Genomic DNA, 115,343 nt, shown 5'->3' on the forward strand with positions numbered 1-115,343 from the left:
GCCCGGGGTGTGTTCCGCGACCAGTCCGGCGGCGACGAGCTCGGCGGCCCGGGTGCCGCCCAGGTAGCACGCGGCCAGCTCCCGTACGTCCAGAACGAGATCGGCCGGAGCGCGGGCCGGTTCGTACGCGGCTCCGTCCGGCCCGGCCTTGAGCCGGTGGCGGCCGGCGTTGGCGGGGATCCGCGGGTCGGTCAGCTCCAGCACCAGCTCCGCCGGCGCGGCCCAGGCCCGGGCGGTCAGCGCCGCCCGTACGTCGACCAGCCGCAGCCACAGCGCCGGGAACTGGGCGGTCACCCTGACCTGGTCGCGGTCGGCCGCGAAGTGGAGCAGGGGGTCGTCGGCCGGGCGGCCCCACGCGCGGACCCGGCCGGTGAGGTCGAGCCCGGCCACGCAGCGCCACAGGGCGGCGGCGACCGCCGGGGTGGCGGCCTCCAGCTCGTCCACGCGGACCAGGCCGGGGGTGCGCAGCGGTCCCGTGCCGTCCTCGCCCTTGGTGCGGTAGAGCACGTACCCGGCGGGCGGGCCGTCCGGATCGCCCAGGACGATGGCCCGGGGCGGCCCCAGCTCCTCGTCCTCCTCGTCCCGTTCGGTCAGCCACTCGCCGGTCCAGCGCTCGGGGCTGCGGCTGGGCCGGCCGGCCCGCCGCCTCCGCGCGGCCTCGTGGAGCGGGCCGAGCACGGCGAGGGCCTCGGCGGGGTCGAGGAGCCGCAGCGGGCGCGGGTCGGGGTCGATGCGCAGGGCGAGGGGGCGGGTGGAGTCGATCTCGATGGTGGCGCCGGTGGTGGCGCCGCCGAATCCGAAGCGGCCGTAGATGGCGGCTTCGGAGGCCCACAGGGCGGCGAGGGGACCGCGGGCGGCCGCGGTCCGCCGCAGTCGTTCGGTCATGAGGGCGGTGAGCACGCCGCGCCGGCGGTGGGTGGGGGCGACGGAGACGAAGGTGAGGCCGGGGCAGGGCAGGTCCGCTCCGGGTACCGACAGCCGGAAGTCGTGCGCGGCCATGAAGCCGACCAGGGCGCCGCCCTCGTAGGCGCCGATCCGGTCGCAGCGGGTCAGGAGCGCGTGGTGCCGCTCCCGGCCGTCCTTCTCGGGCCGGTCGTGGAAGACCAGGTAGGCGAGCTCCAGAGCGCGGTCGATGTCGGCCTCGGGTACCTCGCGGATGTCCACCATGATCGCGAGACTAATCGGTCATCGCGGACCGGTCACCCCATACGGGCCATACTGGCCGGTTCTGCACGGGTGGGATCGGGCGGCGAACGAAGCGGGCCGCACCCCGACGGGTGCGGGCCGCCCGCGGGCGCGGATCGGTGCCTCAGGCGACGGACCCGATCCGGCCGAACACCGTGCGCGCGACGTCGGGGTGGATCGGGGTGTGCGCACCGGTGAGCGCGACGCCGGTGCCGCCGCGGCGGTTGGCGACGATCTCGGCGGCGATGGACAGCGCGGTCTCCTCGGGGGAGCGGGCGCCGAGGTCCAGGCCGATCGGGGAGCGCAGGCGGGCCAGTTCGAGCTCGGTCACCCCGACCTCGCGCAGGCGCTTGTTTCGGTCCTCGTGGGTGCGTCGGGAGCCCATCGCGCCGACGTAGGCGACGGGAAGCCTGAGGGCCAGTTCGAGGAGCGGCACGTCGAACTTGGCGTCGTGGGTGAGGACGCACAGGACGGTCCGGCCGTCGGTGTCCGTGCCCTCCAGGTAGCGGTGCGGCCAGTCGACGACGATCTCGTCCGCCTCGGGGAAGCGGGTCTTCGTCGCGAAGACGGGCCGGGCGTCGCACACGGTGACCCGGTAGCCGAGGAACTTGCCGATCCGCACGAGGGCGGAGGCGAAGTCGATGGCACCGAAGACGATCATGCGGGGCGGCGGGACGCTGGACTCGACCAGCACCTGGAGCGGCTCTCCGCAGAGCCTGCCGTCGGCGCCGATCTCCAGCACGCCGGTCCGGCCCGCGTCGAGCATGGCGCGGGCCTCCTCGGCGATGGTGCGGTCCAGCTCGGGGTGACCGCCGAGGCCGCCCTCGTGGGCCCCTTCGGCGCGGACGAGCACGGCCCGCCCCATCAGCTCGGCCGGACCCTGCGCTATCCGTGCCAGGGCAGCGGCCTCGCCGCGCGAGGCGGCGGCCAGGGCCGCCTCGAAGACCGCACGGGCCGCGGAGCCCACGGGGACCGGGGTCACCAGGATGTCGATGATTCCGCCGCAGGTCAGACCCACGGCGAAGGCATCGTCGTCGCTGTAGCCGAAGCGCTCTCGGACGGTCTCGCCGTCGTCGAGCGCCTGCCGGCACAGCTCGTACACCGCGCCCTCCACGCATCCGCCGGATACCGAGCCGATGGCCGTGCCCTCGCCGTCGACGGCCAGGGCCGCCCCGGGCTGCCGGGGCGCGCTCCCGCCGACGGCCACCACGGTGGCCACGGCGAAGTCGCGTCCCTGCTCGACCCACCGGTTCAGCTCTTCGGCGATGTCCAGCATGGGGGCCTCCTCGAAGAGGTTCGGTTTCCAGTATGGGATGCGCGGGGGTTCGGTTCGGTGCGGCGGACCGGGCGGGCCGGGTCAGCCGACCCCGAGCCAGGACTCGATCGGGTGGAGCGCGAAGAAGACCAGGAAGATGCCGGTCAGCGCCCACATGAAGCCGCCGATCTCGCGCGCCTTGCCCTGCGCCACCTTGATGGCGACGTAGGAGATGACACCGGCGGCGACGCCGGCCGTGATCGAGTACGTGAAGGGCATGACCACGACGGTCAGGAAGACCGGGATCGCGGTGGAGGTGTCGGCCCAGTCCACGTGGCGGGCGTTCTGCATCATCATCGCGCCGATGACGACCAGGGCCGCGGAGGCGACCTCGCCGGGGACGATCTGCGTGATCGGGGTGAAGAAGAGGCAGGCGGCGAAGAACAGGCCGGTGACGACGGAGGCGAGACCGGTACGGGCACCCTCGCCGACGCCGGTGGCCGACTCGACGAACACGGTCTGGCCGGAGCCGCCCGCGATGCCGCCGATGGCGCCACCGGCGCCGTCGATGAACAGGGCCTTGGACAGGCCCGGCATCCGGCCCTGGTCGTCGGCGAGCTTGGCCTCGGTGCCGACGCCGATGATGGTGGCCATCGCGTCGAAGAAGCCGGCGAGCACCAGGGTGAAGACGATCATGCCGACCGTCATGTAGCCGACGTCGCCCCAGCCGCCGAAGTCGACCTTGCCGAAGAGCGAGAAGTCGGGCATCGAGACCGCGGAGCCGGACAGCTCCGGCGGGCCGTTCTTCCACGCCTTCGGGTCGATGTCCACGACGGCGTTCAGGATGGCCGCCAGCACGGTGCCGCCGACGATGCCGATCAGGATGGCGCCGGGCACCTTGCGGGCCTGGAGCATGAAGATCGCGAGCAGGGTGATCGCGAAGAGCAGGACGGGCCAGCCGGAGAGCTCACCGGTCGCGCCGAGCTGCACGGGGGGCATGAACTCTCCGCCGTTGCCGACGAAGCCCGCCTTCACGAAGCCGATCAGGGCGACGAAGAGGCCGATGCCCATGGTGATGGCGTGCTTGAGCGCGAGGGGTATCGCGTTCATGATCATCTCTCGGAGGCCGGTGACGACCAGGAGACAGATCACGACGCCGTAGACCACGCACATGCCCATGGCCTGCGGCCAGGTCATCTGCGGGGCCACCTGCGAGGCGAGCACGCCGGAGACGGACAGGCCGGCGGCGAGGGCCAGCGGCACCTTGCCGACGAAGCCCATGAGGAGCGTGGTGACGGCCGCGGCGAAGGCCGTGGCCGTGATGATCGCCGAGCCGTCCATCACGGCGCCGGAGACGTCCTTGCCCGAGAGGAGCAGGGGATTGAGCAGGAGGATGTACGCCATGGCCATGAAGGTCGTGATACCGCCACGGACCTCGTTGCCGACGTTGGACCCTCTGTGCGTGATGTGAAAGTACCGGTCGAGCCAAGACCGTCCGGCGGGGTTCAGAGAGCCGTCGCCGGCCTCTTCCGCACTGGTCTTGGGCTCCACTGATGACTGGGTCATGGTGCCTAACTCCCAAGGTTCAAAGGGGCACCCGCATGAAGATTGGAGACGCGGGATTTGGGAAACTCCGTTGGCTGCACGACCCGGGGTGACGGCCCGAGGCGACGCGAAGGTGCACTGCGTTTACTGCGGGTAGCGCGGTGGTGACCGCTGGTACTACGTGGGGGTTTCGCAGGGGTGCTGCGGGGTGGTGCGGACCGCGAGCGGTGCGGTCTCGGTGCACTCCGGGCGGCGGGGTGGAAGTGTGACGTTCCCGTCCCGCACCGCCCGGAGGATCCGGGGGGTCCGGGGGCCTCTCGGCCCCCGGACGCGCCGTCCTAGAGGGTGCCGGTGAGGGCTTCCGGGCGGATCGGCGTCTTGTTCAGTTCCAGACCGGTGGCCTGCCGGATCGCGGCGAGGACGGCGGGGGTGGACGAGAGGGTCGGAGCCTCGCCCATGCCGCGCAGGCCGTAGGGCGCGTTCGGGTCGGCGAGCTCCAGGACGTCGACCGGGATGGTCGGGGTGTCGAGGATGGTCGGGATCAGGTAGTCCGTGAAGGAGGGGTTGCGCACCTTCGCGGTCTTCGGGTCCACGATGATCTCTTCCATGATCGCGACGCCGAGGCCCTGGGTGGTGCCACCCTGGATCTGGCCGACCACGGAGAGCATGTTCAGGGCCTTGCCGACGTCCTGGGCGGTGGCGAGCTCGACGACCTTGACGAGGCCGAGCTCGGTGTCCACCTCGACCACCGCGCGGTGCGCGGCGAAGGTGTACTGGACGTGGCCGTTGCCCTGGCCGGTCTTCAGGTCGAAGGGGACGGTCGGCCGGTGCCGGAACTCCAGCTCCAGGTCGATCGCGTCCTCGCCCTCCAGGATGTCGGCCAGCTCCGCGAGGACCTCGCCGCCGTCGGTGACGACCTTGCCGCCCTCCAGGAGCAGCTCGGCGGTGGCCCACGCGGGGTGGTAGGAGCCGTTCTTGCGGCGGCCGATCTCCAGCACCGCCTCGCGGACGGCCTCGCAGGTGTTCTTCACGGCGCCGCCGGTCATGTACGTCTGCCGCGAGGCGGACGTGGAACCGGCGGAGCCGACCTGCGTGTCGGCCGGGTGGATGGTCACCTGGGTGACGCCCAGCTCCGTACGGGCGATCTGGGCGTGCACGGTGACGCCGCCCTGGCCGACCTCCGCCATGGCCGTGTGGACCATCGCGACGGGCTCGCCGTTGATGACCTCCAGGCGCACGCGGGCGGTGGAGTAGTCGTCGAAGCCCTCGGAGAAGCCGACGTTCTTGATGCCGACCGCGTAGCCGACGCCGCGTACGACGCCCTCGCCGTGCGTGGTGTTCGACAGGCCGCCGGGCAGCGCGCGGACGTCCGCGCCCTCGCCGGCGGTCTCCCACTGGCGCTCGGGCGGGAGCGGGCGCGCCTTGACCCGGCGCAGCAGCTCGGCGACGGGCGCCGGGGAGTCCACGACCTGGCCGGTGGGCATGATCGTGCCCATCTCCATGGCGTTCAGCTGGCGGAACTCGACCGGGTCCATGCCCAGCTTCGCCGCGAGCTTGTCCATCTGGGCCTCGTACGCGAAGCAGGCCTGGACGGCGCCGAAGCCGCGCATGGCGCCGCAGGGCGGGTTGTTCGAGTAGAGGGCGATGGCCTCGATGTCGACGTCGTCGATCACGTACGGGCCGACCGACAGCGAGGAGGCGTTGCCCACGACCGCCGGCGAGGCCGACGCGTACGCGCCGCCGTCCAGGACGATCTTGCACTTCATGTGCGTGAGCTTGCCGTCCTTGGTGGCGCCGTGCTCGTAGTAGAGCTTCGCCGGGTGGCGGTGCACGTGGCCGAAGAAGGACTCGAACCGGTTGTAGACGATCTTGACCGGCTTGTTCGTGGCCAGGGCCAGGAGGCAGGCGTGGATCTGCATCGAGATGTCCTCGCGGCCGCCGAACGCGCCGCCGACGCCCGAGAGCGTCATGCGGACCTTCTCCGGCGGGAGGCCCAGGACCGGGGCGATCTGCTGGAGGTCCGAGTGCAGCCACTGGGTCGCGACGTAGAGGTCGACGCCGCCGTCCTCGGACGGCACGGCCAGACCGGACTCCGGGCCGAGGAAGGCCTGGTCCTGCATGCCGAAGGTGTACTCGCCCGTGACGATGACGTCGGCGCGCTTGGCGGCCTCGGCCGCGTTGCCGCGGACGATGGGCTGGCGGTGCACGATGTTCGGGTGCGGGACGTGGCCGGCGTGGTGGTCGTCGCGGCCCGGGTGGATCAGCGGCGCGTCGGGGGCGATGGCCGAGGCCTCGTCCGTGACGAGCGGCAGCTCCTTGTAGTCGATCTTGATCTTGGCCGCGGCGCGGCGGGCGGTCTCCGGGTGGTCGGCGGCCACGAGGGCGACCGGCTCGCCGTGATGGCGCACCCGTCCGTTGGCCAGGACCGGGGTGTCCTGGATCTCCAGGCCGTAGTTCTTCATCTCGGCCGGCAGGTCGTCGTAGGTCAGGACCGAGTAGACGCCCGGCATCGCCAGGGCCTCGGAGATGTCGATCGAGACGATCTCGGCGTGGGCCACGGTGCTGCGGAGCGTCTGGCCCCACAGCATGTCCTCGTGCCACATGTCCGAGGAGTACGCGAACTCTCCGGTCACCTTGAGGGTGCCGTCGGGGCGCAGGGTGGACTCGCCGATGCCGCCCTTGGTGTGCTTCTGCGTGACGTTGGTCGGCGTACCCGCCGGAACCGTGCGCGTGCTCTGGGCCATGGTCAGACCGCCTCTCCCTGACGGGCGGCCGCGAGGCGGACCGCGTCGAGGATCTTCTCGTAGCCCGTGCAGCGGCAGAGGTTGCCGGACAGGGCCTCACGGATGTCCTGGTCGGACGGGGAGGAGTTCTCCTCCAGCAGCGCATCGGCCTGGACCAGCAGACCCGGGGTGCAGAATCCGCACTGCACGGCGCCGGCGTCGATGAACGCCTGCTGGATGGTGGAGAGCTCGACGCCCTCGCCGGTCTGCGAGTCGCCCGGCTTGGACTGCCAGCGCTTGGCCTCGTCCAGCGAGACCCCGCCCTTGGCTCCGCAGCCGCCGCCGGTGCCGCAGGCACCGCCGTGGCCGTGCTCCTCGCGCTGTTTGGCGAACTCCGCCAGGCCCTCGACGGTCACGACGTCGCGGCCCTCGACCTGGCCGGCGGCGACGAGGCACGAACAGACCGGCACGCCGTCGAGGCGCACGGTGCAGGAGCCGCACTCGCCCTGCTCACAGGCGTTCTTCGAGCCGGGCAGGCCGAGCCGCTCGCGCAGCACGTAGAGGAGGGACTCGCCCTCCCACACGTCGTCGGCTTCCTGCTGACGTCCGTTGACGGTGAAATTGACGCGCATGATTACGCAGCCCCTTCAAGCGAGCGGCCGGTGGTGCCGCGGTACTGCTCCCAGGTCCAGACGAGCTGGCGGCGAGCCATGATGCCGACCGCGTGACGGCGGTACTTCGCCGTGCCGCGGACGTCGTCGATCGGGTTGGCCGCGCCCGAGGCGAGGTCACCGAACTGCTTGGCGATCGACGGGGTGATGACCTTGCCGGACTCCCAGAACCCGCCCTCTTCGAGCGCGGAGTTCAGGAATTCCTCGGCGACCTTCGCGCGGATCGGCGTCGGCGCGGCCGAGCCGATGCCGGTGCGGACCGTGCGGGTCTGCGGGTGCAGCGCCAGGCCGAACGCGCAGACCGCGATGACCATGGCGTTGCGGGAGCCGACCTTGGAGTACTGCTGGGGGCCGTCCGCCTTCTTCACGTGGACGGTCTTGATGAGCTCGTCGGCGGCGAGCGCGTTGCGCTTGACGCCGGTGTAGAACTCGTCGATCGGGATCAGGCGGGAGCCGCGTACGGACTCCACCTCCACCTCGGCGCCTGCGGCGAGGAGCGCGGGGTGGGAGTCACCGGCGGGCGAGGCGCAACCGAGGTTGCCGCCGACGCCGCCGCGGTTGCGGATCTGCGGGGACGCGACCGTGTGCGAGGCGAGCGCGAGTCCCGGAAGCTCCGTGCGGAGGTTCTCCATGATCTGCGTGTACGGGACGGAGGCGCCCAGACGAACCACGTCCTCGCCGACCTCCCACTCCCGCAGGAGACCGATGCGGTTCAGGTCCAGGAGGTACTCCGGCCGACGGTGGTCGAAGTTGATCTCGACCATCACATCGGTGCCACCCGCAATCGGCACAGCTGTGGGGAACTCGGCCTTAGCGGCGAGCGCCTCCTCCCAGCTGGCGGGGCGAAGGAAGTCCATGTGCGGCTCTCTTCTTCTTAATCGGGTCGTTCACTTCAAGCCAGGAGGCCCAATGGCCCTCGACTGGTCGTTCACGTGCTGTTAACGCGGTGTGGAGTCAGTACACAAGCCACGCGTCCCCCGGGTGCAGTCACCGAAACCATGAAGGAGTTGGCTGGGGACCTCCCTCGTCTTGTAGATTCGTATGAAAGGCAGGATGCGACGACCTGCCCGATTTCCAACGGCAACATTCGAGACAGATCGGCGGCGACATCATGCGGCTGCGCGCACTGCTGGAAACCGAGGCGCTGGGGCTGCGGCTGCTGGGCGGCGAGGAAGAACTCGACCGTACGGTCCGCGGGGTCATGACGACCGACCTGCGCGACCCCAGCCGGTACCTGTCCGGGGGCGAGCTCGTCCTCACTGGCCTGGCCTGGCGTAGGAATTCGGCCGATTCCGAGCCGTTCGTACGAACGCTGGCCGGCGCGGGCGTGGCGGGGCTGGCGGCGGGCGAGGCGGAGCTGGGCGACATCCCGGATGATCTGGTATCGGCCTGTCTGCGCAACCGGCTGCCGCTCTTCGCCGTCAACGAGAACGTTGCATTCGCCACCATCACCGAGTACGTGGTGCGCCAGGTTTCCGGGGAACGCGCCGGGGACCTCGCGGCCGTCGTCGACCGCCACCGGCGCCTGATGACGTCGGGCCCGGCGGGGGGCGGACCCGACGTGGTGCTCGATCTGCTCACCACCGACCTCGACCTCCGGGCCTGGGTGCTGTCACCCACGGGCCGGCAGATCGCCGGGGCGGGCGAGCCGCTCGCGCCGGGCGTCTGCGCGGCGCTGGCGAGCGAGCACCTCGCTGCGGTCCGCACGGGCCGCAGGGGACCGCACAGGATCTCGATCCAGGGTATTGCCTACTCCCTGTTCCCGATCAGGGGACACGGCCGCGGACCGGGCGGCCCCGCCGTGCGCGACGTGCGCGAGAGCGTGCTGTCGGACTGGCTGCTGGCCGTCGAGGCGGACGCGGGCGACTGGCCGGCCGAGCGGCTGGACCTGCTCCAGGGCGTCACCCAGCTGATCGCCGTGGAGCGCGAGCGGCGCGACGCGGCCCGCACCGTGCGCCGCCGCCTGGCCCAGGAGGTCCTGGAGCTGGTGCAGACGGGCGCCCCGCCCGCCGAGATCGCGGCCCGGCTGCGCGTGGCGGCCCCGGTGCTGCTGCCGGGCCTGGGCTCGGCCCCGCACTGGCAGGTGGTCGTGGCCCGGGTGGACTGGGACGGCGGGGACATCCCCGGCGGGCCGGTGGCCCAGTCGCTGCTGGAGGAGATCCTCGTCGACCCGTCGCTGGCGGGCCCCGAGCCGTCCGACCGGATCGCGGTGGCCCATGCGGGTGACGAGGCCATCGCCCTGGTGCCGCTGCCGTCGCTGTCCGGGGAGGGCGGGGAGGACAAGGGCCCCGACTCGGCCCTGCACGCCGACGAGCTCCTCGCAGCCGTACGCGACCCCCTGGCGGCCGGGCTGGCCGACGACGGCCGGCTCACGCTGGGCGTCAGCGCGGCCGTGCACTCCGCGGAGGGGCTGCGCGGCGCCCTGGAGGAGGCCCGGCACGCCCGCCGCGTCGCCGCGGCCCGTCCGGGCCGGGTCTGCGCCGCCGGCCACCACGAGCTGGCCTCGCACGTCCTGCTGCTGCCCTTCGTCCCGGACGACGTGCGGCGCGCCTTCACCGCCCGGCTGCTGGACCCGCTGCGCGACTACGACCGGCGCCACCGCGCGGAGCTCATCCCGACCCTGGAGGCCTTCCTGGACTGCGACGGCTCCTGGACCCGCTGCGCGACCCGGCTGCACCTGCACGTCAACACGCTGCGCTACCGGGTCGGACGAATCGAGCAGTTGACGGCGCGCGACCTGTCCCGGCTGGAGGACAAGCTCGACTTCTTCCTCGCACTGCGCATGAGCTGAGCGGATCCGCCCGCGGACCGCCCGGGGCGGGCCCCGGGCGGCTGATGATCCGTCCGGACTTTGTGAAAAAGTTCACCCGACCCCTTGGCCGAACCCGCCGATCCGTGCTCTCATTTCGCCCCAGGGCTCGACGACGTGCTGCTTGGTTGCTTTGGGGAGGGCAATGTGGCGGATACCGCCATGTCCGGTGCCGGATCTACCGGGGGAGACGACCCCCTCCAGCGGGCGATATGGCGGCTGCGCTCGCGCGGCTGTTGGACCGACGCGGCGGCCCTGCTGACGCCGCACCTGAGCCATGCCGGAGCGGCCGTGCAGCGCACGGCGCTGCTGGTGGAGCGCTGCCTGTTCACCGGGCAGGGCTGGGCCGAGGCCGAGGACGCGCTGCGGATCGCCGAGGCCGTGGCCCGGGACGACGACGAGCGGGGTGCGGCCGCGTGCGAGCGCGGCCAGCTGGCGTACGCGGCGACCGTGCTCGGGGTGCGCGACCGGGCCGACGAAGCCCGCTCGGCGCTGGGCAGGGCGGCCGCCCTGCTCTCCCCCGGCTCGCGGAGCCGGCCGCTGCTGGACTTCCGGCGCGGGCTGGTGGCCGAGCACCTGGCGGACGCCCCCCAGTCGGCCCGGCCGGCGTACCACCGGGCGCACGCCGGGGCGGAGGCCCACGGGGACACGCTCCTGCTGTCGTTCACCTGGCGGCACCTGGCCGCACTGGCCTTGCGCGACGGGGAGGTGGCGGAGGCACGCAAGGGCTTCGCGGAGTCCCTGCGCATCCGGGAGGAGCTCGGCTTCCTGATCGGCACGGCGCCGGCGCTGGCCGCCCTCGCCGAGGCCGAACCGGAGCCGGAGGCGGCCCGGCTGCGGGCGGAGGCCCGGCGGCTGTTCCACCTGCTGGGCGGCGTCCCGACCTGGCTGGCGGAGCAGCTCCACCCGGCCCCGGCGGCCTGACGCCCCGGGATGCCGGAACTCCCTCGGGGGACTCCCCCGGCCTCCCTGACGGGCGCCGGGGGAGGCGCCGGGACCGCGGTCAGCCGGCCGCGGCCGCCAGGTGCGCCCGTACGAGCGACTCGGCGGCCGCGAGGTCGCCGGCGGCCAGCGCCGCCAGCAGCGCCGTGTGCTGGGCGGCGTCGGCGACGAGCTCGGCCCGGCGGGCGCGGGGCGCCCCCGGCAGCGGCCACTGGGCGCGGCGGTGGAGGTCCTGGGCCACCTGGACCAGTCGGCCGTTGCCCGCCAGGGCGAGCACCTCGCGGTGGAAGGCGCGGTCGGCCTCCGCGTAGCCGGGGGCGTCACCCTCCGCGGCCGCGGTGGCGGCGGCGGCGGCCGCGGGGCGCAGGGCCTCCCAGGCGGCCGGCGGCACGGTGCGGGCCAGCCGGAGCATGACGGGCACCTCCAGCAGGGCCCGCACCTCGGCCAGTTCGGCCATGTCGCGCGGGGTGCGCGTCAGGACGCGGAAGCCCCGGTTCGGCAGGCATTCCACGGCCCCTTCCAGGGCCAGCTGCTGCATGGCCTCGCGCACCGGCGTGGCGGAGACGCCGAAGCGCTCCCCCAGGGCCGGGCCCGAGTAGATCTCTCCGGGCGCCAGCTCGCCCTCGACCAGGGCGGCGCGGAGGGCGTCGAGGACCTGTCCGCGCACCGAGTGGCGCAACACCTTCCGGGGCGTGTGCTGCGCCGGGACCGACGGCCGCGCGGTCCGCGCGCCGTCCCCGGCCCGAGCCGCTTCGCGCACTCGGTCCTCCTCTCCGCAATGGTCTCGACCTGTGAGGAGAATAGCGACCGCCCGCGGAGCTCCGGTGGTGGCGTGACTCCGGTCACACCCGGGGGGACCGGTCACAAAAGCCCTCCACTCAGGTAAGGTAAGGCTTACCTTTTGAACGACGTCCGATGGGTGGTCCCGCATGACCGTCGCGGTCCTCAGCGCCTCCCCGCCCGTCACCTCCGCCCCGGCCGGCTCTCCGGTGGCGGAGGCGTACGCGCGGCTGGCCGAGGCCTACGAAGGCCTGGTGGTCACCGAGCGGTCCGCGCACGAACCCGTCCCTCGCGGTGTGGGATGGGTCGGCGCGGACGAGCTCGCGGCGGGCGGGCCGGCCCTGGAGGCCTACCTCGCCTGGGACGAGGCCCAGGTCCTGCGGGACTACGGACAGCGGGGCCGCCCCGACGTGGTGGCGGGATTCGGGCTGCACCGGTACGCGTGGCCCGCCGTGCTGCTGATCACCCTCCCCTGGTTCCTGCACCGGCGGGTGCCCGACCTCCCGGTGGACGCGGTGGCCTACCACCGGACCGGCGGCCGCATGTCCGTGCGCGTCGAGACCTTCGCCTGCCTGCCGGACGACCCCGCGGCGTCCCTCCCCGGAGCCCGGGTCGTGGCCGACGGGGAAGCGCTGCGGGGCGAGGTGCGGGCCGCGGTGGCCGGGCACCTCGGACCGGTGCTGGAAGGTTTCGGCCCGCGCATGCGGCGCGGCCGGCGCGCCCTGTGGGGCATGGTCACGGACGAGGTGGTCGAGGGCCTGTGGTACCTCGGCGGGCTGCTCGGCGAGGAGCGCCGGGCCATGACCGAGTTGGAGGCGCTGCTGCCGGGCTCGACCGCCCCGTACACCGGGGCCGCGGGATTCCGTACGCTGCCGGGCCCCGACGGGGCGCCGCTGGCGACCCGCGACCGGGCGAGCTGCTGCTTCTTCTACACCATCAGCGCGCAGGACACCTGCGTGACCTGCCCCCGCACCTGCGACGCCGACCGCGTCGCACGGCTGACCGCGACCTCCTGAGGGACGCCCCGCAGCACCGAACCCACCCGCGGGGATGACCCGCGCTCGAACGCGACTCCGCAGGTGCGGAGATCCGTTCGAGCGACAACACCCTATCCGGCGGGCCCCGCCCCCCGATGGCGTCCACTTGCCCCGAAACCCGCGTGCGCGGGCGACCCGCTGCGCCACTATGGCGCCCGGAAAGCCGCACAGCGCAGACGCGAGGCAAGGACATCCGCATGAGACTGACCGACATATCGCTGGACTGGCTGCTGCCCGGCAGCCTGCTGATCCTGGGCGTACTTGCGGCAGTTGCGGTACTGGCCAGGGGCAAGCGCGAGAGCGAGAAGGCAGCGGCCGACGACAGCTGGGAGCGCAGCGAGGAACGGCGCAGGCGCAAGGAGGCCTTCTACGGGTCGGCCTCGTACGTCCTGCTCTTCTGCTGCGCGGCGGTGGCCGCCGCGCTCTCCTTCCACGGGCTGGTCGGCTTCGGCCGGCAGAACCTCAACCTGTCCGGCGGCTGGGAGTACCTGGTCCCCTTCGGCCTCGACGGCGCCGCCATGTTCTGTTCGGTGCTCGCCGTCCGCGAGGCCAGCCACGGCGACGCGGCCCTGGGTTCGCGCATGCTGGTCTGGCTGTTCGCGGGCGCGGCCGCGTGGTTCAACTGGGTGCACGCGCCCAGGGGGATGGGCCATGACGGCGCTCCCCAGTTCTTCGCGGGGATGTCGCTCTCGGCGGCCGTGCTGTTCGACCGGGCCCTCAAGCAGACCCGCCGGGCCGCCCTGCGCGAACAGGGCCTGATCCCCAGGCCGCTGCCGCAGATCCGGATGGTCCGCTGGCTGCGGGCGCCGCGGGAGACCTTCGGCGCCTGGTCCCTGATGCTGCTGGAGGGGGTGCGCACCCTCGACGAGGCCGTGGACGAGGTGCGCGAGGACAAGAAGGAGAAGGAGAACGACCGGCACCGCCGCCGGGAGCAGCACCGCCTGGACCGGGCCCACATCAAGGCCCTGGGCAGGCAGAACAGGGCGTTCGGGCGGACCCGCGCCCGCGAGGGCGACATGCCGGGACTGACCCCCGGAACGGGCTCCGCGCCGGTCGGCGCGGAGCCGGCCATAGCGGAACCGGGACAACTGCCCGTGCGCCGAAGGCCCTCCCTGCAGGCCGTGAACGGAACCGACTCCCTTGACGGGACCGGACCGCGCACCGTCGACCTCACGGCCGAGGACGACACCCAGACCCTGCCCCGACTCGACTCACTGGAGCGCAAACTGAAGGACCTGGAGCAGCAGTTCGGCTGACAGGACCTCCCCCACACCCTGCGGGGCCCGCCGGTTCAGGCGGGCCCCGCTTCGCATGCGGCGTCGAGGGCCGCGCCGTACGGCGTGCCGTGCGCGGTGTCGTACGCGGTGTCGCGGGCGGCGCCGTACGGTCCGGGCCCGCCGGGGGGTCCGTGCAGTTCGAACCACATCACCTTTCCGGCGCCCCGGGCGAGCACCTCGACGCCCCAGGCGTCGGCCAGTGCCTGCACCAGCACCAGACCCCGGCCGTGCGTACCGTCGTCGGCGGTCGGTACGTACGGGCGGGGGCGCTTGGCGACGCGGTCGCGGACCTCGACGCGCAGCAGGGCGGGGGCGAGGCTGGCGGAGACCTCGGCCCCCTGGTCGGTGTGGACGAGGGCGTTGGTGACGAGCTCGGTGATCAGCAGTTCGGCCACGTCGGCGGTGTCGGTCCGGCACCGGTGGCGCATCAGCTCGCGCAGCGCCCTGCGGACCTCTCCGACCGCCTTCAGGTCCGCGCGGCGCACGCTCCGGGTGATCCGCAGCGTGTCCACCGCTCCCCCGCCCTCGGGGGCGGTGGACGGTTCGCGCGCTTCCGGCCTCCCCCTCCTCCACAGCTTTCCGGTCTTCGCCCCCACCCGCACGGCGATGTCCCTCCCGCGTCCATGGCTCTCGAACAGGTCTACGGGATGCATGCCCTCCGGGTCGGTCCGCACTCCTGCGGGCTCAGGGGCGCGGCACGTTGCGCAGGTTGGATCGAGCCATCTGGATCATGCGGCCCACGCCGCCGTCCAGCACGATCTTGCTGGCGGAAAGCGCGAAACCGGTCACCATGTCGGCGCTGATCCTGGGCGGGATCGACAGGGCGTTGGGGTCGGTCACCACGTCGACCAGAGCGGGCCCCTTGTGCCGGAACGCGTCCTTGAGCGCCGCCGTGAGCTGCTTCGGCTTCTCCACCCGCACCCCGTAGGCACCCGCCGCGCGGGCGATGGCCGCGAAGTCGGGATTCTTGTTCGTGGTCCCGTAGGAGGGCAGGCCGGAAACCATCATCTCCAACTCGACCATTCCGAGCGATGAGTTGTTGAACAGGACCACTTTGACGGGCAGGTCGTACTGCACCAGGGTGAGGAAATCTCCCATCAGCATCGAGAAACCGCCATCGCCCGACATGGAGACCACTTGACGGTTCCGGTCGGTGAACTGTGCGCCGATGGCCTGCGGGAGGGCGTTGGCCATGGAGCCGTGGCTGAAGGAGCCGATGACGCGCCGCTTGCCGTTCGGGGAAAGATAGCGCGCGGCCCACACATTGCACATGCCGGTGTCGACGGTGAACACCGCGTCCTCGTCGGCCAGTTCGTCGAGGACCGAGGCGACGTACTCGGGGTGGATCGGCGTGTGCTTCTCGACCTTGCGCGTGTAGGCCTTCACCACTCCCTCCAGCGCGTCCGCGTGCTTCTTCAGCATGCGGTCCAGGAACCGCCGGTCGGTCTTGGCCCGCACCCGGGTGTTCAGGGCGCGCAGGGTCTCCCGTACGTCGCCCCAGACGGCGAGGTCCAGCTGGGAGCGGCGGCCGAGGTGCTCGGGCCGGATGTCCACCTGGACGATCTTCACGTCGTCGGGGAGGAAGGCGTTGTACGGGAAGTCGGTGCCGAGCAGGATCAGCAGGTCGCACTCGTGGGTGGCCTCGTAGGCGGCGCCGTAGCCGAGGAGCCCGCTCATCCCCACGTCGTACGGGTTGTCGTACTGGATCCACTCCTTGCCGCGCAGGGCGTGGCCGATGGGCGCCTTGACCCGGTCGGCGAACTCCATGACCTCGGCGTGCGCACCGGCGGTGCCGCTGCCGCAGAAGAGGGTGACCCTGTCGGCCTCGTCGACGAGCCGGACCAGCTTCTCGATCTCGCCCTCGCCGGGGCGCACGGAGGGGCGCGCCGTGACGAGGGCGGTCTCCACCGACTTCTCCGGCGCGGGCTCGGAGGCGATGTCCCCGGGCAGCGCGACCACGCCCACTCCGCCGCGCCCGACGGCGTGCTGGATCGCGCTCTGCAGGACCCGGGGCATCTGCCGGGGGTTGGAGATCAGCTCGCTGTAGTGGCTGCACTCGGTGAACAGCCGGTCGGGGTGGGTCTCCTGGAAGTAGCCGAGGCCGATCTCCGAGGAGGGGATGTGCGAGGCCAGCGCGAGCACCGGGGCCATGGACCGGTGGGCGTCGTAGAGGCCGTTGATCAGGTGCAGGTTGCCCGGGCCGCAGGAGCCGGCGCAGGCCGCGAGCCGGCCGGTGACCTGGGCCTCCGCGCCGGCCGCGAAGGCGGCCGTCTCCTCGTGCCGGACCTGGATCCAGTCGATGCCGTCCGTGCGGCGGATCGCGTCCACCACCGGGTTCAGGCTGTCTCCGACGACTCCGTACATCCGGCGCACGCCCGCGCGCACCAGGATGTCGACGAACTGCTCCGCGACGTTCTGCTTGGCCATGGGGAGGCGCCCTCTCCGGTTTCCGGTCCGGTCCCGTCCGGTTCTCCGTTGCGTGTGCCTCCCATCCAGCCACGTATGTCCCGGTTACGCCTCCCAGACCGCGGCCGTGGTGCGGTCGTCGGCGTACCCCTTGAGGCGGAGCTGGGTGTCCGCGAGGAAGGCAGCGAGGCCCGGCGGCTCGGGCGCGGACCAGCGCGCGGTGAGCTCCGCGGACAGGGACGCCTCCTCCCGCATGGGCTCCGCGAGCCCGCCGGAACACAGCAGCAGGACGTCCCCCGGGCGGGCGACGGAGGCCCGGAACCGGAAGTCCGCCCCGGCGGGGCCGTCCGGGGCACCGGGCTCCAGGTCCTGCCAGCGGCCGGCCCGGAGCCGGAACAGTCCGCCCGCGCCCGCGCCGAAGCAGATCCGGGTGCTGCACCGCGGGTCCACCGGGAGCAGCAGGCCGCGCAGCCCTGCGGTGTACGCGCCCTCCGCCAGGCCCAGCTCGGCGGCGCGGGCCCGCAGCCGGCCGTGGCCTCGGTCGGTGAGCCGCTGGAGGCCGGAGCGCAGGGCCTCGCGGTGCCCGGCCAGGATGTCGGCCGCGAGGCGTTCGCGGCTGCGGCCGACGGCCGCGGCGACCGTGCGGCACAGGTCGGCGGCGGCCTCGGCGGCGCCGGGGGCGGCCCGGTCGCCCCCGGCGAGGACCACGAGCACGAGGGCCTCGTCGCCGCTGCCGAAGCGGGCGGTGAGCAGGTGGTCGCGACGGGGCTCGCCCCGGTAGCGGGCCGAGTCCCCGCGTACGGAGGCGGCGCGCAGGGTGTACGTGCCGTACCGGGCGCCCTCCAGGACGGTGTCGGGGGTCAGGGTGTCGACGGCGGCCGGATCGGTACGGGGCAGGGCGCCCGGTTCGGCGGCGTAGGTGGGGGCGCGGTCGCCGAGGTGGCGCACCACGGGCCGCGCGCCGGGCGGTGGGGCGACCGGCGCCCGGGGCGGCCCGCCGCCCGGCCCGTCCGACACGGGCGGCACCGCCACCCCGCCCAGCGCGTACCCGGTGACCCCGCCGATCCGGGGGTCGGCGGGCGGGTCGGCCGGGGGCGGTGGTGCGGGGGTGGTCGCCGGCGCGGTCGCCGGGGGCGGAGGCACGGCGGGCGTGGCGCCGGGCCCGGAGCCGCCCTGTCGCGGCCCCGGCAGCAGCCCCTCCCGCCGCCGGGCCGGGGCGGGGGGAACCGCGGGCACGGGCGGCGGCAGCGCGGGGCCTTCCGCGCGCGGAACCGGCGGCTCGGACGGCTCGGCGACGGCAGGCGGGGCCGGCGGGGCCGGCGGCGGCGCGGATTCCGCGGCGGCGCCGGGTGCCCGTGGCGGCGGTTGCGGTCCCGCCGGGGCCGCGGGCGGCGGCGGGGGTGGTGGTGGTGCGGCGGCCCGCGGCGGTTGCTGCGCGGGTGCGGGCGACGGGCGCGGCGGGGGCTCCGGGATGCCGGATGCCGGGGCGGCCGGTGGTGGGGGTGGGCTGTCGTGGCGGGTGGGGGTGGGGGTGCCTGCGGAGGGACCGTCGGAGGGGTCGTCAGGACCGCCGCCGAGCGGAAGCGGTGGTCCAGCGTGTCCCCCGGGTCGGGGGCCGCTGCCGCGTCCGGGTCCTCGTAGAGCTTCTGCCACCAGTCGTCCGCGCCCTGCTGACTCATTCCCCTATTGTCGGCCTCCGGCCCGGCCGGAAAACGCCGAACGCGCGAAAAGGGCCCACCGGACCGCCGTCCGGTGGACCCCTCCCGCCGTGCCCCGGCGGTCACGCGGGCTGCGGAGCGGTCCCGGACGGCGTCACCCGCCGGGACCGCCCGCACCCGCTAGCGGACGTCGTACGCCCGCGCGACCGTCTGGGCCACCGACGCCCCGTTCGCGTCGGTCAGTTCGACCTTCAGCGACACCGGCTTGCCGGAGGCTCCCTCGTGGTTCACGACCGCGGTCCACGCACCGCCGCGCTCGGTCACCTTCGCGTCCGTCCAGGTCTCCCCGTCGTACGAGTACGACAGCCGGGCGGACTTCAGCGCACCGGGCGCGTAGCCCGCGTGCCCGGTGACGGAGAGTCCTATCCGCTGTCCGTCGGCCGCCGGGACCGTCTTCGTCCCGTCCATCGGGGCCGCGTAGCGCGGGAAGAGCACCGGCAGGCCCTGCGAGTAGGCGGCCGGGTCGAGCGCGGAGGTGAACCCCCACGTCGTGCGGACCGAGGTGGACCGCTGCCAGGTGCGCGCGGGCGGACCGATCTTCTGGACGGACTGGGTCAGTTCGTACCGGCCCCGCTCGGCCGGGACCTCGAACGCGCCGAACGGGTACCAGCTCTCGCCGATGACCTCCCCGTCGCGCTTGAGCTGGAGGCCGCCGATGTCGCCGAAGGAACCGGGCTGCGCGAAGTGCGACCCGTCGCCCCACATGGCGGGGGCGAAACCGATCAGGTTGCCCTGGCGCTCGGCGGCCAGCGTCTCCTTGCCGGTGCGGTCGCGCGGGGCGACGGGGCCGGTCACCCCGTCGTACCAGCGCGCCGTGGTCCGCTGCCCCTTGGTGTAGGTGCGCTGCGCTCCCGTCATGAACTCGCCCCAGGGGAAGCTGCTGGAGAGCAGCTGGTCCCAGGAGGTGTCGCCGGCGGTGTAGTACTCGGTGCGCCGGCCCGGGGCCGCGACGGTCTCGATCGAACCGAAGGAGACGGCGCTGCCGATGGGCCGGTAGGCGCCGGCGATGTCGATGAAGTCGGCCGGCGTGCCCATGGAGTCGTACGTGGCGTCGACCCGGCCGAGGTCGCGGTCGCGCACCCGGTAGGTGTGTCCGCCCTGGACCCGGCCCGTCTCGGGGAAGGCGAGGGAGTAGACGTACGGGCTCTTCGCCGTGCCCTTCCAGGACAGCGCGACCCTGCCGGCCGCGAGCCGGTCGAGCAGGGCCCGGCCCTCGCCGGACTGGACGGCGAGGACGGGCACGGGGGCGCCGCCGAAGCCGGTGGAGGGGATCCAGCGGCCGGGGGCCGCGCGGTGGGCGAGCACGGCGACGGCGCCGGCGTCCTTGGCGTGCTGCGCGGCCTCGGACAGCGCCCCGTCCGCGGTCTCGACCAGGGCGATCGCGCCCTTGGCGCCGGCCGCGGCGAACTCCTCGGGGGTGCCGGAACCGGCGTTGACCAGGGGCGCGCTGCCGCGCCCGTCGAGGTTGTCGCTGCCGGTGGAGGCGGTGACGGGGTGCAGCGCCGGGCCGCCGGCCACCTTCAGCTCGGAGAGCACGGGGGCGCCGGCCCGCCAGTAGCTGCCGAACTCGAACTCGCCGTCCTCGGCGCGGCCTTCGACGGAGGCGTAGTAGCCGCGGATGCTCCGGCCGCCCGTGGCGGTGCCGGCGTGCAGCCAGGCGGCGTCCCAGCTGCGGGCGAAGCCGAGGGTGGTGTTGCGGGCTTCGAGGGGCTGGTCGGCCGCGATGTCCAGGCGCCCGGCCCTGCGGGCGTCCAGGACGACGGTGGTGTCCTTCTTCACCTCGACCTGCGGGCGGCCGAGGTAGGTCAGCGAGTCGATCAGCTCGGCGCCCTCGCCCGCGTCGGGGGTGCCGACGAAGGCGGAGAGGAAGTACGCGCCGGGGCGGACCCGGTAGACCTGGTCGGCGGCGCCCTCGTTGAAGCGGCGCTCGCCGCTGGCGTCGTCGGTGCCGATGACGTCGAGGGAGGACGGTCCGCCGGCCGGCTTGCCGGCGCGGTCGATCAGCTTGACGCGCAGGGTCACCGTCTGCGGCTCGACGTAGAGCGAGAACGGCGTGGAGACGCGGACCGTGCCGGAGGTGGCGACGACACGGCCGGTGACGTCCCCGTACTGGGAGCGCTCCAGCTTCGCGGCCGGGTCGAGGGCGAGCGGCACCTTGACGGTCGCCCCGGCCGGGACGGTCACCGAGCGCCGCTCCAGGCGGGCGATCGGGCTGCGGACGGCGGAGCCGTCGTTGCCGGTGACCTTCTCCACGGCGAGGTCCAGGGTGACGGGCCGGGTGCCGGTGTTGGTGTACGGGACCTCGACGGCGGTGCGGTCGCTGCGGTCCTGCGGCCAGTTGTAGGCGCCGCCCTGGACGGCGGGGGCGCTCAGGACGGCGGTGTCCACGGCGGCCTTGACGTCGAGGCGGCCGCCGCCGGTCTCCCGGACGTCGCCGGGGACCCTGGTGTTCGCGGAGCCGACGAGCGCGGCCTTGATCTGCCGGGCGGTCCAGTCGGGGTGTCGCTGCTTGACGATGGCGGCGGCGCCCGCGACGTGCGGGGTGGCCATCGAGGTGCCGGACATGGACTGGTAGGCGTACACCCCGCGGCCGCCCGCGGCGGCCGCCGAGATCCCGACGCCGGGGGCGGCGATCTCGGGCTTGAGGGTGTGGTCGAGGCCGGCGGGTCCGCGGCTGGAGAAGGACGCCGTGGTGTCGTCGCGGTCGACGGCGCCCACGGTCAGCACGCTCGGCGCGCAGCCGGGAGAGGAGACCGTGTTGTTGCCGGGGCCGGAGTTGCCCGCGGCGATCACGAAGAGGGTGCCGGTGTTCTGGGCGAGCCGCTCGGCGGCGGCGCTCATCGGGTCGTCGCAGCTCGTCTGCGAGGGGTCGCCGAGGCTCATGGAGACGACGTCGGCCTTGCTCGCGACGGCCCACTCCATACCGGCGATGATCCACGAATCGAGGCCGTAGCCCTGGTCGTTGAGGACCTTGCCGCTGAGCAGTTCGGCGCCCGGGGCGACGCCCCTCTTGGCGCCGCCGCTCGCGGCGCCGGAGCCGCCGACGGTGGAGATGGTGTGCGTGCCGTGGCCCTGGCGGTCGGCGTCGGAGTCGGAGTCGGTGAAGTTCTTCGACTCCCCCACGCGGCCCTTGAGGTCGGGGTGGTCCAGGTCGGTGCCGGTGTCCAGGACGGCGACCCTGGTGCCCTTGCCGTCGTATCCGGCGGCCCAGGCGGCGGTGGCGTTCACCTGCTTCGTGGAGCGCTCCAGGTTCGCCCGGACCTTGCCGTCCAACCACAGTTTGCGCAGGGTGCCTGAGGCGGCGCGGGCGCGGGCGTCGGTGCCGGTGACGTCGGCCCAGAAGGAGGCGGCCTGCTGCTTGTCGGCGCTGAGCGCGACGCCGCCGATGGAGTCGAGGACGCGGGAGCGGTCGGCGCCGCGGGGTGCGGGCGGGGCGCTGCGCGCCACGTCGACGGAGGCGTCGTACACGGCGATCAGCGGCAGCTTCGTGCTGTGCACGTCGTCGTAGCCCTGCCGGACGAGGCCCGTGACGTTGAAGAGTTCGTGGTCGACCCTGCCCGAGGCGAGCGCCTTGAGCGCGCCCTCGGGGTAGACGTAGAGGTCCTCGCCCGACTGGCGGGTCTGCACGACCGGCTGCGAGCCGTCCTCGCGCGGCATGGCGGTGGCGGCGCTGCGGCCGGCGGCGTCGGTGGAGACCACGATCCGGTCGCCGGTGACCAGGGTGACGGTCACGGGCGCCGTCGACCGCTTTGCGGCCGCTTCGCTCCCCGTGACGGGTCTCGTGTCCGGTGCTCCGCCGCTCGGCTGTGCCGTGGACGGGCCCACGGCGGTGACGGCGAGGGCGACCGCCGTGGCAGCCCCCCATGCCGTACGCGATATCGGGCGCATCGCTCTCCCCAGGTGAATTCCGGCCAACTACTGCATTGCACGGCAAAGCTGCCGCGTAAATGGCTTCTGGCCAGCGGATGTTGGTGCTGCGGTGGCATGACCTTGGCAGAGAGGCAGGGGGTGCGGCGATGATGTCCGCGGCGGGTTTGCGCCGTGGCCGCTTCCCGCCAGGCGCGGCGCGGAGGGCGTGGAGAGGTGGGGGTGGACGGGTTGCTGGGTGCCATAGGCCTGGACGAGGGCCAGGAGTCGGCCTACCGCGCGCTGGTGGCGCTGGGCGCGGCGGAGGTCCCCGACCTCGCGCACCGGCTGACCCTGCCGGTGCCGCAGACCGAGCGGACCCTGCGGCACCTGGAGCGGCACGGACTGGCGGCCCAGTCCTCGGCGCGGCCGGGCCGGTGGGTGGCGGCGCCGCCGGGGGTGGCCCTGGGCGCCCTGCTGACGCAGCAGCGGCACGAGCTGGAGCAGGCGGAGCTGGCGGCGGTGCTGCTGGCGGAGGAGTACCGGGCGGAGGCGGACGAGCCGGCCGTGCACGACCTGGTGGAGGTGGTGCAGGGTGCGAGCGCCGTCGCGCACCGATTCCACCAGCTCCAGCTGGGCGCGGCGGAGGAGGTGTGCGCGCTGGTCAGCGGCCGTCCGCAGGTGGTGACGGGCACCGAGAACGAGGCGGAGGAGCGGGCCTCGGTGCGCGGGGTCGACTACCGGGTGGTGATCGAGCGGGAGGTGCTGGCCCTGCCGCGCGGCATCCGGGAGGCGTCGACGGCGCTGGCCCGCGGCGAGCGGGTGCGGGTGACGGGCCAGGTCCCGACGAAGCTGGTGATAGCGGACCGGACGCTCGCCATGGTGCCGCTGACCTCGCGGGGCGCGGAGCCGGCGGCGCTGGTGGTGCACGCGTCGGGGCTGCTGGAGTCGCTGACGGGCCTGTTCGAGGCGGTGTGGCGGGAGTCGCTGCCGCTGCTGCTGGGCACGTCGGGGGCGGCCGAGGAGTCCGACGGCGGCCCCGACGCGACGGACCTGGAAATCCTCACCCTGCTGCTGGCGGGACTGACGGACGCGAGCGTCGCCAAGCACCTGGAGCTGGGCCTGCGCACGGTGCAGCGGCGGGTCAAGGGGCTGATGGAGCTGGCGGGGGTCACGACCCGGCTCCAGCTGGGTTGGCACGCGTACGAGCGGGGCTGGGTGGCCCGATAGCCGCGGGTCGGTCAGGCTGGGCAGATGGAACTGCCGCAGCTGCTGCTGGTGGGACTGGTGCTGCTGCTCGGGGTGGTGGGGGTCATGATCCCCGGTGTGCCCGGCACGTGGCTGGTGTGGGCGGGGCTGATGTGGTGGGCCCTGCACGAGCAGTCGACCCCGGCGTGGACGCTGCTGGTGGCGGCGACGGCCCTGCTGCTGGTGGTCCAGGTGGTCACGTGGCTGCTGCCGCCGCGCCGGCTGCGGGGTGCGGGGGTCACGACCCGGATGGCGGTGTGCGCGGGCGCCGGGGCGGTGCTGGGGTTCGTCCTGGTGCCGGTGGTGGGCGCGGTCCCGGGGTTCGTGGGCGGTGTCTACCTGTGCGAGCGGCTGCGCCTGGGGACCCACGGGGAGGCGCGGGCCTCGGTGCGGGCGGTGATGCGGGCAGTGGGCACCAGCGTGCTCGTCGAGCTGTTCGGGTGCCTGCTGGTGGTGGGGGCGTGGCTGGGCATGGTGGTGGCGGGGACGTAGGCCGCGGGTCGCCGGCGGCGCGGGCCGGGACCGCGGCGCGGCCCGGAGTCGGGTGTTCGCCCGGGGGCCGGACGACGGCCCCCTAGGTGCTGTTGCAAGCCCATCGCACCTGTTCACAGGGTGTACGACCGCTGTAGCCGCAATCGGATCGGTGTGCCACATTGGGCCGCATGGCGGGTCACGGGCACGACCACGACGGACGACACCACGCGCACCGCGACGGGCACGGGCACGGCGACGGACACGGCCGCGCACGGGGCGACGGCCGCGGCGACGGCCCAGTACACGAGCACGGGCACGGCCGGAGCAGGGCCCGGGACCGGCTGGCGCATCTGCTCGCCCCGCACAGCCATCACGCGGGCGACAAGGTCGACGCGGCCATGGAGACCTCGCGCGAGGGCATGCGCACGCTGTGGGCCTCCCTCGTCGTCCTCGGGCTGACCACCGCCGTGCAGGTGGTGATCGTCGTGCTGTCCGGGTCGGTGGCGCTGCTCGGCGACACGGTCCACAACGCCGCCGACGCGCTGACGGCCGTGCCGCTGGGCATCGCCTTCCTCCTCGGGCGGCGGGCGGCGAACCGCCGCTACACCTACGGGTACGGCCGCGCCGAGGACCTGGCCGGCATCGTCATCGTGGCGACCATCGCGGCCTCCGCGGCCCTGACCGCCTGGATGGCGGTGGACCGGCTGCTCCACCCCCGCGACATCACCCACCTGTGGGCGGTCTGCGGCGCGGCGCTCGCCGGCTTCGCGGGCAACGAATGGGTCGCCCGGCTGCGCATCCGCACCGGCCGCCGGATCGGCTCGGCGGCGCTGGTCGCCGACGGACTGCACGCCCGTACCGACGGCTTCACCTCGCTCGCCGTGCTGCTCGGCGCGGCGGGCGCGGCACTGGGCTGGCGGGCGGCCGACCCGGTGGTCGGCCTGCTGATCACCGTGGCGATCCTGCTGGTCCTGGCGAACGCGGCCCGCGAGGTCTTCCGGCGGCTGATGGACTCGGTCGACCCCGCGCTGGTGGACGCGGCGGAGGCGGCGCTGCGCGGGGTGCCGGGCGTCCTGGACGTGGGGCAGGTGCGGATGCGGTGGATCGGCCACGCGCTGCGGGCCGAGGCGGACATCGTGGTCGACCCCGACCTGACGGTGGTCCGGGCCCACGCCCTGGCGGTGGCCGCCGAGCACGCCCTGATCCACGCGGTGCCCCGGCTGACGGCCGCGACCGTCCACACCGACCACGCCCCGGCCCCGGGCACCGACCCCCACACGCTCCTGTCCCACCACGTCCACCCCCCGGCGCTCCGCACCGGTGCCTGACCCGCCGTACGGGACGGCGTGCGGGCCCTTACGGGCCTACGGGGCGTCAGCCCTCCCGGCCGCGGTCCGGCACGGCGCGGGTCGCGCGGGCGGGTGCGGGCAGCAGGACGCCGGGGTTGAGGATGCCGGCCGGGTCGAGGGCGGCCTTGGCGGCGGTGAGGGCCGCGGCGAACGGGTCCGGGCGCTGGGCGTCGTACCAGGGGCGGTGGTCCCGGCCGACGGCGTGGTGGTGGGTGATCGTGCCGCCGTGCGCCGACAGGGCCTCGGACACGGCCGTCTTGATGTCGTCCCACTGGGCGACGGTGCTGCCCCAGCGGCCGGCCGCGTAGACCCCGAAGTACGGGGCCGGGCCGTCCGGGTAGACGTGGGTGAAGCGGCAGGTCACCACCCCTTCGGCGCCGGTGGCGCGGCGGATCGCGTGCCGGGCCGCCTCGGTGACGGCCTGGTGCAGGGCGTCGAACCGGTCCCAGGTGCAGGCGGTTTCGAAGGTTTCGGCGATGAGCGCGTGCCGGGCCAGCGCGTCGCGCTGGTAGGGCATCCGCAGGAAGGACGAGCGCCACGCGTCCGCGTCGCCCCCGGCGCCCCGGTCCTGCGCCGTGCCGGCGTCGTCGGACGACCGGGCGAGGTCGGCGGACGGTTCGCCGCCGTGCGCGCGGCACAGTTCCACGGCCCGCTCCAGCGCCGCGCCCACCGGGTGGTCCGCCGACTCGAAGCCGAGGACCAGCACGCCCCCGCCGACGGCGACCCCCGCGTTGACCAGCGCCTCCGCCGCGTCGAGCAGTCGGCAGTCCGCCGGGGCCAGCCCGCTCTGCGCGACGGCCCGGGTGGCGGCGACGGCGGCGCCCCAGTCGGCGAAGCGCACGGAGGTCCGCGCCCGCCACCGGGGGCGCGGGCGCAGCCGCATCCAGGCCTCGGTGATGATGCCGAGCGTGCCCTCGCTGCCGAGGAACAGCCGGTCGGGGGAAGGTCCCGCGCCCGAGCCGGGCAGCCGCCGCGAGGCGCTGGTCCCGGCGGGCGTGACCACGCGCAGCGATTCGACGAAGTCGTCGATGTGCGTGTGCAGGGTGGCGTAGTGGCCCGCCGCGCGCGTGGCCAGCCAGCCGCCCAGGGTGGAGAACTGGAAGGACTGCGGGAAGTGGCGCAGGGTCAGCCCGTGCGGCCGGAGCTGGTCCTCCAGGTGCGGGCCGAAGACCCCGGCCTGGATCCGGGCCGCCCGGCTCACCGGGTCGACCTCCAGCACCCGGTCCAGCCGCGCGAGGTCGAGGGTGACCACCGCGCGCCCGTCGTCGAACCGCGGCTCGACCCCGCCGACCACCGAACTCCCCCCGCCGTAGGGGATGGCGGCGATGCCCTCGCGGCCGCACCAGTCGAGCAGGTCCACGAGGTCGTCCTCGGTGCGCGGGCGGGCGACGAGGTCCGGTACGCGGGGCAGGTGTCCGTGCAGGTTGCGCACCACGTCCCGGAACGCCTTGCCGTGCGCGTGCCCGGCCCGGTCGGCGGGATCGGCGGAGCACAGGCGGGCGAGGGAGGCGGGAGGGTTCGCCCGGGGCCGGGGCAGGCCGAGCGCGCCGACGGCGGGCGGCGCGTGGTCGGTCAGCTCTCCGGGCACCAGCGTCCGGGCCCGGGCCAGCAGGGTGTCCAACTCGGCTCCGCGCACCGCGTCCTCGACGGTTCCCCAACCCCACCACGACCGTGTCATCACCACTCCCTCAGAATTGACTGCTGGGTAACTTACCCATGAGTCACCCCTTGGACTAGGGTTCCGGCGTGAGCAGAGCCGGTACGAAGGGCGTCTCCCGCGCCGAACGGGAGCAGCAGATCCTCGCCGTGGCGATCGAGGAGTTCGGACGGCGCGGCCACGCCCGCGCGTCCGTCGCCGACATCGCCGCCCGCGCCGGGATCTCCAAACCGCTGGTCTACGGCTACTTCGACTCCAAGGACGGCCTGTACCTGGCCTGCCTGCACCACGTCGGCCGCCTGCTGGTGGACGCCGTGGCCGCGGCCCGGACCCACGAGGGCTCGCCCCGGCACGCGCTCGACACCCTGGCCGCGGTCTTCACCGCGATCGACGGGTGCCGGTACGCCTGGTCCCTGCTCTACGACCCCACCCTGCCGCCCGCCGGCCCGGTCCACGACACGGCGCACCACTACCGGGGGCGGCTCGCGGGCATGGGCGCGGCGGGCAGCGCCCGGCTCCTGGCCGCGGCGGGCCACCGCGATCCGCTGGACCACGCGTTCCTCGACCACCTCTGGCAGTACACCGTCACCGCCGTGATGCGCTGGTGGATCGACCACCCCGAGCAGTCGCCGGCCGACATGGCGGCCCGCTCGGCCCGGGTGCTCGGCGCCCTGGGACCCCGCTGACGGCCCGCCGCGCGCGGACGGCGTACGCGCGCGGCGGGCCGGGCCCGCGGGCCGGACGGCGCGGACGCCGTCCGGCCCACCGCGACGGCGGCGGCCCGGCTACGCCCGCCCGGTGCGCTTGGCCGCGTAGTTGGCGCGTCCCTCCGCCGACTTCAGGCGCCAGTCGCGGCGGATCTCCGAGCGCAGCCGGGCATCGGTCTTGGCGACGATCCGCCGGTTCTCCCGCAGCAGCTTGCGGTAGCTCTCCAGCCGCCGCTCGGGCAGCTCGCCCGAGTCCAGGGCCGCCAGGACCGCGCACCCCGGCTCCGCCTCGTGCGCGCAGTCGTGGAAGCGGCAGCGGCGGGCGTACTCCTCGATCTCGGCGAAGACCTGGCCGACTCCGGTCCCGGCGTCCCACAGCCCCACGCCCCGCAGCCCCGGGGTGTCGATCAGGACGCCGCCGCCGGGCAGGGCGAGCAGGTTGCGGGTGGTGGTCGTGTGGCGGCCCTTGCCGTCGGCCTCCCGGGTCTGGCGGACCTCCATCACGTCGGCCCCGAGCAGGGCGTTGGCCAGGGTGGACTTGCCGGCGCCCGAGATGCCGAGCAGCACGCCGGTGCCGTCCGCGACGACGGCGGACAGGACGTCGGTGCCCTCGCCCGTGTGGGAGGAGACGGTGAGGACCTGGACGCCCGGCGCGGCCGTCTCCACGTCCCGTACCAGGTGCGCGAGGGTGGCCGGGTCCGCGACCAGGTCCGCCTTGGTGAGGACGACCAGGGGTTGCGCACCCGATTCCCAGGCCAGCGCCAGGAAGCGCTCGACGCGCCCCAGGTCGAGTTCGACGGCGAGGGAGACGGCGATGACCGCGTGGTCCACGTTGGCGGCGAGGATCTGCCCCTCGGACCGCTGGGAGGAGGTGGACCGCACGAAGGCGGTCCGGCGCGGCAGGTACGCCTTCACGTAGCGCGGGTTGCCGGACGCCTCCACGGCGGCCCAGTCACCGGTGCAGATGACGCGGAGCGGGTCGTGCGGGGTGACGAAGGCGGTGTCGGCGCGGACCGGACCGGCCTCGGTGACCAGGTCGCACTGCCCGCGGTCGACCCGGACGACCCGGCCGGGCAGCAGGCCCTGCGCGGCGTACGGGCGGAACTCGGCCTGCCACGCCGCGTCCCAGCCGTAGGGGGCGAGGACGTGCGGCTGCGACGGGAGGGAGGACGCGGAGGACGACGGGGAGGAAGCGGAGAAAGACAAGGGGAACCCTTCACAGGGTGGCCCCGGCGGCACGCGCCGAGCGCGTGGAGGTCTGTGGGGTCAGCCGGGGACCACGGTGGTGGCATCGATGGTCTTCTGAGTGCGGGCAGCGCCCTGCGCGACGACAGTCATCAACGAACTCACCTCCGGGTCATGCACGGCCGGTCGTTCCGCACCGGTCGGCGGGAACGGGCTCACGCTAACAAGCCCCCGCCCGCCGCGGCCACTTCTTTTTTCCGGCCGGCAGCGCCATGCCCGGCCCGCCACGCCCGGCCCCGCCGCGCGCGGTGTCCGATGCGTCCAAGACGTCCGTGTCCGGCCCTGCCTAGCCTGCTGCCATGACTCCACGACTCGACATGATCGGCATGGTCGTCTCCGACATGGCCGCCTCGCTCGCCTTCTACCGCCGCCTCGGCCTCGACGTCCCGCCCGGCGCCGAGCAACAGCCGCACGTCGAAGCCGCCCTGCCCGGCGGTCTGCGGATCGCCTGGGACACGGAGGAGGTGGTCCGCTCCTTCGACCCGGCGTGGACCCGCCCCTCGGGCGACGGCCGGCGCGACCTGGCCTTCCTGTGCGACTCCCCCGCCGCGGTGGACGCGCTGTACGCCGAGCTCACCGCGGCGGGCCACCCCGGGCACCTGAAGCCCTGGGACGCCTTCTGGGGACAGCGCTACGCCGTGGTCCTCGACCCGGACGGCTGCGGGGTCTCGCTCTTCGCACCGTCGGAGCCCGCGCCCGAGGCCGCGGCCGACCGCGCGGTGTAGGCGCGCAGCGTGGTCCCGGCCAGGGCGCGCATCTCGCGGGCCAGGTGGGCCTGGTCGGCGTAGCCGGCCACGGCGGCCGCCTCGGCGTGGGCCGTGCCGGCCAGGACCAGCGCGAGGGCCCTGCGCAGCCGCAGGATGCGGCCGAGCGTGCGCGGGCCGTACCCGAAGGCGTCGAGCGAGCGGCGGTGCAGCCGGCGCTCGCCGAAACCGACCCCGGCGGCGACGGCGGCCACCGGCTGGCCCGCCCGGAGCCGGGCGGTGACCTCGGCGGCGAAGGGGTCGGGCGCCCCCGCCTCGGCGGCGCGGCGCGCGGCCAGGGCCTCCAGCCCGGCCCGCGGGTCCCCGTGGGCGGCGACGGCCCCGGTCAGCCGGCGCACCTCGCGGGCCGGCCACAGCTCGGCGAGCTCCACCCGCCGGTCCCGCAGGACGTGGGCGGGTACGCCCAGCAGCGCGGGCGCCGTGCCGGGCGCGAACCGGACCCCGGCGAAGGAGCCGCCCGCGACCTCGCCGGCGGGATGCGGGCCGGTGTCGGGCCCGGCGACCAGCAGCCGTCCGTCCGCCCACAACAGGTCCATGCACCCGTCGGGCAGCACCGGGCCGCCGGTGCCCGCGGCCCGCCACAGGACCGCTCCGGGCACGGCCGCCGAGCGCGCTTCCTCGTACACGGGGCCAGGGTAAGCCCGGGTCCGGCGCCTGTGCCGGGCCACCGGGCCACCGGGCCACCGGGCCGCCGGGCCGCCGGGCCGCCGGGCCGCCGGGGTCAGTGTTTGCGGAGCCGGGACGAGTAGTCCTCGGGCGGCAGGAACTTCGACCACCGCTCCGGGAACTCCGACGGCATCCCGTCGTCCTCGTCGTCCTCCGACTCGCCCTCCGCCATCGCCCGCCACGCGGCGGCCCGGGCGATCAGCTGCGCCGCCTCCGCCTCCCGCACCCGTTCGTTCGCCTCGCGCGCCGCGGCCGTGGCCACGGACGGCCAGACCCGGTCGATGGCGGCGTTGACGGCCGCGCCGACCAGCACCGCGAAGGCGGAGATGCCGATCCACAGGAGGACGGCCACGGGGGCCGCCAGCGAACCGTAGATCGTCGGCCCCTCCACCGTGTTGGTCAGGTAGATCCGCAGCAGGAACGAGCCCAGCACCCACATGGCCAGGGCCACCAGCGCACCGGGCACGTCCTCGATCCACGGCGAGCGCACCGGCACCGACACGTGGTAGAGCGTGGTCAGGAAGGCGATGGACAGCACGGTCACGGTCGGCCAGTACAGGACCGCGATCACCTCGGTGCCCCAGGGCACCAGCCGCACCACGGCGTCGGGCCCGACCACCATCAGCGGCAGCACGATCGCGCCGATCAGCAGGGCGATCACGTACAGCAGGAAGGCCAGCAGCCGCGTCTTGACGATCCCGCGGTGGCCGTCGAGCCCGTACATCACGGTGATCGTGTCGATGAAGACGTTCACCGCGCGCGACCCGGACCACAGCGCGAAGGCGAAGCCGAGCGAGATGAGGTCGGGCCGGCCCCGGCCGGTGACGTCGTCCAGCAGCGGGCGGGCGATGTCGTTCACGCCCCGGTCGGACAGGACGGTGCCGACCGCGCGCAGGATGTTCTCCTCGATGCTGAGGACGGTCTTGGTGTCCGTCCAGCCGTCCACGTAGCCGAGGAGCCCGAGCAGGCCGAGGAAGAGCGGGGGCAGCGAGAGGAGCGTGAAGAACGCCGCCTCGGCCGCGAGTCCGAGGATGCGGTACTCGATGCACGAGTTGACGGTGTCCTTCAGCAGCAGCCAGCCCATCTTCCGCTTGGAGACGTTGCGGTAGAGGGCGCGGGCCCGGTGGAGCCGTCCTGGGATCCGCTCGGGTGTTTCTTTTGCTGGCTGCACGTCCTTACGGTATCCGCATGGCAGCCACGACCCACACAGTCAGCAACCAGGCCCCGCCCCTGGTGGGCTACGACGTCTACGGCGGCGATCGCGCCCTCACCGAGGGAGTGGAGCGCCACCTCGCCTCCGCCGGTCCCGAACTCCTCGACGGCGTACGGGAGGAACTCACGGCCCTCGGGCGCGCCGCGGGCTCCGCGCAGGCCCTGGAATGGGGCGCGCAGGCGAACGCGAACCCGCCCGTGCTGCGGACCCACGACCGGTACGGCAACCGGATCGACGAGGTGGACTTCCATCCGGCCTGGCACCGGCTGCTGGGGCACGCGGTGACCTCGGGGCTGACGGACGCCTGGGGCCGCCCGGCCGGGCACCTGCGCCGGGCCGCCGGGTTCTTCGTGTGGTCGCAGGCCGAGGCGGGGCACGGCTGCCCGGTCTCGATGACGCACGCGGCCGTGCCCGCGCTGCGGGCCGACCCGGAGCTGGCGGCGGAGTGGGAGCCGCGGCTGACCTCGCACGTGTACGAGCAGGGGCTGCGGCCGGCCGGGGAGAAGGCCGGCGTCCTGTTCGGGATGGGGATGACCGAGAAGCAGGGCGGCAGCGACGTACGGGCCAACACGACGGCGGCGGTGCCGCTGGACGCGTCCGGGGAGTACCTGCTGACCGGGCACAAGTGGTTCTGTTCGGCGCCGATGTGCGACGGGTTCCTGGTGCTGGCGCAGGCGCCCGGCGGGCTGACCTGCTTCCTGGTGCCGCGGGTGCTGCCGGACGGCACGCGCAACGTCTTCGCGGTCCAGCGGCTGAAGGACAAGCTGGGCAACCGGTCGAACGCGTCCGGCGAGGTCGAGTTCGACGGGACCTGGGCGCGGCGGGTGGGCGAGGAGGGCCGCGGGGTCCGGACGATCATCGAGATGGTCGCGGCGACCCGGCTGGACTGCGTGATCGGGTCGGCGTCGCTGATGCGGCAGGGGCTGACCCAGGCCGTCCACCACGCGGAGCACCGCTCTGCTTTCGGAGCACGGCTCATCGACCAGCCGCTGATGCGCAACGTCCTCGCCGACCTCGCCCTGGAGTCGGAGGCGGCCACCACCCTGACGCTGCGCCTGGCCGCCGCGTACGACGCCGACACGGACGAGGAGCGGGCGTTCCTGCGCCTCGCGGTGCCCGCCGCCAAGTACTGGGTGACCAAGCGCTGCACGCCGATGGTGGCGGAGGCGTTGGAGTGCCTGGGCGGCAACGGCTACGTCGAGGAGTCCGGGCTGCCCCGGCTGCTGCGCGAGTCCCCGCTGAACTCCATCTGGGAGGGGTCCGGCAACGTACAGGCCCTGGACGTCCTGCGCGCCCTCCAGCGGGAGCCCCAGGCACTGGACGCCTTCCTGCGGGAGGTCGGCCGGGCCCGGGGCGCCGACCACCGGCTGGACGCCGCCACCAAGGGGCTGCTGACGGAGCTCGCCGACCTGGAGGGCATCGAGGCCCGCGCCCGGCGGGTGGTGGAGCGCATGGCGCTGGTGCTCCAGGGCTCGCTGCTGGTGCGCTGGGCTCCGCCGGCGGTCGCGGACGCGTTCTGCGCCTCGCGGCTGGGCGGCGACTGGGGCGCGGCCTTCGGCACGCTCCCGCACAGCCTGGACCTGGGCGCGGTCGTGGCACGGTCCCGGATCGCGGGCTGAACCCGCACCGGCCGGGGCGGGCCGGGCGGCACTGGTCGGGACGGGTCCCGGCGTGATTCCCTGACCTGCATGAATACCATCACACTGACCACCTGGTCCCTGGAAATGACCTCGCCCGGGGGCCTGGTCCCGGCGGCCGTGCCCGGCCCGGAGATCACCGTGGCCCGGGCGGAGGTCCCCTCGCCCGAGTTCAGCCGCTTCCTGTACGCCTCGGTGGGCGGTGACATCCACTGGACGGACCGGCTGGCGCTGACCCGGGAGCAGTGGGTGGAGCAGCTGGCGCGGCCCGGGGTGGAGACCTGGGTCGCGTACGACCGGGGCACTCCGGCCGGCTACGTCGAGCTCGACCCGCAGGCGGACGGCGTGGTGGAGATCGTGTACTTCGGACTGCTGCCGGACTTCCGCGGCCGCCGCATCGGCGGGCACCTGCTGTCGGTGGGCACGGCGCGGGCGTGGGACCTGGCGTCCCGCTGGCCGGACCGGGAGCCGACCCGGCGGGTCTGGCTGCACACCTGCAGCCAGGACGGGCCCACGGCGATGGCCAACTACGAGCGCCGCGGCTTCAAGGTCTTCGCGACGGAAACGGAATCCAAGGAGGAGACCGCCACGCCCGGCCCCTGGCCCGGCGCCTGACCCGGCCCGACGCGCCCCCGCCCCCACCGGGGCGGGCGGCGCCGGTGCCCCGGTCCGGCCCGCCGGCGCGCACCGGAAGGTGACCCCGGTCACGCCGTCTCGCGATACGGGACGACTTCGTCCGCATCATGGACAGTAGTGGACTCCTCCAATCGGCACATGACACGCTTCCGCCATGAATGGAGCTGGAATTGCCTTGGTGAGTCGGCGGCACGTCGACCTCGGCCGCATGTCCAGCGCCATCTGTCCGGCGAGCTGACGGAACCAGCCACCGCCGCACATCGCCGCGTACCCGGCACCGCCGCCGTGGAGCCGTCGATCACCGCAGCCCCCTGAAGGCCGAACACCGCCCTGCCCGCCGGCCACCCCGGCAACGGCGCGGCACCCGGCCGTACCCGCTCAGCGGCGTTGAAATGTGGCAGGGGCGCGCCGCCTCCCCCGCCCTGCCCCCGCCCAGAGCCGCCCGAGAAGGACGTACCGCCATGGCCGCCACCCCCGAAACGCCCGCAGCAGCAGCTCCCGCAGCCGCCGCGCGCCGCAAGACCGGCCGCCACCGCGGCGAGGGTCAGTGGGCCGTCGGACACCACACCCCCCTCAACGGCAACGAGCAGTTCAAGAAGGACGACGACGGTCTCAACGTGCGGACACGCATCGAGACGATCTACTCCAAGGCCGGCTTCGACTCGATCGACCCCAACGACCTGCGCGGCCGCATGCGCTGGTGGGGCCTCTACACGCAGCGCAAGCCCGGGATCGACGGCGGCAAGACCGCGATCCTGGAGCCGGAGGAGCTGGACGACAAGTACTTCATGCTGCGCGTGCGCATCGACGGCGGCCGGCTGACCACCGGGCAGCTGCGCGTCATCGGCGAGATCTCCGAGGAGTTCGCGCGCGGCACCGCCGACCTCACCGACCGCCAGAACGTGCAGTACCACTGGATCCGGATCGAGGACGTCCCGGAGATCTGGCGCCGGCTGGAGGCCGTCGGCCTGTCCACCACCGAGGCCTGCGGTGACACGCCCCGCGTCATCCTCGGTTCGCCCGTCGCCGGCATCGCGCAGGACGAGATCATCGACGGCACGCCCGCCATCGACGAGATCTACCGCCGCATCGTCGGCAACCCGGACTTCTCCAACCTGCCCCGCAAGTTCAAGTCCGCGATCTCCGGCTCGCCGCTGCTCGACGTGGCGCACGAGATCAACGACATCGCCTTCGTCGGCGTGCACCACCCCGAGCACGGCCCCGGCTTCGACGTCTGGGTCGGCGGCGGCCTCTCCACCAACCCCAAGCTGGGTGTGCGCCTGGGCACCTGGGTCTCGCTCGACGAGGTCCCGGACGTCTACGAGGGCGTCATCTCGATCTTCCGCGACTACGGCTACCGACGGCTGCGCACCCGCGCCCGCCTGAAGTTCCTCGTCGCCGACTGGGGCGCGGCCAAGTTCCGCCAGGTGCTGGAGGACGACTACCTGAAGCGCCGGCTCACCGACGGTCCGGCGCCCGAACAGCCCTCGGGGCAGTGGCGCGACCACGTCGGCGTGCACCGGCAGCAGGACGGCCGGTTCTACGTCGGCTTCGCGCCCCGCGTGGGCCGCGTCGACGGCGCCACCCTGACGAAGATCGCGGACGTGGCCGAGCGGCACGGCTCCGGCCGGCTGCGCACCACCGCCGAGCAGAAGATGATCGTGCTCGACATCGAGGCGGACCGGGTCGACTCGGTCGTGGCCGCGCTGGAGGCCCTGGACCTGCGGGTCTCGCCCTCCCCGTTCCGCCGCGGCACGATGGCCTGCACCGGCATCGAGTTCTGCAAGCTGGCCATCGTCGAGACCAAGGCGCGCGGCGCCTCGCTCATCGACGAACTGGAGCGCCGCCTGCCGGAGTTCGCCGAACCGCTCACCATCAACATCAACGGCTGCCCCAACGCCTGCGCCCGCATCCAGGTCGCGGACATCGGCCTCAAGGGCCAGCTGGTCCTGGACGAGAACGGCGACCAGGTGGAGGGCTACCAGGTCCACCTGGGCGGCGCCCTCGGCCTGGAGGCCGGCTTCGGCCGCAAGGTCCGCGGCCTCAAGGTCACCTCCGCCGGTCTGCCCGACTACGTCGAGCGCGTCGTCACGCGCTTCCAGGAGCAGCGCGAGGACGGCGAGCGCTTCGCCGCCTGGGTGACCCGCGCCGGGGACGAGGACCTGTCGTGAGCGAGCGCGCGGCACCGTTCTACTGCCCCTACTGCGGCGACGAGGACCTGTTCCCGCACGAGACGGGCCACGGCGCCTGGGAGTGCCGGGCCTGCAACCGCGCCTTCCAGCTGAAGTACCTCGGGCTGCTGTCCCGGGGCGTCCGGTCCGACACGGGTGGAGGGGACGGCATATGACGGCGCTTCGGGAGAAGGGCGACCTGAGGTCGCTGGCCGAGCGGGCGGGCCGGGACCTGGAGGACGCCTCCGCACAGGAGATCCTGGCCTGGGCGGCCGAGACCTTCGGCGCGCGGTTCGCCGTCACCTCCTCCATGGAGGACGCGGTCGTGGCCCACCTCGCCTCCCGGGTCCGCCCCGGCGTGGACGTGGTCTTCCTCGACACGGGCTACCACTTCGAGGAGACCATCGGCACCCGCGACGCGGTCGAGGCCGTGATGGACGTCAACGTCATCACCCTCACCCCGCGCCGCACCGTCGCCGAGCAGGACGCCGAGCACGGCCCGAGGTTGCACGACCGCGACCCCGACCTGTGCTGCGCCCTGCGCAAGGTCGCGCCGCTGGAAGAGGGCCTGACCGCGTACGACGCCTGGGCGACGGGCCTGCGCCGCGACGAGTCCCCGACCCGGGCGAACACCCCGGTGGTCGGCTGGGACGAGAAGCGCCGGAAGGTCAAGGTCTCGCCGATCGCCCGCTGGACGCAGGACGACGTCGACGCCTACGTGGCCGAGCACGGCGTGCTCACCAACCCCCTGCTCACGGACGGCTACGCCTCCGTCGGCTGCGCCCCCTGCACCCGCCGCGTCGCGGCGGGCGAGGACGCGCGCGCCGGCCGCTGGGCCGGGCTGGGCAAGACCGAGTGCGGACTGCACGGCTGATGACCGGACGCACGGAACCTACGGAGACGGAACAGATGAGCGTGAGCGACCAGGGCGCCACCGTGTGGCTGACCGGGCTGCCGAGCGCGGGCAAGACCACCATCGCCCGTGCGCTGGCCGAACGGCTGCGCGCGGAGGGCCACCGGGTGGAGGTCCTCGACGGCGACGAGATCCGCGAGTTCCTCTCCGCCGGCCTCGGCTTCGGCCGCGAGGACCGGCACACCAACGTGCAGCGGATCGGCTTCGTCGCCGAACTGCTCGCGAGCAACGGGGTCAAGGCGCTCGTTCCGGTGATCGCGCCGTTCGCCGACAGCCGCGAGGCCGTCCGCAAGCGGCACGCCGCCGAGGGCACCGCGTACCTGGAGGTCCACGTGGCCACCCCGGTCGAGGTGTGCTCCGAGCGCGACGTGAAGGGCCTGTACGCCAAGCAGGCGGCGGGCGAGATCTCCGGTCTGACCGGGGTCGACGACCCGTACGAGGCGCCGGAGTCGCCGGACCTCCGTATCGAGTCGCACACGCAGACCGTGCGGGAGTCGGCCTCGGCCCTGTACGCGCTGCTCACCGAGAGGGGTCTGGCATGACCACGGCCGCACACCTGCACGCCGATTCCGGCTCCGACGCCCCCTACGCGCTGTCGCACCTCGACGCCCTCGAATCCGAGGCGGTGCACATCTTCCGCGAGGTGGCCGGCGAGTTCGAGAAGCCGGTGGTGCTCTTCTCCGGCGGCAAGGACTCCATCGTCATGCTGCACCTGGCGCTGAAGGCGTTCGCGCCGGCGCCGGTGCCGTTCACGCTGCTGCACGTCGACACGGGCCACAACTTCCCCGAGGTGCTGGAGTACCGCGACCGCACCGTCGAGCGGCACGGCCTGCGCCTGCACGTGGCGTCGGTGCAGGACTACATCGACGCGGGCAAGCTGCGCGAGCGCCCCGACGGCACCCGCAACCCGCTGCAGACCCTCCCGCTCACCGAGGCCATCCAGCGGCTGAAGTTCGACGCCGTCTTCGGCGGCGGCCGCCGCGACGAGGAGAAGGCCCGCGCCAAGGAGCGCGTCTTCTCCCTGCGCGACGAGTTCTCCCAGTGGGACCCGCGCCGCCAGCGCCCCGAGCTGTGGCAGCTGTACAACGGCCGGCACGCCCCCGGCGAGCACGTGCGCGTCTTCCCGCTCTCCAACTGGACCGAGCTGGACGTCTGGCAGTACATCGCCCGCGAGGGCATCGAGCTGCCGGAGATCTACTTCGCCCACGAGCGCGAGGTCTTCTCCCGCAACGGGATGTGGCTCACGGCCGGCGCATGGGGCGGTGCGAAGGAGGGCGAGACGACCGAGACCCGCCTCATCCGCTACCGCACCGTCGGCGACATGTCCTGCACCGGCGCCGTCGACTCCGACGCCGCGACCCTGGACGCGGTGATCGCCGAGATCGCCGTCTCCCGCCTCACCGAGCGGGGCGCGACCCGCGCCGACGACAAGATGTCCGAGGCCGCGATGGAAGACCGCAAGCGCGAAGGGTACTTCTAACCATGACCAGCCCCACCGATCAGGTCGCCCAGCTGGCCGACCTCGCGGCGACCACCCTGCTGCGCTTCGCGACCGCCGGTTCCGTCGACGACGGCAAGTCCACCCTGGTGGGCCGGCTGCTGCACGACTCCAAGTCGGTCCTGACCGACCAGATGGAGGCCGTCGAGGCCGTCTCCGCCCAACGCGGCCAGGACGCCCCCGACCTCGCGCTGCTCACCGACGGCCTGCGGGCCGAGCGCGAGCAGGGCATCACCATCGACGTCGCCTACCGCTACTTCGCCACCGCCCGCCGCCGGTTCATCCTGGCCGACACCCCGGGCCACGTGCAGTACACCCGCAACATGGTCACCGGCGCCTCCACCGCCGACCTGGCCGTGGTCCTCGTCGACGCCCGCAACGGCGTCATCGAGCAGACCCGCCGGCACGCGGCCGTCGCCGCCCTGCTGCGCGTGCCGCACGTGGTCCTGGCCGTGAACAAGATGGACCTGGTCGACTACCGCGAGTCCGTCTTCGCGGCCATCGCCGAGGAGTTCACCGCGTACGCCTCGGACCTGGGCGTACCGGAGATCACCGCGATCCCGATCTCGGCCCTGGCCGGGGACAACGTGGTGGACGCCTCCGCGCACATGGACTGGTACGGCGGGCCGACGGTGCTGGAGCACCTGGAGACCGTGCCGGTCAGCCACGACCTGACGGCCTGCCCGGCCCGCTTCCCGGTGCAGTACGTGATCCGCCCGCAGTCCGCGGAGCACCCCGACTACCGCGGCTACGCCGGCCAGATCGCCTCGGGCGTGCTGCGCGTGGGCGAGGCCGTGACCGTGCTGCCCTCGGGCCGCACCAGCACCATCGAGGGCATCGACGCGCTCGGCGAGAGCGTCGACATCGCGTGGGCGCCGCAGTCGGTGACGGTGCGGCTCAAGGACGACATCGACATCTCGCGCGGCGACCTGATCGCGCCGTCGGCGAGCGCCCCGGCCACCACGCAGGACGTGGAGGCGACGGTCTGCCACGTGGCGGACCAGCCGCTGGCCGTCGGCGCACGGGTCCTGCTCAAGCACACGACGCGCACGGTCAAGGCGATCGTCAAGGAGATCCCCTCGCGGCTGACCCTGGACGACCTGTCCCAGCATCCGGACCCCGGTCAGCTGGTGGCCAACGACATCGGCCGGGTCGTCGTCCGGACCGCCGAGCCGCTCGCGCTCGACGCGTACGCCGACTCGCGCCGCACCGGGTCCTTCCTGCTGATCGACCCGGCGGACGGGACGACCCTGGCGGCCGGCATGGCGGGCGAGTCCTTCGCCTCCCAGGCCGAGACCACCGTCCAGGCCGATGAGGAAGGGTGGGACTTCTAGCCCATGCCCTCCGACATCTACTCGACCTTCGCCAAGGAGGGCGGCCGCGTCGGCAGCGGCTCCCTCGGCAGCGGCCAGGGAGGGGTGGCGCGATGTGCGCGCTGACGTACGCGCACCGCATGCGCGCCCTCACCCCCCACCAGACGTACCCGGTCCTGCTCCACAGACGAAGACCCGCGCCGTGATTCCCCGGCGCTTCGAGAGGAAGCCCTCCCGTGCCTGCCACCGGTACCACCCGTAACACCCTGCGCCGCAGCGTCGTCGCCGCTGCCGCCCTGCCGCTGCTGATCGGCGCGCTCGCCTCCTGCGGGTACGGCTCCGAGGCGAAGAAGGACGAGCCGAAGGCCGATGCGGCCGCCTCCGCCGACACCGGGAAGAAGCTCTCCGCCCCCGAAGTCCGCATCGGCTACTTCCCCAACCTCACCCACGCCACCGCACTCGTCGGCCTCCAGGAAGGCCTCATCGAGAAGGAACTCAACGGCACCAAGATCAAGCCGCAGTCCTTCAACGCCGGCCCCTCCGAAATCGAAGCCCTCAACGGCGGCTCCCTCGACATCGGCTTCATCGGCCCCTCCCCCTCCATCAACGGCTACGTCAAATCCAAGGGCACCAACCTCCGCATCATCTCCGGCTCCGCCTCCGGCGGCGTCAAGCTCGTCGTCAACCCCGACAAGATCAAAACCCTCGACGACCTCAAGGGCAAGAAAATAGCCACGCCCCAAAAGGGCAACACCCAAGACGTCGCCTTCCTCAACTGGATCTCCGAAAAGGGCTGGAAGGTCGACCCCGAATCCGGCAAGGGCGACGTCTCCGTCGTCCGCACCGACAACAAGGTCACCCCCGACGCCTTCAAGCAGGGCTCCATCGACGGCGCCTGGGTCCCCGAACCCACCGCCTCCAAACTCGTCTCCGACGGCGGCACCGTCCTCCTCGACGAAACCGACCTCTGGCCCGACAAGAAGTTCGTCATCACGAACATCATCGTCTCCCAGAAATTCCTCAAGGAGCACCCCGACGTCGTCGAGGCCGTCCTCAAGGGCACCGTCAAAACCAACGAGTGGATCAACGCCAACCCCGACAAGGCCAAGGAATCCGCCAACGCCCGCCTCGCGGCCGAAGGCGGCAAGCCCCTCGAAGCCAAGGTCATCGACCCCGCCTGGAAGAGCATCCTCGTCACCGACGACCCCCTCGCCTCCACCCTCAAGACCGAATCCGAATGGGCCGTCAAGGCCAAGCTCATCGAACAACCCGAACTCACCGGCATCTACGACCTCACCCTCCTCAACAAGGTCCTCAAGGCCGCCGGCAAGCCCGAAGTCTCCGACGCCGGCCTCGGCGCCAAGTAACCCGTACCCAGCCATCCCAGGAGGTGACGACCATGGCCACCACGCTTGCCAAGGCTGCCGAGGGCTCCGCCACGGAGCAGCACGACCACGCCGCCCGCATCGAGCACGTCTCGAAGTCCTTCTCCGGTCCGGCCGGATCGCAGCTCGTCCTGGACGACATCAGCCTCGATGTCGCCCCGGGAGAGTTCGTCACCATCCTGGGTGCCTCGGGGTGTGGCAAGTCCACCCTGCTGAACCTGGTGGCGGGCCTGGACAAGCCGTCGGCGGGGTCCATCGCGACCCCCGGCGGCCGTCCCGCGCTGATGTTCCAGGAACACGCCCTGTTCCCGTGGCTGACCGCGGGCAAGAACATCGAACTCGCCCTGCGGCTGCGCGGGGTGGCGAAGGCGGACCGCAGGCCGGAGGCGGAGCGGCTGCTGGAGCTGGTCCGGCTCGGCGGCGCGTACGGCAAGCGCGTGCACGAGCTGTCGGGCGGCATGCGCCAGCGCGTGGCGCTCGCCCGGGCGCTGGCCCAGGACAGCCAGCTGCTGCTGATGGACGAGCCGTTCGCGGCCCTCGACGCCATCACCCGCGACGTGCTGCACGGCGAGCTCACCCGCATCTGGGCCGAGACGAACCTGTCCGTCCTCTTCGTGACGCACAACGTGCGCGAGGCCGTCCGCCTCGCGCAGCGCGTGGTCCTGCTCTCCTCGCGGCCCGGCCGGGTCGCGAAGGAATGGACCGTGGGCATCCCGCAGCCGCGCCGCATCGAGGACGCGGACGTCGCGGAGCTGTCCCTTGAGATCACCGAACACCTGCGTGGGGAGATCCGCCGCCATGGCCAGCACTGACACCACCCCCCCGAAGGTCGCGGCCCCGGGCAAGGGCGACGACCTGGCCGGCCTGGAGGCGGGCCTCGACGCGCTGGACACCGTCGAGACCCACCGCACCCCGGTCCGCGAGGTCTTCGTCAAGAAGGTCCTCCCCCCGCTCCTCGCCGTCGGCCTGGTCCTCCTTGTCTGGCAGGTCCTCGTCGCGGCGAAGGTCACCGACGAGACCAAGCTCCCGGCCCCTTCCGCTGTGTGGGACAGCCTGTCCGACATGTGGATCAAGGGGACGCTGCTGGAGGTCATCTGGACCAGCGTCTCGCGCGGTCTGCTCGGCTTCCTGCTGGCCCTGGCCATCGGCACCCCGCTCGGCCTGCTCGTCGCCCGGGTGAAGTTCGTCCGCGCCGCCATCGGGCCGATCCTGCAGGGCCTGCAGTCCCTGCCGTCGGTCGCGTGGGTGCCGCCGGCCGTGCTGTGGTTCGGTCTCAACGACGCCATGATGTACACCGTGATCCTGCTCGGCGCGGTGCCGTCCATCGCCAACGGCCTGGTCTCGGGCATCGACCAGGTGCCGCCGCTGTTCCTGCGGGCCGGGCGCACGCTGGGCGCGACCGGGCTGCGCGGGGCCCGGCACATCGTGATGCCGGCCGCGCTCCCCGGCTACCTGGCCGGCCTCAAGCAGGGCTGGGCCTTCTCCTGGCGCTCGCTGATGGCCGCCGAGATCATCGCCTCCTCGCCCGACCTCGGCCTGGGGCTGGGCCAGCTGCTGGAGAACGGCCGCAACAACATCGACCTGCCCGGCGTGTTCCTCGCGATCCTGCTGATCCTGGTGGTCGGCATCGCCATCGACCTGCTGATCTTCAGCCCGGTCGAGCGGTGGGTGCTGCGCAGCCGCGGCCTGCTGGTGAAGAGCTGATTCCCGTGTCCGGCGCACCGGTCCTCCTGGTCATCGCCCACGGCAGCCGCGACCCGCGGCACGCGGCGACCGTGCACGCCCTGGCCCGGCGGGCGCGGGCGCTGCGGCCCGGGCTGCGGGTGGAGACGGCCTTCCTGGACTTCGACGCCCCGCGGGTCGAGCAGGCCCTGTCCGCCCTGTACGCCTCCGGGGTGCGGGAGGTCGTGGCGCTGCCGCTGCTGCTGACCCGGGCCTTCCACGCGAAGGCGGACGTCCCGGCGGTCCTGTCGGAGTCGGTGTCCCGCCTCCCGGGCCTGTCGGTGCGGATGGCCGAGGTCCTCGGCCCGTCCCCGCTGCTCGTCTCGGCCCTCGAACGCCGGCTCGCCGAAGCCGGCCTCGCCCCGGCGGACCGCGCCACCACCGCGGTGGTGCTCGCGTCCGCCGGATCCTCCGACCCGGAGGCGATCGCAGTGATCGCTGAAACCGCGCGGGAGTGGCGGCACACCGGTTGGTGCGCCGTGCGTCCTGCGTTCGCCTCCGCCGCACTGCCCCGTACCCAGGACGCCGTACGGGAGCTGCGCGCCGAGGGCCACCGCCGGGTGGTGGTGGCCCCGTACGTCATCGCCCCGGGCCGCCTCCCCGACCGCATCGCGGCCGGGGCCGCGGAGGCCGGCGCGGACCTGGTCGCGGGCGTCCTGGGCGCGGCCCCGGAACTGGCCCGCCTGCTGCTGCTGCGCTACGACGCGGCGACCGCCGCCCCGGCCCGCCTCCCGGCCCTGACGGCCTGACGGGCAGACCGGCCGCCGGGCCGCGGCGGGCGGTGCGGGCGCGCTACGCGCGGGCCGCGGCCTCGTCCGCGAGCGCGGTGAGGTCGGCGATCGCCATCGCGCCCGGCGGCAGGCCCTCGCGCGCGAAGATGTTGGCCGCGTGCCGCAGCACGTCGTTGACCGGGGTGGGCACCCCGTGCAGCCGGCCCAGCAGGCACACCTCCCCGTTGAGGTAGTCCGCCTCCACCGAGCCGGTCCCCCTGGCCAGGCTCTGCCACGACGATCCGCCCCGCACCCCGGCCGGCTGGTCCACCTTGCCGTCGCGGGCCACGGACTGCTCGGCGTCGGACGCGTACGGGATGCCGCCGGCCAGGAGGACCGCCTTCGCCTCGCGGACGGCCCGCAGCAGCAGCGCCGCCTTGGCCGGGTCGGGTTCGGGGCCGGTCGTCGCCTGGATCGCGTTGCCGAGGTTGCCCAGCAGCTTCGCGTACTTCCACCGCATCACGTCCTCGACCACCGGCGCGTCGAAGCCTGCCTTGGCTAGGTCGGCGGCGATCGTCCGGGCCGTGGCGTCCGCGCCGCCCGCGGCGCGTCCCAGGTGCAGGATGCCGGTGCGCGGTGCGCACAGCGCCGAGACCACGCCCGGCTCCAGGAAGGTGGAGGGCAGCCACACGCACACGCCGTACACCCGTGCGAAGCGGCGCAGGGCCAGTCGTTCGCTCTCCACGCCGTTCTGCGCGCAGAGCACCGGCAGCCGCTGGGCGGCCGTGCCCCCGCCCGCGACCTCCGCGTCGCCCCACGCGTCGAGGGCGGCGATGGCGTCCTGGGTCTTGACGGCGAGCAGCAGCACGTCGTCGGGCCGCAGTGCGCCGAGCCCGGCGGGTCCGTCGGCGACGGGCAGCCGGTGCACCCGGGTCCCGTCGGCCGTGGTGAGCCGCAGTCCGTCCGTCCGGAGGGCCTCCGCGTGGGCGCCGCGCGCGACGAGGACGACCTCGCTGCCCGCCTCCGCGAGCCGTCCGCCGATGGTGGCGCCTACCGCGCCCGCGCCGATGATGATGTAACGCATGCCCCGAGCCTGGCACACCGCCGCCCCCGCCGGGGCCGCGGGGCCGCGCGGACCGGAGTGCGGCCGGGGCGCGGTCGGGGCGCGGTCCGTCAGTCGCGGGTCAGTCCGGCCAGCTTCACGACGGTGTTCCAGTTGCGGGTGGTGACGTCGAGGCCCTTGACGACGGCGGGCCGCGCCAGGGCCTCGCCCAGCCGGGAACGGCCCAGCCCGTCCGGGGCGTAGAGGTAGACGACGCGGTCGCCGACCCGGTACTCCTCCGGGAGGTACGCGGCCGCGTCGAGGGCGGCGAAGCGCTCGGGGCCCGGCTGCGCGGAGAAGAAGGTGGCGTGGAGCTGCTTCCCCTCCAGTTCGGCGGCCGGGAAGGGGCAGGCCGCGACGACGGCGGCCAGGTGGGCGCCGCCCAGCACCAGGCACGGCACCCGGAAGCCGAAGTGCGCCTCGATGGCGGCCTCCAGCTCCCGGGCGAGCCCGGCCGGGTGCTGCCGGGCGCTGTCGAACACCGCGTTCCCGCTCTGCAGGTACGTCCGCACGTCCCCGTGGCCGAGCCCTTCCAGGACGGTGCGCAGCTCCGCCATGGGCACCTTCTTGTGCCCGCCGACGTTGATGCCGCGCAGCAGCGCCGCGTACGTCTTCCCGGTCGTCGTCATGGGCGCACCCTAGGCGGTCGGTGTGACGAGTTCCGCCTCGATGAGGTCGGCGGCCCGCGCCGTGCCGCCTTCGGCGGCCGTCTCGTCCCTGAGTGCGGCGGCGCGGGCGGCGACCTCGGGGTCGGCGAGCAGTCCGAGCACCGCGGCGCGCAGGGTCGCGGCGTCGGCCCGGTCCATGGGGACGTGCCGGGCCACGCCGAGGGAGGCCAGGACGTCGGCGTTGCCGAACTGGTCCACGGCCTGCGGGACGGCGACCATCGGGGTGGCGGTGGCGAGCCCCTCCTGGCAACCGCCGGCGCCCGCGTGGGTGATGAAGGCGTCGGCCCGGCGCAGGATGTCCAGCTGGGGGACCCAGCGGTGGACCTCGACGTTGGCGGGGAGCTCGCCCAGGTCGGCCAGGTCGGTGAACTTTCCGATCTGCAGCACGACGTGCCAGTCGGGCAGGTCGCCGAAGGCCTCGGCGCAGGCCCGGTAGAAGGCGGGCTGCTTGGTGAAGGAGGACCCGAGCGAGACCAGCAGGAGCTTCTTGCCCTCGGCCCGCGCCGGGCGCGGCCAGGTGCCCTGGGTGGCGGCGCGGTCGCCCTGGCAGGCGCCGACGAAGGTGTAGGCGGACGGGTCGACCCGGTCGGCGTTCGGCTGGAGCGCGCGCGGGATGAGCACGATGCTGCGGCGCGGGCGGCCCTGGAAGCGGTCCACGTCGCCGGGGTACCCGTGTGCGGCGAGCCACGCGGCGAACCTGGCGTAGTAGGCCCGTCCGCGCTCGGAGGCCTTCAGCTCGGCGAACAGGGGCTCGGCCACCTCTTCCTCGTACCCCTCCCACGCGACGATGTTCGGGGAGAGCGAGACGGCGGGGACGCCCCAGCGGTGGGCCAGCACGGGCGCCGGGTAGCTGGTGATGTCGTGCAGGACGAGGTCCGGCTCGTCGCCCTCGAAGGCCGCGGCGAGCTGCGGGAGCGCCTGCACGGCGTCGGCGAGGAAGGGCTCGATGTTGTCGATGAGTTCGGTGCCCCAGGCCTCGGGATCGTCGTCGGTGGGCAGCGTGGACGTCCAGAGGACGGGGGTGGCCCCGGTCTCCGCGACCTTCTCGGCGAAGGAGGCGGGGACGGCGTAGCTGACGCGGTGGCCCCGGGCGACGAGTTCCCGGATCACTTCGATGCTCGGGTTCACGTGCCCGTGGGCGGCGATGGAGAACATGGCGATGTGGGCGGGCTCGGCTGAGGTCATGGTCCGACCCTAACGAGACGATACGTCTCGTGCAACCAGTATGCCTGCGGCCGACCCCTGGGGCCGTGCCCCGCGCCACCGGCCGGGGGCGGCGGCGTCGAGGCGGCGGACACCGGGATGCGAGACTTGGCGGATTCACGACGGTGCGGCGCGGCCGTGCCCTCCCGGCCGGGTCCGGCCCGAGGGGCACGGCCCGGGAACGAGACGGACGGCATGGACGAGGCGCAGGCCAGGGACGTACTGACGGCGGCGGGTCTGACGGAGCCGCCCACCCTCCTGGCGTTCGGCGAGAACGCCGTCTTCGGCGTCGGCGACCTGGTGGTCAAGGTGGGCCGGGAGGCGGCGCTGCTGGAGCGCGCCGAGCGGGAGCTCGCGGTGGCGCGGTGGTTCGCCGCGTCGGGGGTGCCCGCCGTGCGCTCCGCCGAACCCGCGCCCCGGCTGGTGGACGGGCATCCGCTGACGCTGTGGCACCGGCTGCCGGAGGCCGTCCGTCCCCCGGCGCCCGCGGACCTGGCCGCCCTGCTGCGGGCCGTCCACGCCCTGCCCGCACCGCCCTTCGCCCTGCCCGCACGGGACCTGCTGGGCGGGGTCGAGCGCTGGCTGCGGCTGGCCGGGGACGCCGTCGACCCGGCGGACGCGGCGTACCTGCGGGACCGGCGCGACGCGTACGCGGGCGAGGTCGCCGCCCTGACCCCGCGTCTGGCCCCCGGCACGATCCACGGGGACGCCCTGCCCCGCAACGTGCACGTGGGCCCGGACGGGCCGGTCCTGGTCGACCTGGAGACCGTCTCGGCGGACCTGCGCGAACACGACCTGGTGGTGATGGCCCTCTCCCGCGACCGGTACGGGCTGCCCGCCGGCGCGTACGAGGAGTTCGTCTCGGCGTACGGGTGGGACGTCCGCGCGTGGGAGGGCTGCGCCGTGCTGCGCGGGGCCCGCGAGACGGCCAGCTGCGCGTGGGTGTCGCAGCACGCCGGCACCAACCCCGCGGCCCTGGCCGAGTTCCGCCGCCGGGTGGCCTCGCTGCGCGACGGCGACCGCGAAGCGCGCTGGCACGCCTTCTAGTCGGCCGGTGCGCGCGGCGCCGGGCCGGGCGCGGGCGCGCCGGGACGGGCGGCCCGGCAGAAGCGGCGGCTCACCGGCTCCGCGGGATGAGCGGCCAGGACGGTTCGACGACGGCCGCCGGGTCCGCGGTGCGGCGCAGGTAGGCCTGGAGCGAGACCGACTGCTCGGCCGCCGCGCGCACTTGGAGGTCGTGCAGGTCGGCCAGCGGCATCCGGCCGACGGGCCGGTGCGTCTCGCCCAGGCGGCGCACCACCCGGGCCGCGGCCACGGCGTCCGCCCGCGCGTCGTGCGCGTCGTCGAGGGAGACGCCGTAGTGGGCGCAGAGCGCGTACAGGGCCCGCCTGCCCTTGCGGTACTTGTCGACGTGCTTGTCGATGACCAGCGGGTCGATGACGGGCGACGGCGCCTCGCCCAGCCGCTCGCTGACCGACGCGACCGCGTACCGCCGGCACTCCCGGTCCAGCAGCGACAGGTCGTACCGGGCGTTCATCACCACCAGCGGCGTGCCGCTCCGCAGGCCCTCGGCCACGGCCGCGGCGATCTCCTCGACCGCCGCGGCGGCGGGGCGACCGTGCGCGCGGGCGTGCTCCGTCGAGATGCCGTGGATGGCCGAGGCCTGCTCCGGTATCGCCACTCCGGGGTCGAGCAGCCAGGTCCGTTCGGCCGCGACGGCCCCGTCCGGATCGAGCCGCACGACCGCGGCCGTGACGATGCGGTCCGTCTCGACGTCGGTGCCCGTGGTCTCCAGGTCGAAGGCCAGCAGGGGTCCGCGCATCCAGCTCATCGCCCCGCCCCCGCTCCGCCGGCCCCGGCCCGCCGCTCGGTCCGCGACTCCCGCGGCTCCGTGCCGGTCGTCCCCCGGTCCCGCCCGATCAGCACACCGCCGTGCCGCTCCTCCATGCCGCGCCCCTCCCCCGTACACCTTCGGTCAACGGCTTTCAGCCTGACACGGGGCACTGACAGGCCGGCCGCCGGGTCGGCCGGGGACGGTCGGCGGGCGGTCGGCGGGCCCGCCCGGGAGCCGCCCCACCCGCCGTCAGGACACGGGCCGGGAGTCCTCCCAGACCGATTCGAACTCCTCGCGGTAGGTCGTGAAGAGCCCGTGCTCGGCGTCCTTCGGTGCCGTGCGCCCGCCGCCCCCGCGCAGGACCAGGACCGGCGCCTCCATGCCGCGGGCCCGCCGCAGGTACGACTGGACGACCGCGATGCCCGAGCTCTCGCCCTCCACCAGGTAGGCGGTGAAGCGCGGGGTCTCGTCGAAGACGTGGATCTCGAAGCGGGAGGGGTCGCGCAGGCCCGCCCGGACCCGGCGCACGTGCAGGATGTTCATCTCGACGGAGCGGCTCAGCTCGCCCTTGCGCAGCCCCAGCTCCCGTTCGCGCCGTTTGACGGCGCTGCTCGCCGGGTTCAGGAAGAGCAGCCGCACCCGGCAGCCGGCCTCGGTGAGGCGCACGAGCCGCCGGCCGGAGAAGTTCTGGACCAGCAGGTTCAGACCTATGCCGATGGCGTCCAGCCGCCGGGCGCCCCCGAAGAGGTCCTCGGCCGGCAGCTGCCGCTGGAGGCGCACCCGGTCGGAGTGGACCGAGATCACGTCCGCGTACCGGTCCCCCACCAGGTCCTCGACGGCGTCGATCGGCAGCCGGTCCGCCGCGGGGCTGCCCGCGCCGCCGCCCAGCACCTCCAGCAGCCGCGCCGAGGCCCGTTCCGCCTGTTCCAGGACGGCGCGCGACAGCGCCCGGTTGCGGGAGACCACGTTGCGGGTGACCTCCAGCTCGTCCAGGGCCAGCTCGATCTCGCGCCGGTCGTCGAAGTACGGCTCGAAGCAGGGCCAGTGCTGGACCATCAGCTCCCGCAGCTGGGGCAGGGTCAGGAAGCTCAGCACGTTGTCGTCGGCCGGGTCCAGCAGGTAGCCCTTGCGCCGGCTGACCTCGCGGACGGCGACGGCCCGCTGCACCCACTCCTGGCCCGCGGGCCCGGCGGCCGCGACCACCCAGTCGTCCCCGCCGTGCACCGGTTCGTAGATCGGCCGCAGGACCGCGCCGACCACCGACCGCAGCCGCTGTTCGATGAGGTTCAGCCAGATGTACGCGCGGCCGGCCCGCTGGGCCCGCGTACGGACCTCGCTCCAGGCCTCCGCGCCCCAGTCCAGCTCGGCTCCGGCCCGCGCCTCGCCGGCCTCCGCCGCTCCGCCCGCCAGGGAGACCGCTCCGGCCGCCGCGCCCGCCGGCGCACCGCCGGGGGCACTGCCTGAGGCGTCCGCCGGGCCACCCTCGTGACCGCTGTCACCAGGGGGCAGCTCCAGACCTCCCGAGCTCACCCGTGCACCGCCTTCTGCGTCTGGACGCCCGTCCGAAGTGATCACGGAAGGGTACTCCGCGCGCGCGGCCCGATGCAGCCCGATGGCCCGTACACCGGCCGTCCGTTGACCCATTATCCGATGCGCACACAGTCCGCTGACCCGGCTATCAGCTCTGCGGGTCACCCGGTCGGAGCAACCCAAGTCCACGCGTGACGACGCTCTTTCGGGGAAGATCTGGCAGTGACGTGGTCCAGACGGATCAGCCGGAGCAGAATGGGAAGAGTCGTTATCTATGCAGGTCTGGCCTGGACAGACGTATCCGCTCGGTGCCACTTACGACGGCGCCGGCACCAACTTCGCGGTCTACTCGGAGGTCGCCCGGCGCATTGAGCTGTGCCTGCTCCACGACGACGGGTCGGAGACGGCCGTGGAGCTGCGCGAGACGGACGCCTTCGTCCGCCACGCCTACCTGCCGGGCATCATGCCCGGTCAGCGCTACGGCTTCCGCGTGCACGGCCCCTACGAGCCCGAGCGGGGGCTGCGCTGCAACGCGGCCAAGCTGCTGCTCGACCCGTACGCCCGGGCCATCGCCGGCCGGGTGGACTGGGGCGAGGAGGTGTACGGCTACCACTTCGGCCGGCCGGACTCGCGCAACGACCTGGACTCGGCGCCGCACACCATGAGCTCGGTGGTGGTGAACCCGTACTTCGACTGGGCCAACGACCGGCCCCCGCGCCACGAGTACCACCACACCGTCCTGTACGAGGCCCACGTCAAGGGCCTGACCATGCACCACCCGGACCTCCCCGAGGAGCTGCGTGGCACCTACGGGGCGCTCGCGCACCCCGCGGTCATCGGGCACCTCACCAAGCTGGGCGTGACGGCGCTGGAGCTGATGCCCGTACACCAGTTCGTCAACGACCACCGGCTGGCCAACGACGGGCTGAGCAACTACTGGGGCTACAACACCATCGGCTTCTTCGCCCCGCACAACGCGTACGCCTCGGGCGACCGCGGCCAGCAGGTGCTGGAGTTCAAGTCGGCCGTGCGGGCCCTGCACGAGGCGGGGATCGAGGTCATCCTCGACGTGGTCTACAACCACACCGCCGAGGGCAACCACCTGGGGCCGACGCTGTCCTTCCGGGGCCTGGACAACGCCTCGTACTACCGGCTGGGGGACGATCCGCGCCATTACACGGACACCACCGGTACCGGGAACTCGCTGCTCATGCGCTCCCCGCACGTGCTCCAGCTGATCATGGACTCGCTGCGCTACTGGGTCACCGAGATGCACGTGGACGGCTTCCGCTTCGACCTGGCGGCCACGCTGGCCCGGCAGTTCCACGAGGTGGACCGGCTGTCGTCGTTCTTCGACCTGGTGCAGCAGGACCCGGTGGTCAGCCAGGTGAAGCTGATCGCCGAGCCCTGGGACCTGGGCGAGGGCGGCTACCAGGTGGGGAACTTCCCGCCGCTGTGGACGGAGTGGAACGGCAAGTACCGGGACACGGTGCGGGACCTGTGGCGCGGCCAGCCGCGCACGCTGGCCGAGTTCGCGGGGCGGCTGACCGGCTCCTCCGACCTCTACCAGGACGACGGGCGGCGCCCGCTGGCGTCGATCAACTTCACCACCTGCCACGACGGCTTCACCCTGAACGACCTCGTGTCGTACGACGAGAAGCACAACGAGGCCAACCGCGAGGGCAACCGGGACGGGGAGACCCACAACCGGTCCTGGAACTGCGGCGTGGAGGGACCGACCGAGGACCCCGAGGTGCTGGAGCTGCGCGAGCGCCAGATGCGCAACTTCGTGGCCACCCTGATGCTGTCGCAGGGCGTGCCGATGCTCAGCCACGGCGACGAGTTCGCCCGCACGCAGGGCGGCAACAACAACGCCTACTGCCAGGACAACGAACTGGCGTGGGTGAAGTGGCCGGAGCCGGGGAAGCCGGCGCCCGCGCTGCTGGAGTTCACCCGGCGGATGGTGTGGCTGCGGCGCGACCACCCGGTCTTCCGGCGGCGCCGGTTCTTCCACGGCCGACCGGTGGAGGGCACCCACGACGAGCTCTCCGACATCGCCTGGTTCACCCCGCACGGCGAGGAGATGCGGGCCCGCGACTGGCAGGCGCAGCACGCGAAGGCGCTCACGGTGTTCCTGAACGGGGAGGCCATCTCGGAGCCGGGGACCCGTGGCGAGCGGATCACCGACGATTCGTTCCTGCTGATGTTCAACGCGGGGGCCGAACCACAGGAGTTCACCGTCCCGGCGGGCCACGGCGCGCAGTGGCGCCTGATCGTGGACACGGCCCGGCCGGAGGTGCTGCCACCCGATACCGGGCCGCGGTTCGCGGCCGGGGACCGGGTGGCGCTGACGGGCCGGTGCCTGGTGGTGCTTCAGCGGCCGGCGTAGGCGGCGGACTCCCCGAAGGACTCACCCGCCGAGGTCCCGGCGGTCTTCCCCGGCGGCCGGTCGGCCGCCGGGGCGGGGCCCGGCGCGCCGGGCCGCGCGGACGGCACCCGGGTCACGAGGGCCAGGGTCAGGGCCAGGCCGGCCGCGCCGACGGCCACGGCGAAGGCCGCCGCGGGCCCGTGGGACTCGGCGAGCCGGCCGGCGAGCGGGAGCGCGAGGGCCTGTCCGGCGACCAGCGAGCTGGCGGCGAAGGCCGTGGCCTCGCCGAGCCGGGCCGGCTCCACCACCCGCTCGGTGAGGGCGAACGCGGTGATCAGGTGCGGGGCGTAGGCGGCCCCCAGGACCGTGACGACGAGGTAGAGGGGCCACAGGCCCGCCGTGAAGAGCAGCGGCACGGAGAGCGCCAGGGCGGCGCCGGTCGCCGCGCGCCAGCGCAGCCGCAGGCCGACGCGGTCCGGCAGCGCGCCGAGGCAGATGCCGACGGCGGCGCTGGCCACGCCCATGGCGGCGTACACGACGGCGGCCTGGTCGGGGACGCCCAGTGCGAGGGTGAGCGCGGCGATCCCGGCCTGGCAGGCACCGAACATGGCGCCTTGGAGGGCGAGGGAGCCTCTGACGGCATGGACCACGCGCGGCTGCCGGGCCCGGGGCGCCCCGCCGCGGGGCCGCGCGGGCGGTCGCGCGGTGACGGCGGCGGTGGGGTGCAGCGCGAACGCGGCGCCGAAACCCGCGACGAGGACGGCGGCGCCGCCGAGGGCGACCGCCGGGTGGGCGACGATCGAGGCGAGGCCGACGAGGGCGGGCCCGAGGACGAAGGAGGTCTCGTCCAGGGTGCCTTCGAGCGAGTGCACGGCGCCCACGACGCTCTCCCCGGATCCGGCGCGGTGCGCCAGCGCGACGGAGCGGGTCCGGGCGAGCGGCCCGATCAGCGGCATGGACGCGCCGGTCACGGCGCCGAGGGCGGCGAGCGGGGCGGTGGCGAGGTGGCCGAGGGCTCCGGCGACCAGGGCGGCGGTCGCGACGGCGTTCACGGCGGCGGCCGCGAGGACGACCACCCGTTGTCCGTGCCGGTCGGCGAGGCGGCCCAGGACGGGGCCGCAGCACACCTGCCCGCAGGAGAGCGCGCCGCCGACGAGGGCGGCGGTGGCGATCGAGCCGCTGGTCCGGGCGACCAGCAGGACGCTGCCGAACTGGGACATCGCGACGGGCAGTCGGGCGAAGAACGAGACGAACGGGAGGAGGGGCCCGGTCAGGGCGATGACCTTGCGATAGGTGTTGACGGTTCCAACCACCCGGCCAACGCTAACCTGGTGCAGTCACCCGGATGCATGGGGTGATGGCACGGAATCCGGCAGGCTGGGTACGTACGTTCTCATGAGCCAGCAGACGTCACGCCCCCGGTCGGAACCTGCCGTTCCGATTCCTGCCACGCCCGCGTCGACCTACCGTCTCCAGCTGCGTCCCTCCTTCCCCTTCGCGGCCGCCGAGGCCGCCGTACCGCACCTCGCCTCCCTCGGCGTCTCGCACCTGCACCTGTCGCCGGTGCTGGAGGCCGTCCCGGGCTCGACCCACGGGTACGACGTCACCGACCACTCCCGGGTACGGGCCGAGCTGGGCGGCGAGGACGGCCTGCGGGCCCTGGCCGCGACCGCCCGCGCGCACGGCCTCGGCCTGGTCCTCGACATCGTCCCGAACCACATGGCGGTACCGGCGCCGCTGCGGCTGAACCGGCCGCTGTGGGAGGTGCTGCGCGACGGCCCGGACTCCCCGTACGCCCGCTGGTTCGACATCGACTGGGCGGCCGGCGGCGGGCAGGTGCTGCTGCCGGTGCTGCCCGGCCCGGCCGGGTCCTGCGAGCTCCGGGCCGACGGGGACGTGCTGCGCCACGGGGAGCAGGAGTTCCCGCTGCGCCCCGGCACCGAGGGGCTGGAGCTGCCGGAGCTGCTGGCCGCGCAGTTCTACCGGCCGGCCTGGTGGCGGGAGGCCCGCACGGCGCTCAACTACCGTCGGTTCTTCACCATCGCGGAGCTGATCGGGGTCCGGGTGGAGGATCCCGAGGTGTTCGCGGCCACCCACGCGAAGGTGCTGGAGCTGGTCCGGGACGGGGTCGTCGGGGGGCTGCGGATCGACCACGTCGACGGGCTGGCCGACCCCGGGCAGTACCTGCGGCGGCTGCGCGGGGCCGTGGGGCCGGACTGCTGGGTGGTGGTGGAGAAGATCCTCGCGCCGCGGGAGCAGCTGCCGTCCGGGTGGCCCGTCGCCGGGACCACCGGGTACGACGCGCTGCACCGGCTGGACGGGGTGTTCACCGATCCCGCCGGCACCGCCGAACTGGTCCGCGCGTACACCGACTCCACCGGGAGCGCCCCCTGGGAGGAGACGGCCGGGGCGTGCGCGCGCGAGGTGCTGACCGGCGACCTGGCGGCCGAGCTGGCCACCCTCGAACGGATGGCCGGGGCCGAACTCCGGGCGGCCGTAAGGGAATTGCTGATCGCCTACCCGGTCTACCGGCCCTACCCCGAGCATCCCGAGCCCGACCCGGGAGCGGTGGAGCGGGCCGCCCGGGCCGCCGGGCCGGACCCGGTGGCCCGGGTGCGGCGGCTGCTGCTCCACGATCCGGCCTTCGCCGCCCGCTTCGCCCAGACCTCGGCGGCCCTGCGCGCCAAGTCCCTGGAGGACCGGGCCTTCTACCGGTACGCCCCGCTGCTGTCCGCCACCGAGGTGGGCGGCGAGCCGGGAGCCCCGGCGGTGTCCCCGGCGCGGTTCCACGCGTACTGCGCCGACCTGGCCAGGCGGTGGCCCGGCTCCGGGACCGTGCTGTCCACGCACGACACCAAGCGCAGCGCGGACGTCCGGGCCCGGATCGCGGTGCTCTCGCAGGCCCCGGAGCTGATGGGCGCGCCCGAGGGCCCCGACCCGCAGCTGGCCTGGGTGGCGCGGCAGGGCGCGCTGGGTCTGGGCGACGCCCCCGAGGCGCGGGAGCGGCTGGCCGAGGCCCTGCTCAAGGGGGTCCGCGAAGCCGCCCTGCACACCAGCTGGACGGAGCCGGACGAGGCGTACGAGGCGGCCGTCGCGGACTACGCCCGCCCGGCCGGTGCGCTCCCGCCCGCGTTCGCCGAGGCGGCCCGGGCCAACCTGCTGGGCTCGGCGCTGCTGCACCTGGCGATGCCGGGGGTGCCGGAGGTCTACCAGGGCGCCGAGACCGAGTACCGGGCCCTGGTCGACCCCGACAACCGGCGGCCGGCCCGCTTCCCCCGCGCGGCCCTGGCCCGGCTGGACGCGGGGGCCGCGCCGCAGGACCCCGCCGAGGAGAAGCTCGCCCTGACGGCCGCGGTCCTGCGGCTGCGCCGCTCCCGCCCCGGGCTGTTCGCCGGGTACGCGCCGCTGGCGGCCCGGGGCCCGGCGGCCGACCACTGCCTGGCCTTCGCCCGCTCGCCGGGCCTGATCGCGGTGGCCACCCGCCTCTCCCTGAGGCTGGCCGCGGCCGGGGGCTGGCGCGACACCGTGCTGCCCCTGCCCCCGGGCCGGTGGGTCCCGGTGCCGCTGCCGGCGCAGGAGCCGCCCCGCGCCGCCTCGTACGCGGGCAAGGCCCCCCTGGCCGACCTCCTGTCCTCCCGGCCGGTGTCCCTGCTGATCCACCAGGAGTGACGCGGCCGGGCCGTCGGCCCCGCGGGGTCCAAGTCCGGTGCTCCGGGGAGCAGTAGGGGGCGCGCGCGGCGGGCATGGCACACCTTGTGAACCTCCTCTGCGACATGCGTTACCCCACGCCGCGCGAACTGGCCCTGGCCGCCCGCGCGCTGGCGGACGAACACCCCGGCCATGTCCGGCTCCGGCAGGCCGGGACCTCCCGGGCGGGGCAGCCCCTGTGGCTCCTGTCCGTCGCCCCGGTCGGCGCACCGGACGGCAGGCCGTACGACGGCCCGGTCGGGGCCGCGGCCCCGGGAGCGGCCGGGCAGGCGGCCCGGACGCCGGTGGGCGGCGCGGGCGGTGGGGCGGCCGGCGGCTCCGGCTCCGCCCGGCGGACCGGGCGGAACGTGCTCGTCGTCGCCGGTGCGCACGCCAACGAGCCGGTCGGCGGGGCCACCGTGCTCGCCCTCGCGCGCGGCCTGCTGCGCGATCCCGGCCCGCGCGCGGGCTGCGGCTGGCACTTCCTGCTCTGCGCGGACCCCGACGGCGCGGAGCTCCACCGCACGCCCCGCCCGCGCTCGCTCCTCGACTACCACCGCAACTTCTTCCGGCCCCCCGGTCCCGAACAGCCCGAGTGGGCCCCGTCCTTACTGCCCCCGGACCGGCTGCCGCCCGAGACCGTGGCCCTGACCGCCCTGATCGACGAGCTCCGCCCCGTCCTCCAGGTCTCCCTGCACGCCACCGATCTGGGCGGCTCCTGGGTGCAGCTCACGCGGGACGTCCCCGGTCTCGCCGAGCCCTTCGCCAAATCGGCTGCCGAGCTGCGCATCCCGGTGGAGAACGGCGCCTCGGACGCGGCCGGCTGGCCCTCCCCGGGGCCCGGGATCTTCGTGATCCCGGAGCCGGGCCGCGGGGCCGCGGGGGTGTTCCCGCCGGAGGACACCCGGCTCAGCACCTGGTACCACGCGCACCGGTACGCGGGGACGACCGCCATCGTCGAGGTCCCCATGTGGGCCTCCGACCTGGTGGACGATCCGGCCCCGCACCCCGACCCGCGCGGCGCGCTGCGGATGCTCGCCGCACGGCTGACGCACGACGCGGAGCTCGTGGCGCGGGCCCGCGCCGCGCTCCGGCCCGGGCCGCTGCCGTCCGGGGACGGGGACGGGGACGGGGAGGCGGACGCGGACGCGGCGCCGCTGCTGCGCGCGGTGGACTGGACCCTCGCCCTGATCCCGCGGATAGCCGCCGAATGGACCGGCGCCGACGCCCCCACCGAGGCCACGGCCGCCTACGTGGCCAGCATCGACGCGTTCGGGCGGCGGCTGTCCCTGCGGGCCGCCGCGATGCTGCTGCGGGTGCTGCGCCCGGTCGGCGATCCGGCCGCGCCGGGGCTGGACCGCCTGGTCACGGGGTGGTGCGAGGAGTTCGCGGCGCGGTTCCAGGCCCGCTGGGTCCCGGTGGCCACGCAGGTCGAGCACCAGTCCCGCACCGTCCTGGCCACGTACGAACGGCTCCCCGCGGACCCGCCCTAGGGCGGGCTCGTCCCCGGCGCCGGGCCGCGGCGACGAGCCGTCAGGACGAGGAGAGCCGGAAGGTCATCGTGCCGAAGCCGATCTGGTCCCCGTCCCGGACCACCGCCGAGCCCGTGACGCGGCGTCCGTTGACGGTGGTGCCGTTGGTGGAGCCGAGGTCCTTCACCACCCACACCCCGTCCCGATGGCCGAGCTCCGCGTGCGCCCGGGAGACCGTCTCGTGCGTGAGGCGCAGGCCGCTGCCCGGGTCGCGGCCGACCCTCAGGACCCCGGCGCTCGGGTGCGGGAGCAGCAGCCTGGGCAGCTTCTCGGCGGCCCAGGCCCGCCGGACCCCGACGCTCACCGCGGAGACCCGCCCCACCCAGCCGAAGAGCCGACGGGTCCACGGGCCTTCCGCCGCGCTCCGGTGCCGGAGGTCGGCCGTGAGGACGGCGAGGTCCTCGGAGCGGCGGGCGACCAGGGCGAGTTCCATCCGGCGCAGGAAGGTGTCGTGGGACAGCTTGCCGAGGGCCGCGCCCTCCCTGAGCTGGCCCAGCGCCACGTCGCGCTCGGCGTCGGAGAGTCGCGGCGCGGGATAGGCGGGGAACTCGAAACTCGACGTCACAGGGTGATTGTCGGCCCGTCGGGGCCGGAGTGTCCAGAACTCCCCCGCCGATCCCGGAATGATGGGCAGGATACGCATGCTGGACACCGCCGGAGACGAGGGGACCGTCCGTGCAGTTCGAGGTGTGGGCACCGCTGACAGGTCATGTCGCCATGCGACTGGACGACGCGACGTACGACATGGCACCCGATCCGAACCGGGACGGCTGGTGGCTCGCCGAGGCCCCCGCCTCCGACGGCAGCCGGTACGGGTTCCTGCTCGACGACGACCCCGTGCCCCGGCCCGACCCGCGCGGCCGCCGGCTGCCGGACGGGCCCGACGGGCTCTCCGCGGTGGTCGACTTCGAGGCCCTCGGCGCGCCCGGCGCCTCCGAGTCGCCCCCGGGGCGGGCGGCGCCGCGCGTCCCGCTGCAGGACGCCGTCCTGTACGAGCTGCACGTCGGCACCTTCACCGCCGAGGGCACCTTCGACGCGGCCGCCGCACGGCTGGGCCACCTGACCGCCCTCGGCGTCACGCACGTGGAGCTGATGCCGGTGTGCTCCTTCCCCGGGCGGCACGGCTGGGGGTACGACGGGGTCGCGCCGTGGTCGGTGCACGAGCCGTACGGCGGTCCGGCCGGCCTGGCCCGGTTCACGGCCGCCGCGCACGCGGCCGGGCTGGGCGTGGTGCTGGACGTGGTCCACAACCACCTCGGCCCCTCCGGCAACCACCTGCCCGCCTTCGGCCCGTACTTCACGGACGCGCACCACACGCCGTGGGGCGCGGCGGTGAACCTGGACGCGCCCGGTTCCGACGAGGTGCGCGCCTACCTGCTCGGCAGCGCGCTGGCCTGGTTCCGCGACTACGGGATCGACGGGCTGCGGCTCGACGCGGTGCACGCGCTGGCCGACGGGCGGGCCCTGACCTTCCTGGAGGAGCTGGCCGCGGCGGTGGACGGGCTGGCCGCGGAGAGCGGGCGGCCGCTGTTCCTGATCGCCGAGTCGGACCGGTGCGACCCGCGCACGACCCTGCCGCGCGCCGAGGGCGGGACGGGGCTGCACGCCCAGTGGAACGACGACTTCCACCACGCCCTGCACTGCGCGCTCACCGGCGAGTCGCAGGCGTACTACGGCGACTTCGCGCGGGCCCCGCTGGCCGCCCTCGCCAAGACCATGACCCGCGCCTTCTTCCACGACGGCACCTGGTCCTCCTTCCGGGGCCGGCACCACGGCCGCCCGGTGGACCGGCGCCGCACGCCCGCCCACCGGTTCCTCGGCTACGCCCAGACCCACGACCAGGTCGGCAACCGGGCCCTCGGCGACCGGCTCTCCGCGTCGCTGTCCCCCGGGCTGCAGGCGTGCGCGGCGGCGGTGACGCTGACCGGACCGTTCGTGCCGATGCTGTTCATGGGCGAGGAGTGGGGGGCCGGCACCGCCTGGCAGTACTTCACCGACCATCCCGATCCGGAGCTGGCGGAGGCGGTGCGCACGGGCCGCCGCCGGGAGTTCGCCGCGCACGGCTGGAAGGCGGAGGAGATCCCCGACCCGCAGGACCCGGCCACCCGCGACCGCTCGTGCCTGGACTGGACGGAGCCCGGCCGCGGCCCGCACGCCCGGCTGCTGGCCTGGTACCGCACCCTGGTCGCGCTCCGCCGCACCCACCCCGACCTGCGCGATCCCGACCTGGCGGCGGTCCGGGTCGCCCACGACGAGGAGCGGCGGTGGCTGACCTTCCGCCGGGGTGACGTCCGGGTGGCCGTGAACCTCTCCCCCGAGCCGGTGACGATCGCCCTGGGGCGCAACGGGGTGCGGGTGCTGGCCGCGTGGGAGCCGGTCGAGCACCCGGGCGCGGACGGGCGGGTGCACGTACCGGGAGAGTCGGCGGTGGTGCTGGGGCCGTGACGCCCGGCCGCTCCCCCGGCACGGGGGCCGCGGGCTACTCGACGACGGCCAGCTCGCGCGGGGCGTTGTTGAGGCGGCGCCCGCCGTCCGCGGTGACGGTCACGATGTCCTCGATGCGGACCCCGAACCGGCCCGGCAGGTAGATCCCCGGCTCCACCGAGAAGCACATGCCGGGCACGAGCGGCCGCTCCTCGCCCTCGACCATGTACGGCGGCTCGTGGGTGGTGACGCCGATGCCGTGGCCGGTGCGGTGGATGAACCGGTCGCCGTAGCCGAACTCGGTGATCACCGCGCGGGCCGCCCGGTCCACGTCCTGGCAGGCCGCGCCCGGCCGGACCGCCGCGAAGCCGGCCTGCTGGGCCTCGCGGACCACGTCGTGCACGCGCTGCTCCTCGGCGGTCGGCCCGCCGACGTGGACGGTGCGGGAGATGTCGGAGCCGTAGCCGTACCGCAGGCCGCCGAAGTCGAGGACGACCATGTCGCCGGGGCGGATGACCCGGTCGCCGGCCTCGTGGTGCGGGTTGGCGCCGTTGGGGCCGGAGCCGACGACGGTGAAGTCGACCTGGGAGTGGCCGTGGGCGCGCAGCAGGGCGGCCAGGTCGGCGGCGACGTCGGTCTCCCGGCGGTTCGCGAAGGGCAGGTGCAGGATCTGCGCGTAGGCGGCGTCGGCGGCGGCGCCCGCGGCCGTGAGGCGCTCCAGCTCACGGTCGTCCTTGACCGCGCGCAGCATGGGCAGGGAGTCGGTGAGGGACACGTAGGAGGTGGCCGGTGCCTCCCGCTGGAGTCCGAGGAGGTGCAGGGCCCAGGTGTTGTCGCTCACACCGAAGCGGCCGGCGGGTCCCATCAGCGGGGCGGCGGCCGCGTACGGGCTCTTCCCGTCGGCCCAGTCGCGCAGGGTCAGCGCGGCGGCGCCGGGGGCCCGCTCCGCGTCGGGGGCCTCCAGGGCGGGCACCACGAGCACGGGATCGCGCCCGGCGGCCAGCACGAGCACGGTCAGCCGCTCGGTCTCGGCGGTGGGACGGTAGCCGGTGAGGTGGGCGAGGTCGGGTCCGGGGGCGATCAGCAGGCCGGCCAGGCCCGCGTCGGCGGCGGCCCCGGCGGCGGCGGCCATGCGGGCGGCGTAGTCCTCGGCGGTGAAGGGGGCGGGTTCGGCGTGCGTCGGGTCGGAGGTCATGCGGTGATCCTCCCGCGCCGGCGGGTCGGGCGCAGCGGCCGCGCCGCATCCGGTGCCGGGCGGTGCGGGGCCCGGCGGGGGCGGTGCCGGGCGGAATGCGGCCGCGCGGGAGCGCCCCCTCGATCGGCTATGCTGTGCGTGCACGTCGAACGGGTGGTCCGCCACCCTTCGTGGTGGGTGTAGCTCAGTTGGTAGAGCACCTGGTTGTGGTCCAGGTGGCCGCGGGTTCAAGTCCCGTCACTCACCCTGATGACCCCGTGGGGTACGAGGTTCTCCTCGTACCCCACGGGGTTTTTCGCTTGCCCGCCGGGCCGGCCGCGCGTCCGGCGCCGTGCCCCTACGCCGCGAGGAACGCCTCGGTCTCGGTCGTGAAGGCCACCGGGGCCTCGTGGGGCGGGTAGTGGCCCGAGCCGGGCAGGACCACGACCCGGCAGTCGGGGTACCAGGCCTGCCAGGTGTCCCGTATCAGCTCGGCGGTGAGCGCCAGGTCGTACGCGCCGACCAGGGCGAGCACCGGGACCGTGTTGCCCTTCACGGCGGAGGACAGGTCCAGGGTCCGCCAGCTCTCCAGGTACGCGGCGAAGGCCTCGGGGCGGGAGATGGCGAGGGAGTGGGCGACCATCCGCTCCAGCCAGTGCCGGCCCACCCGGTGCCCGGTCACCAGGTCGATGATGGCGCGGCGCTTGTCGGGGTCCCGGGCGGCGCCGTGGAAGAGGGCGTGGGTCGCCTCGTCCATCACGTACGGCGCGGCCGGGACCGGGGCGATCCCGACGAGCTTCTCGATGCGCTCGGGCACCCGGACCAGGACCTGCTGGGCCGCCTTGCCGCCCATGGAGTGGCCGAGGAGGGAGAAGGTGTCCCAGCCGAGCTGGTCGGCGAGGGCGACGACGTCGTCGGCGATCTCGGGGAGGGTGTGGTCGCCGGGCACGTCGCGGCGTTCGCCGTAGCCCCGGTAGTCGAGGAAGGCGTACGAGAACCGCTCCGGGTCGAGGTGGTCCAGCACGGAGCCCCAGTTGGCGCAGGTGCCGAACCAGTCGTGCAGCACGATGACGCGGACGGGGCCGGTACCGATCCTGCGGTGGGCGATGGCCATGCGTTCTCCCTCGGTGACGGGGTCGGCGGGAACCGACGCCGTACGTTCTGCCCACCCGGCCCCCCGTCACACCGCCGGCCCGGCGCCGGGGCGGCGCAGGGGCGGCGTGGGTGTGACGGGAGGGCCCGCCCGGGGCGCCCGGCGGCCGGCTCAGACGGTCTTGATCGCCGGGTCGGAGACGCCCGGCGCGCCCGTCTCCACGTGTCCGGCGAAGCGGCGCAGGAAGGTGGCGTCGGCGGCCGAGACCACCTTGACGTCGTACCAGCGGCCGGTGGTGCGCAGGTCCACGGTGTGCGGGACCGTCGCCCCGGGGTTGACCCGGAAGGTCTGGGCCGCGCCGCCGTAGGCGTTGACCACCGTGAGGTCGACCGCGGTGGCACCCGCGTTGGCGAGGGTGAGCGCCAGGTTGCCGGTGGCGTCCACGTGGCGGGCCGTGACCTCGGGGCCGGCCTTCTTCGCCGGGCCCTTCCAGGTGCGCAGGAAGCCGTTGGGCCCCCACACCGTGAGGTTGACCTGGTTGCCGGTGGAGCTGCTGGTGCTCCAGGTGTCGGCGAGGGTCTTGCCCGCTTCGACGGTGTACGGCCAGGGGCCGTCCGTGCGGTTGCCCGAGGTGCTGTGGAAGTGGGCGCCGAGGGCGGGGCCGCTCGCGAAGGTCAGGGTGAACTGGCCGCTGGAGACGGTGGCCCTGCCGTCCACGTACGGGCGGTAGCCGAGGGCGCGGGTCGGCTTGGAGCCGGCCTCCTGCCGGGGGAGGGCGGCGGTGGCCGGCGGGGTCGGGTGGTAGGAGGGGTGGCGGCCCTTGTCCGGCGGGAGGTACCCGGCCGTGGAGGGCAGCGCGGCGGGCGCGGCATCGGCCCGGGTGAAGTCGAACGCCGAGGTCAGGTCGCCGCAGACGGCCCTGCGCCACGGCGAGATGTTGGGCTCCTTCACACCGAAGCGCTGCTCCATGAAGCGGATCACCGAGGTGTGGTCGAAGGTCTCGGAGCAGACGTAGCCGCCCTTGCTCCACGGCGAGACCACGATCATCGGGACGCGCGGGCCGAGCCCGTAGGGCCCCGCCGCGTAGCCGCCGCCCCCGGCGTACAGCTCGCCCTTGACGTCCGCGGTCGACAGGCCCCATGCGGCGGAGGCGGGCGGGTACGGCGGGACGACGTGGTCGAAGAAGCCGTCGTTCTCGTCGTAGGTGAGGAACAGGGCGGTCTTCGCCCACACCCCCGGGTTCGAGGTCAGGGCGTCCAGGACCTGCGAGATGTACCAGGCGCCGAAGTTCGTCGGCCAGTTGGCGTGCTCGCTGAATGCCTCGGGGGCGGTGATCCAGGAGACCGCGGGCAGGGTGCCGGCCCGTACGTCCGCGCGCAGCCGGTCGAAGTAGCCGTCGCCCGCCTTGACGTCGGTGCCGGTGCGGGCCTTCTCGTAGAGGGGGCTGCCGGGCTGGGCGGTGCGGTAGCTGGTGAAGTACAGCAGCGAGTTGTCGCCGTAGTTGCCGCGGAAGGCGTCGTTGATCCAGCCCCAGGAGCCGGCCGCGCTCAGGCCGTCGCCGACGTCCTGGTAGATCTTCCACGGGACGCCGGCCGCCTCCAGCCGCTCGGGGTACGTCTTCCAGCCGTAGCCGGCCTCCTGGTTGCCCAGGACCGGGCCGCCGCCGGTGCCGTCGTTGCCGGTGTGACCGCTCCACAGGTAGTAGCGGTTGGGGTCGGTGGCGCCGATGAACGAGCAGTGGTAGGCGTCGCACACGGTGAAGGCGTCGGCGAGGGCGTAGTGGAACGGGATGTCGTTCCGGGTCATGTAGGACATGGTCGTGGCGGTCTTCGCCGGGATCCACTTGTCGTACTTGCCGTTGTTGTAGGCCTGGTGGCCGCCGGCCCAGTCGTGGTTGAGGCCCTCCAGGAACTGCATGCCGAGGTCCGCGACCTGCGGGTGGAAGGGCAGTACGTCCTTGGTCCCGTCGGACTGCTGGAAGACCGTCTTGCCGTTGTCCTGGAGGACGGGACGGGGGTCGCCGAAGCCCCGGACGCCCTTCATCGCGCCGAAGTAGTGGTCGAAGGAGCGGTTCTCCTGCATCAGCACGACGATGTGCTCGATGTCCTGGATCGTGCCCGTGCCGCCCTGCGCCGGAATGGCGGCGGCCCGCGCGATGCTCTCGTTCAGCATCGCGACGGCGGCGGTGCCGCCGGCGATCTGGAGGAACCTGCGGCGGTTGAGTTCTGCCATGGCGTGACGACCTCTGGGGTGAGGGGGGAGTCGAGGGGCGCCCCAAGGACAGCGGCCCCGGGGTACCGGAGGGCGATCCTCGTCTGACAGGGGACCGTACAGCGGGAGAACGGCAGGCCCCGCCCCGAGGGCCCGCACGTCCGCCCACGACGGCAGGGATAACCCCGCACGGCGCAACAGACCCCGTGGTCGCAGCGGTTCGGGCCCGGGTGCGCGGACGGGGGGTACTCAACCGGCCCCCGCGGCGATCTGAGCATCCGTACTCAGGCCCGGGACGGGCGGGCTTGTCATCGTGTGGGCATGCCCTTCCAGCCAAGTGCCGCCCCGCCGCGCGCGGGGATAACCGCCGTCGCCAGTCTGCTGCCCGAGCGGGTGCTGTCCTCCGACCGCCTCATGGAGCGGGTCGCCGCGCGCAGCGGCCTCGCGCTGCCGCCGGGCCTGCTGCGCCAGGCCACCGGGATCGCCGCGCGGCGCGTCGCGGACGAGGGCGTGTACGCCTCCACCCTCGCCGTCGGCGCCGGCCGCCGCGCCCTGGACGCCGCCGGGCTCATCCCGCCCGACATCGACCTGCTGCTGTTCGCCTCCGCCTCCCGCGACCTGGTCGAGCCCGCCACCGCGCACATCGTCCAGGCGGAACTGGGCTCGCGGGCGCACGCCGTGGACGTCACCAACGCCTGCAACAGCTTCGTCAACGGCATCGACCTGGCCCGCTCCATGATCCTCGCCGGGCGGGCCCGGCGGGCCCTGGTCGTCACCGGGGAGACCCCGAGCCGGGCCGTCCGCACCGCCCCGGCCGACCTCGCCGAGTTCCGCGCCGGGTTCGCCGGGTACACCTTCGGCGACGCGGGGGCGGCCGTCGTCGTCGAGGCCGTGGAACGCGGCGGCATCCTCGACGTGGACACCGCGACCCATTCGGAGCACTGGGAGGTCGGGGGCATCCCGGGCGGCGGGTCACGGCACCCGCGCGGGGACGCGCACACCTACTTCCGGGGGGACGGACACGAACTGCGGGGCGTCTTCGAGAAGGTCGGCACGGCCGTCGTCGACCGGACGCTGCACCGCACGGGCATGGACTGGGACGGCTTCGCCCGGGTGCTGGTCCACCAGGTGACGGTGCCCTACCTGGAGCGCTTCGCCGAGCTCACCGGGGTGCCCGCCGCGAAGCTGGTGGTGACGGTGCCCGAGCTCGGCAACATCGCGAGCGCGAGCATCGGCGTCCAACTGGACCGCGTCTTCGCGGACCTGGCCCCCGGCGAACGGGTGCTGTTCGTCGGCCTGGGCGGCGGCATCAGCATCACGACGATGGTCTGGGAGAAGTCGTGAACCGCCCGCTGTGGGTGGTCGTGCCCGCCCACGAGGAGGAGGCGCGGCTCGCGCAGACCCTGGCGGCCCTCGCCGCACAGCGCGACCGGGACTTCACCCTGCTGGTCGTCGACAACGCCTCGGCGGACGGCACCGCGGCCGTCGCCCGGCGGTTCGCGGCGCACGCGCCCTTCGCCGTCGAGGTGATCGAGGAGCCCGAGAAGGGCGTCGGCTCCGCCGTGGACACCGGCTTCCGGTACGCGATCGGCCGGGGCGCGGCCCTCCTCGCCCGCACCGACGCCGACTGCCTGCCCGGACCGGGCTGGACCGGCGCCGCCCGGGCCGCGCTCGCCGCCCGCCCCGGACTGGTCTGCGGGCGGATCACCGCCCGGCGCGACGAGCACGGGCCGCTCGGCCGGGCCGGATTCGCCGCCCTGGTGCGGCTCGCCGCCCTGTTCGGCCGGCTGCGGCCGGAGCACGCCCGGCGCCACGGCTACCGGGCCCCGTACCGCATGCACGCCGGCAACAACATGGCCATCACGGCCGAGCTGTACCTGGCCGTCGGCGGCATGCCCCGCCGCCCCTCCCCCACCGACCGGCTCTTCCTCAACGCCGTACGGCGCCACACCGACCGGATCACCCACTGCCGGTCCATGGTCGTGCAGAACTCGACGCGGCGGCTGCGGGCCTACGGGCTCGCGGGCACCGCCCGCTGGTACCTCGACCAGGGCAGCGGCTCGCGCGGAACGGACCCCCGCTGATGCTCGACCGCCTCGACCACGCGCTGCGCGCCCGCCCCGACCGGCCCGCCGTCCTGACCGCCACCCGCACCGGCGCGCCCCGCGTCCGCGCCACCCGCGGCGAACTCGCCGCACTCTCCGACGCGTTCGCCGCCGCCCTGCACGCCCGCGGGCTGCGCGCCGGGGACACCGTCGGCGTCGCCGTGCGGCCCGGCCCCCGCGCCCTGGCCGTGCTGCTCGCCCTGTGGCGGCTGGGGCTGCGCGGCGCCGTGCTCGACCCGGGCGCCGGGCCGGACGTGCTGCGCGCCCGGCTGGCGCTGGCCCGGCCCTCGCTGGTCCTGGCCGACGCGGCCGCCCAGGCGGTGGCCGGCTGGGCCCGCCCGCTGGCCCGCCGGGCCCGCCTCGCCCTCCCGGACCTGGCCGAGCTGGGCCCGGTGGCCACCGTCGGCCGACGGCTCCCGGGCTGCGCGCCCGCCCTCGACCGCGGGGCGCCGCGCACCGGTCTCCCGGCCCACGGCGACCACGACGCCGACGCGGTGATCGTCTTCACCTCCGGCACCACCTCCCGCCCGCGCGCCGTGGTCCACACCCGCTCCGGCCTGGCCGCCGGCATGGCCTCCGTCCGTACGCTCATCGACCCGGCCCCCGACCACCCCGTACTGGGCGGCACCTTCTTCGTCCTCGTCCCCGCCCTCACCGCCGGCGCACCGGTGGCGCTCCCGGCCCGCCGCCCCCGCGTACTGGCCCGCCAACTGCACCGGCTGCGGCCCCGGGACACCTACCTGACCCCGCCGCAGCTGCGCGACGCGCTGGACGCGGGCGCCCCCTTCCACGGCCGCGTCTGGACCGGCTCGGCGCCGGCCGGCGCCGGCCTGCTGGAGCGGGTCCGCGGCGCCGGCGCGGCCGAGGCCTGGGGGGTGTACGCGCTCACCGAACTGTTCCCCGCCGCCGCCGTCGAAGCCCGCGAGAAGGCCGCCTTCGACGCCCCCGGCGACCTGGTCGGCGCTCCCCTGCCGGGCGTCCTGGCCGAGTCCGACGCCGACGGCCAGCTCCTCCTCGCCGGACCCGCGGCCCGCCACCGCTACCTCGGCGAGGAGCCCGACCCCTGGGTGCGCACGGGCGACCGGGCCCGCCTGGACGGCGCGGGCCGGATCGTCCTGGAGGGCCGCTGCAAGGACATGGTGCTGCGGCGGGCCGAGAACATCTACCCGGGCCTGTACGAGCCCGCCCTGCACGTCCCGGGCGTGGAGCTGGCCGTACTCGTCGGGATCCCGGCGGCCGACGGCGACGAACGGCTCGTGGCCGTGGTCCAGCCCCGCCGCGGCGCCGCCGAATCCACCCTCCGCACCGCCCTGGCCGAACCCCTGCGCCGCATGGGCACCGCCCGCCCCGACTCCGTCGTGTTCGCCCGCATCCCCCTCGCGGGCCGCTCCCGCAAACCCGACCGCGCCGCCACCACGGCCCTCGCGACCCGACACCTGAACCGATGACCCCGGGCGAAGGACCGGGCGCACGCCGAGCCGCCCGGACCCGAGGGGCGGGCCCTCCCGAGCCCGACCGCAAGCCGGACCCCCCACCCCGCAGCCCCCACGGCACACCGCCCGAAACCCCGACCGAGGGGCAGTCCCCTCCCGGGCCCGACCGAGGGCAGGGACACCCCGAGCCCGGCCGAGGCGGCGACACCCCAAGCCCGGCCGAGGCGGCGACACCCCAAGCCCGGCCGAAGAGCGTGGACCCTCGCGGGCCCGGCCAAGGGCAGGGACCCTCCCAGACCCGACCGAGGGCAGCGCCACCCCAAGCCCGGCCAAGGGCAGGGACCCTCCCAGACCCGACCGAGGGCAGCGCCACCCCAAGCCCGGCCGAGGGCGGGGCCCCTCCGGGCCCGGCCGAGGGGCGGGGACACTCCGGGGCGTCCCCGCAGGACGAGTGAACCCACCCCGCCCCGCCCACCCCCACCGCTCGGGTTCGCGAGCCGAGGAGACGCCCCGGAGGGGCCCCGCCCCGCACCCGGACCCCGCACCCGGACCGCCCCGCCGCCCCACACCACCGGAGGTACACCCTCGATGACCACCACCCCCCGGACCGACGCCCCGGCCGACGCCCCGGCCGACGCCCCGGCCGACACCCCGCCCGACGCCCCGCCCGCCACCCGCACCCGCACCCGGGCCCAGGCCCAGGCCCGCGCCCGCCGCCGCGACCGCCGGGTCTACCTGCGCAGCCACCCGCTCCTGTTCGCCCTGCTCGCCGCCACCCGCCGGCGCCCCGTCCGCCGTCTCGGCCGGACCCTGCTGGTGCACGACCCGGCCGCTTACCGCGAAGCCCTGACCGCTCTGCCGCTCGACCGCACGGCCCCCCGCACCACCGGCGGCGCCGCCCGGGCCGCGCTCCGGGGCGACGGCACCGTGCTCTTCGACCAGGACGGCCCCGACCACCGCACGGACCGCCGCGAGCTGGCCGCCGCCCTCGGCACGGCCTCCGTGGCCCGCCTCCGCACGGCATGGCAACCCCTCCTCAAGGCCCACCTCGCCCCCCTAAACACCGCCACAGGCACAGGCACAGGCACAGGCACCCGCACCGTAGACCTGGTCCCCCTGGCCCAGGACCTCTCCGGCACCGTCGTGCGCGCACTCCTGGGCTGCCCCGCAGCCCCCCGCCCGCTGGCGAGCGCGGCCGCCGACGCGGCGGCCGCGTCCGTGCGCAGCCACCTCCCCGGCCCCCGCCGCCCCCGCGCGGAGGCCGCCGCCGCGCGGGCCGCCGACCGGCTGCGGGAGCTGCTGGGGCCCGGCGCGGACGCGCGCTCGGCGATGGTGGCGGTGGCGGCGGTCAACACCACCGTCGCCGCCCTGCCGCGCGCCGTGGCCCGGTGCGCCGACGCCGGCCTGTGGGACCAGGCCGCCGACCCGGCGCTGCGGCCCGCGCTGGTGGACGAACTGCTGCGGGTCACGGCGGCCTCGCCGGTGCTGCCCCGGGTGGCCGCCGCGGCCGGTTCCCTCGGCGGCTGCCCGGTGCGGAGCGGGGACCGGCTGCTGCTCGTCGCCCGGCACGCGGCCGACGCGCACCGCAGCGACCCCGACGCCCGGACCCCGGCCGCGCCCGCCCTCGCGCACCTGGTGTTCGGGGCCGGTCCGCACGCGTGTCCGGGGGCGGGGGTGGCCCGGGCCCTGCTGACGGACGTGCTGGAGGCGCTCGCCCCGCACCGCCCGGTGGTGACCCGCGCGAGGGCGGACCGCCGGGCCGCCCTCCCCGGCTGGCGCGTCCTGACCGTGGGGACGACCTCGTGAACGCCGGCCGCGCCACCGGACCGGCCCGCACCGGCGCCGCACCCCGCGCCGCGCCCCGCACCCCCGGCCGCACCCTCCGCATCGCCGTGACCGGCGCCTCCGGTTTCTGCGGCGGCCACGTGGCGCGTGCCGCCGCCGCGGCCGGCTCCGAGGTGCTCTGCGTGGGGCGCCGGCCGGGCCCCGTCGGGGAGCACCGGTTCTGGGACGCCACCCGCGGCGAGCCGGACCTCGCCGGGGCGGACCTGGTGGTGCACTGCGCGGCGGCGGTCGGCGATCCGGCCCCGGGCTCGCCGGCCGAGGCCCTGATGCGCGAGGTGAACGTCGGCGGCACCGAGCGGCTGCTGCGGGCGGCCGCCGGGCGGCCGGTGGTGTGGGTGAGCAGCGCGAGCGTCTACGATCCGCGGCCGGACCGGAGCCTGGTGGGCGAGGACCATCCGCGCGGCGGGCACCTCAACGCCTACGGCCGTACGAAGGCGGCGGGCGAGGCCCTCGCGCTGGCCGCCGGCGCCGTGGTGCTGCGGCCCCGGGCGGTCTACGGGCCGGGCGACACGCAGCTCCTGCCGCGGCTGCTCTCCCGGGTCCGGGCCGGGACCCTGCTGCTGCCGGGTCCGGACGTGCCGCTGAGCCTGACGGCGGTGGAGAACCTGGCCTCGGCCTGCCTCGCGGCCGCGGACTGGGGAGCGGGCGCGTACAACATCGCCGACGCCCGGCCCTACGCCCGGGACGCCGCCGTCCGCGCGGTGCTGCGGGCCCACGGGGTGCGGGCCCGCGTCCGGCACGTCCCGCCGGGGCTGGCCCGTACGGCGGCCCGGGTCGCGCAGGCGCTGGCGACCGGGGAGCCGGCGCTGACCCGGTACGCGGTGGACCAGCTCGCGCACCCGGTGGTCCTGGACGTGCGCAGGGCCCGGTCCCGGGGCTGGAGCCCGGGCCGGACCCTGGAGGACTACCTCAGCTCTCTGCGGGGGTGAGCCGCAGGGAGATGGAGTTGATGCAGTAGCGCTGGTCGGTGGGGGTGGGGTAGCCCTCCCCCTCGAAGACGTGGCCCAGGTGGGAGCCGCACTTCGCGCAGCGGACCTCGGTGCGGACCATGCCGTGCGAGGTGTCGGCGATCAGCTCGACCGCGTCCGTGTCCTTCGGGTCGAAGAAGGACGGCCAGCCGCAGTGCGACTCGAACTTCTCCGACGAGCGGAACAGCTCGGATCCGCAGGCGCGGCAGGAGTAGACGCCTTCCGTCCTGGTGTCGGTGTACTCGCCGCGGAAGGCGGGCTCGGTGCCCGCGAGGCGCAGCACCTGGTACTCGGACGGGGTCAGCTCCGCCTGCCACTGCTCGTCCGACTTCTCGACCTCGTAGGCCATGACGTTCCCGCTCCCTCGATCGGTGCGACCGGTCGTGCGACCGGTCAGTTCGACAGCCGGGCCAGGATCTGCGGTCCCAGATCCGTGACGTCGCCCGCGCCCATGGTGAGAACGAGATCACCGGGCTTGGCCATTCCCGCGATGACGTCGGCGACGTCCTCCTTGGTGTGCTCGGCGGTGACGTCGGCTCCGGCGGCGCGGCCGGCCGCGATGATGATCTCGCTGGTGATCCCGGGGATCGGGTCCTCGCGGGCCGGGTAGATGTCCAGGACCACGGAGGCGTCGGCCAGGGCGAGGGCTTGGCCCATCTCCTTGCCGAGCTCCTGGGTGCGGGAGAAGAGGTGGGGCTGGAAGACGACCAGGATGCGGGAGTCGCCGGCCGCGCCGCGGATGGCCTCCAGGTCGGCCGTCATCTCGGTGGGGTGGTGCGCGTAGGAGTCGATGACCTGGACCCCGGCGGCCTCGCCCTTGAGCTGGAGGCGGCGCTTGACGCCGGTGTACTTGCCGAGGGCCGAGGCCAGGTTGTGCGCCGGTACGCCGAGGGCGACGCCGGCGGCGAGGGCCGCGACGGCGTTGTGCGCGTAGTGGCGGCCGGGGACGGAGACGGCGAAGGTGAGGATGCGGCCGCCGATGACGACGGTGACCTCGCTGGTCAGGCCGCGCGGTGTGATCTTGGTGATGCGGACGTCGGCCTCGGGCTCCTCGCCGTACGTGACCACGTTCAGGCCGTCCCGGCCGCGGACGCGGCGGGCGATCTCGGCGGCGCCGTCCTGGCCGTGGGCGACGACCAGGGTGCCGCCGGGCACGATCTTGGAGACGAAGGTCTCGAAGGACGCGTAGATCTCTTCCATGGACGCGTAGTTCGCGTGGTGGTCGAGCTCGGCGTTGAGGATGATCGCGACCTGCGGCTCGTACGTGTGGAAGCTGCGGTCGCTCTCGTCGGCCTCGGCGACGAAGATGTCGCCCTCGCCGTGGTGGGCGTTGGAGCCGGGGGCGTCCAGGTCGCCGCCGATGGCGTACGAGGGGCCGAGGCCGAGCGCCGACAGGGAGACCGCCAGCATGGAGGTGGTGGTGGTCTTGCCGTGCGTGCCGGCCACCGCGATCGGGCGCAGGCCGCGCATCAGCCCGGCGAGGGCGTCGGAGCGGTGCACGACCGGGATGCCGAGCTCGGCTGCGCGGGCCAGCTCGGGGTTGTCGGCGCGGATGGCGCTGGAGACGACCACGCAGGTGGAGTCGGCGGCGAGGTGGCCCGCGGCGTGCCCGATGTGGACCTCGGCCCCGTGGGCGCGCAGGGCGCGGGCGGTGTCGGAGTCACGGGAGTCGCTGCCGGCGACCTGTGCGCCGCGCTGGGCGAGGATCTTCGCGATGCCGGACATGCCGGCGCCGCCGATGCCGATGAAGTGGGGCCGTTCCATGGCGGTCGGCAGGCCGGGCTTCATTCAGGTCGCTCCAGGGATCGATGGTGCTGGTACGTGCTGGTACGCGTCCGCGCCGTCCCGCGCGGTGCACGCGCGCCGGTCCGCGCGGTGCACGGCTCGCTCGCCTCACACGGTGCGGTGCGGGGCGGTGCCGTGCAGGGGTCAGCCTATTCGTTGTGGGCGAAGAGCTTGAGCACCGGAACGCCGACCTTGTGGCGGGCGCGGGAGGCCCAGTCGCGGTGGAAGAACTCCTCGACGAAGTGCGGGGCGGTCAGGACGATCACCTCGTCGGCGGCGGCCTCCTCCACGACGGCCTTCAGCTTGTCGAGCGGGTGGGCGCCGATGATCTGCCCGGTGGCCTTGGCCCCCTTGCTCCGCAGGGCGTTCAGGGAGTGCGCGAGGGCCTGCGCGGCGGGCCCCCGGGCGGCCTCGCCCTCGGGCTCGTCCCCCTCGTGGACGGCCTCGGGGAGCTCACCGAGCGCTACGTCGTCGATGGCGCGCAGCAGTCGGTCCTGGTCGCCCCGGGGCTGCATGAGGACGATGAAGGACACCGCGTCGTCGCCGTGCAGGGTGGTGACGAAGTCCACGTCCACCGGGGTCAGCGGCTGCTCGATCATCAATACGCTCGTGAACACGGACGCCCTCTCCTTCATGGGCCGAGGTCGGCTGGCCGACCCCTGCGGAAACCATCCTGCCCCGCTGTCGCACGGGGCCTGCGCAGGTATATGTGCCCAGCGGAAGCTAAGCGGAACGGTGAATTCCGCCCCTTGTCAGATCCGACGGTAGCTCGTGAACAGGAACCCGGCCTCCTCCAGTACACAGGCGGGCGCCAGCCGCCGCGGCACGGCGACCGGGGGGCCGCCGGAGATCCGCTGGGCGCCGCCGGCCGTGAGCATCGGGGAGATCGTCAGGCACAGTTCGTCCAGCACGTCGGCGGCCACGAACTGCCCCAGCAGCCGGGGCCCGCCCTCGGTGAGCTGGCGGCGCAGCCCCCGTGCGGCCAGCTCCCGTACGGCCCGCGCCGGGTCCACGGCGGTCCCGTCGCCGGCCACCACGACCTCGGCACCCGCCTTGAGGGCTTCGGCGACGCGGTCGGCGGGGGCGGCGGCGCCGGTGACCACCAGGGTCGGCACCAGCGGGGAGGTGAACAGCGGCAGCGAGAAGTCCAGGTCGAGGCCGGCCGTCACCACGGCGACGGCCGGGGCGGGGCCCTGGCCGTCGGCCGCGCGGCGGGCCGCGAAGGCCTCCCGGGCGCGGGCCGGCCGGTAGCCCTCCTGGCGAACCGTTTCCGCTCCCACGACCACCACGTCGGCCAGCGCCCGCAGGGTGCCGAAGATCCGCATGTCGCTCTCGCCGGAGATGGGCTGCGAGCGGCCGTCGTGCTGGGCGGCCCCGTCCAGGGTGGAGACCATGTTCGCCCGCAGCCAGTGGGCCCCGGCGTCGAGGGCGGGGTACGCGTACGCCTCGGCGAGCTCGTCCAGCGACCATGCGCGGTCGGCCGGATCCCGCTCCGGGGCTGGTGTCTGATCGGTCACAGGGAACAGGCGTCGCATCGGTGCAGTGTGCCACGCCCCGTAGAGTTGAGTGCTGTGTCGACCTCACTCTCCACCTCCGGTTCCGCCGCCGGGCGGCCCGCCGGCCGGCCCCCGATAGCCGATGCCGGCCCGCAGGCCCTGTGCGCCCGCGAGCCGCGGGTGCCCGCCGAGCGGCTGGTGGCCGAGATGGTGCCGCCGCCGCGTTTCGACTCGGTGCGCTTCGACACCTACGAGCCGGACCCGGCCCAGCCCAGCCAGAGCGAGGCCGTCACCGTCCTGAGCGGTTTCGCCGCCGGTCTCGGCGGCGCCCACGCCTCCGGTTCCGCCAAGCGCCGCTGGTTCGCCAAGAAGCCCTCCGCCCCGGCCACCCCGCGCGGGGTGTACCTCGACGGCGGGTACGGCGTCGGCAAGACCCACCTCCTCGCCTCCCTGTGGCACGCCACCCCGGCCGAGCCCGCGCTCAAGGCCTTCGGCACCTTCGTGGAGCTGACCAACCTGGTCGGCGCGCTCGGCTTCCAGCAGACCGTGCAGACCCTGGGCGGCCACCGGCTGCTGTGCATCGACGAGTTCGAGCTGGACGACCCGGGCGACACCGTGCTGGTGTCCTCCCTGCTCAGCCGCCTCGTCGAGCAGGGCGTGGCGCTCGCCGCCACCTCCAACACGCTGCCCGGCAAGCTCGGCGAGGGCCGCTTCGCCGCCGCCGACTTCCTGCGGGAGATCCAGGGGCTCTCCGCGCACTTCCGGCCGCTGCGGATCGACGGCCAGGACTACCGCCACCGGGGCCTGCCCGAGGCTCCGTCCCCGTTCTCCGACGAGCAGGTCACCCGGGCCGCGTACGCGACGCCGGGCGCGAGCCTCGACGACTTCACCGGCCTGCTCGAACACCTGTCCCGGGTCCATCCGAGCCGGTACGGCGCCCTGACGGACGGCCTCTCCGCGGTCTGCCTGACCGGCGTCGGCCCGGTGCCCGACCAGTCGACGGCGCTGCGCCTGGTGGTCCTGGCCGACCGGCTGTACGACCGCGAGGTACCGGTCCTGGCCTCGGGCGTCCCCTTCGACCGGCTCTTCGGCGAGGAGATGCTGAACGGCGGCTACCGCAAGAAGTACTTCCGCGCCATCTCGCGGCTCACCGCCCTGGCGCGCGACGCGAAGCCCCTGGTGTCCCAGTAGGTTTGGCACGGTCGGGCCGCTCTTGTCCACGGCCCGGCCGTTTCCACTTCTGCGAAGGGATCTCCGCCATGGCCACCACGCGTCAGGCACACACCGTCTGGGAGGGCGACCTCCTCAAGGGCTCGGGCGTCGTCACCCTCGACTCCTCGGGCATCGGCTCGTACGACGTCTCCTGGCCCTCCCGCGCCGAGCAGGCCAACGGCAAGACCAGCCCGGAGGAGCTCATCGCCGCCGCGCACTCCAGCTGCTACTCGATGGCCCTGTCCCACGGCCTGGCCGGTGCGGGCACCCCGCCCACCCGCCTGGAGACCAAGGCCGACGTGACCTTCCAGCCCGGCGAGGGCATCACGGGCATCCACCTGTCGGTCCGCGCCGAGGTCCCCGGCCTGGACGCCGAGGCCTTCGCCGCGGCCGCCGAGGACGCGAAGAAGAACTGCCCGGTCAGCCAGGCCCTGAGCGGCACGACCATCACGCTCTCCGCCGAACTCGTCTGACCCCCCCGGCCCCCCTGGGCCGGCCGCGGCGCCCGCTCCCCCGAAGTCCGGGGGTGCGGGCGCCGCGGCGCTCGCGGGCGGCTGCGCGCGCCGGGCGGCGGGTGGGGAGCGGCGGGACGGGGCTGCGGTGCGGGGTTTTGCGGCACCCGGTGGTGTGACGGGGCGCCGGGTGCGCTCGCGTCGGCCCGGCGCGGACGGACGGCCGTGGTACCACGGGCCGTTCACCCCTCCAGCACCGCCGGGAGTTGCCCATGTCCGTGACCCGACGCAGCCTGCTCGCCGCCGGCGGGATCGCCTTCACCGGGGCGCTGGGCGCCCTGTTCACGGGCCGCGCCGGCGCCGCCCGGGCGACGCGCGGGTACGGGCCGCTGCTGCCCGACCCGCGCGGCCTGCTCGATCTGCCCGCCGGCTTCTCCTACCGGGTGCTGTCGCGCGCCGGCGATCCGCTCCGCTCCGGCGAGGGCCCCGTCCCCGCCAACTGCGACGGCATGGCCGCCTTCGCCGCCGGAGACGGCGGCGGCGACGGCGACGGCGGCGACGGCGACGGCGGGGTCAGGCTGGTCCGCAACCACGAGAACCGCACCACCGCCGCCCTGCGGGTCCCCGCCGTCCCCGGCCTGACGTACGACCCCGCCGCGCTCGGCGGCTGCACGGTGCTGGAGCTGGACCGGGCCGGGCGGGTGACGGCCGAGCGGGTGGCCCTGGCCGGTACGGCGGTCAACTGCGCCGGCGGGCGCACCCCCTGGAACACCTGGCTGAGCTGCGAGGAGACCGAGGACCGGGCGGGCACCTCCGGCTACACGCGGGACCACGGCTTCGTCTTCGAGGTGGACCCGGCCGATCCGCACCGCTCCGGCGCCGTCCCGCTCACCGCGATGGGCCGGTTCGCGCACGAGGCCGTCGCCGTGGACCCCGAGCGCGGGGTCGTCTACGAGACCGAGGACGCCTTCGTGCAGCCGTTCGGACTCTTCTACCGGTTCCTGCCGCGCCGCCCCCTCGGCGGCCCCGGCTCCCTGCGGGCGGGCGGCACGCTGGAGGCGCTGCGCGTGCCGGGGGTGCCGGACCTGTCGGCGGTGGACGAGATCGGGGCCCGGTTCCCGGCGCGGTGGGTGCCCGTACCGGATCCCGGCGCGGCCTCGGTCCCGGTCCGCCTCCAGGACTTCGGGCCGGGCGGGATCACCCACGCGCAGAAGCTGGAGGGCTGCTACTGGGGCGACGGCGGAGTGCACTTCGTCTCCAGCTACGCCCGCGGCAGCGAGGGCTCGGCCGCCGACCACCACGGTCAGGTGTGGTTCTACGACCCGCGCAGCGGCCTGCTCCGGCTGGACGTCCTGTTCGGCCCGGCCACCGACGTGCAGCTGCCGGGGGACTCCCCGGACAACATCTGCCTCGCACCGGGCGGCGGCCTGATGGTGTGCGAGGACGGCGGCGGGGCGCAGTACGTGTTCGGGGTGACCCGGGGCGGCGAGGTCTACCCGGTGGCCCGCAACGCCGAGGACATCGGGGCGGCCGGGGCGCCGGAGTGGGGCGAGTTCGCCGGGGTCACCTTCTCCCCCGACGGGCGCACCCTGTACGTCAACGCCTACACCCCGGGGACCACCTTCGCGGTGACGGGCCCCTGGCACTGACACGAGCCGCCCCGCCGCGTCGCGCGGCCGTTCGATCTGGTGGACGATCGTACGGAGTCGACGCGATAGGGGTGGTGGCGTGGCGAGGAAGACGGACAAGGACAAGGGCAAGGCCGAGAAGGGCAGGGCCAAGGGCAAGGGCGGGGCCGCGGACCGGCTGCGGTTGCGCGAGGTGTTGCGGGTGCCGCCGGGCGGGGGGCGGATCGATCTGCGGCGGTCCGACCCGCGCGCCATCCCGGCCGGCCCCACGGGCAAGGCCGCGGGGGTCGCGGCCACCGCCGCGATGGCGGAGCGGCTCGCCTCCCTCCAGGAGCGGCTCTACGCCTCCGCGACGGCCGGGGACCGCCGGCGCGTGCTGCTCGTGCTCCAGGGCATGGACACCAGCGGCAAGGGCGGCACCGTCAAGCACGTGATCGGCCTGTTCAACCCCTCCGGCTGCCGCGTCAGGGCCTTCAAGGCGCCCACCCCCGAGGAGCTGGAGCACCCGTTCCTCTGGCGCGTCGCCAACGCCCTGCCCCGGCCGGGCGAGATCGGCATCTTCGACCGTTCGCACTACGAGGACGTGCTCATCGCCCGCGTCCGCGAGCTGGTGCCGCGCAGCACGCTCGGCCGCCGCTACGGGCAGATCAACCGGTTCGAGCAGGACCTCGCGGACGACGGGGTCACCCTCGTGAAGGTGTTCCTGCACATCGGCTACGAGGAGCAGCGCGAGCGGCTGCTGGAGCGGCTCGACGATCCGGACAAGCACTGGAAGTTCAGTCCGGCCGACATCGAGGAGCGCGCGGTGTGGCCCGCCTACCAGGAGGCGTACGAGAAGGCCCTGGAGCGGTGCTCCACCGAGGCGGCGCCCTGGTACCTGGTGCCGGCCGACCGCAAGTGGTACCGCAACTGGGCGGTCAGCCGACTGCTTCTGGAGCACCTGGAGGCCCTCGACCCGCAGTACCCGAAGGGTGAATTCGACGTGGAGGAGTGCCGCACCCGTCTCCTTTCCACATAGTCATATATTTTGCGTGCGTGACCATTTCTGTGCGCAAAGTGGCAGCCGTGGCCGTCCTCGGTGCAGCCCTCGCGGGCTGCGGGGGCGGCACCGGCGCGTCGGACGCCGGACGCGGAGCCCGTATGGGCACCCCGGCCGCCTCCGCCCCCGCGGCCCCCTCGTCCACCTCTCCGTCCGCAGCCTCCTCCGCCGCGCCGCAGCCCGGCGCACCCGCCAAGGTCCCCACCCTGGCCCCCGGCCAGGGCGGCCTGACTCCGGTGTTCGAACGGGCGAAGCAGCACGGCGACAAGACCGTCGCCCTGACCTTCGACGCCGACATGACCTCGGACCAGGGGCCGCGCGCCGAAGCCGGGGAGCACTTCGACAACCCGCAGCTGATCTCGACGCTGCGCACCCTCAAGGTGCCGTCGACGGTCTTCATGACGGGCCGCTGGGCCGAGGAGTACCCCGACCAGGCGAAGGCAATCGGAACCGATCCGAACTTCGAGATCGCAAACCACTCGTACAGCCACCACGCCTTCACGTCCCCCTGCTACGGGCTGCCCGCACTCGACGCCGCCGCCGCCCGGGCCGACGTGGACCGCGCCTTCGCCGCCTTCCGTACGGCGGGGGCCGTCAACACCGTCCCGTACTTCCGCTTCCCCGGCGGCTGCTACGACGACCGGGCACTGCGCGCCCTGTCCACGGCCAGGGTCACGGCCGTGCAGTGGGACGTGGTGAGCGGCGACGCGTTCGCGAAGGATCCGGACGCGGTGGCCGAGCAGGTCCTCGCCGGGGTCAAGCCGGGCTCGGTGGTGGTCATGCACTGCACGCGCAGCGCCGCCCCGGTGACCGAGGAGGCCGTCCGCACGATCGTTCCGGAGCTGCGCAAGCGCGGCTACCGCTTCGTCAAGGTCTCCGAGCTGATGGGCACGTAGCGCGCGGTCGCGGTGGGCCGTCGCGCCGCCCGCCGTCCCGGAGGAGCGGGTCTCCGGGACGCTTCGGCCTCAGCCGGAGCAGGCGGTGCGCTGCGCGTCCTGCCACTCGCACACCGGGCACAGCACGACGCCCGGCGTCGCCACCCCGTACTCGGTCGGCTCGCCGCACTCCAGGCAGTCGGCGTACGGCGGCCCGGCCACCCGCCCGGCGGGGGCGGCCGGAGCGGGGCAGTACGACGGGTCCCGTTCCTGCCGGTCCTGTTCCTGCCGGTCCTGTTCCTGCTGGTCCATGTGGACGAGCGTACTCAGTGCGCGGCCGTCTCGGTGACCTCGCTCGGGCGGACGATGACGAAGCCCTCGCCGCGCAGCATCAGCTGGACGGCCTCGCCGGACCCGCCGCGGATCATCGAACCGGCGGACTGGGAGCGGTGCAGTGCGGTCTCCAGCCCGGCGCTCCAGCCGACCACCGCGTCCGTGTCCACGTAGACCGGGGCCTGGGCGGTGACCGGGATGATGATCGGGTGGCCGTCGCAGACCAGCGCGAGCCTGCCGGTGCCGGTGAAGACGCTGTTGAAGAGGCCCCCGCCGGCCAGCCCCGCGCCCTTCACCATCTTGATCTCGTAGGACAGGGTCGGGTCGAAGCAGAGCACGTTGCGGCCGTTGAGGGTGAGCCCGTCGCCCGGCTCCAGGTCGACGATGAAGCAGTTGCCGGCCTGGTGGGCGAACCAGGCCTCGCCCTGCCCGCGCACGGACATCAGGGCCAGGCCCTCGCCGGTCACGGCGCGCTTGAGCATGCCGCCTATGCCCTGCCCCTTGCGCTCGAACCGGAGGCTGCCGCGCCAGGCCACCATGGAGCCCTGGCGGGCCAGCATCTCGCCGTTGACCGCGTACTTCACCGACTTGGCGTTCTGCAGGGACATGCCGGGGGCGGTGGCCGGACCGGCGAGGTTCTCGGAAGCGAAAAGGTCACTCTTCATGCCTTCGATCCTCACCCGGGCCGAGGACCCTGGGCATCATCCCGAAGGCGGATGCTGGCATCCTTGACGGGATGAGCAGCCAGCACGCGCACGACGCCCCCGACGTGCCCGCCGTCGGGGCGGACAGCCCCTTCCGGCAGGAGCACGCCGCCCGCGACGAGGCCCCGCAGTTCGTCCTGCCGCTGGTGGTGCGGATCGAGAAGACCGCGCCCCCGGCCCGCACGGACGCGCTGGAGACGGCCGCCCGGGCGGTGCTGGTCCTGCTCTCCGACGAGCGGGCCCGGGGCACGGGCGAGTGGGCCGCGGCGGTCCGCGACTGGCAGGACGCCCGCATCCGCAAGGTGGTGCGGCGGGCCCGCGGCGCGGAGTGGCGCAAGGCGGAGACCCTGCCCGGTGTGACGGTGCACGGTGACACGGCGGAGGTCCGGGTCTTCCCTCCGGTGCCGCTCGACGGCTGGCCCCGGGAACTGGCCAAGCTCCAGGTCTCCGGCACCGACCTCGACGACCCCGGGCCGGTCCCGGCGGCCGACGCGGCGGAGCTGCCCGTGCTGTGGCTCAATCCCGACCTGGACATGTCCGCGGGCAAGGCCATGGCCCAGGCCGGGCACGGCGCACAGCTCGCCTGGTGGGAGCTGACGGGCCCGGAGCGGACCGCGTGGCAGGTCTCCGGCTTCCGGCTGGCCGTACGGACCGCTCCGCGCGAGCGCTGGGCGCAGCTGAGCGGCAGCGGGCTCCCGGTGGTCCGGGACGCGGGCTTCACGGAGATCGCCCCCGGCAGCCCGACCGTCATCGCCGACCACCCGTCCCTGCGCGCCCGCCGCTGAGGCCACGGCTCGGCGGCCCCGGCCCCGGCTCCGAGCCCCCGCACCCGCCACGCCCCGGCCCGCAGGTCACGGTTCGGGTGGGGGCGGAACCTCAAATGTTGCTCTGAACGTCCCTCCCGGCGGTTGGCCCGACTCCGTCGGGGCCATCACTCCCGGACAGGTTCGCAGAGAGGGGGCGGGGGACATGGAGCCCATGGCACGCCTGGGGACGGGCATCGGCTGGCGCCCGGAGATCGCGGAGGCCGTCGGGCGGCTGCCCGGGCTGGACTGGGTCGAGGTGGTGGCCGAGAACATCTGCCCGGGCCATCTCCCCGCCGAGCTGCTGCGGTTGCGCGAGCGCGGCGTACGGGTCGTGCCGCACGGGGTCTCGCTCGGCCTCGGTGGCGCCGACCGGCCCGATCCGGCGAAGCTGGCGGCGCTGGGCGAGCGGGCGCTGGCGCTGGGGTCGCCGCTGGTCAGCGAGCACATCGCCTTCGTCCGCACCACCTCCCCCGCGCTGGAGGCGGGTCACCTGCTGCCGGTGCCGCGCACCCGCGACGCGCTGGACGTGCTGTGCGAGAACGTGCGCATCGCGCAGGACGCGCTGCCCGTGCCGCTGGCGCTGGAGAACATCGCCGCACTGATCTCGTGGCCGGGCGAGGAGCTGACGGAGGGGCAGTTCCTGACGGAGCTGGTCGAGCGGACCGGCGTACGGCTGCTCGTCGACGTGGCCAACCTGCACACCAACCGGGTCAACCGGGGCGAGGACCCGGCGGCCGTGCTCGACGCGGTCCCGCTGGAGGCGCTGGCGTACGTGCACGTCGCGGGCGGTGTGGAACGCGACGGCGTCTGGCACGACACCCACGCGCACCCCGTGCCGCCGGTGGTGCTCGACCTGCTGGCCGCGCTGCGCTCGCGGGTGGACCCGCCCGGCGTCCTGCTGGAACGGGACGACGACTTCCCGCCGGAGGCGGAGCTCGCGGGCGAGCTGACGGCCATCCGCACGGCCCTGACGCCCACCGGCCGACCGACCGACCGCCGACCGACCGCCGCACCGGCCCCGGTGCGCCCGGCGGACGGCGGGCTGCCCGCCGCCGCGGTCGGGGAGGAGGTGCGCACCCGGCTGGGGATCGGGCAGGCCGCCGTGCTGTCGGCCCTGGTCGCCGGGACCCCCGTCCCCGAGGGCTTCGACCGGCGGCGGATGGCCGTGCAGGCCCGCGCCCTGGTCGCCAAGCGGGCCGGGGTGGTGGCCAGGACGGCCCCCGAACTGCCCGGCATCCTGGGCGGCCCGGCCCCGTACCGCGCGGCGTTCGCCGCGTACGCCAAGGGGCGCCCGATGGCCTCCGGGTACCGCCGGGACGCGCTGGCCTTCGCCGAGCACCTGCTGGTCCGGGACCTGCCGGCCGACCCGGCCGCCCGCCGCCGGCTCACCGCGTGGTGGCGGGAGCGGGCCGGGGCGCGCCCGCTCCGCGGTCCCCTGCGCCGGCTCCGCGCCCTGCTGGGGAGGGCCGCGTGAACCTCCTCGCCCTCGCCGTCTGGGTCGGCGTCCTCACCTCCTGCGTGCTGCTCGGGGCCGGCGTGCGCCGCAGCCGCCGCCCGGTGGGCGCGGGTGCGGGCGGCGGCGTCCACGATCTGTCCGAGGCCGCGTTCCTGTCGGGCGGGCCCGGCGGGATGGTGGACACCGCGCTGGTCGCCCTGCTGGGCGACGGCCGGCTGGCCGTCGGCGGTCCCGGGATCGTGCACGTACGGCCCGGGGCGCGGGCGGCCGGCCCCGCCGAGCGGGCCGTGCTCCAGGCGTACGGCGCGGCCCCGTCCGGCTGGCTCTACCAGGTGCGGTACGCCGCCATGCTGGACCCGGCCGTGCAGCGGACCGGTGACGCACTGGCCGCGCGCGGCCTGCTCGCCCCGCCCGGCGCCGGGCGGACCTGGCGGCGGTGGGGTCTGGCCCAGATCGTGGTGTGCGTGCTCCTGGTGCTGCTGTCGCTGCCCGTCAGTTTCTTCGCGTACCTGGTGCGGCCCGGCCCCCAGGTGCCGTTCGCCGTGGAGGTGCTGCCCGTCCTGGTGCTCGGGATCGTCGCCGGCCGGGTGTGCGCGACCCGGGCCCGCAACCGGCTGACCCCGGCCGGGGCGCGGGAGCTGCGCCGGGTGCGCGCCGCGTACCCGGGCGAGCAGGGTCCGTACGTGCAGACGGCGCTGTTCGGGCCGCGCGGCCTGCGCGACCCGTACCTGCGCGAGCAGTTGACGGCCGCCGCGCGCAGCACCCGGCTGGCCGCGGCGCAGGCCCGCGCGCGCGGGACGCGGGGCGGGCGCGCCTCCTCCGCCTCGGACTCCGTCCACGGAGCCGCCGCCGTCGGGCTCGTCCCGGTGTTCTGGTGCGCGGGCAGCGACGGGGGCGGGGGCGGATCGGGCTGCGGTTCGGGCAGTTGCGCCTCGGGCTCGAACTGCGGCTCCTCGGGCGGCGGGTGCGGCGGCTCCGGCGGGTCGAGCTGCTCCGGGGGCTCCGGCTGCGGCGGGTCCGGCTGCGGGTCGTCGGGGTAGGGCTGCGGCCGTGCGGCGCGGGCGGGTGGTGGCGGCCGGGCACGGCGGCGGGGTACGGCAACCGGGGGCGGATCGCGCGGCAACGGGGCCACGGGGGCCGACACCGGCCGATGATCCTTTACAGCGGCCCGGTCCCGGCATCTGATCGGACCTTCGGACCAGTCGAAGGGACCGCCGTGCGCACGACGCCCGCCACCCGCACCTCCCGCCCGGTGCCGCTGGCGCGCGCGGCCCTCGCGGTGGCGCTCTGTCTCGCCCCGTGCGCGCCGGGCGTCGCCCGCGCCGCGACCCGCGACGTCCCGGCGCCCGCCACCGCCGCGGCGGAGTCGGCCGCGGACGCCGGTGCCGAACGCGCCGCCCGCCGCGCGGCCGGGGCCGCCGCCGCACCTGGACGGGACGGGGACCGGCTCCGCTTCGGGCCGTGCCCCGCCGTCGAGCGGCTGCCCGACCCCGTCGAGTGCGCGACGCTGCGCGTCCCGCTCGACTACGCCCGCCCCGGCGGCCCGCTGATCCCCCTCACCGTCAGCCGGGCCCGCGCCACCGGCGCCCGCGGCGCCGCCCGGCAGGGCGCCCTGGTCCACAACCCCGGCGGCCCCGGCGCCTCCGGCATGTACTTCCCGCTCGTCGCCGGGCTGGCCGGCTGGGAGCGGATCTCCGCCGCGTACGACCTCGTCGGCTACGCCCCGCGCGGCGTCGGCCGCTCCGCCCCGCTGTCCTGCCAGGACCCCGCGGTGCGCGCCCAGGGCCCCACCCAGGTGCCGGTGCGGCCCTCCGCCGCGTACAAGCGGCAGCGCGTCGAGGCGGCCCGGGCCTACGGCCGGGGGTGCGCGGAGCGGGCCGGGGCCGCCCTCGCCCAGTACACGACCCTGAACAACGTCCGCGACCTGCACGTGCTGCGGGCCGCGCTCGGCGAGCGGAAGCTGAACTTCCTGGGCTCCTCGTACGGCACGTACCTCGGCGCGGTCTACGCCGCCCGCCATCCCGACCGGGTCCGGCGGATGGTCCTGGACTCGGCGGTCGACCCCGACCCGGGCCGCGTCTGGTACCGCGACAACCTCGCCCAGGGGCCCGCCTTCGAGCGGCGCTGGTACGACTTCCGCTCCTGGACGGCCCGCCACCACGACGTCTACGGCCTCGGCGCCACCCCCGAGGCCGTGGGCGCGAGTTACGAGCGCGTCCGCGCCGCCGTGGCCCGTACGCCGGCGGGCGGCGTCGTCGGGACGGGCGAACTCCAGGCCGCCTACCTCCAGGCCGCCTACTACGACGACGTGTGGCCGGAGCGGGCCGCGGCCCTCGCCGCGTTCCTGCGCGGCGACCCGGACCCGCTGGCCGGCCAGGCGGCCCCGGACCCGGCTGCGGCGCCCGCGGCGGAGGCGGAGAACGCGGCGGCGGTCTACACGGCGGTGCTGTGCAACGACGCGCCCTGGCCCGCCGACTGGGAGACCTGGGACCGCGACACCACCGAACTGGCCCGCACGGCCCCCTTCGAGGCCTGGGCCAACACGTTCCTGAACCTGCCGTGCGCGTACTGGCCGGTGCGCGACCGGCAGCGCCCCGACCCCGTGGGGCCCCCGCCGGCGGCGGGGCCCCGGCTGCCCCGGACGCTCGTCGTGGCGGCGGAACGCGACGGGGCCACTCCGTACCGGGGGGCGCTGGAGCTCCAGCGGCGCCTGGGCGGCGAGGCCGCGCTGGTCACGGAGGAGGGGTCCGGCAGCCACGGGGTGGTCGGGGGGCGCAACGCGTGCGTGGACCGCCATGTGGAGCGGTACCTGCTGAAGGGTGACACCTCGGGGTGGCGTGTCACGTGTGCGCCGCATCCGGAGCCCGCACCGGTGTCGCTGGACGACCGGGCGGCGCGTGCCCGTGGGGCACTGCCGCCGCCGGTGGTCTGAACTTCCGGGCGGGGGCTCCGGCTGCGTCGATTCGGGGGCTGGGCCTCCCGATCACCGGAGGAAGCGGTCGGTCCTCCGGTCCGTCCCCCCAGGGGAGGTATCAGGCGAGCCCGGCCACCAGATCGGCGACGGACTTGCGGCGCCCGGTGTAGAAGGGCACCTCTTCACGGACGTGCATGCGGGCCTCGGAGGCGCGCAGGTGACGCATGAGGTCGACGATGCGGTACAGCTCGTCGGCCTCGAAGGCCAGCATCCACTCGTAGTCGCCGAGCGAGAAGGAGGCGACGGTGTTGGCGCGGACGTCCGGGTAGCCGCGGGCCATCATGCCGTGGTCCTTGAGCATGCGGCGACGGTCCTCGTCGGGCAGCAGGTACCAGTCGTAGCTGCGCACGAACGGGTACACGCTGACGTAGTCGCGCGGGTTCTCGTCGGCCAGGAAGGCCGGGATGTGAGACTTGTTGAACTCGGCCGGGCGGTGCAGGGCCATGTTCGACCACACCGGCTCCAGCGCGCGGCCCAGCCGGGTGCGGCGGAAGAGGTTGTACGCGCTCTGCAGCTCGTCCGAGGTCTCCGCGTGCCACCAGATCATGACGTCCGCGTCGGCGCGCAGGCCGGAGACGTCGTAGGTGCCGCGGACGGTGATGTCCTTGGCGGCCAGCTGGTCGAACAGCTCCTGGACCTCGTCGGCGTAGCCGGTGCGGTCCTCGGGCAGGACGTCCTTCAGCTTGAAGACGGACCACAGGGTGTAGCGGATGACCTCGTTGAGGTCCTTCGCCTTCTTCCCCGCGTTGGGAATCTTCTCTGGTGCAGTCATGCGTCCATTGTCCCGTGTGCTGATCAGTGGTCCGAGCCAGGGGTGCCGATCGCGGCGGTCACCGCGTCCGCGGCCAGGCCCGCGCTCGCGATGCACGCCGGGATGCCGACCCCGTCGTAGAGCGCGCCGCACACCGCGAGCCCGGGCAGGGCCGCGACGGAGGCGCGGATGCGGGCCACCCGGTCCAGGTGGCCCACCGGGTACTGGGGCAGGCCGGCGTCCCAGCGCGTGACGGCCCGGGCGACCGGGCGGGCGGCGAGGCCCACGGCCTCGCCGAGGTCGGCGAGCGAGACGTCGACGAGGTCGGCGTCGTCACGGCCCAGGTCCTTCTCGTCCCCGTGCCGGCCCACGGAGGTGCGCAGCAGGAACAGGTCCGGATCGGCGCCCGCCCAGGCCCACTTGTTGCTGGAGAAGGTGGAGGCCTTGATCGTACGGCCGTCCACGGGCGGGACCAGGAAGCCGCTGGCACCGCCCCCGGTGACGGAGGCGGGCAGGTCCGCGGTGCGGAAGGCCATGGTGACCAGGGCCATCGAGGCGTAGGAGACCCCGTCGAGCTCGGCGGCGGCGGCCGGTGCGAGCGCGGCGAGCAGCCGCGCGGCCGGTCCGGCCGGGGTGGCCAGGATCACCCCGTCGGCGTCGATGGCCTCGCCGCCGGCCACGACGCGCCATCCTCCGGCGGCCGTACGGACGAGCTCGCGGGCGGGGGTGTCGAGCAGGATGCGCGCTCCGGCGGCGCGGCAGGCGTCGGCGACGGCGGCCGGGAGCCGGCCGATCCCGCCGTCGATGCCGGCGAAGACGGGGCCGGCCGCCTGCGGCTGCCGGGCGGCGCGGCGCTGCACGTCCCGTACGGCGTCGCCGAGCAGGGCGTGCGTACGGGCGGCCGCGAAGAGCTGGGGGACGGCGGCGCGCAGGGAGATGCGGTAGGCGTCGCCCGCGTAGACGCCGCCGAGCAGCGGTTCCACCAGCCGGTCGACGACCTCGTGGCCGAGCCGGGCGGCGACGAACGCGCCGACGGCCACGTCCTCGCCGATCTCGGCGGGCGGCAGGTCGCGTTCGGCCCCGATGCGGGCCAGGCCCTCCGGGGAGAGGACGCCGGAGGCGGCGAGCGGGGCCGGGTCGCCGGGGACGCCCATGACGTGGCCGCGCGGCATGGGCCGCAGCGCGCCCCGGGTCCAGAGGTGGGCGGTGGCGGTGGCGGGGGGTTGGAGGGCGTCGCCGAGGCCGACGGCCCGGGCGAGGCCGACGGCTTCGGGGCGGCGGGCGAGGACGGATTCGGCGCCGAGGTCGACGGGGGCTCCGGCGAGCTCGCCGGAGCGCAGTTTGCCGCCGAGCCGGGGGCCGGCCTCCAGCAGGGTGACGCGGACCCCGTCGGCGAGCAGCCGGTGGGCCGCCGCGAGGCCGGCGATGCCGCCGCCGATGACGACGACGTGGCCGTGGGGGGCGGCGGGGGCTCCGGGGCCGCCCGGCCGGTCCGTACGCGTGTCCGCTTCGTGCATGGGCACATCGTCTCAGACCGCCCGCCGAGGCCGGACCGTGACCGCATCGAGGCCGGGCCGGAACCGGGAGGGCGAAACCCGGGCGGGGGTCGCGCACGTCGAAACGGCGACAGTCGGAGCGGCGGGCGCCGAAGGGCGCCCGCCGCCGTGCACCGGGGGGTTCACCACCATGCTCAGCTCACGCGGACACCGTCCGGCGGCCGCCCTGGCCGCCCTCGCCCTGGCCGGGGCGCTCGCGCTCACCGGATGTTCGGCCGGCGCCGACTCCAAGGCCGACAGCGGGCCGGCCGCAGCCGACCGGGGGGCCGCAGCGCCGCGGGAGGGTGCGGCGGCCCCCGGCGCGCCGACGGCCGGCCCGGCCGCGCCGGGAGCGGCCGGCGCCCCGGGCGGGCAGCCGCCGGTGGCCGTCCGCCCGCACGTGATCCGCACCGCGACGCTCGCCGTGGAGACGGAGCGGCCGCAGCAGGCCCTGGCGGCGGCCCGTACGGCCGCCGAGGGGGCGGGCGGGTACGTGGGCGACGAGTCCACCGAGCGCGGCAAGGACGGACGGCTGACCTCCACGCTGACCCTCCGGGTGCCGGGCGAGCGGTTCGACGCGGTGATCGGCTCGCTGGAGGGCGGCGGGAAGCTCCTGAGGCGCAAGGTCGAGGCGCGGGACGTGACGGAGAAGGTCGCGGACGTCGACAGCCGGGTCACCTCGCAGCGGGCCAGCGTGGTGCGGGTGCGGGAGATGATGGACCGCGCCTCGGCGCTGGCCGACGTGGTCATGCTGGAGGGCGAACTGAGCCGCCGCCAGGCCGACCTGGAGTCGCTGCAGGCCCAGCAGAACGCGCTGAAGGACCAGACGGCACTGGGCACGATCGCCCTCTCCGTCGTGGAACCGGCCGCGCGGGCGGAGCGGGCCGACGCGCCCGGGTTCTCCGATGCGCTGGGCTCCGGCTGGAGGGTGTTCACCGCGCTCGTGCGCTACCTGGTGCTCGCGGTGGCGGCCGTCCTGCCGTTCGCGCTGGCCGCGGCGCTGGTGGTGGCGGCCCACCGCCTCCACCGCAGGCTGCGGCCCGCGAAGCCGCGCACCGGGCCCGCCGCGCCTCCGGTGGCGGCCGGGCGGGCGGCGGCCGGCGGCGCCGGGGCGGGACCGGCCGAGGAGGGCTGAACGCGCTTTCGCCCGTAGCGTGTTCCCGGACGGCGGTGACGGACGAGGACGACGGACGGTGCGGACGATGGCGACGGAACGACTGGTGGTGGTCGGCGGGGACGCGGCGGGGATGTCCGCGGCGTCACAGGCCCGACGGCTCAAGGGCCCGGCGGAGCTGGAGATCGTCGCGTTCGAGCGCGGCCACTTCACCTCGTACTCGGCGTGCGGGATCCCGTACTGGGTCGGCGGCCTGGTGCCGGAGCGGGACGACCTGATCGCCCGTACGCCCGAGGAGCACCGGGCCCGCGGCATCGACCTGCGCACCCGCACCGAGGTGGTCGCGCTGGACGTGCCCGGACAGCGGGTCAGGTCCCGGGACCTGGACTCGGGGTCCGAGTCCTGGACCGGCTACGACCAGCTCGTCCTGGCCACCGGCGCCCGCCCGGTGCGGCCCCGGCTGCCCGGGATCGGCGCCCACGGGGTGCACGGCATCCAGACCCTGGACGACGGCCAGCGGCTGATGGACACGCTGGAGCGGACCGCGGGCCGCCGGGCCGTCGTCGTCGGCGCCGGCTACATCGGCGTGGAGATGGCCGAGGCGCTCGTCGGGCGCGGCTACGAGGTCACCGTCCTGCACCGGGGCGAGCAGCCGATGGCCACCCTGGACCCGGACATGGGCGGGCTGGTGCACCGGGCGATGAACGCGATGGGCATCGTGACCGTCTCCCGGGCCGAGGTGACGGAGGTGCTGACCGACGAGGAGGGCCGGGCGCGCGCGGTGGTCACTGCGGCCGGCGACACCTACCCGGCGGACGTGGTGGTGCTCGGTCTGGGCGTGGAGCCGCGCACGGCCCTGGCGCGGGCGGCGGGTCTGCCGCTCGGCCCGTCGGACGGGCTGCTGACGGACCTGTCGATGCGGGTGCGCGGGCACGCGAACATCTGGTCGGGCGGCGACTGCGTGGAGGTGCTGGACCTGGTGTCGGGCCGCACCCGGCACATCCCGCTGGGCACGCACGCCAACAAGCACGGCCAGGTCATCGGCTCGGGCGTGGGCGGCGGCTACGCGACCTTCCCCGGGGTGGTCGGCACGGCGGTGAGCAAGGTCTGCGAGCTGGAGATCGCCCGGACCGGGCTGCGCGAGAAGGACGCCCTGGACGTGGGGTTGCGCTTCGTGACCGCCACCATCACCTCCACCAACACGGCCGGCTACTACCCGGGCGCGGTGGAGATGACGGTGAAGATGCTGGCGGAGCGCCGCACCGGCCGGCTCCTCGGGGTCCAGATCGTCGGCGGCGAGGGCGCGGCCAAGCGGGTGGACGTCGCGGCGGTGGCCCTGACGGCGGGCATGACGGTCGACCGGATGGTCTCGCTGGACCTGGGCTACGCCCCGCCCTTCTCCCCGGTCTGGGACCCGGTCCTGGTCGCGGCCCGCAAGGCGGTCTCGGCGGTCCGCGCGGCGGGAGTCTGACCGGCCGCCGCGAAGGCCCCCGCCCGCCGGTACCGGAGGGCGGGGGCCGCCGGGCCTGAGGGCCGTCGGGCCCGGCGGCCCTCAGGCCGGGCGGACGGGCCGGGTCAGCGGGCCGTCCGGGTGTGGACGTGCTCCACCAGGCGGGTCAGCGCGTCGGGGTCCGTCGTGGGCAGGACGCCGTGGCCCAGGTTGAAGACGTGGCCCTCCAGGCCGGCGGCGGCGGCGAGGACCTCGTCGGTCTTGGCGGCGACGGCCTCGGGGGTCGAGAAGAGCACGGCGGGGTCCAGGTTGCCCTGGAGGGCCTTGCCCGGGCCCACGCGGCGCACGGCCTCGTCCATCGGGACGCGCCAGTCGACGCCCATGACGTCGGCGCCGGCCTCGCCCATCAGGCCGAGCAGCTCGCCGGTGCCCACGCCGAAGTGGATGCGCGGGACGCCGTACTCGGCGACGGCCTCGAAGACCTTCGCCGAGGCGGGCATCACCGAGCGGCGGTAGTCGGCGGGGGCCAGCGCGCCGACCCACGAGTCGAAGAGCTGGACGGCCGAGACGCCGGCCTCGATCTGGACCTTCAGGAAGGCCGCGGTGATCTCCGCGAGGCGGTCCAGCAGGTCGGCCCAGAGCTCGGGGTCCCCGTACATCAGGGCCTTGGTGTGCTCGTGGTTCTTGGAGGGGCCGCCCTCGACCAGGTAGCTCGCGAGGGTGAACGGCGCGCCCGCGAAGCCGATCAACGGCGTGGCGCCGAGTTCACCCGTGAGCATGCCGATCGCCTCGGTGACGTACGCGACGTCCTCGGGAGTGAGGTCGCGCAGCTGTGCGAGGTCCTCGCGGCGGCGGATCGGCTGGGCCACGACGGGGCCGATGCCGGGCTTGATGTCGAGGTCGATGCCGATGGCCTTCAGCGGGACCACGATGTCGGAGAAGAAGATCGCCGCGTCCACCTTGTGCCGGCGCACCGGCTGGAGGGTGATCTCGGTGACCAGGTCGGGCCGCATGCAGGACTCCAGCATCTGCGTGCCCTCGCGCAGCTTGCGGTACTCCGGCAGCGAGCGCCCCGCCTGCCGCATGAACCACACCGGCGTGTGCGGGACCGGCTCTCGCCGGCAGGCCTTCAGGAAGGCGGAATCGTACGTCTGACTCGGCTGGCCCGTGGGGCGGTGGTTGGCGCTCACGGCCCAAATCTTCGCACGTAAGGCGAAGTGCCCGACCCGGGGCGGGTGTCCCTGCGCCGTACGGGGGCCCGTTCCGCCTAGTCTTCCCCGCATGGCTGCGGCTCAGGGACGATTTTCAGATGGCGCTGACGGTGTGGACGGCGCGAAGGAGAGCCCGGTCCCGCTCCCGTTCCGGCGGGCGGTCGACGGCTTGAAGAAGGCGCGGCTGCGGTCGGGGATCGAGATCGACCCCACCAAGCCGCCGCAGAGGCTCGCACCGTACGCCTACGCACTGGAGGCCGCGGTCGTGGACGGCGAGGACGACCTCGCCGACGGCCGGCTCATCCTGCTCCACGACCCGGCCGGGCACGACGCCTGGCAGGGCACCTTCCGGCTGGTGACGCTGGTCCGGGCGGAGCTGGAGCCGGAGATGGCCGCGGACCCGCTCCTGCCCGAGGTGTGCTGGTCGTGGCTGACGGGGGCGCTGGACGCGCGGGGGCTCACGTACGGGGAGGCGAGCGGCACGGTGACCATGGCCGGCTCGCACTACTTCGGCGGGCTGTCCGAGCGCCGGCCGGCGACCCAGATCGAGATCCGGGCCTCGTGGACCCCCCGTGAGGGAGCGGGCGGGGTGCCCGACACCTCGGCGCACCTGGCGGCCTGGTGCGAGCTGCTGTGCCAGATCGCCGGCCTGCCGCCGGTCGGCCCGACGGACACGGCCACCGGCGTGGTCTCCCTGCCACAGCGCCGCGGCCCGCACCACCCGTAGCCCGGGCCGCGGGGCGGCGGCGCGGCGGTGCGCGCCGGCCGGCCGCCCCCTCGTACGGCCGATCGAAGCCCGCAACGGAGTGTCCGAACGGGTTGTCCCTTGTGGGCTTCTGATCACCCTATGATCGATCGTGCGTCCGAATTGCCCGAATTGTTACTCACCAAATCGTGATCATTCCCTAAAGCCGGGCGGGTGACGTGCCGAAGGAGTGAGTGACCACCCGCACCGTTCCCACCGGCTCCCTTCCCCCAGCCGGCCGTCCCCGCCACTCCCCCAGGAGGCCTAGGTGTCCGTTCTTCTCGAGCAGCCCGCAAGCCTGGTCGCCTACCGCCCGAACAAGCCGACGGCCATGGTCGTCGTGGCCGACCCGCGCGTCCGTTCCACCGTGACCCGCCATCTGTGGGCCCTCGGAGTACGCGACGTGATCGAGGCTTCGTCCATCGCGGAGGCCCGCCCCCGCGTCGGCAGCCCGCGCGACATCTGCGTGGCCGACGTCCACCTGCCCGACGGTTCCGGGCTCACCCTGCTGTCCGAGACCCGCGCCGCGGGCTGGCCCAACGGGCTGGCCCTGTCCGCCGCCGACGACATCGGCGCCGTCCGCAACGCCCTCGCGGGCGGAGTGAAGGGCTACGTCGTCACCGGCACGCGGACGAACATCGGGCTCCCCACCCGGCCCGGCGCCGCCCCCATCGGCGCCGCCGCCGCCCGCATGCACCGCCGCCCCCCGGGCGCCCCGAACCACCCGGGCGGCTACCGCGAGCTCTCCGGCCGCGAGGTCGAGGTCCTGCGCCTCGTCGCGGAGGGCCAGTCCAACAAGGCCATCGGCGTCTCGATGGGCCTGTCCGCCCTGACCGTCAAGTCCCACCTCGCCCGGATCGCCCGCAAGCTGGGCACCGGCGACCGGGCCGGGATGGTCGCCGTCGCACTGCGGACCGGGATCATCCACTGATCCCGCCCGGAGGAACCCGGGAGAACTCCGGGGGAACCCGGGGAGACGCCCGCACCCGCACCCCGCGCCCGTCGACGGAACGTTCCGGCGACGGGCGCGTCGCATCCACCGATACCCTTGACCGGTGACCGACGCCCAAGAGACCGCAGCAGACCTGCGCACCACCACCGGGGGCGGCCCCCCGGACGACGAAGCTCCGTCCGACGGGCCGCCGATCCCCCTGCTCGAACCCCGCGAGGGCATTCCGCCGGTGGTCGCCGACGCGGCGTCCCTCGCCCGGGTGGTCGCGGCGTTCGCCGCGGGTACCGGACCCGTCGCCGTGGACGCCGAGCGCGCCTCCGGATACCGCTACGGACAGCGCGCCTACCTGGTGCAGCTGCGCCGGGAGGGCGCCGGCTCCGCACTGATCGACCCGGTGGGCTGCCCCGACCTCTCCTCCCTGGGCGAGGCCCTGGCCGACGCCGAGTGGATCCTGCACGCCGCCAGCCAGGACCTGCCCTGCCTGCGCGACATAGGCATGCGGCCGACCTCCCTCTTCGACACCGAGCTGGCCGGCCGGCTCGCCGGTTTCCCCCGGGTCGGCCTCGGCGCGATGGTCGAGAGCGTGCTCGGCTACGCGCTGGAGAAGGGCCACTCCGCCGTCGACTGGTCCACCCGCCCGCTCCCGGAGCCGTGGCTGCGCTACGCCGCGCTCGACGTCGAGCTGCTGGTGGACCTGCGGGACGCGCTGGAGAAGGAGCTGGACCGGCAGGGCAAGCTCGACTGGGCCCACCAGGAGTTCGACGCCATCGCCGCCGCTCCCCCGGCCCCGCCGCGCAAGGACCCGTGGCGCCGAACGTCCGGCATGCACAAGGTGCGCCGGCGCCGGCAGATGGCCGTCGTACGGGAGCTGTGGGAGTCGCGCGACCGGGTCGCGCAGCGGCGCGACGTCTCCCCGGGCAAGGTGCTGGGCGACGCCGCGATCGTGGAGGCCGCGCTCGCGCTGCCGGCGAACGTGCACGCCCTGTCCGCCCTGCCCGGCTACGGACAGCGCATGGGCCGGCGCCAGTTGGAGCAGTGGATGGCCGCCGTGGACCGGGCCAAGGCCCTGCCCGAGAGCGAGCTGCCGCAGCCCGGCGCCACCCCGGCCGGCCCGCCCCCGCCGCGCTCCTGGGCCGACAAGGACCCGGCCGCCGCGGCCCGGCTGTCGGCGGCCCGTACCGCCGTGTCGACGCTGGCGGAGGGACTGAACCTGCCCCAGGAGAACCTGATCGCCCCGGACACCGTGCGCCGGCTGTGCTGGGAGCCGCCGCAGCGGATCGACGCGGACACCGTCGCCGCGGCCCTCGCGGGACACGGCGCCCGTCCGTGGCAGGTCGAGCAGGTGACCCCGGCGCTCGTCACGGCCCTCGCCGCGACCGCCTGACCGCGCTCCCCTCCTCCCCTCCGCTCCGTTCCCCTCCGCGAAGCCCCCGGCCGCCGGCCGGGGGCTTCGTCACGCGGTCACGACACCCCGACCCTTTCGAGTGTGACCTTCACCGCTCCTCCCGCAGGGGGTGTGCACACGGGTTACCCGCAAGTAGCATGAACCGGGTGAGCGCGCGCTCAGCGGCACCCGCCGGGCGCGCTCCCGCGCAGCAGTGCACACCCGCACCTGGAGGAGAGCCAACGTGCCTCGTACCGTCAGGGACGTCGTCTTCGTCGACGGCGTCCGCACCCCGTTCGGCAAGGCGGGCCCGAAGGGCATCTACCACGAGACCCGCGCCGACGACCTCGTCGTGAAGGCGATCCGGGAGCTGCTGCGCCGCAACCCGGACCTGGACCCCGCGAAGATCGACGAGGTCGCCATCGCCGCGACCACGCAGATCGGCGACCAGGGCCTCACGCTGGGCCGTACGGCCGGCATCCTCGCGGGCCTCCCGCAGTCGGTGCCGGGCTACTCGATCGACCGCATGTGCGCCGGCGCGCTGACCGCCGTGACCGCCGTCGCGGGCGGCGTGGCCTTCGGTGCGTACGACGTCGCCCTCGCCGGCGGCGTCGAGCACATGGGCCGCCACCCCATGGGCGAGGGCGTGGACCCGAACCCGCGGTTCGTCTCCGAGAAGATGGTCGACGAGTCCGCCCTGTTCATGGGCATGACCGCGGAGAACCTGCACGACCGCTACCCGGCGATCACCAAGCTCCGCGCCGACGAGTACGCCGTGCGCTCGCAGGAGAAGGCCGCCAAGGCGTACGCCGACGGCAAGATCCAGCAGGACCTGGTCCCGATCTCGGTGCGCAACACCAACGCGGAGGTCGGTGAGACGGGCTGGGGCCTGGTCACCTCCGACGAGCCGATGCGCCCGGGCACCACGCTGGAGAACCTGGCCGGCCTGAAGACCCCGTTCCGTACGCACGGCCGGGTCACCGCGGGCAACGCCGCCGGTCTCAACGACGGTGCCACCGCCGCGATCATCGCCTCCGAGGACTTCGCCCGGGAGAACAACCTCCCGGTCAAGATGCGCCTGGTCGCGTACTCCTTCGCGGGCGTGGAGCCGGAGGTCATGGGCTACGGCCCGATCCCGGCGACCGAGAAGGCGCTCGCGCAGGCCGGTCTGACCATCGACGACATCGGCCTGTTCGAGATCAACGAGGCCTTCGCCGTGCAGGTGCTGGCCTTCCTGGAGCACTACGGCATCGCCGACGACGACGCCCGCGTCAACCAGTACGGCGGCGCCATCGCCTTCGGCCACCCCCTCGCCTCCTCCGGCGTGCGCCTGATGACGCAGCTGGCCCGGCAGTTCGAGGAGCAGCCGCACGTCCGCTACGGCCTGACCACCATGTGCGTCGGCTTCGGCATGGGCGCCACGGTCGTCTGGGAGAACCCGCACTTCAACGCCGAGGGAGACTCCAAGTGAGCACCACCGCTGAGCTCCTGAAGGGCGCGGCCGAGCTGTTCCCGGACGAGGTCGTCACGCAGGCGCACGTCCGCCACCTCGACCTGCCGTTCGGCGCCGGGCGCTTCGCGCTCGTCACGCTGGACAACGGGCTGGACCACACCAAGCCGACCACGTTCGGCCCGCAGTCCCTCGCCAACCTGAACGCGGCGGTCGACCAGGTCGAGCAGGAGGCCCTCGCGGGCTCCATCGTCGGCGCGGGCATCACCGGCAAGCCGTTCATCTTCGCGGTCGGCGCCGACCTCAAGGGCGTCGAGCTGCTGAAGAAGCACGACGAGGCGCTCGCCATCGGCAAGGGCGGCCACGACGTCTTCAAGCGGCTGTCGGCCCTGACCGTCCCGACCTTCGCGTACTACAACGGCGCGGCGATGGGCGGCGGTGTCGAGGTCGGCCTGCACTGCACCTACCGCACCGTCTCCAAGGCCATCCCGGCCTTCTCGCTGCCCGAGGTCTTCCTCGGCCTGGTCCCGGGCTGGGGCGGCTGCGCGCTGCTGCCGAACCTGATCGGCGCGGACCGCGCGGTCTCGGTCATCATCGAGAACTCGCTGAACCAGAACCGCCAGCTGCGCGGCAAGCAGGTCTTCGACCTGGGCATCGCGGACGCCCTGTTCGAGGGCGCCGACTTCCTGGAGCAGTCGCTGCTCTGGACGGCGAACGTCCTGAACGGCGCCACCGAGGTCGTCCGGGCCGACGTGGACCGGGGCGCGGCCTGGGACGCGGCGGTCGCGCGCGGCCGCGCCATCGCGGACTCCAAGGTGCACGGCGCGGCCCCGGCCGCCTACCGCGCGCTGGAGATCATCGAGGCGGCCAAGGACGGCGACCTGCAGAAGGGCTTCGACGCCGAGGACGCGGCCCTGGCCGACCTCATCATGGGCGGCGAACTGCGCTCCGGCATCTACGCGTTCAACCTGGTCCAGAAGCGCGCCAAGCGCCCGGCCGGCGCCCCGGACAAGAACCTGGCGCGCCCGGTCACCAAGGTCGGCGTGGTCGGCGCGGGCCTGATGGCCTCGCAGCTGGCGCTGCTCTTCCTGCGCCGCCTGGAGGTGCCGGTGGTCCTCACCGACATCGACCAGGAGCGCGTGGACAAGGGTGTGGGCTACGTCCACGCCGAGATCCGCAAGCTGCTCGACAAGGGCCGCATCAACCGGGACAAGGCCAACCGCCTGACCGCCCTGGTGACGGGCGTCCTGGACAAGGCCGAGGGCTTCGCGGACGCGGACTTCATCATCGAGGCCGTGTTCGAGGAGATGTCCGTCAAGCAGAAGGTGTTCGCGGAGGTCGAGGCGGTCGCCCCGGCGCACGCGATCCTCGCCACCAACACCTCCTCGCTGTCGGTCTCGGAGATGGCCTCGAAGCTCGAACACCCCGAGCGCGTGGTCGGCTTCCACTTCTTCAACCCGGTCGCGATCCTCCCGCTGCTGGAGATCGTCCGCGGCGAGCGGACCGACGACGCCTCGCTGGCCACGGCCTTCGGCGTGGCGCGCAAGCTGAAGAAGACCGCGGTCCTCACCAAGGACGCCCCGGCGTTCGTGGTCAACCGCATCCTGACCCGCTTCATGGGCGAGATCCAGAACGTCATCGACGAGGGCACCCCGGTGGCCACCGCGGAGAAGGCCATCGAGCCGCTCGGCCTGCCGATGTCCCCGCTGGTGCTGCTGGAGCTCGTGGGCCCGGCGATCGGCCTGCACGTCTCCGAGACCCTGAACCGCGCCTTCCCGGAGCGCTTCACCGTCTCGCCGAACCTCAAGCGCGTGGTCGAGGCCGGCAAGCGCGGCTTCTACGTCTACGACTCCGGCGCGCCGGAGCTGGACCCCGAGGTCGCCGCGCTGCTGGTCCAGGGCGACAGCGTCCTGACCGAGGAGCAGGTCCGCGACCGCGTCCTGGACGCGGTGGCGCAGGAGATCGGCCTGATGCTGGAGGAGGGTGTCGTGGCCGAGGCCCAGGACATCGACCTCTGCCTCATCACGGGCGCCGGCTGGCCCTTCCACTTGGGCGGCGTCACGCCGTACCTGGACCGCGAGGGCGTCTCGGAGCGCGTGAACGGCAAGAAGTTCCTCGCCCCGGGCCTGGCGAGCGTGCCGGCCTGAGTGACGCGGGTCCGGCCGGTTCTGGCCTGACATACCGTTGCACAACGGTGCGAATGCCCCCGGGCGTCCGTCCCCCCACCGGGGGGCGGGCGCCCGTCGCCGTACGGTGAAGGTGCTGGCCAGGGGCTGACGCGGGGGCCGGTCGGGCCGGATGACAGAATGCCGGACATGGCGGACAACCAGACAGCGGTCAGCCGGCGGACCCTCCTGTTCGCCGGCGGCGCCGTGACCGCCGGACTCACCGCGGGCGGCCTCGCCTGGGCACGGGACGCACGACGGCCCGCGGAGCCGACGGAACCGGAGGCCACACCGCCGCTGGTGGGCGCGTTCGACCTCCGTTCGGGCGCCGAGCTGCTGGAGCCGACGGGGCTCTTCAACACCACGGGTCCGCAGTCGTTCGCCTTCGACGACACGAACGCCCTGATCTACACGCTCCAGACGCTCCAGAGCGGCATCCGCCTCTCCGACGAGGACGAGCCGGTGAGCGCCGGCGACCGCAAGAGCGCCGGCGACATGTGTCTGACCCGGCTGACCGCCGCCGGGAAGGTGACCGGGCACATGTATCTGCGCGGTTTCGGACACGGCATTTCGTTCGGCGTCGAACCGGTGGGCAAGCGCACGTTCCTGTGGGTGGAGGGGAAGGCCGATCCGAAGAACGGGTACGGCCGCTCCGTGGCCCGCACCCCCTTCAAGGACGGTGCGATCCTGGACAGCACGGACCCGGCGGTCGCCCACTTCGACCCGCTGCCGGGCGCCTCCGACCTCGCACCCTCGCTCGATCTGGCAGGGGGGCGCGTCCTGGTCAGCCACGAGAAGGGCCGCGAACACCGATTCGCCGTATACCCAATGACGGATTTCCTTGCCGGACGCCGGGATTCCCCGCAGGTGGTGAATGCCGGAGAACAGGTCAAGGAAGAGGAATGGTTCCAGGGCTGCGCCTTGCACGGCGACTTCGTCTACGTACTGACCGGCAACCCGTACACGGATAAAAAGGGCAAGAATCCGCGGAAGTCGGGCGGGAACACCTATATTTCGGCGATCGACGTCCGCACCGGAAAGCCCCAGGGGCGTCGGCGCGTGACCGTCGCCCCGGACCTCCCCTACCGGGAGCCGGAGGGCATGGCCGTCAGCATGGCGGGGGGCCGGCCCGCCCTGTGCATCGGATTCTCGGTGAAAACCGAAGATCGCCGGGAACTGACGCTGTATCGCTTCACCGGTTGAACGGGCGTCAACGATTCGAGCGGCCCGCACCTTTGACCGCCGTAGGCTCCGTGACCTTTGCGTGACCCTTACCGCAGGCCCGTCTCAACCATTGGCCTACGGTTCACCTGGAGTTCTCCGGGTGTCCATAAGGCTGCTTATACTACTCCGACACTTCACGAGATTCTCAAACCTCCACGGGGGAGGCACCGCCACCATGGGCTCCAAGCGACGCCAGGCCGCTCTTGGCATCTTGATCACCGCTGGGCTCATTCTCAGCTTCGTCGGCATGCTGGCGGCCGTAGCCCTCGCCTCACTCCCGATGTTCGCGTACTGCGCGGCCGGCAGCTACGCCTGCGACCTGCTCCTGCACAACACCGAGTCGACGACGCTGGAACGGCTGCGCGACTCGCGCTTCGGCCTCACCATGCGCTTCCTCATCAGGCAGTTCCTGCTGCTCGGGCTGTGCGGGGCCATCTCCGACATCGAGTCCTTCGTGGCCCAGATGACCACCATCGGGCTGCTCCTGCTGTTCATCCTGCAACTGGCGTACGGAGCGCTCCTCAAGCACGTCCGCAAGATGCGCAACGAGCTGCCGTTCACCACCCGCGGGCTGGACCTGGAGGCACTCGGCATCCGCCGCATGCCGCACCCGTTCCTGGTCGACAAGCACGTCCGCAAGACCCTCCACCTGGACGTCCCCCTGATGGCCGGCGCCCTCGCCACCATCGCGACCGACAACTGGCGCTGGGTCACGTACGGCATGATCGCGACCGTCTTCCTGGCCTACCTCTCCCTGCTGGTGCTGGTGCCCGACGCGCGCAACGCGCTCAAACTGCCCACCAACGACGAGGCCATCGACGAACTGAACCACCAGTTGGCCCTGTACCGGCCGCAGGTGGCGCTCTACTTCACCTTCGCCGCCATCTCCAAAGACTTCATGTACCAGGTGAACATGTGGCTGGAGGCCCTGGAGGAGCTGGACCTGCGGCCCATCATCGTGCTGCGCGAGCGGGCCACCCTGCGCCACCTGGACGCGACGCCCATCCCCGTCATCTGCGTCCCCAAGGCCGACAACCTCGCCCGGATCGAGATGCCCGAGCTGCGCGTCGCCCTCTACCCCGGCAACGCGGGCAAGAACGTGCACATGCTCCAGCGCGCCGAGGTCAAGCACGTCTTCATCGGCCACGGCGACAGCGACAAGCTCGCCAGCAGCAACCGCGTCAGCAAGGTGTTCGACGAGATCTGGGTGGCCGGCCGGGCCGGCCGCGACCGCTACGAGCGCATCAAGCACGCCGTCACGCACAACCAGATCGTCGAGGTCGGCAGGCCCCAGCTGATGCCGCTCCAGCGGTGGTCGGGGAAGGTCGCGGGCCCGCTGCCGACCGTCATCTACGCCCCCACGTGGGAGGGCTGGACCGACGACGCCTGCTACACCTCGGTCATCCCGGCCGGCGAGAAGCTCATCCAGGCCCTGCTCGACCACGAGCAGGAGATCCGGATCATCTACAAGCCGCACCCGCTCACCGGCTCGCGCTCCGCCCAGGCCGCCGCCGCGCACCGCCGCGTCATCACCCTCCTCCAGGAGGACAACGCCCGGCGCTTCGGCCGCAACGCCACCGACTCCAAGGCGGCCGCCAGGAAGCTGGCCCGCATCGACCAGCGCATCGCCGCCCTCTCCGAGCGCGGTGTCCGCTCCAAGTACCCCGACCTCACCGAGGAGGAGCGGACCGCCCGCATCCGGCGCAGCCGCAACCAGGCCGCCACCCTGTACTGGAACGCGATGCCGGATTCCGCGCACCACGTGGTGACCGAGCGCATCCCCGCCCTGTACGACTGCTTCAACCAGTCCGACCTGCTCATCGGCGACATGTCGAGCGTCGTGTCCGACTTCGTCGCGACGCTCAAGCCGTACGCCATCTTCAACCTGGACGGGCTTCCCGACGACCAGTTCCGCAACGAGCAGCGCACCGCCTACGCCTCGTACCTGCTGGACACCGAGTGCAACGGCCTGAGCACCGCCATCGAGGCGATGCTCCACCCGGACGAAGACGTCATGACGCCCTACCGGGAGCAGCTCAAGGAGTACCTCCTCGGCCAGGAGTACCCGCCCTCCGGGGTTCGCTTCAACGCGGCGGCCAACAACCTGTACCGGCGGGGACTGCTCGACTTCCCCGTGGAGTACCCGGACGACGCGCACCTGCCCGCGTAGCCGGATCTCCACAGTCGGCTCTCGCCCCATCCCCATGCCAGGAAGAAGGAGACCTTGTCCTCCAGCTCCACCCCGCGCCGCACGATCGCCGTCGTCCTCGCCGGAGGCACCGGCCAGCGCATCGGCCTAGAGATACCCAAGCAGCTGCTGAAGATCGCCGGGAAGCCGATCCTCGAACACACCCTGCACGTGTTCGAGAACGCGCCCGACGTCGACGAGGTCATCCTCCTGATGACCCCCGCCTACGTGGACGAGGCCCAGCGCATCGTGGACCGCGCGGGCCTGGGCAAGGTGACCCGGGTGCTGGCCGGCGGCTCGGACCGCAGCGAGACCACCCGCATCGCCATCCGCGCGGCGGCCGGGGACCTGGGGCCCGGCGAGGACTGCAACCTCCTCTTCCACGACGCGGTCCGCCCGCTGCTGTCGCAGCGCGTGGTCAAGGAGTGCGTCGAGGCCCTGGAGAACTACCAGGCCGTCGACGTGGCCATCCCGTCCTCCGACACCGTCATCGTCACCCGGACCCACGGCGACGACGGCGAGTTCATCACGGAGGTGCCCGACCGCTCCCGGCTGCGCCGCGGCCAGACCCCGCAGGGCTTCCGGCTCTCCACCATCCGCGCCGCCTACGAGCGGGCCGAGCACGACCCGTCCTTCCAGGCCACCGACGACTGCTCCGTCGTGGTCCGGTACCTGCCGGACGTCCCCGTGCACGTGGTGCGGGGCGACGAGTACAACATGAAGGTCACGCAGCCCGTCGACGTCTTCATCGCCGACAAGCTCTTCCAGCTCGCCTCGCACACCGCGCCCGCCCAGGCCGGCGAGGCCGCGTACCGCGAGCAGCTGGCCGGGCGGACCGTCCTCGTCTTCGGCGGCTCCTACGGCATCGGTGCCGACATCGCCCGCATCGCCGAGAACTTCGGGGCCCGCGTCTACGCCCTCGGCCGCTCCACGACCGGCACCCACGTCGAGAACCTCGACCACGTGGAGGAGGCGCTGGCCCGCGCCTACGCCGAGACCGGCCGCATCGACTACGTGGTGAACACCGCGGGCGTGCTGCGCGTCGGCCGCCTCGACGAGACGGACAACGACACCATCCGCGAGGCGCTGGAGGTCAACTACCTCGCGCCGGTGAACATCGCCCGGGCCTCGTACAAGTACCTGAGCGAGACCCGCGGACAGCTGCTGCTGTTCACCTCCAGCAGCTACACGCGAGGCCGCGCCGACTACAGCCTCTACTCCTCCACCAAGGCCGCCATGGTCAACCTGACGCAGGCCCTCGCCGACGAATGGGCCGGCGACCGCATCCGCGTCAACTGCGTGAACCCCGAGCGGACCGCCACCCCGATGCGGACGAAGGCCTTCGGGCAGGAGCCGTCCGGATCCCTGCTGAGCTCCGAGTCGGTGGCCCTCAGCTCCCTGGACGTCCTGCTCTCCGAGATGACGGGCCACGTCATCGACGTGCGCAAGCAGGACCCGACCTCCTCCCCCGCGCAGCGGTCGGCGTTCGAAGCGGCTCTGGAGTCGGTGCTGACCCAGACCGCGGAGGAGCAAGAGGTCTAGGCATGACGTACGCACCCGGGCAACAGCAGGGCCGGCGCCACAGGATCTTCGTGGCCGGCGGCTCCAACGCGGTCGACCGCCCGTACAGCTTCCTGCCGATGGCGGGCTGGACGCAGGCGCTGCCGCTCTTCCTCACCGACGCGGTCGAGGTGGTCAACTGCGCCCGCGCCCGCGCCAGCTCGAAGAGCTTCCGCGAGCGCGGCCGGCTCCAGTGGATCCTGGACACCATGGAGCCGGGCGACTACCTGCTGTTCGGCTTCGGCCAGACGGACTGGAAGCCCGACCCCGGGCTGCACACCGAGCCGTTCTCCACCTTCCTGGAGCACATGGCCGCGTACGTGCACGGCGCGCGCGAGCGGCAGGGCCACCCGGTGATCCTGCTGCCGTACGAGCGGCGCCGCATCGACGCCCACGGGAACGTGGCCCGGTTCCTGGGCGACTACCCGCTCGCGGCCCGGCAGCTGGCCGAGGAGGAGCACGTCCCGGTCGTCGACCTGTACGGGCAGAGCCTGCAGTGGTGGGAGGAGCTCGGGCCGGAGGCGTCCAAGCGCGTCTTCACCTACCTGCGGCCGGGCGAACCCCTCCAGCGCGACGTCCAGGACGGGGACAACGTCCACCTGCGGGCGGAGGGCGCGATCGAGTGCGCCCGCTTCATCGCCCGCAGCATGCTGGAGCAGGGCGTCATCCCGTCCCACTGGGGCCGGGACCTCGACCGCCGCACCTTCTCGTACGACGAGATGGGATGGCTGGACGAGGAGACCTTCGCCCACCGCACCAAGTCCCGTGTGTCCATGTCCCCCGGTAGTTGAGGAGTACGGCACGTGAACCTCCTGTGCCGGGGCCGGGCCCTCGGCGACGACCCCTCGCTGGGCGCCGTCTACGCGGCCCTCTACAGCTCCGCCGACCCTCGGGGCGGCGTCGTCCCCGGAGAGGCGTTCCAGCTCGGCCTGTCCGTGGCGCCCGACCAGGGGGCGCCGCGCGGCTGCGCCTACCTCCTGGAGGCGTCGCTGAAGGACACCGTCGAGATCGTGGCCCTCCAGGGGCTGGAGTACTTCCCGCGGCAGCGCTGGTTCCGGGTGCGGGCCGACGCGGGGGAGAACGCCACGGGCATCCTGCACGTCCGGCTCCTCGCCGAGGTCACCGCGCCCGTGCTGCGTCCGCAGATCGTCGTGGGCGTCCCGGACGCGACCGGGCTCAGGCTCGTGCGCACGGGCAAGCTCTCCGACGGGGCACTGCGGCTGCGGCCGCCGGGCGCCCGGGGCCTGCGCGTCCAGACCGAGCCGGGGCGGCCGGGCACCGTGAACGTCCTGTCCGCGGCTCCGGCCGGCAGCACGGCCGTCTCCCTGACGCAGCCGCGCAACGGGGACGCCCAGCTGTCGTACGACGGCTGGGCCACCTACACCCCCGCCCCCGGCTTCACCGGGTACGACCGGTTCACGTACGTCGTCGGGACCCCGGACGCGCAGCAGCTGACCTCGCACGTGAACGTCTTCGTGGGCTCGACGGCGCACGCCCCCGGCCTGTTCCCGCAGCAGCCGACGGACGTCGCCTTCCGGCCCTGGCAGTGGCCCGAGCTCAGCGGGGAGATGCCCTGGCCCCGGCCGGGGCGGCCCGCGCCGAACCGATGAGGATCAACGCATCATGAACACAGCAGTCGTGCACGCCGCCTCCATCAGGGACGTGACGGTCGCGCTGCGGGTCTGCAACCAGGCCGCGCTCCTCGACGCCGCCCTCGACGCGCTCGCCGCGCAGACCATCGGCACCGACCGGCTCGACGTCATCGCCGTGGACGACGGTTCGACCGACGCGAGCGGCGAGCTGCTGGCCCGCGCGGCGCAGCGGTACGCGGGCTTCCTGCGCGTCGGGCGGGTCGCGCACGGGCTGAGCCCGGCCGCCGCCCGCAACTGGGCGCTGAGCCAGGCCGCCGGACGCTACGTCATCTTCCTGGAGGCGTCGGACCGGCTGGCTCCGGACGCCCTGGCCCGCATGGTCGCGGCGGCCGACACCAACGAGGCCGACGTGGTGCTCGGCAAGCCGGAGGGCGGGGACCGGCAGGCGGCCGCCGTCTTCCGCAAGAACCTGTCCCACACGGACGTGTACTCCTCGCGCGCCTACTGGTCGCTGTCGCCGGACAAGCTGTTCCGCACCGGCATGCTCCAGCGGCGGGCGCTGGCCTTCCCCACCGACATGCCGGTCGGCGACGACCAGGCCTTCACCGCCGCCGCGTTGATCGCGGCGGACAACGTGTCGGTGGTCGGCGACCGCACCTGCGTGTTCAGGGGACCCGCGCCGGCCGGCGCGGCGAACCTGCCGGACCGGGTCGCGCTGGTCTCCCGGATGCTGGCCCTGGTCAGCGCCCAGCTCCCGGAGGGCGCGCGCCGCGACCGGCTGCACTCCCGGCACTTGGAGGTCGAGTTGGGCCGGGCGACGGCCGAGGCGCTGCTGACGCAGGACGTGGACCCGGCGGAGCGCGAACGGGCGCTGTGGGGGGCGGTGGAGATCCTGCGGACCCAGGTGGCGCCGGGAGCGCTGGCGCTGCTGCCGCGCATGCTGGCGGTGCGGTTCGCGCTGCTGTCGCTGGGGCACGCCGCCGAGGCGCAGTCGATCGCCGCCTTCGAGGCGGACAAGGACCGGCCGGCCGTCCGCAAGACCGTCGAGGACGGCAGGGTGTACACGACGCTGCCCTTCTTCCGCGATCCCCGGGTCGTCCTGCCGGACGCACTGTTCGACATCACGGCCGACATGACGGTCACTCACCAGTTGCAGCGGGTGGCCTGGGACGGGTCGATGCTGCTCCTGGACGGCTTCGCGTTCTTCGAGCAGTTGTCGACGAAGGACCGGGCCACGCGCGTGGTGATGCGGGAGCGGGCGAGCGGCGCGGAGCAGAGCTTCTCCGTGACCGCCCGCCGCGACGACACGCTGACCAACGCCAAGGGCAACACCCGGGCGATGGGCCGCTTCTCGACCCGGGTGAACCTGGCCCAGACCGCCGACGGCCGGCCGTTCCCGCCGGGCGTCTGGGACCTGTACCTGTCGGTCTCCTTCGAGGGCGTGACGCAGGAGGTGCGGCTCGGCCGGCGCCGGGCGGACGGGCTCGACACGACGGCCCGGCAGCCGGTCACGGTCGCGCCGGCGCCGGACGCACCCTCCATGGAGCTCGTGGCCACGCCCTACTACACGGCCGCCGGGGACCTCAGCCTGGAGATCTCGCAGCGCAGCCCGCTGCCCGTACGGGGCTGACGCGGACCGAGCACCCCGAGGCCCCGGCCGGGGCCTCGGGGTGCTCGGTCAGGCGCGCTGCCAGGGGCCGAACGCGAGGCCCTGCTGCGCGGTGTCCTGGCGGGTGACGGCCAGGTCGCCGTCCCGGTCCAGTGCGGCCACCACGATGCGTCCGTCGGCGTCCACGGCCACCTGGGGGCTGCGCAGTCCCTGTCCACCGAGGGAGGCCCACCAGGTGCCGTACGCCTCGTTCTCGCTGACGTAGGCGGTGAGTTCGATGTCTCCGTCGGCGCCGTTCTGGGCGAGGACGGTGCAGTCGTAGCCGCCGATGGCGGCCCGGCCGACCGCGACCTCGCCGTGGCCGCCCGCGCCGCCGAGGCCCAGCATGCCGCCCTGGATTCCCTGCTGCACGGCCCGCCAGGCCACCAGGGAGCCGTCACCGGGGTGCCGCCAGAAGAACGTCGCCCTGCGCGGACCCGTCTCGAAGGCGACCGGGATTCCGGCCAGTTGGACGGGGATCCGGTCGACGAGCCGGAACTCCCCCTTGGCCGAGCCCACCCAGCGGTCCACCCCGGCCGGGCCGGCGGCGAGGATCTGCAGGGCCCCGCCCTCCGGCATCACCGCGGCGGTTCCCCCCGGGTAGGGGTCGGGGGCTATCTGCTTCCAACCGCCCCAGGTTCCCTGCGCGTTGCGGCTGCGGCGCACGATGCCGCCGCGGCGCAGGGAGACGATCACGTGCACGGTGCCGGACCGCTGGTTGACGACGATGCGCGGCGGGCAGGCCGGACCGTCGTCCTCGGGGCCGCCCCGTACGCCGGGGACACCGAGGCCGCGCCAGTCGGTCAGGGCGCGGCCGGACTGGAACTGGGTGGCGACGGCGATTTCCGGCCTGCCGGATCCGTCCGAGGGTGTACGGAGGATAACGAAGTGAACGTATCCCTCTCGGCTCTGGGCCATGGCCGCGGTACCGGCCCAGCCCGGTGCGTCGATCTCCTCGGGCCCGGTCCATCCGGTGGCCGGATACGTCGCCTCGGTACGGCGGATGAGCCCGTGGGCTCCGCTGGAGTACGCCGTCAGGCGCCCGTCGGCGCCTCTGAACAGCCATTTTCCACTGGGGGCCGCAGGGCTCGGGGAGACGGGTTCGCCGGGCGCCGCATGCTGTTCACCACGTGCCGGATGAGTGGGCCGGCCGCCGCCCCTGCCTCGGTTCACGACGCCGTCCGTCCTTCCGCACTGTGCTGTCCCCGGTGGGCGCGGCCGCTCCGGTCCACCCCCGGACCGGCCCACTCGAAAGTCTGTCTATTATTCACACTCATCTATAGCAGAAGGGCTCTGCCTCCATGACCGACCAGCCCGCCGCTTCCCCGCGCTCCGCCCGGCGCAAGCCGCGACGCGGCAAGCGCGTCCTGTGGATCGTCCTGCTGTCGGTCGCGGGACTGATCGTCGCGGCCGGCGGAGCCGGATGGTGGATGTACAGCAGCCTCAACGGCAACATCTCCAGCGTCGACCTGGACCAGGCACTCGGCGACAACCGGCCGAAGAAGGTCGTCGCCGGGGCGCAGAACGTCCTCGTGCTCGGTTCCGACTCCCGCGCCGGTGCCAACGCCGACCTCGACCACGGCGACGTGAGCGGCGCCCGGTCCGACACCACGATGCTGGTGCACATACCCGAGGGCCGGGCCAAGGCGACCGCGATCAGCATTCCGCGCGACACCCTGGTGACCCGGCCCGAGTGCAAGGGCGACGACGGCAAGACGGTCCCGGAGCAGAAGCGGGCCATGTTCAACAGCATCTACAGCACCGGCGGTCCGGCCTGCGTGGTCAAGACCGTGGAGTCGATGTCCGGCGTCCGCGTCGACCACTTCGTCGAGGTGGACTTCGCCGGCTTCAAGGGCCTGGTGGACGCGCTCGGCGGAGTCACCGTCACCCTGGACAAGCCGATGAGCGGCGAGAAGGGCGGCCTCAAACTGGACGCGGGCACGCACCGGCTCAACGGCACCGACTCCCTGAAGTTCGTCCGGACCCGCTACGGCTACGGCGACGGCAGCGACCTCGGGCGCATAGGCCTCCAGCAGCAGTTCATGATGGCGATGCTGTCCGAGGTCAAGAAGCAGGACGCGCTCGGCAACCCGGCCCGGCTCTACAAGCTCGCGGACGCCGGCACCAAGTCGCTGACCACGGACTCCGACCTCGCCTCGCTCACCGCGCTGTCCGACTTCGCGCAGAGCATGAAGGGCGTGGACCCGGACACCATGGAGACGGTGATGCTGCCCGTCGCCTACGACAAGGTGGACCGCAACCGCGTGATCGTGGCGGAGCCGCAGGCGACCCAGCTGTGGGAGGCCCTGCGCACCGACCAGAAGATCCCGGCCTCCGCGAAGAAGTCCCCTGCCACCGGCGGCTGACGCGGCCCGCGCACGCGGGGGCGGCCCCGTACGGCACGCCCCGTACGGGCCCGCCCCCGCGTGCGCGGCCTAGAACTCGGCGTCGGGGCCCGAGCGGCCCAGCCGGCTGTGGCTGCGGCCGTACAGGAAGTAGACGGCGATGCCGATCACCATCCAGATCGCGAACCGCAGCCAGGTCTCGGTCGGCAGGTTGAGCATCAGCCAGACCGAGGCCGCGATCGACACGACCGGCACCAGCGGCACCAGCGGGGTGCGGAACGCCCGCGGCAGGTCGGGCCGGGTGCGGCGCAGGATGATCACGCCGAGGGCGACGACGACGAAGGCGAACAGGGTGCCGATGTTCACCAGGGTCGCGAGCTCGTTGATGCTGGTGAAGCCGGCGACGACGGCGATGATCACGCCGAGCAGGACGGTCGGCCGGTAGGGCGTCTGGAACCTCGGGTGGGTACGGGAGAAGAAGCGCGGCAGCAGGCCGTCGCGGCTCATGGCGAAGAACACCCGGGTCTGGCCCAGCAGCAGGATCATGCAGACCGTGACCAGGCCGATGGCGGCTCCGAAGCTGATGATGTCGCCGTACACGGGATGGCCGGCGGCTTCGAAGGCGTCGGCCAGTGGGGCGCTCACGGACAGCTCGGTGTAGTGCTGCATGCCGGTGACCACGAGCGAGACCGCCACGTACAGCACGGTGCAGATCAGCAGCGAGCCCAGGATGCCGCGGGGCATGTCGCGCTGCGGCAGCTTGGTCTCCTCGGCGGCCGTCGCGACGACGTCGAAGCCGATGAAGGCGAAGAAGACCACGGAGGCGGCGGTGAAGATGCCCATGACGCCGAAGTTGGTCGGCGTGAACCCGAACATCAGCTGGACCAGGGGCGCGTCGAGTCCCCCGCCGCCCTGCTGGGGCACGGCCTCGGGGATGAAGGGCCGGTAGTTGCTGCCCTTGATGAAGAACACGCCCGCGACGATCACGATGAGCACCACGGTCACCTTGATCGCGACGACGACCGTGGTGATCCGTGCGGAGAGCTTCACGCCGACGACCAGGACCGCCGTGAGGACCAGGACCAGCACGAAGGCCAGCAGGTCGAACGTGCCGCCCGGCACGTCCGGCCCCTCCAGCGCGGCCGGGAGGTTGATCCCGGCGTTGTCCATCAGCGAGCGCACGTACCCCGACCAGCCGACCGCGACGACCGCGGTGCCCAGCGCGAACTCCAGCACCAGGTCCCAGCCGATGATCCACGCGGGCAGCTCGCCGATCGAGGCGTACGAGAAGGTGTACGCCGAACCGGCGACGGGGACCGTCGAGGCGAATTCGGCGTAGCACAGGGCTGCCAGGGCGCAGACGATGCCCGCGACGACGAAGGCCAGGGCGGTGGCGGGCCCGGCGGTCTCCTTGGCGACCTTGCCCGTCAGGACGAAGATGCCGGTGCCGATGATGACGCCGACGCCGAAGACGGTCAGGTCCCAGGCGGAGAGGGACTTGCGCAGTGCGTGGTCCGGCTCCTCCGTGTCGCGGATGGACTGCTCCACGGATTTCGTACGGAAGGGGCTCTTCAGATCCTTGCTCACCGACGCACCTCCGACAGGCTACGCACGCACGTGACGCTCAAGAAGCAGGCCGGGAGGCCACCCCTACAGGGTGGGCCTCCCGGCCTGCGGCGTGCAACCGCGCGTGGGTCCGCGCGTCAGTCGACGGTGGCCGCCGGCTCGTTCTCGTAGCGCCCGTCGAGCTTGGCCACCAGGCCGGTGACCTGACGGGCGATGTCCGGGGCGGTCAGGCCGATCTCGGCCATGATCTCCTTGCGCAGCGCGTGGTCGAGGAAGCGCTGCGGGATGCCGAAGTCGCGCAGCGGCACGTCGACGCCCGCGTCGCGCAGGGCCTGCGACACCGCGGCGCCCACGCCGCCGGTGCGGCCGTTGTCCTCGACGGTGACGACCACGCGGTGGCCGTCGGCGAGCGGGGCCAGGGCCTCGTCCACCGGCTTGACCCAGCGGGGGTCGACGACGGTCGAGCTGATGCCCTGCTTGTCGAGGAGATCGGCGATCTCCAGGCACATCGGGGCGAGCGCGCCGACCGAGACGATCAGTACGTCCGGCCGGGTGACCTCGGGGGCCGGGGAGCGCAGCACGTCCATGCCGCCGATCCGGCCGACGGCGGGGACGGCCGGGCCGACGACGCCCTTGGAGTACCGCACGACCGTGGGGGCGTCCTCGACCGCGACGGCCTCGCGGAGCTGGGCGCGCAGCTGCTCGGCGTCGCGCGGGGCGGCCAGCCGCAGGCCGGGGACGACCTGGAGGATGGACATGTCCCACATGCCGTTGTGCGAGGCGCCGTCGTCACCGGTGACCCCGGCCCGGTCCAGGACGAAGGTGACCCCGCACTTGTGCAGGGCCACGTCCATCAGGACCTGGTCGAAGGCGCGGTTGAGGAAGGTCGCGTAGACCGCGAAGACCGGGTGCACGCCGCCGCTGGCCAGGCCGGCCGCGGAGGTGGCCCCGTGCTGCTCGGCGATGCCGACGTCGAAGATGCGGTCCGGGTAGGCGTCCGCGAACTTCTTCAGGCCGACCGGCTGCAGCATGGCCGCGGTGATCGCGACGATGTCCTTGCGGTCCTTGCCGAGCTTGACCATCTCGTCGGCGAAGACGGAGGTCCAGCTGGCCGCGGCGGTCTTGACCGGCAGGCCGGTGTCCGGGTGGATCACGCCGACCGCGTGGAAGCGGTCCGCCTCGTCCTGGACGGCCGGCTCGTAGCCCCGGCCCTTCTGGGTGAGGCAGTGCACGATGACCGGGCCGCCGAAGCGCTTGGCGCGCTGGAGGGCCGATTCCAGGGCCTCGATGTCGTGGCCGTCGATGGGGCCGACGTACTTGAGGCCGAGGTCCTCGAACATGCCCTGCGGGGCGATGAAGTCCTTGAGGCCCTTCTTGGCGCCGTGCAGGGTCTCGTAGAGCGGCTTCCCGACGACGGGGGTGCGCTCCAGGAGGTCCTTGCCGCGGGCCAGGAAGCGCTCGTAGCCGTCCGTGGTGCGCAGGGTGGCCAGGTGGTTGGCGAGGCCGCCGATGGTGGGGCCGTAGGAGCGCTCGTTGTCGTTGACGACGATGACCAGCGGGCGGTCCTTGGCGGCGGCGATGTTGTTCAGCGCCTCCCAGGCCATGCCGCCGGTCAGGGCTCCGTCGCCGATGACGGCGGCGACGTGGTGGTCCTCGCGGCCGAGCACCTCGTTGGCCTTGGCGAAGCCGTCGGCCCAGCCGAGCACGGTGGAGGCGTGCGAGTTCTCGATCACGTCGTGCTCGGACTCGGCGCGCGAGGGGTAGCCGGAGAGGCCGCCCTTGGTGCGCAGGCCGCCGAAGTCCTGGCGGCCGGTGAGCAGCTTGTGGACGTAGGCCTGGTGGCCGGTGTCGAAGAGGACCTTGTCCTTGGGCGAGTCGAAGACCCGGTGCAGGGCGATCGTCAGTTCGACCACCCCGAGGTTGGGGCCGAGGTGCCCGCCGGTCTTGGAGACGGCGTCGACGAGGAAGGACCTGATCTCCGCGGCGAGCTGGTCGAGCTCCTCCCTGCCGAGCCGGTCCAGATCGCGCGGTCCCTTGATGCGGGTCAGCAGCACCCGTGCCTCCTTGCAGTTGCTTGCTGGTCTGTCGAGTCTAATCTTCCGCTCGCGGGTGCGGTCATCGGGCCGTCCCGGGGGCGTCACGCCTTTGTCATACATGTACACACCGCCCCCCGGTCACACATCCCGAACGGGCGTATACCCGCACAGCTGTACGCACATGTGTACGCGCGGATGCCCGGCGCCACCGGGGGTGGCGCCGGGCACTGTGACCGGTCTTACGGGCGGATGCCGCTTCCGGGCGCGCGGTCAGGCGCGTCCGGCGGTCTTCTGGGTCTTGCGCGTGATCGAGTCGATCACCACGGTGGCCAGCAGCACCGCACCGGTGATCATGTACTGGATCGGGGTCGCGATGCCCTCCAGGGCCAGACCGTACTGGATCGAGGTGATCACCATGACGCCGAGGAGGGCGTTCCAGGTGCGACCCCGGCCGCCGAAGAGGCTGGTGCCGCCGATGACGGCCGCCGCGATGACGTTCATCAGCAGGTCGCCGGCGCCGGCGCTCTGGTTGGCCGCCGCGATCTTGGAGGCCCAGAAGAGCCCGCCGATCGCGGCGAAGGTCCCGGCGATCGCGAAGACCGTGATCCGGACCCGGTTGACGTTGATGCCCGCCCGCCGGGATGCCTCGACGCTGCCGCCGAGGGCGAAGACCTGGCGGCCGAAGGAGGTGCGGCGCAGCAGGAAGTCCGTACCGACCAGGGCGAGCACGAAGAGCACCACGGCGAGCGGCAGGCCCTTGTACTGGTTGAACACCACGGCGGGGCCGAAGGTGAACAGCGCCAGCAGCCCGGTGCGGAGCAGGATCTCGCCCAGCGGACGCGAGGGCACCCCGGCGGCGGCGCGGCGGCGCGCGTCGAAGTGCGTGGCCAGGAAGTACCCCGCCACCGCGAGGGCGGCCAAGGCGTAGCCGACGGCCACGTCCGAGAAGAAGTACGTGGTCAGCTTGCCGACGACGCCCTCGGAGTCGAGGTTGATGGTGCCGTTGCTGCCGAGGATCTGCAGCATGGCGCCGGACCAGAAGAGCAGGCCCGACAGGGTGACGGCGAAGGCCGGGGCGCCGATCCGGGCGAAGAAGAAGCCGTGGACGGAGCCGATCAGGGCGCCGCCCGCGATCGCTCCGAGGATCGCCAGCCACTCGTTCACGCCGTGCGTGACCGACAGCACCGCGACGATCGCGCCGGAGACGCCGCTGACCGAGCCGACCGAGAGGTCGATCTCGCCGAGCAGCAGCACGAAGATGATGCCGACGGCCATCATGCCGGTGGCGGTCATCGTGATCGCGATGTTGGTGAGGTTCTCCGGGGAGAGGAAGTTGGCGTTCAGCCCCTGGAAGATGCCCCAGATGATGATCAGGCCGAGGACGACCGGGATCGAGCCCAGGTCGCCGGCCTTCATCTTGCGGCCGAACTCGCCGAGGTATCCGGCGAGCCCCTGTTCGCGGACGAGCAGGCGCGGGTCCACGGCGGGGATCGCGGCCGCGGCGGCCGCGGGATTGACGACCGCCCGTTCGTCGGCGGTGTCGGCCGGCTTGCGCAGCGGATCCGCGGCCGACTGCGGGAGCGGGTCTGCGGCTGGGTTCTCGGTGCTCACTTGCGGGCCTCCCCGGTACGGGCCGCGCGGCGGGTCACGGCGTTGTCCGTGGCTCCCGTGATGGCGGAGATGATCTCTTCCTGCGAGGTGTCGGCGACGGTGAAGACGCCGTTGTTGCGGCCCAGCCGCAGGACCGCCACCTTGTCGGCGACGGCCTTCACATCGGCCATGTTGTGGCTGATGAGGATCACGGCGTGGCCGCGCTCGCGCAGCCGCTCCACGAGGTCGAGGACCTGTGCGGTCTGCTCGACGCCCAGGGCGGCGGTGGGCTCGTCGAGGATGACGAGCTGCGGCTCGCCGAGCATCGAGCGGGCGATCGCCACGGTCTGGCGCTGGCCGCCGGAGAGCGAGGCGATGGGGATCCGGACACTGGGGATCCGGATGGACAGGGTGGTCAGGAGCTCGCGGGCGCGCCGCTCCATCTCCACCTCGTCGAGGATGCCGCGGCGCTTGAGCTCGCGGCCGAGGAAGAGGTTGCCGACGACGTCGATGTTGTCGCACAGCGCGAGGTCCTGGTAGACGGTCGCGATGCCGAGGCTCTGGGCGTCGTGGGGCTTGCCGATGGAGACCGGGCGGCCCTGCCATTCGATGACGCCGTCATCGATGGGGTGCACGCCGGCGATCGTCTTGACCAGCGTGGACTTGCCGGCGCCGTTGTCGCCGACGAGGGCGACCACCTCACCGGAGTGGATCTCGAGTTCTACGTCGGTCAGGGCCTGAACGGCGCCGAACCGCTTCGAGACCCCTCGCAACGCCAGCACGGGCGCAGCGGACACATGAACCATCTCCTTCGCCGCCTGACCGGCGGGGATGTCGTGCAGAAGAGCAGGAGCGGGGCGAATGGGGGGGTGGGACTGGAGAGTGGAGCCGAAGAAAGGCGGGGAAACGTTTCTGCCCGGCGCCCCGCGGGTGGCGGGGTAAGAATGGGCGGGACGCCGGGCAGGCGCGGGGGCCGCCGCGCGCGGGCGGCGGCGGGGGCCTTACTTCAGGCCGGCGGCGGCGCAGGCGGCCGCGTACTTGTCGGTGCAGATCTCTTCGATCGTGTACACGGCGTCCTTGACGACCGTGTCCTTGATGTTGCTCTTGGTGAGCGAGACGACCGGGATCAGCACGGACGGCACGGCCTGCGTGGTCGGGCTGTCGACCTTCTGGTTCACGATGCCGTCGATCTTCTCGCCCTTGGCGAGGGCGACGGCCATCTCCGCGGCGGCGGCGGCCTCGGGCGCGTACGGCTTGTAGACGCTCATGAACTGCTCGCCCGCCACGATCCGCTGCACACCGGCGAGTTCGGCGTCCTGACCGGTGACCGGGGGCAGGGTGGACAGGCCGGCCGCCTTGAGGGCGGTGATGATGCCGCCGGCCATGCCGTCGTTGGCG

At 74.1% G+C, this 115,343-nt stretch carries 94 protein-coding genes, 1 tRNA gene and 1 pseudogene (2 of these 96 cut by a window edge); 56 read left to right on the top strand and 40 right to left on the bottom strand.

Annotated features, from left to right (window positions below; translation table 11 throughout):
* The 6 genes from CP968_RS07795 to CP968_RS07820 form a co-directional block, all read right to left on the bottom strand.
* On the bottom strand, nt 1–1,167 hold the 5' portion of the coding sequence (locus CP968_RS07795; protein WP_150517293.1) for a GNAT family N-acetyltransferase. 66 nt of this gene lie to the left of the window's left edge; only the first 1,167 of its 1,233 coding nucleotides appear in the window; the start codon lies at nt 1,165–1,167; its stop codon lies beyond the left edge, outside the window.
* 142 nt (nt 1,168–1,309) lie between these two features.
* The gene (locus CP968_RS07800) at nt 1,310–2,461 is read right to left on the bottom strand and encodes an XdhC family protein (protein ID WP_150517294.1); all 1,152 of its coding nucleotides are present in this window, start codon (nt 2,459–2,461) and stop codon (nt 1,310–1,312) included.
* Between the two features lie 81 nt (nt 2,462–2,542).
* On the bottom strand, nt 2,543–4,006 hold the full coding sequence (locus CP968_RS07805) for an NCS2 family permease (protein WP_150517295.1): 1,464 nt from the start codon (nt 4,004–4,006) through the stop codon (nt 2,543–2,545).
* A gap of 317 nt (nt 4,007–4,323) precedes the next feature.
* On the bottom strand, nt 4,324–6,729 hold the full coding sequence (locus CP968_RS07810; RefSeq protein WP_150517296.1) for a xanthine dehydrogenase family protein molybdopterin-binding subunit: 2,406 nt from the start codon (nt 6,727–6,729) through the stop codon (nt 4,324–4,326).
* Between the two features lie 2 nt (nt 6,730–6,731).
* Nucleotides 6,732–7,340, bottom strand: coding sequence for a (2Fe-2S)-binding protein (locus CP968_RS07815; RefSeq protein WP_150517297.1), 609 nt, complete (start codon nt 7,338–7,340; stop codon nt 6,732–6,734).
* A 2-nt stretch (nt 7,341–7,342) separates the two neighbouring features.
* Nucleotides 7,343–8,236 (bottom strand): FAD binding domain-containing protein, encoded by an 894-nt coding sequence (locus CP968_RS07820; protein WP_150517298.1) that lies wholly within the window; start codon nt 8,234–8,236, stop codon nt 7,343–7,345.
* A gap of 254 nt (nt 8,237–8,490) precedes the next feature.
* Between CP968_RS07820 and CP968_RS07825 the strand changes: the two genes are divergently transcribed.
* Both CP968_RS07825 and CP968_RS07830 read left to right on the top strand, forming a co-directional pair.
* Nucleotides 8,491–10,170 (top strand): PucR family transcriptional regulator, encoded by a 1,680-nt coding sequence (locus CP968_RS07825; RefSeq protein WP_150517299.1) that lies wholly within the window; start codon nt 8,491–8,493, stop codon nt 10,168–10,170.
* Between the two features lie 165 nt (nt 10,171–10,335).
* On the top strand, nt 10,336–11,112 hold the full coding sequence (locus CP968_RS07830; protein WP_150517300.1) for a hypothetical protein: 777 nt from the start codon (nt 10,336–10,338) through the stop codon (nt 11,110–11,112).
* Between the two features lie 79 nt (nt 11,113–11,191).
* Here CP968_RS07830 and CP968_RS07835 read toward each other — a convergent pair whose 3' ends face one another.
* Nucleotides 11,192–11,890: a GntR family transcriptional regulator gene (locus CP968_RS07835; protein ID WP_229886053.1), complete on the bottom strand. Its 699-nt coding sequence runs from the start codon at nt 11,888–11,890 to the stop codon at nt 11,192–11,194.
* A 169-nt stretch (nt 11,891–12,059) separates the two neighbouring features.
* Between CP968_RS07835 and CP968_RS07840 the strand changes: the two genes are divergently transcribed.
* Together CP968_RS07840 and CP968_RS07845 are read left to right on the top strand one after the other, a co-directional pair.
* Nucleotides 12,060–12,926: a (2Fe-2S)-binding protein gene (locus CP968_RS07840; protein WP_150517301.1), complete on the top strand. Its 867-nt coding sequence runs from the start codon at nt 12,060–12,062 to the stop codon at nt 12,924–12,926.
* Nucleotides 12,927–13,144: 218 nt separating this feature from the next.
* On the top strand, nt 13,145–14,203 hold the full coding sequence (locus tag CP968_RS07845) for a DUF2637 domain-containing protein (protein WP_150517302.1): 1,059 nt from the start codon (nt 13,145–13,147) through the stop codon (nt 14,201–14,203).
* A 35-nt stretch (nt 14,204–14,238) separates the two neighbouring features.
* On the opposite strand, the gene CP968_RS35685 is transcribed toward CP968_RS07845, so the two are convergent.
* From CP968_RS35685 to CP968_RS07865, 4 genes are all read right to left on the bottom strand, one after another.
* The gene (locus tag CP968_RS35685; protein WP_150517303.1) at nt 14,239–14,877 is read right to left on the bottom strand and encodes an ATP-binding protein; all 639 of its coding nucleotides are present in this window, start codon (nt 14,875–14,877) and stop codon (nt 14,239–14,241) included.
* Between the two features lie 31 nt (nt 14,878–14,908).
* On the bottom strand, nt 14,909–16,651 hold the full coding sequence (locus CP968_RS07855) for a pyruvate dehydrogenase (RefSeq protein WP_150517304.1): 1,743 nt from the start codon (nt 16,649–16,651) through the stop codon (nt 14,909–14,911).
* A gap of 84 nt (nt 16,652–16,735) precedes the next feature.
* Entirely contained in the window at nt 16,736–17,773 is a 1,038-nt protein-coding gene (locus CP968_RS07860; RefSeq protein ID WP_244330598.1) for a protein phosphatase 2C domain-containing protein, read from the bottom strand.
* A 695-nt stretch (nt 17,774–18,468) separates the two neighbouring features.
* Complete coding sequence (locus CP968_RS07865; protein ID WP_150517306.1) at nt 18,469–22,236, bottom strand: S8 family peptidase; 3,768 nt, start codon at nt 22,234–22,236, stop codon at nt 18,469–18,471.
* 210 nt (nt 22,237–22,446) lie between these two features.
* Here CP968_RS07865 and CP968_RS07870 point away from each other — a divergent pair, with 210 nt between their 5' ends.
* The 3 genes from CP968_RS07870 to CP968_RS07880 all read left to right on the top strand — a co-directional run bounded on the left by CP968_RS07870 (nt 22,447) and on the right by CP968_RS07880 (nt 25,244).
* A complete protein-coding gene (locus CP968_RS07870) occupies nt 22,447–23,424 on the top strand; it encodes a helix-turn-helix domain-containing protein (protein ID WP_150521801.1) in 978 nt (325 codons plus the stop codon).
* Nucleotides 23,425–23,448: 24 nt separating this feature from the next.
* A complete protein-coding gene (locus CP968_RS07875; RefSeq protein ID WP_150517307.1) occupies nt 23,449–23,934 on the top strand; it encodes a DUF456 domain-containing protein in 486 nt (161 codons plus the stop codon).
* A 170-nt stretch (nt 23,935–24,104) separates the two neighbouring features.
* Nucleotides 24,105–25,244, top strand: a complete 1,140-nt coding sequence (locus tag CP968_RS07880) for a cation diffusion facilitator family transporter (RefSeq protein WP_150517308.1) — start codon at nt 24,105–24,107, stop codon at nt 25,242–25,244.
* A 46-nt stretch (nt 25,245–25,290) separates the two neighbouring features.
* Here the strand turns inward: CP968_RS07880 and CP968_RS07885 are convergent, their stop codons facing one another.
* Nucleotides 25,291–26,943, bottom strand: coding sequence for an FAD-binding oxidoreductase (locus CP968_RS07885; RefSeq protein WP_150517309.1), 1,653 nt, complete (start codon nt 26,941–26,943; stop codon nt 25,291–25,293).
* A 68-nt stretch (nt 26,944–27,011) separates the two neighbouring features.
* On the opposite strand from CP968_RS07885, the gene CP968_RS07890 reads away from it, so the two are divergent.
* Complete coding sequence (locus CP968_RS07890) at nt 27,012–27,608, top strand: TetR/AcrR family transcriptional regulator (protein ID WP_150517310.1); 597 nt, start codon at nt 27,012–27,014, stop codon at nt 27,606–27,608.
* A 99-nt stretch (nt 27,609–27,707) separates the two neighbouring features.
* On the opposite strand, the gene rsgA is transcribed toward CP968_RS07890, so the two are convergent.
* Entirely contained in the window at nt 27,708–28,835 is a 1,128-nt protein-coding gene (rsgA, locus tag CP968_RS07895) for a ribosome small subunit-dependent GTPase A (RefSeq protein ID WP_150517311.1), read from the bottom strand.
* A gap of 338 nt (nt 28,836–29,173) precedes the next feature.
* On the opposite strand from rsgA, the gene CP968_RS07900 reads away from it, so the two are divergent.
* On the top strand, nt 29,174–29,599 hold the full coding sequence (locus CP968_RS07900; protein WP_150517312.1) for a VOC family protein: 426 nt from the start codon (nt 29,174–29,176) through the stop codon (nt 29,597–29,599).
* Here CP968_RS07900 and CP968_RS07905 read toward each other — a convergent pair.
* Together CP968_RS07905 and CP968_RS07910 are read right to left on the bottom strand one after the other, a co-directional pair.
* Nucleotides 29,506–30,264 (bottom strand): helix-turn-helix domain-containing protein, encoded by a 759-nt coding sequence (locus tag CP968_RS07905; protein ID WP_229886051.1) that lies wholly within the window; start codon nt 30,262–30,264, stop codon nt 29,506–29,508. The genes CP968_RS07900 and CP968_RS07905 overlap by 94 nt on opposite strands.
* Before the next feature lie 95 nt (nt 30,265–30,359).
* The gene (locus tag CP968_RS07910; RefSeq protein ID WP_150517313.1) at nt 30,360–31,475 is read right to left on the bottom strand and encodes a YihY/virulence factor BrkB family protein; all 1,116 of its coding nucleotides are present in this window, start codon (nt 31,473–31,475) and stop codon (nt 30,360–30,362) included.
* A gap of 17 nt (nt 31,476–31,492) precedes the next feature.
* On the opposite strand from CP968_RS07910, the gene CP968_RS07915 reads away from it, so the two are divergent.
* From CP968_RS07915 to CP968_RS07970, 13 genes are all read left to right on the top strand, one after another.
* On the top strand, nt 31,493–33,136 hold the full coding sequence (locus CP968_RS07915; RefSeq protein WP_150517314.1) for an acyl-CoA dehydrogenase family protein: 1,644 nt from the start codon (nt 31,493–31,495) through the stop codon (nt 33,134–33,136).
* Nucleotides 33,137–33,205: 69 nt separating this feature from the next.
* Complete coding sequence (locus CP968_RS07920; RefSeq protein ID WP_150517315.1) at nt 33,206–33,769, top strand: GNAT family N-acetyltransferase; 564 nt, start codon at nt 33,206–33,208, stop codon at nt 33,767–33,769.
* A 175-nt stretch (nt 33,770–33,944) separates the two neighbouring features.
* Nucleotides 33,945–34,028 (top strand): putative leader peptide, encoded by an 84-nt coding sequence (locus tag CP968_RS35540; protein WP_309550570.1) that lies wholly within the window; start codon nt 33,945–33,947, stop codon nt 34,026–34,028.
* 223 nt (nt 34,029–34,251) lie between these two features.
* Complete coding sequence (locus tag CP968_RS07925) at nt 34,252–35,961, top strand: nitrite/sulfite reductase (protein WP_150517316.1); 1,710 nt, start codon at nt 34,252–34,254, stop codon at nt 35,959–35,961.
* Nucleotides 35,958–36,137 carry a hypothetical protein gene (locus CP968_RS07930; RefSeq protein ID WP_150517317.1) on the top strand — a complete coding sequence of 60 codons (180 nt, stop codon included), beginning with the start codon at nt 35,958–35,960 and terminating at the stop codon, nt 36,135–36,137. The genes CP968_RS07925 and CP968_RS07930 overlap by 4 nt, the downstream gene beginning before the upstream one ends.
* Complete coding sequence (locus CP968_RS07935) at nt 36,134–36,835, top strand: phosphoadenylyl-sulfate reductase (protein WP_150517318.1); 702 nt, start codon at nt 36,134–36,136, stop codon at nt 36,833–36,835. Before CP968_RS07930 ends, CP968_RS07935 begins: the two co-directional genes overlap by 4 nt.
* Nucleotides 36,836–36,870: 35 nt before the next feature.
* Nucleotides 36,871–37,416 (top strand): adenylyl-sulfate kinase, encoded by a 546-nt coding sequence (cysC, locus tag CP968_RS07940; RefSeq protein WP_150517319.1) that lies wholly within the window; start codon nt 36,871–36,873, stop codon nt 37,414–37,416.
* A complete protein-coding gene (gene cysD, locus CP968_RS07945) occupies nt 37,413–38,354 on the top strand; it encodes a sulfate adenylyltransferase subunit CysD (RefSeq protein WP_150517320.1) in 942 nt (313 codons plus the stop codon). The genes cysC and cysD overlap by 4 nt, the downstream gene beginning before the upstream one ends.
* A gap of 2 nt (nt 38,355–38,356) precedes the next feature.
* Nucleotides 38,357–39,706: a sulfate adenylyltransferase subunit 1 gene (locus tag CP968_RS07950; RefSeq protein WP_150517321.1), complete on the top strand. Its 1,350-nt coding sequence runs from the start codon at nt 38,357–38,359 to the stop codon at nt 39,704–39,706.
* 215 nt (nt 39,707–39,921) lie between these two features.
* Entirely contained in the window at nt 39,922–41,052 is a 1,131-nt protein-coding gene (locus CP968_RS07955) for an ABC transporter substrate-binding protein (protein ID WP_150517322.1), read from the top strand.
* Nucleotides 41,053–41,084: 32 nt separating this feature from the next.
* Nucleotides 41,085–41,882, top strand: coding sequence for an ABC transporter ATP-binding protein (locus CP968_RS07960; RefSeq protein WP_150517323.1), 798 nt, complete (start codon nt 41,085–41,087; stop codon nt 41,880–41,882).
* Nucleotides 41,869–42,774, top strand: a complete 906-nt coding sequence (locus CP968_RS07965; protein WP_150517324.1) for an ABC transporter permease — start codon at nt 41,869–41,871, stop codon at nt 42,772–42,774. The genes CP968_RS07960 and CP968_RS07965 overlap by 14 nt, the downstream gene beginning before the upstream one ends.
* A gap of 5 nt (nt 42,775–42,779) precedes the next feature.
* On the top strand, nt 42,780–43,541 hold the full coding sequence (locus CP968_RS07970) for a sirohydrochlorin chelatase (protein ID WP_150517325.1): 762 nt from the start codon (nt 42,780–42,782) through the stop codon (nt 43,539–43,541).
* A 43-nt stretch (nt 43,542–43,584) separates the two neighbouring features.
* Here the strand turns inward: CP968_RS07970 and CP968_RS07975 are convergent, their stop codons facing one another.
* The 3 genes and pseudogenes from CP968_RS07975 to mgt form a co-directional block, all read right to left on the bottom strand.
* Nucleotides 43,585–44,586: a ketopantoate reductase family protein gene (locus tag CP968_RS07975; protein ID WP_150517326.1), complete on the bottom strand. Its 1,002-nt coding sequence runs from the start codon at nt 44,584–44,586 to the stop codon at nt 43,585–43,587.
* Nucleotides 44,587–44,675: 89 nt separating this feature from the next.
* Nucleotides 44,676–45,233, bottom strand: a complete 558-nt coding sequence (locus CP968_RS07980; RefSeq protein ID WP_150517327.1) for a DUF1697 domain-containing protein — start codon at nt 45,231–45,233, stop codon at nt 44,676–44,678.
* A gap of 9 nt (nt 45,234–45,242) precedes the next feature.
* Nucleotides 45,243–46,492, bottom strand: a pseudogene (gene mgt / locus CP968_RS07985) (macrolide-inactivating glycosyltransferase).
* Nucleotides 46,493–46,670: 178 nt separating this feature from the next.
* Here mgt and CP968_RS07990 point away from each other — a divergent pair.
* Nucleotides 46,671–47,522, top strand: coding sequence for a phosphotransferase enzyme family protein (locus CP968_RS07990; RefSeq protein WP_150517329.1), 852 nt, complete (start codon nt 46,671–46,673; stop codon nt 47,520–47,522).
* A 70-nt stretch (nt 47,523–47,592) separates the two neighbouring features.
* Here CP968_RS07990 and CP968_RS07995 read toward each other — a convergent pair whose 3' ends face one another.
* Together CP968_RS07995 and CP968_RS08000 are read right to left on the bottom strand one after the other, a co-directional pair.
* The gene (locus CP968_RS07995) at nt 47,593–48,306 is read right to left on the bottom strand and encodes an exonuclease domain-containing protein (protein WP_150517330.1); all 714 of its coding nucleotides are present in this window, start codon (nt 48,304–48,306) and stop codon (nt 47,593–47,595) included.
* A gap of 252 nt (nt 48,307–48,558) precedes the next feature.
* Nucleotides 48,559–49,839: an SAV2148 family HEPN domain-containing protein gene (locus tag CP968_RS08000; protein ID WP_150517331.1), complete on the bottom strand. Its 1,281-nt coding sequence runs from the start codon at nt 49,837–49,839 to the stop codon at nt 48,559–48,561.
* A 274-nt stretch (nt 49,840–50,113) separates the two neighbouring features.
* Between CP968_RS08000 and glgX the strand changes: the two genes are divergently transcribed.
* A complete protein-coding gene (gene glgX / locus CP968_RS08005; RefSeq protein WP_150517332.1) occupies nt 50,114–52,228 on the top strand; it encodes a glycogen debranching protein GlgX in 2,115 nt (704 codons plus the stop codon).
* Here glgX and CP968_RS08010 read toward each other — a convergent pair.
* On the bottom strand, nt 52,213–53,520 hold the full coding sequence (locus CP968_RS08010) for an MFS transporter (RefSeq protein ID WP_150517333.1): 1,308 nt from the start codon (nt 53,518–53,520) through the stop codon (nt 52,213–52,215). The genes glgX and CP968_RS08010 overlap by 16 nt on opposite strands.
* 82 nt (nt 53,521–53,602) lie before the next feature.
* On the opposite strand from CP968_RS08010, the gene treY reads away from it, so the two are divergent.
* Together treY and CP968_RS08020 are read left to right on the top strand one after the other, a co-directional pair.
* A complete protein-coding gene (gene treY, locus CP968_RS08015) occupies nt 53,603–55,876 on the top strand; it encodes a malto-oligosyltrehalose synthase (protein WP_150517334.1) in 2,274 nt (757 codons plus the stop codon).
* 104 nt (nt 55,877–55,980) lie between these two features.
* Nucleotides 55,981–57,387, top strand: a complete 1,407-nt coding sequence (locus tag CP968_RS08020; protein WP_167536775.1) for a murein peptide amidase A — start codon at nt 55,981–55,983, stop codon at nt 57,385–57,387.
* 40 nt (nt 57,388–57,427) lie between these two features.
* Here the strand turns inward: CP968_RS08020 and CP968_RS08025 are convergent, their stop codons facing one another.
* Nucleotides 57,428–57,991 carry a DUF1707 and FHA domain-containing protein gene (locus CP968_RS08025; protein WP_150517336.1) on the bottom strand — a complete coding sequence of 188 codons (564 nt, stop codon included), beginning with the start codon at nt 57,989–57,991 and terminating at the stop codon, nt 57,428–57,430.
* A gap of 110 nt (nt 57,992–58,101) precedes the next feature.
* On the opposite strand from CP968_RS08025, the gene treZ reads away from it, so the two are divergent.
* On the top strand, nt 58,102–59,871 hold the full coding sequence (gene treZ, locus CP968_RS08030; protein WP_150517337.1) for a malto-oligosyltrehalose trehalohydrolase: 1,770 nt from the start codon (nt 58,102–58,104) through the stop codon (nt 59,869–59,871).
* A 34-nt stretch (nt 59,872–59,905) separates the two neighbouring features.
* On the opposite strand, the gene CP968_RS08035 is transcribed toward treZ, so the two are convergent.
* Nucleotides 59,906–61,045, bottom strand: a complete 1,140-nt coding sequence (locus CP968_RS08035) for a M24 family metallopeptidase (protein ID WP_150517338.1) — start codon at nt 61,043–61,045, stop codon at nt 59,906–59,908.
* Between the two features lie 173 nt (nt 61,046–61,218).
* On the opposite strand from CP968_RS08035, the gene CP968_RS08040 reads away from it, so the two are divergent.
* Nucleotides 61,219–61,291, top strand: a tRNA-His gene (locus CP968_RS08040).
* 91 nt (nt 61,292–61,382) lie between these two features.
* Here CP968_RS08040 and CP968_RS08045 read toward each other — a convergent pair.
* Nucleotides 61,383–62,138, bottom strand: coding sequence for an alpha/beta fold hydrolase (locus CP968_RS08045; RefSeq protein ID WP_150517339.1), 756 nt, complete (start codon nt 62,136–62,138; stop codon nt 61,383–61,385).
* Between the two features lie 150 nt (nt 62,139–62,288).
* Nucleotides 62,289–64,349 (bottom strand): phosphocholine-specific phospholipase C, encoded by a 2,061-nt coding sequence (locus CP968_RS08050; protein WP_150517340.1) that lies wholly within the window; start codon nt 64,347–64,349, stop codon nt 62,289–62,291.
* Between the two features lie 300 nt (nt 64,350–64,649).
* Between CP968_RS08050 and CP968_RS08055 the strand changes: the two genes are divergently transcribed.
* The 5 genes from CP968_RS08055 (at nt 64,650) to CP968_RS08075 (ending at nt 70,640) form a co-directional block, all read left to right on the top strand.
* Entirely contained in the window at nt 64,650–65,672 is a 1,023-nt protein-coding gene (locus tag CP968_RS08055; RefSeq protein WP_150517341.1) for a 3-oxoacyl-ACP synthase III family protein, read from the top strand.
* The gene (locus CP968_RS08060; protein ID WP_229886189.1) at nt 65,669–66,412 is read left to right on the top strand and encodes a glycosyltransferase family 2 protein; all 744 of its coding nucleotides are present in this window, start codon (nt 65,669–65,671) and stop codon (nt 66,410–66,412) included. The genes CP968_RS08055 and CP968_RS08060 overlap by 4 nt, the downstream gene beginning before the upstream one ends.
* On the top strand, nt 66,412–67,881 hold the full coding sequence (locus tag CP968_RS08065) for a class I adenylate-forming enzyme family protein (protein ID WP_150517342.1): 1,470 nt from the start codon (nt 66,412–66,414) through the stop codon (nt 67,879–67,881). Before CP968_RS08060 ends, CP968_RS08065 begins: the two co-directional genes overlap by 1 nt.
* A 573-nt stretch (nt 67,882–68,454) precedes the next feature.
* On the top strand, nt 68,455–69,672 hold the full coding sequence (locus CP968_RS08070) for a cytochrome P450 family protein (protein WP_208835983.1): 1,218 nt from the start codon (nt 68,455–68,457) through the stop codon (nt 69,670–69,672).
* A complete protein-coding gene (locus CP968_RS08075; protein WP_306419883.1) occupies nt 69,669–70,640 on the top strand; it encodes an NAD-dependent epimerase/dehydratase family protein in 972 nt (323 codons plus the stop codon). Before CP968_RS08070 ends, CP968_RS08075 begins: the two co-directional genes overlap by 4 nt.
* Here the strand turns inward: CP968_RS08075 and msrB are convergent.
* The 4 genes from msrB to CP968_RS08095 form a co-directional block, all read right to left on the bottom strand.
* Nucleotides 70,621–71,028 (bottom strand): peptide-methionine (R)-S-oxide reductase MsrB, encoded by a 408-nt coding sequence (msrB, locus tag CP968_RS08080; RefSeq protein ID WP_150517343.1) that lies wholly within the window; start codon nt 71,026–71,028, stop codon nt 70,621–70,623. The two genes, CP968_RS08075 and msrB, sit on opposite strands and share 20 nt — an antisense overlap.
* A 44-nt stretch (nt 71,029–71,072) precedes the next feature.
* Nucleotides 71,073–72,467 carry a UDP-N-acetylmuramate--L-alanine ligase gene (gene murC / locus CP968_RS08085; RefSeq protein ID WP_150517344.1) on the bottom strand — a complete coding sequence of 465 codons (1,395 nt, stop codon included), beginning with the start codon at nt 72,465–72,467 and terminating at the stop codon, nt 71,073–71,075.
* A 146-nt stretch (nt 72,468–72,613) separates the two neighbouring features.
* Nucleotides 72,614–73,081, bottom strand: a complete 468-nt coding sequence (locus CP968_RS08090) for an indole-3-glycerol phosphate synthase (protein WP_150517345.1) — start codon at nt 73,079–73,081, stop codon at nt 72,614–72,616.
* A gap of 135 nt (nt 73,082–73,216) precedes the next feature.
* Nucleotides 73,217–73,999 (bottom strand): pyrimidine reductase family protein, encoded by a 783-nt coding sequence (locus CP968_RS08095; RefSeq protein ID WP_150517346.1) that lies wholly within the window; start codon nt 73,997–73,999, stop codon nt 73,217–73,219.
* 96 nt (nt 74,000–74,095) lie between these two features.
* Between CP968_RS08095 and zapE the strand changes: the two genes are divergently transcribed.
* The 5 genes from zapE to CP968_RS08120 all read left to right on the top strand — a co-directional run bounded on the left by zapE (nt 74,096) and on the right by CP968_RS08120 (nt 79,187).
* A complete protein-coding gene (gene zapE, locus CP968_RS08100) occupies nt 74,096–75,151 on the top strand; it encodes a cell division protein ZapE (RefSeq protein ID WP_373304040.1) in 1,056 nt (351 codons plus the stop codon).
* Nucleotides 75,152–75,219: 68 nt separating this feature from the next.
* A complete protein-coding gene (locus CP968_RS08105; protein ID WP_150517348.1) occupies nt 75,220–75,645 on the top strand; it encodes an OsmC family protein in 426 nt (141 codons plus the stop codon).
* A gap of 251 nt (nt 75,646–75,896) precedes the next feature.
* Nucleotides 75,897–77,273: an alkaline phosphatase PhoX gene (locus CP968_RS08110; RefSeq protein WP_150517349.1), complete on the top strand. Its 1,377-nt coding sequence runs from the start codon at nt 75,897–75,899 to the stop codon at nt 77,271–77,273.
* A 79-nt stretch (nt 77,274–77,352) separates the two neighbouring features.
* The gene (locus CP968_RS08115; protein WP_150517350.1) at nt 77,353–78,270 is read left to right on the top strand and encodes a PPK2 family polyphosphate kinase; all 918 of its coding nucleotides are present in this window, start codon (nt 77,353–77,355) and stop codon (nt 78,268–78,270) included.
* Nucleotides 78,271–78,287: 17 nt separating this feature from the next.
* The gene (locus CP968_RS08120; RefSeq protein ID WP_150517351.1) at nt 78,288–79,187 is read left to right on the top strand and encodes a polysaccharide deacetylase family protein; all 900 of its coding nucleotides are present in this window, start codon (nt 78,288–78,290) and stop codon (nt 79,185–79,187) included.
* A gap of 69 nt (nt 79,188–79,256) precedes the next feature.
* Here CP968_RS08120 and CP968_RS08125 read toward each other — a convergent pair whose 3' ends face one another.
* On the bottom strand, nt 79,257–79,478 hold the full coding sequence (locus tag CP968_RS08125) for a hypothetical protein (RefSeq protein ID WP_150517352.1): 222 nt from the start codon (nt 79,476–79,478) through the stop codon (nt 79,257–79,259).
* Between the two features lie 14 nt (nt 79,479–79,492).
* Nucleotides 79,493–80,164: an AIM24 family protein gene (locus CP968_RS08130; RefSeq protein ID WP_150517353.1), complete on the bottom strand. Its 672-nt coding sequence runs from the start codon at nt 80,162–80,164 to the stop codon at nt 79,493–79,495.
* A gap of 71 nt (nt 80,165–80,235) precedes the next feature.
* Here CP968_RS08130 and CP968_RS08135 point away from each other — a divergent pair, with 71 nt between their 5' ends.
* The 4 genes from CP968_RS08135 to CP968_RS08150 all read left to right on the top strand — a co-directional run bounded on the left by CP968_RS08135 (nt 80,236) and on the right by CP968_RS08150 (nt 85,397).
* A complete protein-coding gene (locus CP968_RS08135) occupies nt 80,236–80,988 on the top strand; it encodes an aminoacyl-tRNA hydrolase (protein ID WP_150517354.1) in 753 nt (250 codons plus the stop codon).
* Nucleotides 80,989–81,181: 193 nt separating this feature from the next.
* Nucleotides 81,182–82,483, top strand: coding sequence for an MbnB/TglH/ChrH family RiPP precursor modification enzyme (locus tag CP968_RS08140; protein ID WP_150521806.1), 1,302 nt, complete (start codon nt 81,182–81,184; stop codon nt 82,481–82,483).
* Nucleotides 82,480–83,505 carry a TIGR04222 domain-containing membrane protein gene (locus CP968_RS08145; protein WP_229886187.1) on the top strand — a complete coding sequence of 342 codons (1,026 nt, stop codon included), beginning with the start codon at nt 82,480–82,482 and terminating at the stop codon, nt 83,503–83,505. Before CP968_RS08140 ends, CP968_RS08145 begins: the two co-directional genes overlap by 4 nt.
* A gap of 176 nt (nt 83,506–83,681) precedes the next feature.
* Nucleotides 83,682–85,397 (top strand): alpha/beta fold hydrolase, encoded by a 1,716-nt coding sequence (locus CP968_RS08150; RefSeq protein ID WP_229886185.1) that lies wholly within the window; start codon nt 83,682–83,684, stop codon nt 85,395–85,397.
* A gap of 100 nt (nt 85,398–85,497) precedes the next feature.
* Here the strand turns inward: CP968_RS08150 and hemQ are convergent, their stop codons facing one another.
* Together hemQ and hemG are read right to left on the bottom strand one after the other, a co-directional pair.
* Nucleotides 85,498–86,211 (bottom strand): hydrogen peroxide-dependent heme synthase, encoded by a 714-nt coding sequence (gene hemQ, locus CP968_RS08155; RefSeq protein ID WP_150517356.1) that lies wholly within the window; start codon nt 86,209–86,211, stop codon nt 85,498–85,500.
* 23 nt (nt 86,212–86,234) lie between these two features.
* The gene (gene hemG / locus CP968_RS08160) at nt 86,235–87,707 is read right to left on the bottom strand and encodes a protoporphyrinogen oxidase (RefSeq protein ID WP_150517357.1); all 1,473 of its coding nucleotides are present in this window, start codon (nt 87,705–87,707) and stop codon (nt 86,235–86,237) included.
* Nucleotides 87,708–87,876: 169 nt separating this feature from the next.
* On the opposite strand from hemG, the gene CP968_RS08165 reads away from it, so the two are divergent.
* Complete coding sequence (locus CP968_RS08165; RefSeq protein WP_150517358.1) at nt 87,877–88,860, top strand: DUF4349 domain-containing protein; 984 nt, start codon at nt 87,877–87,879, stop codon at nt 88,858–88,860.
* Nucleotides 88,861–88,927: 67 nt separating this feature from the next.
* Nucleotides 88,928–90,310: an FAD-dependent oxidoreductase gene (locus CP968_RS08170; protein ID WP_150517359.1), complete on the top strand. Its 1,383-nt coding sequence runs from the start codon at nt 88,928–88,930 to the stop codon at nt 90,308–90,310.
* A 104-nt stretch (nt 90,311–90,414) separates the two neighbouring features.
* Here the strand turns inward: CP968_RS08170 and hemE are convergent, their stop codons facing one another.
* Entirely contained in the window at nt 90,415–91,479 is a 1,065-nt protein-coding gene (gene hemE / locus CP968_RS08175; protein ID WP_150517360.1) for a uroporphyrinogen decarboxylase, read from the bottom strand.
* Between the two features lie 91 nt (nt 91,480–91,570).
* Here hemE and CP968_RS08180 point away from each other — a divergent pair, with 91 nt between their 5' ends.
* The 11 genes from CP968_RS08180 to CP968_RS08230 all read left to right on the top strand — a co-directional run bounded on the left by CP968_RS08180 (nt 91,571) and on the right by CP968_RS08230 (nt 106,390).
* Nucleotides 91,571–92,227 (top strand): DUF3000 domain-containing protein, encoded by a 657-nt coding sequence (locus CP968_RS08180; RefSeq protein ID WP_150517361.1) that lies wholly within the window; start codon nt 91,571–91,573, stop codon nt 92,225–92,227.
* A gap of 286 nt (nt 92,228–92,513) precedes the next feature.
* A complete protein-coding gene (locus tag CP968_RS08185) occupies nt 92,514–93,176 on the top strand; it encodes a helix-turn-helix transcriptional regulator (protein ID WP_150517362.1) in 663 nt (220 codons plus the stop codon).
* 124 nt (nt 93,177–93,300) lie between these two features.
* A complete protein-coding gene (locus CP968_RS08190) occupies nt 93,301–94,581 on the top strand; it encodes a ribonuclease D (protein ID WP_150517363.1) in 1,281 nt (426 codons plus the stop codon).
* Between the two features lie 244 nt (nt 94,582–94,825).
* A complete protein-coding gene (locus CP968_RS08195) occupies nt 94,826–96,052 on the top strand; it encodes a thiolase family protein (protein WP_150517364.1) in 1,227 nt (408 codons plus the stop codon).
* A complete protein-coding gene (locus tag CP968_RS08200) occupies nt 96,049–98,178 on the top strand; it encodes a 3-hydroxyacyl-CoA dehydrogenase NAD-binding domain-containing protein (protein WP_150517365.1) in 2,130 nt (709 codons plus the stop codon). Before CP968_RS08195 ends, CP968_RS08200 begins: the two co-directional genes overlap by 4 nt.
* A gap of 318 nt (nt 98,179–98,496) precedes the next feature.
* Nucleotides 98,497–99,399 carry a phage baseplate protein gene (locus CP968_RS08205; protein ID WP_150517366.1) on the top strand — a complete coding sequence of 301 codons (903 nt, stop codon included), beginning with the start codon at nt 98,497–98,499 and terminating at the stop codon, nt 99,397–99,399.
* A 268-nt stretch (nt 99,400–99,667) separates the two neighbouring features.
* Entirely contained in the window at nt 99,668–101,590 is a 1,923-nt protein-coding gene (locus CP968_RS08210) for a hypothetical protein (protein WP_229886182.1), read from the top strand.
* Between the two features lie 54 nt (nt 101,591–101,644).
* Nucleotides 101,645–103,150 carry a bifunctional cytidylyltransferase/SDR family oxidoreductase gene (locus tag CP968_RS08215; protein WP_150517368.1) on the top strand — a complete coding sequence of 502 codons (1,506 nt, stop codon included), beginning with the start codon at nt 101,645–101,647 and terminating at the stop codon, nt 103,148–103,150.
* Between the two features lie 2 nt (nt 103,151–103,152).
* Nucleotides 103,153–103,959: a rhamnogalacturonan acetylesterase gene (locus CP968_RS08220; protein ID WP_150517369.1), complete on the top strand. Its 807-nt coding sequence runs from the start codon at nt 103,153–103,155 to the stop codon at nt 103,957–103,959.
* A gap of 12 nt (nt 103,960–103,971) precedes the next feature.
* Nucleotides 103,972–104,778: an Ig-like domain-containing protein gene (locus CP968_RS08225; protein WP_150517370.1), complete on the top strand. Its 807-nt coding sequence runs from the start codon at nt 103,972–103,974 to the stop codon at nt 104,776–104,778.
* A 13-nt stretch (nt 104,779–104,791) separates the two neighbouring features.
* Nucleotides 104,792–106,390, top strand: coding sequence for a glycosyltransferase (locus CP968_RS08230; RefSeq protein ID WP_150517371.1), 1,599 nt, complete (start codon nt 104,792–104,794; stop codon nt 106,388–106,390).
* Nucleotides 106,391–106,438: 48 nt separating this feature from the next.
* Here the strand turns inward: CP968_RS08230 and CP968_RS08235 are convergent, their stop codons facing one another.
* Nucleotides 106,439–107,326, bottom strand: coding sequence for a PLL family lectin (locus CP968_RS08235; RefSeq protein ID WP_150517372.1), 888 nt, complete (start codon nt 107,324–107,326; stop codon nt 106,439–106,441).
* A gap of 383 nt (nt 107,327–107,709) precedes the next feature.
* Between CP968_RS08235 and CP968_RS08240 the strand changes: the two genes are divergently transcribed.
* Nucleotides 107,710–108,774, top strand: a complete 1,065-nt coding sequence (locus CP968_RS08240; RefSeq protein WP_150517373.1) for an LCP family glycopolymer transferase — start codon at nt 107,710–107,712, stop codon at nt 108,772–108,774.
* A 69-nt stretch (nt 108,775–108,843) separates the two neighbouring features.
* On the opposite strand, the gene CP968_RS08245 is transcribed toward CP968_RS08240, so the two are convergent.
* From CP968_RS08245 to CP968_RS08265, 5 genes are all read right to left on the bottom strand, one after another.
* Nucleotides 108,844–110,340 carry an amino acid permease gene (locus CP968_RS08245; RefSeq protein WP_150517374.1) on the bottom strand — a complete coding sequence of 499 codons (1,497 nt, stop codon included), beginning with the start codon at nt 110,338–110,340 and terminating at the stop codon, nt 108,844–108,846.
* 116 nt (nt 110,341–110,456) lie between these two features.
* A complete protein-coding gene (dxs, locus tag CP968_RS08250) occupies nt 110,457–112,373 on the bottom strand; it encodes a 1-deoxy-D-xylulose-5-phosphate synthase (RefSeq protein WP_150517375.1) in 1,917 nt (638 codons plus the stop codon).
* Between the two features lie 252 nt (nt 112,374–112,625).
* Nucleotides 112,626–113,912, bottom strand: a complete 1,287-nt coding sequence (locus tag CP968_RS08255; protein WP_150521808.1) for a sugar ABC transporter permease — start codon at nt 113,910–113,912, stop codon at nt 112,626–112,628.
* A gap of 50 nt (nt 113,913–113,962) precedes the next feature.
* On the bottom strand, nt 113,963–114,751 hold the full coding sequence (locus CP968_RS08260) for an ATP-binding cassette domain-containing protein (protein ID WP_150517376.1): 789 nt from the start codon (nt 114,749–114,751) through the stop codon (nt 113,963–113,965).
* 195 nt (nt 114,752–114,946) lie between these two features.
* Nucleotides 114,947–115,343, bottom strand: partial view of a sugar ABC transporter substrate-binding protein gene (locus tag CP968_RS08265; RefSeq protein WP_189828878.1) — the 3' end only. It continues 713 nt past the right edge of the window; 397 of the gene's 1,110 nt are visible here — the last part of the coding sequence; the start codon falls outside the window, past its right edge — the gene reads right to left on this strand; it ends in the stop codon at nt 114,947–114,949.

The sequence above is a fragment of the Streptomyces subrutilus genome, assembly GCF_008704535.1.
In the GTDB taxonomy this organism is placed as follows: Bacteria; Actinomycetota; Actinomycetes; order Streptomycetales; family Streptomycetaceae; genus Streptomyces; species Streptomyces subrutilus.

What these genes read in the sequence shown, in the direction of transcription:
- CP968_RS07925 (WP_150517316.1), top strand. Translation starts at nt 34,252, where the DNA reads ATGGCCGCCACCCCCGAAACGCCCGCAGCAGCAGCTCCCGCAGCCGCC.
- CP968_RS08065 (WP_150517342.1), top strand. Translation starts at nt 66,412, where the DNA reads ATGCTCGACCGCCTCGACCACGCGCTGCGCGCCCGCCCCGACCGGCCC.
- msrB (WP_150517343.1), bottom strand. Translation starts at nt 71,028, where the DNA reads ATGGCCTACGAGGTCGAGAAGTCGGACGAGCAGTGGCAGGCGGAGCTG.
- CP968_RS08135 (WP_150517354.1), top strand. Translation starts at nt 80,236, where the DNA reads ATGAGCAGCCAGCACGCGCACGACGCCCCCGACGTGCCCGCCGTCGGG.
- CP968_RS07880 (WP_150517308.1), top strand. Translation starts at nt 24,105, where the DNA reads ATGGCGGGTCACGGGCACGACCACGACGGACGACACCACGCGCACCGC.
- CP968_RS07865 (WP_150517306.1), bottom strand. Translation starts at nt 22,236, where the DNA reads ATGCGCCCGATATCGCGTACGGCATGGGGGGCTGCCACGGCGGTCGCC.
- CP968_RS07800 (WP_150517294.1), bottom strand. Translation starts at nt 2,461, where the DNA reads ATGCTGGACATCGCCGAAGAGCTGAACCGGTGGGTCGAGCAGGGACGC.
- hemG (WP_150517357.1), bottom strand. Translation starts at nt 87,707, where the DNA reads ATGCACGAAGCGGACACGCGTACGGACCGGCCGGGCGGCCCCGGAGCC.
- CP968_RS07840 (WP_150517301.1), top strand. Translation starts at nt 12,060, where the DNA reads ATGACCGTCGCGGTCCTCAGCGCCTCCCCGCCCGTCACCTCCGCCCCG.
- CP968_RS07950 (WP_150517321.1), top strand. Translation starts at nt 38,357, where the DNA reads ATGACCAGCCCCACCGATCAGGTCGCCCAGCTGGCCGACCTCGCGGCG.
- CP968_RS08235 (WP_150517372.1), bottom strand. Translation starts at nt 107,326, where the DNA reads ATGGCCCAGAGCCGAGAGGGATACGTTCACTTCGTTATCCTCCGTACA.
- CP968_RS35685 (WP_150517303.1), bottom strand. Translation starts at nt 14,877, where the DNA reads ATGCATCCCGTAGACCTGTTCGAGAGCCATGGACGCGGGAGGGACATC.
- CP968_RS07825 (WP_150517299.1), top strand. Translation starts at nt 8,491, where the DNA reads ATGCGGCTGCGCGCACTGCTGGAAACCGAGGCGCTGGGGCTGCGGCTG.
- CP968_RS07920 (WP_150517315.1), top strand. Translation starts at nt 33,206, where the DNA reads ATGAATACCATCACACTGACCACCTGGTCCCTGGAAATGACCTCGCCC.
- CP968_RS08045 (WP_150517339.1), bottom strand. Translation starts at nt 62,138, where the DNA reads ATGGCCATCGCCCACCGCAGGATCGGTACCGGCCCCGTCCGCGTCATC.
- CP968_RS08130 (WP_150517353.1), bottom strand. Translation starts at nt 80,164, where the DNA reads ATGAAGAGTGACCTTTTCGCTTCCGAGAACCTCGCCGGTCCGGCCACC.
- cysC (WP_150517319.1), top strand. Translation starts at nt 36,871, where the DNA reads ATGAGCGTGAGCGACCAGGGCGCCACCGTGTGGCTGACCGGGCTGCCG.
- CP968_RS07965 (WP_150517324.1), top strand. Translation starts at nt 41,869, where the DNA reads ATGGCCAGCACTGACACCACCCCCCCGAAGGTCGCGGCCCCGGGCAAG.
- CP968_RS07875 (WP_150517307.1), top strand. Translation starts at nt 23,449, where the DNA reads ATGGAACTGCCGCAGCTGCTGCTGGTGGGACTGGTGCTGCTGCTCGGG.
- CP968_RS35540 (WP_309550570.1), top strand. Translation starts at nt 33,945, where the DNA reads ATGAATGGAGCTGGAATTGCCTTGGTGAGTCGGCGGCACGTCGACCTC.
- CP968_RS07855 (WP_150517304.1), bottom strand. Translation starts at nt 16,651, where the DNA reads ATGGCCAAGCAGAACGTCGCGGAGCAGTTCGTCGACATCCTGGTGCGC.
- CP968_RS07990 (WP_150517329.1), top strand. Translation starts at nt 46,671, where the DNA reads ATGGACGAGGCGCAGGCCAGGGACGTACTGACGGCGGCGGGTCTGACG.
- CP968_RS07975 (WP_150517326.1), bottom strand. Translation starts at nt 44,586, where the DNA reads ATGCGTTACATCATCATCGGCGCGGGCGCGGTAGGCGCCACCATCGGC.
- hemQ (WP_150517356.1), bottom strand. Translation starts at nt 86,211, where the DNA reads ATGACTGCACCAGAGAAGATTCCCAACGCGGGGAAGAAGGCGAAGGAC.
- CP968_RS08105 (WP_150517348.1), top strand. Translation starts at nt 75,220, where the DNA reads ATGGCCACCACGCGTCAGGCACACACCGTCTGGGAGGGCGACCTCCTC.
- CP968_RS07935 (WP_150517318.1), top strand. Translation starts at nt 36,134, where the DNA reads ATGACGGCGCTTCGGGAGAAGGGCGACCTGAGGTCGCTGGCCGAGCGG.
- CP968_RS08070 (WP_208835983.1), top strand. Translation starts at nt 68,455, where the DNA reads ATGACCACCACCCCCCGGACCGACGCCCCGGCCGACGCCCCGGCCGAC.
- CP968_RS08170 (WP_150517359.1), top strand. Translation starts at nt 88,928, where the DNA reads ATGGCGACGGAACGACTGGTGGTGGTCGGCGGGGACGCGGCGGGGATG.
- CP968_RS08240 (WP_150517373.1), top strand. Translation starts at nt 107,710, where the DNA reads ATGACCGACCAGCCCGCCGCTTCCCCGCGCTCCGCCCGGCGCAAGCCG.
- CP968_RS07915 (WP_150517314.1), top strand. Translation starts at nt 31,493, where the DNA reads ATGGCAGCCACGACCCACACAGTCAGCAACCAGGCCCCGCCCCTGGTG.
- CP968_RS08125 (WP_150517352.1), bottom strand. Translation starts at nt 79,478, where the DNA reads ATGGACCAGCAGGAACAGGACCGGCAGGAACAGGACCGGCAGGAACGG.
- CP968_RS07810 (WP_150517296.1), bottom strand. Translation starts at nt 6,729, where the DNA reads ATGGCCCAGAGCACGCGCACGGTTCCGGCGGGTACGCCGACCAACGTC.
- glgX (WP_150517332.1), top strand. Translation starts at nt 50,114, where the DNA reads ATGCAGGTCTGGCCTGGACAGACGTATCCGCTCGGTGCCACTTACGAC.
- CP968_RS07805 (WP_150517295.1), bottom strand. Translation starts at nt 4,006, where the DNA reads ATGACCCAGTCATCAGTGGAGCCCAAGACCAGTGCGGAAGAGGCCGGC.
- murC (WP_150517344.1), bottom strand. Translation starts at nt 72,467, where the DNA reads ATGAAGCCCGGCCTGCCGACCGCCATGGAACGGCCCCACTTCATCGGC.
- CP968_RS07900 (WP_150517312.1), top strand. Translation starts at nt 29,174, where the DNA reads ATGACTCCACGACTCGACATGATCGGCATGGTCGTCTCCGACATGGCC.
- CP968_RS07820 (WP_150517298.1), bottom strand. Translation starts at nt 8,236, where the DNA reads ATGGACTTCCTTCGCCCCGCCAGCTGGGAGGAGGCGCTCGCCGCTAAG.
- CP968_RS08035 (WP_150517338.1), bottom strand. Translation starts at nt 61,045, where the DNA reads ATGACCTCCGACCCGACGCACGCCGAACCCGCCCCCTTCACCGCCGAG.
- CP968_RS08220 (WP_150517369.1), top strand. Translation starts at nt 103,153, where the DNA reads ATGACGTACGCACCCGGGCAACAGCAGGGCCGGCGCCACAGGATCTTC.
- CP968_RS08140 (WP_150521806.1), top strand. Translation starts at nt 81,182, where the DNA reads ATGGCACGCCTGGGGACGGGCATCGGCTGGCGCCCGGAGATCGCGGAG.
- CP968_RS08230 (WP_150517371.1), top strand. Translation starts at nt 104,792, where the DNA reads ATGAACACAGCAGTCGTGCACGCCGCCTCCATCAGGGACGTGACGGTC.
- CP968_RS07995 (WP_150517330.1), bottom strand. Translation starts at nt 48,306, where the DNA reads ATGAGCTGGATGCGCGGACCCCTGCTGGCCTTCGACCTGGAGACCACG.
- treY (WP_150517334.1), top strand. Translation starts at nt 53,603, where the DNA reads ATGAGCCAGCAGACGTCACGCCCCCGGTCGGAACCTGCCGTTCCGATT.
- CP968_RS08020 (WP_167536775.1), top strand. Translation starts at nt 55,981, where the DNA reads ATGCGTTACCCCACGCCGCGCGAACTGGCCCTGGCCGCCCGCGCGCTG.
- CP968_RS07885 (WP_150517309.1), bottom strand. Translation starts at nt 26,943, where the DNA reads ATGACACGGTCGTGGTGGGGTTGGGGAACCGTCGAGGACGCGGTGCGC.
- CP968_RS08050 (WP_150517340.1), bottom strand. Translation starts at nt 64,349, where the DNA reads ATGGCAGAACTCAACCGCCGCAGGTTCCTCCAGATCGCCGGCGGCACC.
- CP968_RS08260 (WP_150517376.1), bottom strand. Translation starts at nt 114,751, where the DNA reads ATGGTTCATGTGTCCGCTGCGCCCGTGCTGGCGTTGCGAGGGGTCTCG.
- CP968_RS08210 (WP_229886182.1), top strand. Translation starts at nt 99,668, where the DNA reads ATGCTGGCGGCCGTAGCCCTCGCCTCACTCCCGATGTTCGCGTACTGC.
- CP968_RS08095 (WP_150517346.1), bottom strand. Translation starts at nt 73,999, where the DNA reads ATGCGACGCCTGTTCCCTGTGACCGATCAGACACCAGCCCCGGAGCGG.
- CP968_RS08110 (WP_150517349.1), top strand. Translation starts at nt 75,897, where the DNA reads ATGTCCGTGACCCGACGCAGCCTGCTCGCCGCCGGCGGGATCGCCTTC.
- CP968_RS08180 (WP_150517361.1), top strand. Translation starts at nt 91,571, where the DNA reads ATGGCTGCGGCTCAGGGACGATTTTCAGATGGCGCTGACGGTGTGGAC.
- CP968_RS08055 (WP_150517341.1), top strand. Translation starts at nt 64,650, where the DNA reads ATGCCCTTCCAGCCAAGTGCCGCCCCGCCGCGCGCGGGGATAACCGCC.
- CP968_RS08165 (WP_150517358.1), top strand. Translation starts at nt 87,877, where the DNA reads ATGCTCAGCTCACGCGGACACCGTCCGGCGGCCGCCCTGGCCGCCCTC.
- cysD (WP_150517320.1), top strand. Translation starts at nt 37,413, where the DNA reads ATGACCACGGCCGCACACCTGCACGCCGATTCCGGCTCCGACGCCCCC.
- CP968_RS07960 (WP_150517323.1), top strand. Translation starts at nt 41,085, where the DNA reads ATGGCCACCACGCTTGCCAAGGCTGCCGAGGGCTCCGCCACGGAGCAG.
- CP968_RS07980 (WP_150517327.1), bottom strand. Translation starts at nt 45,233, where the DNA reads ATGACGACGACCGGGAAGACGTACGCGGCGCTGCTGCGCGGCATCAAC.
- CP968_RS07815 (WP_150517297.1), bottom strand. Translation starts at nt 7,340, where the DNA reads ATGCGCGTCAATTTCACCGTCAACGGACGTCAGCAGGAAGCCGACGAC.
- CP968_RS07845 (WP_150517302.1), top strand. Translation starts at nt 13,145, where the DNA reads ATGAGACTGACCGACATATCGCTGGACTGGCTGCTGCCCGGCAGCCTG.